Source organism: Kribbella sp. NPDC049227, assembly GCF_043197265.1.
Classification (GTDB): domain Bacteria; phylum Actinomycetota; class Actinomycetes; order Propionibacteriales; family Kribbellaceae; genus Kribbella.
The window spans coordinates 475836-587096 of record NZ_JBICST010000005.1 but is presented as its reverse complement, the minus strand read 5'-3'; the positions used below and the strand labels follow the sequence as shown (position 1 = coordinate 587096).

Genomic DNA, 111261 nt, shown 5'->3' with positions numbered 1-111261 from the left:
TGACGGAGGCAACGACTTCGCCTCCAGCTACGGCGTCGGCGCAGTGCTGTCGACGAAGTTCACGTACCCCAGTGACCCGCCGGGGACCAAGCCGGGGCGGGAGAAGGTGCTCACTCCGGAGAAGGAGGCGCTCTGGCGCAAGTGGGTCGACCTGTACGAGAAGAACATGCTGCCCACCGGGGAGTACCGCGGTGAGCTGTACGACGTCGGGTTCGACCTGCCGGAGACACACGTCATCGCCAAGAACTCCACGCTGCACTACGCCTTCTACGCCGACCAATGGGATGGAGACGTGGAGCTGCGCGGGCTGGGCAAGGGCGAGTACACGGTGACCGATCCCTTCAACGGAACGTCTCTGGGCACTGTCGACTCACGGCACAACACCGTCAGGCTGACGTTCGAGAAGTTCCAGCTCGTCGTTGCCGAGCGCCACTGATCCCGGTCAGACCGCAGTCACCTGTACGCCGGCTCGCTGCAGTGCTTCGAGTTGGCCGGGCTGAGCGCCGCGATCGGTGACGACATCGGTGACGCCGGAGAGCATGCTGATCCGGGCGAAGGTGACGCGGCCGAGCTTGGAGCTGTCCGCGATCACCACACTGCGGTAGGCCCGGCGCAGGAACGCGAGGTCGGTCTGCGCCTCCATCTCGTCGTACGTCGTACAGCCTTCCTCCGGCGTGAGTCCGTCAACGCCGATGAACGCGATATCGAGATGGTAGTTCGCGAGCATCGCCTCGGCGGCCGGGCCGACCAGCTCGTAGGAGGAGCGGGCGATCCCGCCGATCAGCACGAGCCGGACGCCCGCGTGACCGACGAGCTCGGAGGCGATGTTGATCGCGTTCGTCACCACGGTGATTCCGCGACGTTGCGCGAGCGCGCGCGACAACTCGAGGGCGGTGGTGCCGCCGGTCATGCCGACAACCGCGCCCTCCTCCACGAAGGAGGCAGCGGCTCTGCCGATGGCCCGCTTCTCCGCCTGTCGCAGCGCCGCCTTCACCCGGGTCGGCACTTCGTCGCCGGACTCGTTGGACATCGCTCCGCCGTGCGTCCGCACCAGCAACTGCTCGCGGCTCAGCGCCTGCAGGTCCCGGCGGATCGTCGCGCCAGACACGCCGAGCGTCCTGGCCAGCGCGGCGACGTCCACGCTGCCGTGCTCGCCGACCTGATCGAGGATCGCACTCAACCGCTCTGACTTCCGCACAACGGGCACTGTACAAGATGCACATCTCGTGAGCACTTGCGCATTATTCTGCGCATGTAATCGAATGCCTTGACCGGTTGTTTTCTATTCAGCTACGTTCGCATCAAATTCGCGCGATCGAATGCGCGATTGCGCAGCGTCTCTCACTCGTACGCCGGCCGCTTCGGCCAGGGCCGAGATCACAACGGAGAATCCATGCTGAGGACCAGACGTCGGACGGGTACAGCGCGGTGGAACGCAGCACTGGCGGCGGGCGTCACGAGCCTCGCCCTCGTGCTTGCGGGCTGCGGCGGCTCGGGGTCGGGAGACAAACAGAGCAGCGGCGGTTCGACCCAGACCAGCGGAGTGACGATCACCGTCGCGCTCGCCTCGGACCCACCACCGAAGGCCGCGCTGGCCGCGTTCACCAAGGACACCGGCATCACGGTCAACTGGGTGAACATCGACTGGGACAGCCTGCAGAGCAAGATCTCCGCCGCCGCCACTGCGAAGACCTACTTCGCCGACGCCACCAATGTGGACTGGTCCCGGGTCGGTCAGCTCGGCAAGCTCAAGTGGTTCTACCCGATGGACACCTACGTCGACACCAAGGCGATGGAGGCCGACGTACCGCAGCTCGCGTCGTTCACCGTCGACGGTCACGTGGTCGGCGTCCCGTACGACGCCTCGTTCATGGTGACGACCGTGAACACGGAGCTGTTCCAGAAGGCCGGCGCGAATCCTGCACCGAAGACGATCGACGAGTACACCGACGCGCTCAAGACGATCAAGGCCAAGGGCGTCGCCGAGCATCCGCTGAACATCCCGTTCGCGGCCGCCGAGGGCTTGTCGACGTACTGGTACGAGACCACCGGTGCGTTCGGTGGGACGGTGCTCGACAAGGACGGCAAGCCGCAGTTCACCAGCCCGGACTCGGCCGGCTACAAGGCGGCCCAGTGGATGGTGGACGCGCTGAAGACCGGCCTCGTCCCGCCCGGCAACATCAACGTCACCGACTCGCAGGGACAGCAGAACCTGATGGCCAAGGGGCAGGTGGCCAGCACCTTCTCCGACTACTCCGGCAACGTCGGCACGCTGTACAACATCAAGGCGTCCTCGTCGGTCGTCGGCAAGGTGAAGTACCTGCCCACCCCGGGCGCCTCGGGTCCCGCGGCGAACCTCAGCAACCCGGACGGTGTCGGCATCCCCAAGGAGGCCAAGTACCCGAACGCCGCCGCGAAGTTCATCGAGTGGTTCACGGCCACCGAGCAGCAGGCCGACTTCGCCGGCGTGAACGGTCCGGAGAAGACCTTCGCGACGTACCCGATCCCGTCGCATCTGTCCGCGGTCCAGCAGATGGTTGCCAAGGGCAATCTGGTCGGCGGAACGGATCTCGAGCCGATGCTGAAGGGCTCCAAGCCGGTCTTCGAGGGTGGCGCACCGTCGTGGTACCCGAAGTTCTCCAACGCGGTCTACACCAACCTGCACGCCGCCGCGACCGGCTCGATGTCGGTCGAGCAGGCGATGAAGACGATCGGCGACACGGCGAACCAGCTCGCCTCCGGGTCGTGACGGTGAGCTCTTCGACCACCGAACCGCTGGCGGCCGAGGGGGCGGCACCGCGTCCCCCGGCCGGGCCGGCCGGCGTCGCACCGGTACGCCGCTCCCGCGTCGACCTGCTGCCGTACCTGCTGGTCGCGCCGGTGATGATCTTCATCGCCTGCCTGGCCCTGGTGCCGGCCGTGTTCACCGTGGTGCAGTCGTTCTTCAAGGTCGACGCCCTCGATCCACCCACGCGGTTCGACGGATTCGGCAACTTCACCCGGCTCTGGCACGCCCCTGCCGTCATCGGCAGCATCGGCAACACCGCGCTGTACGTCATGATCGGCGTGACCCTGTCCACCCTGATCGGCATCGGCGCCGCCGTCGTCCTGCAGAAGCCGTTCCGTGGCCGCAGCCTGGTGATCGCCATCCTGATCCTGCCGTGGGCCATGCCGGGAGTGGTCGAGGGCATCCTCTGGACCGGGATCTTCGATCCCAACGCGGGTCTGATCAACAGTGTGCTGTCCTCACTCCATCTCAGCGACGGCAACGCCGTACTGCTCGGTCAGAACCGGTTGCTCACGATCGCTCTGATCGAACTCGTCCAGGTCTGGCAGATCGCGCCACTCTCGGTCCTGCTGATCCTGGCCGTCCTGCAACTCATCCCGGGCGAGCTGTACGAGGCAGCCCAGATCGACGGCTGTACGTCGTGGTCGGCGTTCCGGCGGATCACACTGCCGCTGGCCCGGCCGGGCATCGCGGTCACCATGGTGCAGGCGGTGATCGCCACGCTCAACGTCTTCGACCAGCCGTACGTCCTGAACGGTGCGGCGAACACGGGGGCCTCGGTCACCATGCAGACGTACTTCATCAGCTTCCAGGATCTCGACTTCGGCCAGGGGTACGCGTTGTCCCTGCTGATCACCATCGTCACGCTGCTGATCTCGCTGGTCGTGGTCCGCCTGGTCTACCGGAGGGTCGAGCTGTGAAACGACGGACCGGCGCCCGCGGTCTCGGGGTCGCGGCGATTCTGATCTGGTCACTGGTGCCGATCTACTGGGCGATCAAGACCAGCCTGCAGACCGAGGCCGACGCACGGGCCAAGCCCGCGCACTACCTGCCGACGAACGCCACTCTGGACAACTATGCAACGCTGCTGACCGGCGACAGCGACGTGCCGGCGCAGATCCGGCGGTCCGCGGTGAACATCGTCGTCGAGTGCGGTGCGGCAACCATCGTGACCGTGCTGCTCGCGACGCTTGCCGGGTACGCGTTCGCGCGGATGCGGTTCCGCGGCCGGAACGTCTTGTTCTACGCGGTTCTGGCGACGATGGCGTTCCCGGCGTACACGACGTTGATCCCGCTGTACCGGATCATGAGCACGTTCGGGCTCGTGAACACCTACACCGGCATCGTGCTGGTCTACGTCTCCGGCTTCCTGCCGCTGGCGACCTGGATCCTGCACAACTACTTCGCCAGTCTGCCGGTCGGAATCGAAGAGGCCGGGCTGGTCGACGGTGCTCGCCGGCTCCAAGTGCTGTGGCACCTGCTGCTGCCGTTGGCACGACCGGGCATCATCTCCACCGCTCTGATCACCTTCCTGTTCGCCTGGGGGCAGTTCCTCTTCCCGCTGGTGCTGTCGAGTGATCTGTCCACACAGCCGCTGACCGTCGTGATCGCCTCTCTCCAGGGCCGGCACGTGGTGCCGTCGACGCTGCTGAACGCGGCCGGCGTACTGGCGATCATCGTCCCCGCACTGCTGGCGCTGGCCTTCAACCGCTACATCGTCAACGGCCTGCTGGCCGGGAGCACCAAGTGACATCCGGCGTGATCGATCCACGTTCCTGAAGGAGAAGTCCTTGACCGAGAAGTCCTTCGTCCTGATCGGCGCGGGCAGCACCGTGTTCACCCCCGGCCTGATGACCGATCTCGCCTCGTCCCGGACGTTCGACGGCTGGACGGTCCACCTGGTCGACCTGAACGGCGAAGCCGCCGAGACCATGGCCAGAGTGGGGCGCCGGATCGCCGCCGAACGAGGCGCCGAGCTCGAGTTCGTCCCCCACGTCGATCGCCGGGACGCCTTGCCAGGCGCGCGATTCGTCACCACGACGATCGCGGTCGGAGCCGCCGCGGGTTGGCGCGCCGACATCGAGGTGCCGGCCCGCTACGGCATCGCTCAGACCGTGGGCGACAGCGTCGGGCCAGGCGGCGTACTGCGCGCGCTCCGGCACGTGCCCGAATTGGTGGCCATAGCAACCGACGTTGCAGACCTGGCACCTGCGGCGCAGCTGATCAACTACTCGAATCCGTTGACCGCCAACGTCCGGGCCATCACCCTCCAGACCGGCGTCAAGGCTGTCGGTCTGTGCCACGGGACCATGCACACGCTGTCCAAGCTGGCCGCCGATCTCGGCATCCCGCGTGACGAGGTGAACGCCGTCTTCGCGGGCCTCAACCATCTGTGCTGGCTGCTCGACGTACGCAGGGGCACCGAGGATCTGTATCCGCTGCTGCGCCGGCGCGTGGCGGAGCGCGCCGGCGGTGTGGACGCGCCATCCACTCGGGAGGAAGGTGTCCATCTGCCCGTCTCGGCGGATCTGCTGCGGACGTTCGGGCTCTATCCGGCACCAGGTGATCGGCACGTCTCCGAGTTCTTCGGTTGGTACCTACGGGCCGAGGACGGCCACCCGGCAGACGAGACCCGGCTGCCTTGGGGACTGCAGGGTGGCCGGGACGCGACGATGGAGTACATCGGCGAGAAGGACGACCTCTGGGAGCTCTTGCATGCCCAAGCCGATGGGAAGGCGCCATTACCGCGGACCGACAATCAGGAGGCCGAGCGGCTGGTGGCGATCGCGGAAGCCATTGTCAGCGGCAACGAACACGTCGAGCTGGCGGTGAACCTGCCGAACGAGGGCAAGATCCCCAACCTGCCGCCGACCGCCGTCGTCGAGGTGCCGGCCGTGGTCGGCGCCGCGGGGATCACCGGGCTTGGCGTGGGCGCGTTGCCGGACGGGATCGCCGCCGTACTGACCGCACGAGCTCAGCAGCAGGAGATCACCGTTCGAGCCGCCCTGACCGGCGACCGAGCGCTCGCGCTGCAGGCGCTGGTACTCGATCCGCTCGTCGGCCGGCTCGACGTCGCGACCGGAATCCTGGACGACGCGATCAAGGCACACGGGCCGCTGCTGGATCGGTTCGCGGAGACGGAGCCGGCCAGATGACCGGCGCACCGATCACCACGGACGGGCTGGCCTCCCTCACCACCTACCGCGAAGTCGTTCAGCAGCCAGCGGTTTGGCGTGAGGCCGCCGAGACTCTGGCCGCCAGGTCGGACGAGGTCGCCGCGTTCCTCGAGCCACTGTTCGCGCTGCCCGACCTGCGCCTCGTGCTGACCGGTGCTGGGACGTCTGCCTTCGCCGGAGAGGTGCTGGCTCCCGCGCTGGCGAGGACCCGTCGGCGCCGTGTCGATGCGGTGGCGACGACCGACATCGTCCCGAATCCCCGGGAGATGTTCGCCGAGGACGTGCCCACGCTCCTGGTCTCGTTCGCTCGCTCCGGCGACAGCCCGGAGAGTGTCGCGGCCACCCAGTTGGCCACGACCTGCCTGACATCCGTGCATCAGCTGGTGATCACCTGCAACCCAGAGGGCCAGCTGGCCCGCGAGCACAGCGGCTCCAAATCCTCTCTGGTCCTGTTGATGCCGTCAGCAACCAACGACCGCGGCTTCGCGATGACGTCAAGCTTCACCTCGATGCTGTTGACCGCTTGGCTCACGTTGGCGCCGGACCAGGATCCGCGGCTCGCCGAGCGGCTGGCCGCCGCGGCCGAGCAGGTTCTGGGGCAGCCGGACGAGCTGGCTCGGTTGACCGGTCGCCCCTACGACCGGGTCGTCTACCTCGGCAGCGGTTCGTTGGGCGGACTGGCCAGGGAATCGGCGTTGAAGCTGCTCGAACTCACCGCGGGCAAGGTGATCAGCTACTACGACACACCACTCGGGTTCCGGCACGGACCGAAGGCAGTCCTCAAGGACGGGACCCTTGCCGTCGTCTACCTGTCCAACGACTCCTACACCCGCCGGTACGACCAGGACATCGTCGAGGAACTCCGTGCGGCCATCGGGGCCGAGAACGTGCTGGCCGTCAGCGCGCAGACCGATGATGCAGAAGCCTGGCAGATCGATGGGGTGGCCGACGTGGACGACGCCGTACTGACCCTGCCGTTCGTGGTGATCGCTCAACTGCTCGCGTTGCGATTCTCCGTGGCGCTCGGTCGAACGCCGGACAATCCCTTCCCCGACGGCGAGGTCAATCGCGTCGTTCAGGGCGTGACCATCCACCCACTGACGCCGTGACGATCTTCCTGGGCGTCGACGGCGGTGGTTCGGGTACGGCGCTGTGCCTGGTGACCGGTGACGGCGAAGTCTTGGCCACCGCCGACGCGCCGAGTTGCTACTACCTCGACTCGGCCGAGGGCGAGGGCGTCTCGCTGGTGGAGCGCGTACTGACCGAGGCGGTCGCCGGAATCTGCGCGAGTGCCGGGATCCAGCCGGCCGCAATCACGTCGGCGTTCTTCGGCCTGCCGGCGTACGGCGAGGTGAGCGGCGACGTACCGCTGCTCGACGCGGCACCGCGGACCGCACTAGGACACGATCGCTACAGCTGCGGCAACGACATGGTCTGCGCCTGGGCCGGTTCGCTCGGGCTTGCTGACGGCATCAACGTGATCAGTGGGACCGGGTCGATGACGTACGGCCGGTACGGCGACATCGGGGCCCGCGTCGGTGGTTGGGGCGAACTGTTCGGCGACGAGGGCTCCGGCTACTGGATCGGTGTCCAAGGTCTGCGCGCGTTCTCGCAGATGAGTGACGGCAGGCTGCCGCCCGGACCGCTGCTCGCCGTACTGCGGGAGGAGCTCGGGCTGGCGTCCGATCTCGATCTCCTCGACATCGTGCTCAATCGCTGGCGCGGAAGCCGGCGGGCCGTGGCCGCGCTGTCCCGGCCGGTCGTCCGGGCCGCCGGGCTGGGTGACGCGGCCGCCGGGCGAATCGTTGGTGACGCGGTGGCCGAACTCGTGCGGCTCGTGGACACAACGCGCTCGCGCCTGGGCTTCGCCCCGGCGGAGACGGTCCCGGTGTCCTACTCGGGCGGCGTACTCACGGCGCCTGAGGTGCTGCAGCCTTTCACGACCGCGTTGGCCGCGCAGGGCCAGACCTACGACCTTCGAACGCCGCTGTACTCCCCCGTGGTCGGCGCGGCACTCCACGCGGCAGCCCAGGCCGGAGAGTCGTTGGACGAGCACAAGCTGCGCCCGCTCAGTTGACTGCCGGTACGACGAATCGCCCAGGGCGGATCGGGTACTGGAAGGCCAGAGGTGCTGGGCTTCTCGGGGGTCTGGTTGCTTCGAGGTCTGGGACCGTTCAGCCACGCAGCGGGCCCGGACCGTTCCAATTTGGCGCCACGGACAACCTTCAAACGTTCGAATACGTAGGTTTTCGACACTTTGTAGTCCACAATCGGAGCTAAGGGACGGTCGACTTCGTCTGCACGGTTGAGCCCCCCACACAGCTCCCGTTTTCCGGGGCCGGCCGTCTCGTGAATCTCTCTCGTCAGCCGAGAACGACGACGGCGAGGTCGCGCGCGGCGCGGCCAGGATGGTGACCGTCCTGGGTGGCCCCCACCACCAGGGTGCCCTCGATCAGCAGATGTAGTTGCTCCGCGGCGCGTTCCGGGTGGGCATGGCCCAAGGCCTCGAGTTCCCGCACGAGGAGCGCCCGAAGGCTCCGCCGGAAAGCGTCGGTCTCCGCATGGGCCGGATGAGCGGGGTCCGCGAACGAAAGGTCGGTCGCGAAGTACCGGCAGCCTCGGAAGTCCGGGGTCGCGACGAGTTCGTCGAGCCGATCGAAGAGCCCGAGCAGCCGGGCTCGCGGTTCCGTGGCGCCGGCCAGTGCCTCCTCGTACCAGGCAAGGTCCTCCGCGGAGGCGCGACGGAGAACCGCCGCGATCAAGCCGTCCTTGTCGCCGAAGTGTTCGTAGAGCGACCTGCGGGCGACGTTCGCCTCCTTGAGCAGCGCATCCACTCCGACCGAGGCGCCTTGTGAGTAGAAGAGTTGCTGCCCTGCCGCGAGAAGTCGTTCCCGGGGTCCTGGCGAGGTCCTGGGAGTCATCAGCCGATCCTGATCCTCTCCTTGACGATAGACCAGTCAGTCTACTACGGTCATGAGTAGACCAACTGTTCTACTTTCCAGGAGGACGAGATGACCGACACCGCTGAGACCATTGACCGCTTCAACGCCGCCTTTCGGCAGCGCGACAAGGACGCACTCGCCACCCTCGTCCATGACGACTGCGTGATGGTCGCGGCCCAGCCCGCTCCCGACGGCGCCTCGTTCGTCGGGAAGGACGCGTGCGTGGCGTTCTGGGGCGAGCTGATGGACGACGAGTCGACCACTTTCGAAGTCCAGCACGTGTTCTCGGCCGGAGACTGGGCGGCGGTGCGGTGGCGCTACCGCTTCGGGCCCACCGACGCCGAGTCCGTTCTCGGCGTGAACGTGACGCGGGTGAGCGACGGCCGCGTCATCGAGCAACTCGGGTACACCAAGACGCCCGGTGGGCTCCCACTTCCGGACTGAGAGCCCACCGGGAACGCCTAGAGGTTGCTGACCTTGTAGACGGTGCCGTTGATGGATACGACGTACGCGGTGTTGCCGACGAACTCCATGGCTGTCGGGCGGTCCAGGACCAGCTCCCGTCCGCGGCCGTCGACGACCGGCGCCAAACTTCCGTTGCGTTTGACAACGACCAGTCGGCCGGTGTTGGGCAAGGCCGGCGAGCCTTCGCCCACACCGTCCCATTGACCCTGCGACAGTGCGTACAGCTTGCCGCCCGGCCCGCGCTCCACGTCGATCAACATGCTCGCCCCGCTGGCGATCACGCGTGGGTCCGATCCGCGACGCAACTCGAGGACCCTCCCGGTCGCCGGGACGTGCGGGTTCGGGCCAAGCTGGGTAATGAAGACGCGGCCCTTGGCCACCTCGAGCCCGGTCGGGACCTGGTTTCCGAACGTGGCGATCTCGTTGATGGAGCCGTGCCGGGTGACCGACAGCACCCGGTTGTGGTGCCCGTCGGTGACGAGGAACCGGCCGCGGTAGACCTCCATCGCGTACTGCACACCGGTGTCGATGAAGAACGCAGGGACCGGCGGGTTGTCGACCGACCACTTGCCGATGTCAGCCACGAGCGTGAAGCTGCCGTTGCGCTCGAGGCGGTAGATGCCGTTCTTGTCAGCGCTGTTGCCGAACGGCTGGCCGAAGGCCTTGCCGCTGACCAGAGTGACCAGTACGTATGCGGTACGGCCGACGAATGCGATGTCAACCGGTCCACCGATGGCGTTGGGCAACGCCTTCCGCGGCAGTCCGGTGGCGTACGTGGTCACGTGACCGCTTCGCCGATTGATCCGCAGTACACTTCCGGCGTCCCCATCGGTGACGTACAGGGCTCCGTCCGGGCCGATCGTGCTTCCGGTGACGGGGCCTCCGCTGCCGAAGCTCGCGAGTCGAGTCACGCTCGGCCCTCGCCGGTCGTGTGCGCTCGCTGTGGGTGCGATCACCCCCGCTGCGAGAACGAAGGCTGCAATGGACAGGACAATACGACGCGTGGCAGACATGGGTCCCCCCTCGTCACATTCCACGAACACAAACGGTCGCCGCTCAGCGGTGGCCTGGTCTGACAGCCCCACCGCCCCTACTCGGGAACCATCGTGAACCCCCTGTCGTCAGCCTCCACCCGCACCCTCGACCCGTCAAGGGAACTGGTCTTCGCAGGATCTTGGATACTGTCCTCGACGGGCCCCGACCGAGGAGAGCTGATGAACACCCGACCACCACTGCCGCCATTCACCGAGGAGACCGCGATCCAGAAGGTGCGGGCCGCGGAGAACGCCTGGAACCTGCGCAATCCCGAGGCCGTTTCGCTCGCCTACACGACCGATACGAGGTGGCGTAACCGGGACGTCTTCGTCAACGGACGTGACGAGGTGGTCGGGTTCCTGACGCAGAAGTGGGAGCGCGAGCTCGACTACCGCCTGATCAAGGAACTGTGGGCGTACACCGGCAACCGGATCGCGGTTCGCTTCGTGTACGAGTGCCACGACGCCGGCGGGCAGTGGTTCCGCAGCCACGGCAACGAGAACTGGGAGTTCGACGAGTTCGGACTGATGCGAGTACGCCGGGCCAGCATCAACGACCAGTCCATCAACGAGTCCGACCGGCTCTTCCACTGGGACGCTCCCGGACCTCGCCCCGACGACCACCCCGGCCTGACCGAGCTGGGACTCTAGCCCCGATCGTCGTGGCCTACAGGGCTCGCATGCGGTTGTTGCGGGCGTTGTGCTCGAGCTCGACCAGGCCGAGAGCCTCGAGAACGGGCGGGACGTAGTTGGCGAAGCGGCCGCGGTAGCCCTTGCGGAGGCCGTACCAGCCGCCGACCGGGTTGTCGTCGGCGCGCGCCCACGCCTCGACCGTGCCGGGTGCCGCGGGCTTCTGCTCATCGGCGTTGCCGAGCGGCATCCAGTCGCCGTACGCCTTCAGCATCGCGTGCAGATCGTCGATGCAACGCAGTTGGTAGCTGAGCTTCGTCGTACCCACCTGGCACACGAGCGCGGGCGGCTCGGCCGTCTCGTCGCGGTGCACCTGGTACTGCGAACCGCCGGGCGGCGTGTTGAGCACCCACGGGTCCTCGGCCGTCCCCGACCCCTGGAAGTCAGGCATGGTTCCCCCTCTTGGTCCATTTTCGGTTACCGTAACACTGAAGTTACCGAGATGGGAGGCTGGAGTGGAACCGCGTGAGGCCGGATCCGCACTCGACGCGCTGGGCGACGCGAACCGGCGCGCCATCGTCGAGATCCTCGGGAACGGCGCGCTGTCGGTACGGCAGATCGCCGAGCAACTGCCGATCAGTCGACCGGCCGTCTCCCGGCACCTGCGGCTGCTCAAGGAGGCCGGGCTGGTCAGCGACGACCCCGACGGAACGCGCCGGGTCTATCAACTGCGGGACGCCGGCGTGGAAGCAGTCCGGGCGTACTTCGCGGAGGTCTGGGGATAGGCGTCCACCCGCTTCCGGATCGTTGCCGAGAACACCGAACCCTTGGACGAACCGTGATCGAACCACTAGTCGTCGAGTTCGAGGTGGACGCACCGGTCGCGCACGCGTTCGACGTGTGGACGCGCAGGTGTGCGACCTGGTGGCCGGCCGGTCACACGATCAGCGGTGATCCGTCGGCGATCACGTTCGAGCCGTCGCCCGGCGGACGCATCGTCGAGATCGGGCCGGACGGGACGGAGCACCCTTGGGGCGAGATCCTCGACTGGGAACCGCCCGGACGACTGCGGTTCCTGTGGCACCTGTTCTTCGACCGCAGCGAAGCCACCGAGGTCGAGATCACCTTCAATGCCCGCGGCAACAGCACCGTCGTACGCCTCCGACAAACCGGCTGGGACAACCTGGGCACAGCCGGCCCACCCCGCCGCGAACGCACCAGTGCCGCCTGGACCACGATCACAACCCGCTACGCCACAGCCGCCGCGGGATGAGGCAGGTGCGGTCTCCCATCGTTCGGGGCCGCCTCAAGAGCACTCGCCTCAATCGCGCCGGCGATGCGCGGTGATGATCCAAGCGCGGGAGTCGAACCAGACGCCGTCTGGAGTCTGGTGGGTGGCGAGGTCGTCGAGCAGGCGTTGACGGGCTTGTTCGGCCTCGGTCGGATCCAGGTCTGCAACGAGGTCCTGGGTCATCCGCAGACCGCGCGCGGCTTCGTAGGCGGTCTCGGCGTCTTTGCCGTAGTAGACCTGCTCGCGTACGTCGGTGACCTGAATGTCGATGAATCCCGCGGCCGTCAGGATGCGTTGCGACGTCGCCGGGTCGGCGAGGGAGAACGCGCCACCGGTGGCGGGCTCGGTGCGTTGCTCACCGCGGAACACGGCGTACCACTCCTGGTATTTGCTGTCCTGCCAGACCAGCTGCACGAGCCGCGAGCCCGGGCGCAGTGCGCGGGCGATGTTGGTGAACGCGGCCTCAGCGTCGGTGAAGAACATCGTGCCGAACCGGCTGATCCCCAGGGAGAAACGATCCGCTGGAAACGCGTGGTCCTGGACGTCGGCCAGCTCGAAGGAGACGTTGCCGAGACCCTCCTGTTCGGCCAGCCGGCGAGCGGTCGCCACCATGTCCGCGGAGATGTCCACGCCGACCGCGGAGACCGCCCGCTTGGCGGCGTCCCGGGTGGTCAGCCCAGTACCGCAGCCGATGTCGAGCACGTGATCGTCGGAGCCGACCTTCGCGGCCGCCCGCAATCGCTCGTGATAGCGACGGAGCTCGGCGTCGTAGTCGAACGGTTGATCCATGCGTACGACGCTAAGCCGCCTCCCTGCATGGTGAAAAGCGATAGTTCTCGATCGATTTCATCGCGAAGCCCGATCCACGCGGGTATCTTCAGGTCATGGCCGAGGTTGAGTTGCGGCATCTGGCCACCATGGCCGCCGTCGCGGATGAGGGCTCGTTCGGTCGTGCGGCGGTGCGACTCGGGTACACGCAATCGACGGTGAGCCAGCACATCGCGATGCTGGAGAAGGCCGTCGGCGGTTCGGTGTTCGACCGGCCCGGCGGGCCGAAGCCGGTGCGGATCACACCGCTCGGCACGGTCGTGTTGTCCCACGGTCGCGAGCTGTTGGAACGCACCGAGGGCCTGACCGCTGCGGTCGACCGGTTCAAGGCCGGCGAAGGACGCATCGACATCGGCACCTTCCAGAGCGTCTCGAACGTGCTCCTGCCGCACGTCATCCGCCGGTTGCGCGAGGAACTCCCCCGCTGCGACATCCGGTTGATCGAGGACGAGTCCGATCCACCACCGGTCGGCACGGTGGACCTGATGTTCCACGACCGCCGAGTCCCCGGCGAGATCGAACATCTCAAACTGCTCGACGATCCCTATGTCCTGGTGGCCCCGCGCGGCGCGTTCCCCGAAGGTCCGGTCCGCGTCTCGAGTCTCGACCGCGCACCGATGGTGGCGTGGCCACCCACCTGCGACCAGCGCGAGGTCGAGGCGATGTTCGCCCGTAACGACGTCCGTCCCCAGATCGTGTTCCGTGCCGTCGGCAACGAGGCCGTACTGGCGATGGTTCGGTCCGGACTGGGCTCCGCTGTACTCCCCTGGCTGGTCCTGACCGGCGCCGAGGTCGCCGATTCTGAGCTCTCCATCCACGACCTGCACCCCGCGCCCTCACCCCGCGAGATCTACCTCCTCTGGCAAACCGGCCGCACCCAATCCCCCCTCACCAAACGAGCCATCGAACTCACAGTCGAAGTCGCAACCCAATGGAAAACCCACGACCGCGCATCAGCCACCGCCGACCGGTAACCGAAACGCCGCGACCAGAGCCCAGGTACGGCGGGCGGATTGCCGTCTGATCCAGTGCGACGGCGGCGCCGGGGTTGCGGCGCCGCCGTTGCCTGGGGCTACTTTCCGGTGGTGTAGCGGATGACGTCGTTGCGCAGTACGTCGCCTGAGACCTTGACGATGCGCAGGGTGTGGTCGGCGTTCTTCAGGCCGGTTTGGGTGAAGGCCGGGCGGGCGGTGACGCGTGCATCGTTGGCGAGGTTCACTCGGCGTACGAGCTTGCCGTCGAGGTAGACGTCGGCATCGCCCTGGTCCGGGCCGAGTGCGGTGAGCCATTCGACCCCGGTGCCACGGAAGGCGAAGTCGATCGCCGCACCATTCGCGGTGGCGTAGTGCACGTCGTCGTGATGGTCGCCGCGGAACCGGAAGTCGAGCACCGTACTGCCAACAGGCTGGGCCGCCAGGTACTTCTTGCTGATCGTCACAGCCGTTCCGTCGACGGTGTAATCGGTCCCCTTGACGAGGTCCTTGCCGCCCTTCGCGATCCCGTCCAGTTCGGCGGAGTCGCGCCCGATCTGGACACTGACATCGGCCTGCGCGGACGGGTTCTTGTCGAACGCCGCCGTGTCCGGGTTCAGCAGGCTCTCCTGCCGCACGTTCAGCTTGTCGAGCAGCATGAACTGTCCGGACTTCTTCACACCACGGATCGTGTGAGTTCCGTTCGGCAGGTCCGAGATGCTGTACACGACCTGCTGCGCACCGCGCCCGTCGGCCGGATCGCGATAAGTGTCGACCGTCGCCTCGAGCGCACCGTCGATGTAGATCTCGACATCGCCTTGCGACTCGTGCGTCTCCGTCACATAGTCCACCCCGGTGCCGACGAAGCTGTACGTGAACGCGTCCCCGTTGGCCTCGGTGTACTGCACGTCGTCCTGATAGTCACCCAGCCCGCGACCCGTGCTCCGGCTCCACGAACCCGTGTAGACGATCTCCGGGTCGTCGTTGTTCACCGAAATCGTCCGCACGCCGGCATTGGTCGACTTCGCGGTCGCGCCGGCCTTCGCTGCCGACGAGTCGGTCACCGCGACCGTGAGCGGTTCGGAGACCGCCGGTACCTCGAAGTTGCCGTTGCGCTGCCAGGTTCCGTCGTACGACACCCGCAGATCGTCGTCGTTGACGCTGACCTTCGAGTCCTTCTGCGGCGTGACGGTGAACAACCGGGTCCCATGCGGCGGCACGGTCGCGGCGGTGTAGCCGGACGCGAACTGGCCCAGGTTCTTCTTCGCCCACAGGTCACGCACCTGCGCGGACCCGTCCAGTCCGAGGTCCGCCCAGTTCACCGTCATGTCGGCCTCGGTGGTCCCAAGGTTGAACAGGGCAACGGTGTACGAGCCGTCCGCGTTGAGCGAGTACCACGTCTGCCGGTTGGTCTTGGTGGACACCGGTTGGGCCGGCCGCCCGGCCTGGTTGACCGCGATCACCTCGCGGTTGGTCAGCAGTTCGAGGCCGTACGCATCGAGCTTGGTCATGTCGTTGCCGATGTAGAACGGGGCCGCGGACACTGCCCACAGCGTCGCCGCCGTACGCCGCTCGTCCTTGGTCAGCCCGTCCATCGTGCCGTTGCCGACGTCCAGGGAGTCGAGGTCGTTCCACCCACCCGGTCCGCCATGGCGCCACCAGTCGGCGAGCTTGGGGAACAGTCGCGCGATGTTCTGCCACGTCGTGAGTGCCTCACCAGGGCAGTAGCACTCGACGTCCCAGTCGATCCGCCACCCGTTCGCGTACTGCTTCCAGTAGTCCGCGTAGTTGATGTCGAGTGCCCAGGACAGCTCGAGCCAGATGCCGTGGCGGGCGAGAGCCTGCGACCAGGCCTTGACCTCGTCGCGGGCGTCCATGGACAGGTCGCTGACCCCTGAGCCCGGCGTCACGCTGTCGAACTTCAGGAAGTTGACGCCCCAACTGGCGTAGAGATCGGCGATCGAGTTGATGTACGCCTGCGCGCACGGCTTCGCGACGTCGATCCGGTAGCCGAAGCCCCAGTAGTCGCCCTTCTGCAGCGGTTGGACCGCCAGGTCTCCCGTCGTACATCCGGGTGCGCCGTACACCGGAAGATTGGCGTCCAGCATCGCCTTCGAGATGCCGGGGATGCCGTAGAGCCCGATCTTCTGGCCGTTCGCGTGGACGTGGTCGATCACTGCCTGCAGGCCGTCGGGGTAGAGCGTCTTGCTCGGCACCGGCCGGCCGTAGTCGTCGATGCCGCCGTTCCAGCCCGCGTCGATGTTGATGTACTCGTACCCGTACGGCTGCAGCTTCTGGTGCATCGCATCCGACTGCGCCTCGATCTGGTCGGCGGTGATCCAGCTACCGCCGTTCGGCGAGTACACCTGCATGCTGTAGCTGCTCCAGCCCATGTAGGGCTTCCGCGCCTGCTCACCCGCCGGCGGGTACGTCGTACTGGCCGCGGTGACCGTCTGCAGCGGAGCCGCGCCGGCGGACGACGCCGCGGTCAGGCCGACCGGGAGGAGAGCGGCGACGGCGAGCGCCACGAGTGGTCCTCGGATCGCCTTGTTTCGAAGGAATCTGGTCATGAGCGGCTGACCTCTCTACGGGTCCCCGAAGAAGCGATCGGATAGGATATCTGAACCCTGAGGCCTTTTACTTACTCTTGTCAAGTATGTGAGCGCGGGGAAATGCACCCGCCGTCGGTCAGGTCGCTGCGATGGTGATCAGGACCTTGCCGACTGCTCCACCCTCGACGGCTGCGTGGGCCGCGGCCGTGTCTTCGAGTTGGTAGCGGTGCAGTGGGAGGCCGGCCTGCTCTCCGACGCGGTAGGCGCCGTCCTCGATGGCGTGGTTGATGCCTTCCGCGGCGGCCGTGATCCGGTCCCAGCCGAGCGTGTAGAGCAGGACGAACTGGTAGCGGGTGTTGAGGCCCATGTTCCGCCGTACGTCGAGCTCGAACGGCGCACCGCCGTCGTTGGCGTAGATCGAGATCGTCCCGCGCGGACGGAGTACTGCGAGGTCGAGCTCGGCGTTCGCGCCTGCTGCGACTTCGACGACGAGGTCGACACCGTCGGGAGCGATCCGCCTGACCACCTCGGCCGCGTCCGGCTTCGTGTAGTCGACGACGTGGTGGGCGCCGGCGGCCGTCGCGAGTGTGGCCTTCGACTCCCGGCTGACTGTCGAGATCACGGTCGCGCCGGCCCAGCGGGCGAGCTGGATCGCGGCGTTGCCCACCGCACCGGCTCCCCCGGCGACCAGGATGGTCCGGCCGGACAGCGCGCCTGGCCGGAGCCGGTCCGCGCCGCCATCGCCGACCGTCAACGCGCGGTGTGCGGTGATGGCCGGGATGCCGGTACTCGCGCCGAGCTCGAAGTCCGCGTTCGCCGGCAGGGGGAAGACGCGGCCGGCGGGGACGACAGTGAACTCCTGGGCAGTGCCGCTGGCCGGGCGGCCGTCGCCGGCCAGAGTGACCCAGACACGGTCGCCCACGCTGAGACCGTCCACACCACCGCCGATCGCGTCGATCACACCGGCACCGTCGTGGTTGGGCACCGTGGCCTCGTCCGGTCCACCGCCGTAGGAGCCGCTTCGCGACTTCCAGTCCGTCGGGTTCACCCCCGACACCATCACCCGGATCCGCACCTCACCATCACCCGGCTCGGCGACCGGCCTCTCCCCGAGCTCGAGGACCGACGGATCTCCGGAACGCGCGTACGTGATAGCTCTCATACCTTGCATCCTCCTCCCGCACGGCGAGAGCAGCTAACCCGCACCCAGATGCCCTACAGCGATTGGCGACGGGTCCCGCAAGCACCCCCCTCTGATTGCGCAGCCTGCGGGACGCCGTCGCAACCACCCTGCTGTGGTCGCGGGAACACCGCGCCGATCTGGCGCCAACTCGCCACCTGCCCAGGAGCGGCCGGGGTCAGAGCCAGCCGCGGCGAATCGCCTCGGCGCCGGCCTGGAAGCGGCTGTGCACGCCGAGGACCTTGAGCAACTCCGCCACCCGGCGACTGTAGGTGCGCGGTGAGAGACCGAGCCGGGGCGCCGCGACCTCGTCGGGCGCACCCGAAGCCAGCGCGGGCAGGATGACGGCGAGGTGCGGTGGAGGCAGGTCTCGATCGATGCCCTCCGGATCGGCTCCGGCGTTCCACAGATGCTGGTGGACTGCCACGAGTGCGCCGACGACACTCGGGTCCTGCACGATCTGGAACCCGTCCGCCAGCACCGTCGAGTTCAACGGCAGCAGGGCCGTGTGCCGATCGATGATCGAGACCTTGAGCGGCACCGCGTCCACCACCCGCGCCTCGCCGCCGGATCGGTAGACGATCGCGCCCAGTTGCTGGTCGGCGAGCAAGCCCGCTCGCGAGGTGACCTGACGCACTCTGGCGCCGCGGCCGAGCGCCGCGCGGAGAGTCGCCGGACCGCGCCGTTGGATCGGATCCGGTACGTCGTTGGCCAGTAGGTAGCTGGTGTCGTCGAAGCTGAGGATCTCCCGGCGCGCCTGCGCCCGCAGCTTGGTGATGGTGTCCCAGAGCGACGACTGCGACCCACGCACGGTGTGGGCCGGTGCGGTCGCCCCCAGCCGGACCCGGCGCCTGCCCTGCTCCAGGGCATGCCTCACCTGCTCGACCGGCTCGGGCCTCCGTGTCATCCGTCCATTCTGGCCTCGATGGCGGGTCCACCTCCCCGCTGGCGAGTTCCTGCCACCCTGCGGGTGATCGCCGAGGCCGAGCAGATGCTGGCGCCATGCCACAGTCGACCTCAGCGCCGAATCCGGACCAGGTGACTGATCTGGTGACCCCAGTCGTCGTTCGGGTCGCGGTCACGATCGGCCTGCTCTCCGCGATCTGCGCGGAGCCCACGCCGGTGAGCCAACTGGCGATCGGCTTGGGGATCGACGAGTCGGTCCTACGGCGCCTGGTGCGATTCCTCGCCGTACGCGGAATCCTCGGTGTGGACGCGAACGGCGTGGTGTCGTCGACCGCGCTCGGCCGGCGCATCGGGGACCGGACTGGACCGTATGCAGCCCGGTTGGACTGGAGTGGTGCGGCCGGACGGATGGACAGGTCCTTCGTGGAGGACTGTCTGGCGGCACTGCTTGGCCGGCAGCGCAGACCTGATCCCTGGGCGGTCTTCGACGACGATCCTGTGCTCTCAGGCTCGTTCGACACGCTGATGAGCGCGCGCGCAGCCGAGTGGGCCGACGAACTCGTCGACGATCCGCTGTGGGGGCGGCTGGGCAGCATTGCGGATCTGGGCGGAGGCCGAGGCCACCTCCTCTACCGCCTCCTGCGGGTTTGGCCGCACCTCAACGGCGTACTCGTCGAACGCCCCGGTCCGGCCCGAGCCGCGCAGGAGGAAGCCGAACGCCTCGGCCTGACCACCCGCGCGAAAGTAGTGACCGCCGACCTTCGCGGACCGTTGCCCACGGGGTACGACGCCTACGTCCTGGCGCATGTCCTGCACGACTGGAACGACGAAGGCGCCGCCGTCATCCTGCGGCGAGCAGCGGAGGCATGCCGACCCGGCGGTCGGGTTGTCGTCGTCGAACGCGAGCTGACCGATGACCAAGCAAGTTCCGCGGCGGGGCTGGACGCCACCGCGCAGGATCTCCGGCTGTTCGTGCTCTTCGGCGGAGGCGAGCGCACGCACGACGACCTGCGTGCGTTAGCCGAGTCGGTCGGCCTCTCGCTGGAACGACGGCGGCGGCTGACCTCGGGTCGGTCCCTGCTCGTCTTCGCCCGAGCTCCGCTGGATGGCCCTAGTCGGTCGGAAAGGTGATCGGCGTGTCTTGAGTGCCGATCAGCGTGAGGAGCCGCGAGCCTTCGAGCTCGATCGCCTCCTGCTCATCAGTGGTCAACGGGCGGTGGGGTGTGATCCGCAGGCTCGGTTCCTTGCCACGGTGGTGACGCCAGTCGGCCTGGTAGTCGCCGTCGATGAGGAGCGTGCCCATCGCGGCGCCGTTGCCCGGCGGCAGTGGGATCGCCCGTCCGGACGGATTGACCCGCCGGCGATCCGCGTGCGAGAGCAGCAGATTGTCGTACTCCGGCAGGAACCGCACCGGCGCGGGTGTTTCCGGATCAGGCAGCGTCCCGTCCGGTACGTCGTACAACTCCCGCCCGTCGTCGTCGGCGTACACACGCAGCTCGAGCCGATCCACGACCTCCCGCAGCTTGGTCAGCCCGGACCAGGTCTGTACGTCGGCCACGCTCGCGGGACCGAACGCCGCCAGATACCGCAGTACGAGCGAGTCGATCGAACAGTCGGTCTCCGGCGACCGGCCGAGCCAGCTCTCGATCGTCTGCAGAGCAGCAGGGCCGTTCTCGCCCCAGATCCCGCGGGGAGTGACGTGGACCGTGCCGGTCAGGTAGCTGACGGCGTACGCCATCGCCGTGGCGTCCCAGTCCGGCCAGCGCTCACCGAGCACCTCGCGTAGCCGGCTGCGGGTGTACGGCTCCTGGCTCAGCAGCTCAGTGCCGTAGGCAACGACCGCGTCGATGTCGGCCCCGGCCAGTTGCTTGCCGAAGGCACCCCGCAGCCCTCGATCCGCGACCGGATGCAGGAGCCGCCACAACGACAGGCAGTCCTCGGCGGTGACGAGATGAATCGTCGCTCGCAGCAACGAGGAACGCACGAGCCGGCGCGATCTCAGCAGCGCGGACAGCTCGTCGGGGTCGAAGCTGTCGAGCCTCGACCACAGCGCGACGTACGGCGCCAACGGCGCCTGGGCCTGGAGCCCCACCAACCGCTCGATCAGCTCGGTCGGCGGCCCGCTCCCCCGGTCCAGCAACTGCTGACGCTGGAGCAACGCCCGATTCAGGGCACGACGGCTGAGCATCGAACGCGGCACCGTTGCACTCATCGCCCCAGCGTACGGAAGAACGACTCAGTAGCCAGCGTTGCCGCCCGACGAGGACGCCTGGGTGGTGATCTTCTGGCCGTTCGTCGAGTCCACCCACCAGGTGCCGTCGACGCCCTGGCCGTTCACGTCGCCGGCCTTGGAGTCGTTGGCGAAGTGGTAGAGCGGCCATCCGGCCAGCGTCACCTGCTTGGTGCCGTCGGTACGGGTCACCGTGCCCACCAGCGACGGGTCGACCCCGCTGACCTGCGGCGTACCGGAGCCTGCGAGGAACGGCGGCCACAGCGCGGCGCAGCCGGTGTAGCAGTTGGACTTGGACGGCTTGGCGGTGTCCAGGTCGTACACGTAGAGCGTACGGCCCGTGCCGTCGACAACAATCTTCCCGAAGTTCCCGGCGGTGGCCGTGGACACCTTCGCCGGAGCGTTGGAGGCCGGCGCCGACGCGGCCGGCGTGCTCTGCGGCGCGGGGGCCGCGCTCGAGCCATCGCCGCAGGCTGTCAGGGTGGCCAGCCCGAGCACGGCCGTGCCGGCGAAGAGGGCAATGCGCTTCATGTCAGGTTTCTCCTTGCGCTGTTGATCATTCGACACTCCTCACACGGCCGGATCGAACCGCCGGGTTCAGAGCGCGGAGCAGGTCTGCGGCTGGCACCCAGCACGCCTTCCTGCTAGCCGGTAGATGGGATGCCCGCAGGCCCTGACGACTCGGACGCCGGGTTCCCAGCAGGCTGGAACGGTCGGAACACCGCCAGATCCGAAGGGTCAGCCCATGAACGCCGTCGCGGACCTCGCCGAAGTCGTCACGGAGTCCGTGACCGCACCGTCGGGACGGCTCGTCGCCGGGCGGTACCGGCTCCGGTCGCTGCTGGGACGCGGGGCCATGGGACGGGTCTGGCTGGCCGAGGACGAACTGTTGTGCCGGCCGGTCGCACTCAAGCAGCACCTGGCGAACGACACCGGTTCGGTGGAAGAGGCCAGGGCGGCGCGGGCCAGGTCGCTCAACGAGGCGCGGACCGCTGCCCGGGTCAGTCATGACGGCGTGGTCAGGATCCTCGACCTCGTCCGCGAAGGCAGTCTCCCCTGGATCGTGATGGAGCCGCTGTCCGGGCAGACTCTGGCCCAGGTGATCGCCGCCGAAGGACCCCTGCCGATCGACCGGGTGATCCGCCTCGGCCTGCGTCTGCTCGACGTACTGCGGAGTGTCCACGCGGCCGGCATCGTCCACCGCGACGTCAAGCCGGGCAACGTGCAACTGTGTGCCGACGGCCGGGTGGTGCTGACCGACTTCGGCGTCGCCTGCATGCACGACGAGGACTTCGACTGCGAGCACGGTGTGGTCGCCGGCAGTCCGGCGTTCATGTCCCCCGAGCAGCTCCACGGCGACGAGCCCGCACCGCCGTCCGACCTGTTCTCACTCGGCGCGACGCTGTACGCGGCCGTCGAGGGCAGAACGCCGTTCGACCAGGGCGCCGTGATGGCGACGCTGACCGCGGTTGCCGAGAATCCGCCCGGCCCCTGGCTGCGGGCAGGCCGGCTGCGCCCGGTCATCGCCGGCTTGCTGGCCAAGGACCCGGCCGAGCGTCTCACTGCCCGCGCTGCCCGGGCTGCCCTCCTCGACCTCGCGCTAACCTGAGTCCAGGCGGCGTAGGGAGTGGAGATGAGCCGGACCCGAGTGGCGATCGCGGATGACGACGTCTTGCTCCGGGAAGGGCTCGCGAGCCTGCTGGAGCGCTCGGGATTCGAAGTCGTCGGCCAGGCCGGCAACGGCCCGGCACTGCTGGCGCTCGTCCGGCAACACCTCCCGGACCTGGTGATCATCGACATCCGGATGCCACCCGGCCACTCGACCGAGGGTCTGGAGGTGGCGCAGGCCATCCGGCAGGAGCGCCCTCAGACCGCCATCCTGCTGCTCTCGGCCCACGTCGAGGTCGAGCACGCGATGCAGATCCTCGGCAGTGGACAAGGCGTCGGCTACCTCCTCAAGAGCCGCGTCACGGACGTGGACGAGTTCGTCGAGACGCTGGAACGGGTCGCCCGGGGTGGCTCCGTGGTGGACCCGGCGCTGGTGAAGGAGCTCGTGGACTCCCGCCACCGGCAGGACCCGCTCGCGGTGCTCACCGAGCGCGAACGCGAAGTCCTGGCGCTCGTGGCCGAGGGCCGGTCGAACGCCGGTGTCGCCCGGCAACTGTGGGTCACTGAAGGCACCGTGGAGAAGCACGTCCGCAGCATCCTCACCAAGCTCCAGCTGCCCGAGGCCGACGACGACCACCGCCGTGTCCTGGCGGTCCTCACCTATCTCGAGGGCCGCTGACCCCTGACAGCGCCCGGCGCAAGATTGCAGGCAGCCGGTAGGCGGGTTGGCCGCTGGCGCTGAGGTCCGATCCTCGCTCGCCCGGAAGGGTTGAAGTACGGCCAGAACGCGCGTGACCAGCGCGGATGCCGTTCACCCCCGAGGAGCGTCATGTCGAACGTCCGCCTGTCAACGACGACGACCGCGGCCGCCGAAGCCGGACAGCGGTTCCGCGTTCTCGTCCTGCTGGCCCTGGTCGTCCTGCTCGACCAGACGACCAAGCGCTGGGCCTGGCAGCACGTCGACGGCTCGATCATCAATCGTGGCAGCGACATGCTCGCCGGCCCGCGGATCGGCCACTGGTACGCCGACCCGTCCACGGGCGCGCTCCTCGACCTCGCCGGTCTCGGTGTGCTGATCACGGCGTACGTCGTACTGGTACGGCGCCGGCGCCCGACGCTCATCCTCGTCTCCACAGCCCTGGCGATCGGCGGATGGGGCAGCAACCAGCTCGACCGGGTCGGCCTGCACTCCTGGACCGCTCCGGGCAGCGTCCGCGGCGCGGTCGACTTCATTGCTCTCAGCCACTACCGCTACAACCTCGCGGACATCGTCATCGCCGTCGCGACCCTCGTCCTCGGAGCCTCGCTAAGCTACCGCTCCGGTACCGCAATCTACCGTCGCCTCCGGACGCACCGGGAGATGTCGGTCCAGCCACGGACCGTGACCGGATCGATGTCCAGAGGTGCAGCTAGCCGGAATGCCACCGGTCTACTTCGCTGAAATGGTGGAACCATGGTTCGCTGCATCATCGTCGACGACAGCGCGCGCTTCCTCGAGGCCGCGCGGGCGGTGCTGGAGTACGACGGCATCCAGGTGGTGGGGACCGCCTCGACCAGCGCGGACGCACTCGAACTGGTGGCGCGGCTGCGGCCCGACGTGACGCTGGTCGACATCGACCTCGGTGCCGAGAGCGGACTGCGACTGGCCGCCCGGCTGGCCGAGCAGGCCAACGGCTCGCCGGCTCCGTTGATCATGATCTCCGCTCATTCCGAGGAGGACTACGCTGACCTGATCGCGGCGAGCCCGGCGATCGGGTTCCTGTCGAAGACGGCATTGTCCGGTGCCGCCGTCCGCGAGACGCTCGGTGAAGCCGGAGGGCCCTCGGGACGGTGAGCACCGCGAGAACCCGGGAGCACGGCGACCAGCCGGCGAGGCGGATGAGGGGTCTCGGCCTGAGTGTCCGGATCATCACCGCCAGCGTTCTGCTCGCCGTGATCATCGCCGCCGCCTTCGCCGTACTGCTCTCGTCGGTGACCGAACTGCGCAGCCTGGAGCGACGGGCGCAACAATCCGAGGACGTGCTGGTCGCCGCGAACCGGCTGGAGCGGCTCATCGTAGAGATGGAGGACGGGCAGCGCGGCTTCCTGCTGACCGGATCCGAGCAGTTCCTGCAGCCGTGGGTGGAAGGCCGCGCGCAGTTCCCGCAGCAGGCCGCCGGCCTGGAGGACCTTGTCGCCGACAACCCCGAACAACACGCTCGGGCCGAGGCCCTCACCCACGCCGGGACGTCGTACCTGAACGACTACTCCGTACCGCTCGTCGCCGCCGCCAGGCGGGATCGGGCGTCGATCGACGTCCTGCCGGCGACCACAGAGGGCAGGCAACGGGTCGACGCGATGCGGGCGCAGTTCGATCAACTGCTGGACGCCGAGAAGCAACTGGCGATGACGCGCCAGGACAGTGCGCGCGACGCGGCCGGGCGCGCGATGTTCGCCGCAGCCGCGGGCCTGACCGGTTCGGTCCTGCTGGTGGCGCTGTTCACCTGGTATCTGAACCGGAGCATCCTTCACCCGGTACGCCGTACCGCCGCCATGGCCGAACGGCTCGCGGCCGGTGATCTCGGAGCCAGAGTGTCCGACGACGGTGTCGGCGAGATGGGCGTGCTGCAGCGGACCTTCAACGCCATGGCCGCGGCCGTGGAGCAGGCGCAGCGAGACCTCGCCGGTTCGCGGGCACGCATCGTCGCAGCCGCCGATCGGGCTCGTCAGCGGATCGAACGCGATCTGCACGACGGCACGCAGCAGCGCCTGGTGGCGCTGGCGCTCCAGCTCCGGGCGGGCGAGGCAGCGGTGCCACCCGACCATCCGGAAGTCCGCGCCCAGCTTGCCAACGCCGCCCGCGAGCTCACCAACGCGACTGACGAGCTGCGGGAGCTGTCCCGGGGAATCCATCCGGCGATCCTGACCGAGGGCGGCCTCGGTCCGGCCCTCAAGGCGCTCGCTCGCCGCAGCCCCGTGCCGTCTGAGCTCACAGTGGACATCCCAGCCAGGCTCCCCGAGGCGGTGGAGGTCTGCGCGTACTACGTGGCGTCGGAAGCGCTGGCCAACACCGTCAAACACGCCAACGCGTCGGCGGTGTGGATCGACGCCCGCGTCAGCGAGGGTCGCCTGCACCTGTCGGTCCGCGACGACGGCACCGGTGGTGCGGTGCCTGCTCAGGGAACGGGGCTGATCGGGCTGGCCGACCGGGTCGAGGCACTAGGTGGCACGATCTCGGTGGACAGCCCGGCCGGTGTGGGTACCACGCTGCTGGTGGACCTCCCACTCGAATCCGGCACCGAGACCCAGCCGAGCTGGTCACGTCCCGGCAGCCGGATCCGCCCATGATTCCGCCCCTGCTCAGCTAGCGCGCGCCCGGCGTACGACCGCGTCGAATCCGGCGGCCAGCAGCAGTACGGCGCCCGTGACGACCCACTCGTAGCCGGCCGAGTTCGCGCCCTGGATCAGGTCGCTCATCCCGTTGATGATGACCGCGACGACCAGTCCGCCGAGGACCGCGTCGATGACACGGCCGTGCCCACCGAACAGCGACGTACCGCCGATGACCGCGGCACCGACGGCCAGCAACAGGGTGTTGCCGGCGCCGGCGTTCGACTGGACCGACTGCAGCAGCGAGGCCGCGACGACCCCGGAGACGGCCGCCATGCCGGAACAGATGGCGAACACCGAGATCCGGATCCGGGACACCACGATGCCCGCGCGCCGCGACGCCTCTTCGTTACCGCCGACGGCGTACAGATGCCGGCCATACGGCGTACGACTGAGGATGAAGTGCCAGCCGGCGAACAGGAGCACCAGCAGTACGACGACCCACGGCATGCCCTGCGCCTTGTTGCTGAAGAACGCGTTGGCGGACAGGTTGCGGTTGATCCCCATCTCGTACGTGAACGCCGCGCCGAGCGCCGCCAGCACGACCACCTTCGCCGCGATCACGGTGAACGGCGGCCGGGACAGCCCCGAGCGTTGGCGTCCGAGTGCGTCGTTGACCTTGACCGCGCCGTACCCGATCACGAACAAGGCCCAGAGGACCCAGCCGAGCCACAACGGCACGAAGCTGTTCTCCAAACTGATGATCGGCGAGTCGGCGGGCAGCGTCACCGCCCCCTGGCCGCCGATCAGAATCAGCGTGACGCCTTGGAACGCCAGGAACGTCGCCAGCGTGATGACGAACGACGGTACGCCGACCCGGGCGCGCAGCCAGCCGATCCCGAGACCGATGAGGACGCCCACGCCCAGGCCGATCAGGAGTCCGAGCCACCAGGGCGCACCGTGCCGGATCATCAGCACGGCCATGATCGCCGAACACAGTCCGCCGGTCGTGCCGGCGGACAGGTCGATCTCGCCGAGCAGCAGGACGAAGACCAGGCCCATCGCCATCACGATGATCGGCGCCGCCTGGATCACCAGCGCCTCGATGTTGTAGGCACTCAGGAAGCCCTGGTGCACCACGGCGAACACGACGGTGATCACGATCAGGCCGACCATCGCGGGGATGGAGCCCAGCTCGCCACCGCGGACGCGGCCGAGATAGTCGCGGATGTAGGCACTCAACGCGCCGAGTCCCTCGACCGGCTCCGCGCTGTCCGGCTTGACGAGGTGATCTGTCTGGGCGCTCATATCGCCGCTCCGGTCGACTCTTCGCGGGACAGGCCCAGGTCGCCGGAACGTCCGGCGGTGATCAGCTCGACCACCTGCGTCTGGGTCACGTCCTCGCGCCTGACCTGCGCCGCCATCCGGCCCAGGAAGAGGACGCCGATCGAGTCGGCGACCTTCATCACGTCGTTCATGTTGTGCGACACCAGAATCACTGCCACGCCCTGCTCGGCGAGCCGGCGGACCAGGTCGAGCACCTGCTCGGTCTGCGCGACGCCGAGCGCCGCCGTCGGCTCGTCCAGGATGACGATCTTCGACTTCCAGAGCACCGACTTGGCGATCGCCACTGTCTGCCGTTGACCGCCGGACAGGCTCGCCACCTGCTGCCGTACCGACCGGACGGTCCGTACCGACAACGAGGTCAACGCCTGTCGCGCCAGCTTCTCCATCGAGTTCTCGTCGAGCGTGTGCAGGCCGGTGACCTTCTCGCGGCCGAGGAACATGTTCTGGACGACGTCGAGGTTGTCGGCCAGCGCCAGGTCCTGGTACACGATCTCGACGCCGAGTTGCGCGGCGTCCCGCGGGCCGGTGACGACGTGCGGCGTACCGTCGAAGACCAGTTCGCCCGCGTCGATGCGGTGGATGCCGCCGATGCACTTGATCAGGGTCGACTTGCCCGCGCCGTTGTCGCCGACAAGGGCGGTCACCTCACCGCTGAGGGCGGTGAGGTTGACCGAGGACAACACGTGGACCGGTCCGAAGGATTTGTCGACCCCACGCAGTTCCAAAGTGGGTACGCCGGCCATCACGGAGTCTTGATGCCGTTGGCCGCGCACAGCTGGACCAGCGCGGGGGTGGGGCAGACGGCCGCGGCCGTCACGTAGCCGTCGGTCACCGGCTTGGCCACGTTCGCCTTGGTGATGACGGTCGGGTCGGCCAGGTACGCCGGGACCTCGCGACCGTTCGTCGGGTCCTTGACCGTGGTCGGCGCGGTCGGCTTCTGGCCGGCCAGGATCTGTCCCGCCAGCTTGATCGCCACGTCCGCCTCACCGGCGACGGGCTTGTAGATGGTGAAGGCCTGCGTTCCCGCCATCACGTTGTCGAGACCACCGGCGGTCGAGTCCTGCCCGGACACCGCGACCTTGCCCGCGAGACCCTGGGACTTCAGCACGTTGATGACCGACTGCGCCATGGTGTCGTTGGCAACCATGACCGCGTTGATGTCGGGGTGCTGGCCGAGCATCGTGGTGAACACGGTCTGCGCGGTGGCGGCATCCCAGTTGCCAGTCTGGTCGGCGAGCTTCTTCCAGCCCGGCTGCTTCGACAGGACCGAGTTGTAGCCCTGGGCGAACTGCGTGGCGTTGTTGTCGGTCGGCGCACCGTCGATCTCGACGTAGTTGACCGCGCTCTTGTTCTTGACCTGCGGGGCCTGGGTCAGGGCCGTGCCCTGGTCCTCGCCGACCTTCACGTTGTCGTAGGAAACGTAGTACGACGCTGTGCCGCCGGAAGTGAGCCGGTCGTAGTCGATCGTGACGACGTTGTGCTGCTGGGCGAGGGCCTCGATCGCCTTGCCCGAGCCCGGGTCCAGGTTCACGACCAGGAGGACGCCGACGCCGGCGTTGATCAGAGCCTGCGCCTGCGACTGCTGCGTGGTCGCGCTGCCGTTGGCGTTGTCGATGAAACAGGTGAGCTTGTTGACCGCGCACTGCGCCTTCAGGTCGTTCGGGTCCGCCGCGACCCAGCGCGGCGAGGACGCCGTGTCGGGCAGCAGGATGCCGACCTTCGTGTTCGCGGGCGGGGCACCGCCGGCCGAGGAGGTCTTGTTGTTTCCACAGGCGACCAGCCCGGCCGTCATCGCGGTTGCGACTCCGGTCACGGCCACGACGGTGCGGAGTGTTCTACGCATGTCCCAGGGAGCCTTCATACTGGCAACACTCCGCCCGGGCGGACGACACATCATCCCGGCAAGCGCCCGACCTACCTACCAGCTAGCCGCACTCCGCGGGCTCCCGCTAACTGCAAAGGAAGAGCACCACGCCGCTCTCCCGCATCCCAGCGACCCCGGCCGACGTCGGCGTCCCTGGGGTCATCACCAGGGATTGTCCCAGGGGCGACGGGGACGCGGACGCGCGATGTTCTTGTCATGACTACTTCACAGCTCACCGCAGCACCCTTGGCGAACACGCACCGTGTGCAACTCCATGACCTGGCGGACGCCGCTCGGCTGACTGCCGCCGTACCGACCGACCTCATCAGCCGGCTCGCGGCCGCGCCCGGCCTGGTCCGCCCGGGCATCTCGCACTGGGACATGAAGACCCGGCTCCCCCTGCACCCGCTGTCCATCGAGAACGCGTACGGCGACCCGCGGTTGCTGCGCGATCTCGCCGTACCCGGTGCGACCTACGCCCACCAGCTGAACGTGGACGTCGTCGTCGGCGCCGAGACCGGCGGCATCCCGCTGGCGGCCGCCGTCGCGCTCGCCGCTGATCTGCCGTTCGCGTTCGTCCGCAAGACCGGCTACGTCGGGCACGAAGACAACGAGCCACGCGTTCGCGGCGCCTCCGTCGCCGGTCAGCGCGTCCTGCTCGTCGACGACGCCATCTCCCAGGGCACCGCACTCGAGGCCTTCGCCAACCAGCTACGACTCGAGGGCGCGATCCTCGTCGGCGCCTTCACCCTGGTCGACATGCGCGACGTCGCCGACTCCGTGACACCGACCGCGCTGACCCTCCCGATCGCGTCCGTCGCGACGTACCTCCAGGTCCTCGACAGCGCCACCGACCTCGGCATCCTCGAGCCGGCCATCCACGACCTCGCCGTCGACGCCCTCATCAACCACTGGCCCGACCAAGACCCCCGCTGGTCCCTCCTCGCCGCGTGACCCGGCTGCATTTGCCGGCAGCAACTGTCAGAGTCGGTACGGTATGGGGATGTTCGAGCTCGGCACCGATGGTCCACGGTCGATCCTGGTCGGGGTCGACGGGACGGAGACGTCTCTGCGGGCCGGGTCGTACGCCGCTGGACTGGCCAGGCGCCAAGGCGCGCAGGTGATCGTCCTGTTCGTCCACGTCCCGGCCGGAGGCGGCCTGCTGAACCCGCAGCTGATGGAACTGCAGCGCCAATCCCAGCTCAGCGTCGTCGAGGAACTGCGCGAAGAGGTGCACCGCAACGCCGAAGCCCTCGGCCTGCACGTCACCTTCCACGAACGCCACGGCAACCCCTACCTCGAACTCGTCCGCCTCGCCGACGAACTCCGCGTCGACGCAGTGGTCGTAGGCGCGTCCATGCAATCCGGCCACCGCCTCATCGGCTCCCTGGCCACCCGCCTCGTCCGAGACGCCCGCTGGCCGGTAACCGTCGTACCGTGAAGCACGCGAGTCCTAGGGTGAAGCATGGTGGAAGAGGCTGACGGGTATCGGCTCCGGCCCGCGACCAGCGAAGACGACGCCTTTGTCTATGAGTTGCATGGGGCGGCCATGGGTGCGGTCGTCGAGGCGACCTGGGGACCTTGGGACGAGGCGGTGCAGCGCGGGTTTCACGAGCGGTCGTTCTTGCCGGAGCGGCTGCGGATCGTCATGGTCGATGAGGTGGAGGCCGGTGTCGTCGACGCCGGGTTCGCAGCGCCGGCCGTCTTCTACATCGGGCGGATCGAGATTCTGCCGCGGTTCCAGGGAGTTGGGCTCGGGTCGCGGATTCTGCGGGATCTGCTCGCGGCGGCTCGGGGACGCGGAGCCGCCGCGGCAGAACTCCATGTTCTGAAGGCGAATCGGGCCAGAGCTCTCTACGAGCGGCTCGGATTCGTCGTCATCGCGGATGAGGATCCGAAGTTCCGGATGCGACTGGAGTTGCCGGACGCTGGTGACGCGGCAGCAGGGCACTGACCACCGCGATGGCCACGCCGAGCGCGGCGGCGACGAGGAAGACCAGGTCATAACCGTCAACGAAGGACGCCGGCCGACCGGCGGCCGTCGTGAGCGCCGCAAGACCGATCGATCCACCCACCTGACTGGCGGTGTTGGCGAGGCCGCCGACGATCCCGGCGTCGCTCTCAGGGACGTCGGCGGTCACCGCGGCCATCAGCGTCGGGAAGGTCAGCCCGATGCCGGCCGCGACGAGCAGCGTCGGCCAGAGGATGCCCGTGAGATAACCGGTATCGGCACCCGCCTGCGCAAGCCATCCGAACCCGGCCAGGAAGAACGCGCTGCCGGCCAGGATCAAACGGCGTACGCCGGTCCGCGGCAACAGCGCCGAAGCCAGTCGCGCGACCACGACGAACGTCACGGCCGCCGGCGTCTGGCCGAGGCCGGACCGCAGTGCGCTGTAGCCGAGGACGTTCTGCAGGAACAGCGACGTGAAGTACCACATCGCGATCGCGATCCCACCGAACAGCACCAGCATGCCGTTGCCGACAGCAACCTTCCGGAGACGGAACAGCCGGAGCGGCATCATCGGCCGGGCGGCGACGCGTGCCTCCACCAGCGTGAAGACCGCGAGCAACAACAGGCCTGCCACGATCGGTACGACGACCGGCACCGATGTCCAGCCACGATCGGTGGTCTGCATGACGCCGTAGATGAGAGCGGCCAGACCCGCCGTGCCGGTGACGGCGCCGGTGAGGTCGAGCGATTCCCGTCGGCCGGTGCGGACGCCGGCGAGCGAGGTCATTGCCACGACGATCAGCACCGCACCGATCGGGACGTTGATCAGGAAGACCCATCGCCACGACAGGCCCGTCGTCAGCGCGCCGCCCGCGACCGCGCCGGCCATCCCGCCCACACCACCGGACGCGGACCATGCGCCGAATGCTCGCGCACGTGCGTGTTCCTCGGTGAAGTGAGTGTTGATCACGGCCAGCGTTGCCGGCGCGAGCATGGCGGCTCCCATGCCCTGCACAATGCGGGCCGCGACGAGGACCGCGGGGTCGGCGGCCAGACCGCCGACCAGGCTTGCCGCGGAGAACAGCAACAACCCTGCGGCCAGCATCCGCCGGTGGCCGAACAGGTCGGCGGCGCGGCCGCCGAGCAGCATGAAGCCGGCGAACGTCAGCAGGTAGCCGTTCACGACCCAGGCCAGGCCGGTGGAGCTGAAGCCGAGGTCCCGCTGGATCGAGGGCAGGGCGACGTTCACGATGGACGCGTCCAGGATCACCATGAACTGGCTGGCACACGCCAGCGCCAGGATGATCCACGCGGATCTCCTGACCGCGGGCTGCGTTTCTACTGCGGGGTGCATATCGAGACCTTCCCGGGAGAGTTGGTATCAGTCAGGCGAGCGTTGGGTAGTCGGTGTAGCCGCGGTGGTCGCCGCCGTAGAACGTGGTGTGGTCCGGCGTGTTGTAGGGGCCGCCGGCAGCGAGGCGATCGGGTAGATCGGGGTTGGCCAGGAACAGCGCCCCGAAGGCGATGAGGTCGGCGGTGCCGTCCTCGAGCAGGTCGAGGGCATCCGGACCGGTGAGCTCGGGATGGGTCTGCGGGTTGAGGATGAACGTGCCGGTCCACTCCTTGCGCAGCCGGTAGGTCAGGTCGCGGTCCGGGCCTTCCATCAGATGCAGGTAGCTCAGCTCGAGCGGGGTCAGCCGTGCGAGCAGAGCGCCGTACGTCTCGTAGGGATCGACCTCGACGATGTCGTTGTTCGGCACGCCGGGTGAGATGCGAAGCCCGACATTCTCGGCGCCGATCGCGTCCGCGACCGCGGAGGCCAGTTCGACCGGGAAGCGGATCCGTCGCTCGGCCGCGCCGCCCCAGCCATCGGTACGGCGGTTCGCGTTGGGCGCGAGGAACTGGTGGATCAGGTATCCGTTGCCACCGTGCAGTTCCACACCGTCGAACCCGGCGGCCATCGCGTTGCGGGCCGCAGCAACGAAATCGTCGACGGTCCGGGAGATGCCGGTCTCGGTCAGCTCCTTCGGCGTGACGAAGTCCTGAGGCCCTTCGTGGGTGAAGACCTGTCCGCGCGGGGCCGTTGCGGACGGGGCGACCGGGTGCAGGCCGTCCGGAAGCAGACTGGGGTGGCCGATGCGGCCGGTGTGCAGGAGCTGCGCATAGATCACGCCGCCCGCGCGGTGCACGGCGTCCGTCACCGTTCGCCACGCTGCGACCTGCTCGGCACTGTGCAGTCCCGGCGTATTGGGGTACCCCTGGCCGACCAGCGAAGGCTGGGTGCCCTCGGTGACGATCAGGCCGGCTCCCGCCCGCTGCGCGTAGTACTCCGCGGTCAGCGCTGTTGGACTCGCTCCGGGTCCGTACGCGCGACTGCGGGTCATCGGGGACATCACGATGCGGTTGGCCAGGCGCTTGCCACCCAGGTCGTACGGGTCGAAGGCCATCGACATGGTCGGACTCCCGTTCTCGAGGGAGGTCGCCGCCCTCCGCGGCAACCAATACCTGTTCGAACAGGTAATGCCCTCGAGGCATTTCCGTCAGCTCTGTGACCTGCATCACTCCTCACCTTGATTTCGCAGGCCAGGCCGGTCGGCAGTAGGTGGATCCGTATCCGGTATGGTGACAACTGGTTGAACAGCTAAATGACCCCGGTGAGAGGCTGATGAGTCCTTCAGAACACACGCCAGTGCCGTCCATGCCGGCCCAGCCGCTGACGAACGCGATCGTCCGAGTGGCACGGCTGCACCGGATGATCGCCGGGCACCTGCTGCGCCCGCTCGGCCTGCGCCTCGGTCAGGAGCTGGTCATGATGCAACTGTGGGACCGCGGTCCGCAGAGCCAGACTGAACTGGTCCGCGTTCTCGGCTCCGACTCCGCGACCATGACCCGCACGGTGCGACGGCTGGAGAACGCCGGCTTCGTGCGCGTCCGGCCCAGCACCACCGACAAGCGGGCCACGATCGTCGAGGCCACTCCGGCCAGTCAGTCCGTACGGCGCGAAGTCGAGCGCATCTGGGCGCACCTGGAGGAGAGCGCCACCGGCGACCTCACCTCCGCCGAGCAAGCCGATGCGCTGGCAATCCTCCAACGCATCGAAGACAGCCTCACCCGCGCCGCCGCCCCACCTGCCTAGGTCGTGTCTGGTAATCCCGCGCAGTAGGCGGGGGATTACCAGACACGGCCTAGCCTCGCCAGACCAGGGACTCGGCCCGTGTCTTCCACTGGTGTGACCGGACGGCGGCGGCGCGACCTTGGAGGAGTACAGAGGGACGGTCTAGGGAGGCAACCTCATGAAGCTCTTCCGCGGATGGCAAGGCGCCGAGGCGGCGGCTGACCGCACCTCTGCGCCGGCCGGTCCGGACAACGGCCCGGTCATCGTCCTGGTCGACGAGCACACCACCGACGTGGAGGCGCTGGAATGGGCCACGGCCGAGGCGGCGGCACGAGGGTCCGAGTTGCGGATCGTGTACGCGTTCCGCTTTCCCCGTCTGCTCGACCCGGTCGGCAATCCGACCGTGGACCTGCAAACCCGTGAGTCGGCCGAGGACGTCGTCACAGTGGCCGTCCGCCGCGCCCGCCGGATCGCACCGGACCTGCGCATCAGGACCCACGTCTTCCCGGGCAGGCAAGTCACGGCCCTGGTCACCGAGGCACGCGAGGGCGACAGAGGACTCGTCGTTCTCGGGCATGGTCGCCGGTCCAGGCTCGAACGGTCACTGACGCGCCGGTTGGCCCGCGGTACGACGGCCTCCCTCGCGGTGATCGGACTCTCGAAGCAAGGCGCAGTCGGGCCGTCCGCGGGCCGGGTGGTCGTCGGTGTCGACGACAACGGTGGTCCACCAGCCGTGCTCGGGTTCGCGTTCCGCGCCGCGCGGCGCCGGGGCACCGGCCTGACGGTCGTGCACGCCGCCGCGTCGAGCCGGCGCAGGTCAGTCGAAGACGCGGTGCAGATCTGGCGAATGGCCTATCCGGAGGTCGACGTCCAATGGGACTTCACCCGTGGGCCGATCGACAGTGCCGTCCTGGCCGAGTCGCCGGCGGCCGCGCTGACAGTGCTCGGTGCGGACCGTCACGCTTGGCTTCACCGGGTGGTGCGCGGCTCCGCGTCGTACAACGTCCTGCGGCTCGCCCGCGGTCCGGTCGTGATGGTCGGAACCGTCTGAGCGCCACCGTTGCGCCGGATCGGTCCCGGGTGCAAGCCTGACCTCGTTGCGGCGTGCCGACCGATCCGTCAGGGCCGGAGGCAGTCGCCTGGGAACGGCGGGGTGGGCATGGGAGATCGTGAACTGCGCGGCCGGCGACACGAGAACGCCGTACTCGACGGGCTCCTCACCGCCGCACGAACCGGTCAGAGCGGAGTCCTGGTCCTGTGCGGCGAGGCCGGCGTCGGCAAGTCGGCGTTGCTGGATTCGCTGGCGGCACGCAGCCAGTCCTACCGGGTCACGCGGGTGGTCGGGATCGAGTCCGAGATGGAGCTCGCCTTCGCCGGGCTGCACCAGCTCTGTCAGCCGTTCCTCGACCATCTCGATCGCCTGCCGCGTCCGCAACAAGACGCTCTGGGTACGGCGTTCGGCCTGACGGGCGGCGCGGCCCCGGACCGGTTCCTGGTCGGCCTCGCCGTCCTCAACCTGCTGTCCGACGCGGCCGGGAAGCTGCCGGTCGTGTGCATCGTCGACGACGCGCAGTGGCTCGACCGGGTGTCCGCGCAGGTCCTCGCCTTCGTCGCCCGACGGCTGGCGGCCGAGTCGGTCGTGATGATCTTCGGCGTTCGCCACGGCGAGGAGCACGAGCTGGCCGGATTGCCCGAGCTCGAGATCCGTGGCCTGGACGACACGGACGCGCGGGCGTTGCTGGACTCGGTGCTGCCGGGCCCGCTCGACCCCCGCATCCGGGACCGGATCGTGGCCGAGACGCGCGGCAACCCGCTGGCACTGCTCGAGTTGCCGCGAGCCTGGAGCGTGACCGAGCTCGCCGAGGGCGACTCCGTGGGGACGCTGTCCGGCCGGCTCGAGGAGGGCTTCGTACGACGGCTCGAAGTACTGCCGGCCGACACTCGCCTGCTCCTGCTGACCGCCGCGGCGGAACCGCTCGGCGACGCCACCCTGCTCTGGCAGGCGGCGGAACGACTGGGGCTGGGCGCGGACCCGGCAGCGAGCGCGATCGAGTCCGGACTGATCACGTTCGGCCAGCACATAAGGTTCCGGCATCCGCTCGTGCGATCGGCGGCGTACCGGATGGCCTCACCTCCGGACCGGCAAGCCGTGCACCAGGCGCTGGCAGAGGTCACCGATCCCGAGACTTCACCGGACCGGCGCGCATGGCACCGCGCGCAGGCGACAGCCCTGCCGGACGAGGAAGTCGCGGCAGAGCTCGAGAGCTCGGCGCGGAGAGCGCAGAGCTGCGGTGGACTGATCGCGGCCGCCGACTTCCTGGAACGCTCCACGGAGCTCACACCTGAGCCGGCCCGCCGAGCCGAGCGGGCACTGGCCGCGGCGACAGCGAAGCGCGGGTCCGGGGCACTGGATGCGGCGCTGGAACTGCTCAATGGAGTGACCGCCGGCCCGCGGGACGAGCGCCGGTCGGCCGAGGTCGAGCGACTCCGCGGCCAGATCGCCTTCGACCAGGGCCACGCCCGCGACGCCGCCCGCCAGCTGCTGAGCGCGGCCCAACATCTCGATCCGCACGACCCTGACCGGGCCCGAATGACCTACCTGGAAGCGATGTCGGCCGCGATCTGGGCGAGTGGCCCGGGCGCTCCGGACATCCTGGCCAAGGCCGCGGCCGCGGCTCCTCCCCCGGTCGACTCGGACCCACCGGCGGACCTGCTGCTCCAGGCCCTGGCCCTGCGCTTGCGCCGCGGGTACACGGCCGCCGCACCCCACCTGACCAAGGCACTCGACCAGGCCCGCCAAGCCGTGATCGGTGCGGAGGACGTCAGCAGCTGGCTCTGGCTCGCTGGGAACCGCGCGGCCGGCATGGTCGCGATCGAGGTGTGGGACTTCGACACCGCGCACGAACTCGCCCTCCGCCAGGACCGGATGGCCCGGGAGACGGGGGCGCTGGTGCAACTGCAGTTCGCCCTCAACTTCCGCGCCAACCTGCTGTGCCTGACCGGTGACCTGTCCGCGGTGGCCGGCCTGGTCGAGGAGGACCACCAGCTCGCCGCGGCCACCGGCAACCGGCAGATCCGGTACGGCGGCATGCTGCTCGAGGCCTTCCGGGGCAACGAGGTGACGGCGACCGGGATGATCGAGACGACCATCCGCGCGGAGACCGAGCAGGTCCAGGGCCGGATGGCGGCCTTCGCGACGCTCGCGAACGCCGTCCTGCACAACGGCCTCGGCCGCTACGAGACCGCCCGGGACGCGGCGCTGCAGGTCTTCGAGCAGGACATCGTCGGGTACGGCGTACTCGTCGTGGGCGAACTGGCCGAGGCGGCTTCGCGGACCGGCGACACGAGACTCGTCGAGTCGGCACTCGCCTGGCTGACCGAGCGCACCGCGGCGACCCCGACCGAGTGGGGTCTCGGCATGCAGGCCCGGGTCGAGGCCTTGCTCGGCGCGGGCGAGGACGCCTACCGCAGCTCGATCGAGCACCTGAGCCGGACCACGATCGCCGTCGAGGTGGCCCGTTCCCATCTCCTGTACGGCGAATGGTTGCGGCGGGAGGGCCGTCGCATGGATGCCCGTGATCACTTGCGGACGGCCCACGACCAGCTGGCCGCGATGGGCCTCGAGGCCTTCGCCGAGCGAGCTCGCCACGAACTCCTCGCCACCGGGGAGACGGTCCGCAAGCGCTCACCGGAGACGCTCAACGACCTCACCGCGCAGGAGGCGCAGATCGCCGGGCTGGCGCGGGACGGTATGACCAACCCCGAGATCGCGGCGCAGCTGTTCATCAGTCCCCGGACCGTGGAGTGGCACCTGCGCAAGACGTTCTCCAAGCTCGGCATCACCTCTCGCCGGCAACTGCGCACCGCGTTGGCCCGCCCCGCCTGACCGAGACCAGTGTGTTCCACGGGGGCGAAGGCGCCCTCCGGAACCGACAGTCGAAGTGTGGACAACAAGCTCGAACCCGTCGTCGTACCCGTGTCCGATGTTGATCGGTGCCGGCACTTCTACCGTGCGCTCGGATTCCGGCTGGATCTCGACCGGACGGACGGCAACGGCCGCCGGGTCGTCCAGCTCACGCATCCGGGCTCGCAGTCCTCGATCGTCCTCGGCACCGGCACCGACTCGGCCCCACCAGGTTCGGCGCGAACCGTACTGAAGGTGCCCGATCTCGAGGCGGCCCGGGCCGAGCTGCTGGCTCGCGGCGCGGCACCGGGTCCGATGTCCCGGTGCCAGGACGGATCCGGCTACCTGACCTTCCGCGATCCCGACGGCAACCAGTGGATGCTGGTGGGCGACGTACCGGCGCGCTGAGGCTTACGGTGGCATCACCCTGAAGGGGGTGGGGGATGCCTGCGCTCGAAGCGTTTTCGCATGTTTCGCTGACCGTGACCGATCCGGAGCGGAGCGCCGAGTTCTACAACCGCGTGCTCGGCACCGAGACCGTGTTCTCGGCCGGCGCCGACACCGGACGGCTCGTCGTCGTCGCCCGCCCCGGTGTGACGATCGCGCTGCGGGACCATCCCGAAGGCACGGGCGAGAGCTTCGACCCGGTCCACGTCGGGCTGGATCACCTCGCGTTCCAGGTTTCGTCGCAGGCGGAGCTGGAGTCCTGGCACCGCAGCCTCGAGGCCCAGGGGGTGACCTGCTCGACCATCGAGGCGAGTCCGTTCGGCCTGCACCTGAACCTCAAGGATCCCGACAAGATCGCCATCGAGCTGTTCGTCTCGCAGCCGTCCTGAGCACCGACGAAACCCGGCCGGAGCTCGCTGCTCCGGCCGGTTCGGGTGGGGCCGGGACCAACGGGCGACACTGGTTTGTCGCCGGGTGTGCGGGTAACCGCTCCGCTGTCGGCCCAGGCGTCATGCCCGGGCGTCGTGGGGGATGCCTGCGGCGGCGTAGGCGTCGGCCTCGTCGAGGGTCTCGTGCCGGAGCAGTTGCTCGGCGATGCCCTCGAGCCGATCGCGGTTGTCGCGCAGCAGCCGCCTGGCCTCCTGGTAGCACTCGTCGATCAGGCGTCGGACCTCTTCGTCGACGGTGTTCAGCAGTGACTCGGACGCGACGGCCCGCGGGTCGCCGTCGACCGGGAGCACCGACACCGGTCCGACGGCCGCCGACATACCCCACCGGCCGACCATCGAACGGGCGATCTGGGTGGCGGTCTGCAGATCGCTCTCGGCTCCGGTGGTGACCACGCCGAGGACCTCCTGCTCGGCCGCCATCCCGCCGAGGGCTCCGATGATGCGGCCGCGCAGGTACTCCGCGTCGTAGCCGTACCGATCCATCTCGGGGGTCGACAGCGTGACCCCGAGCGCGCGGCCGCGGGGAATGATCGACACCTTGCGGACCGGGTCCGCGCCGACGTGGATCATGCCGAGGAGCGCGTGCCCACCCTCGTGGTACGCCGTACGGCGTCGCTCCTCCTCGGGCATCACGACGTTGCGGGCGGTACCCAACTGGATCTTCTCCAGCGCGTCGGTCAGGTCGCGGCGGCGAATCTCCGACCGGCCGTCGCGGGCAGCCGCCAGGGCTGCCTCGTTCAACAGGTTGGCCAGGTCGGCCCCGGTCATTCCCGGCGTCGACTTGGACACCGCGGTGAGGTCGACGTCCGCGGCGAGCGGCTTGCCCCGCGCGTGCACCCGAAGAATGGCCTCGCGGCCCTTCTGGTCCGGGGCATGGACGGTGATCGTCCGGTCGAACCGCCCCGGCCGCAGCAGCGCCGCATCCAGTACGTCGGCCCGGTTCGTGGCCGCCAGCACCACCACACCCTCGGTCCCGGAGAAGCCGTCCATCTCGGTGAGGATCTGGTTCAGCGTCTGCTCGCCCTCGTCGTGACCACCGAACGAGCGCGCGCCGCCGCGGGCCCGGCCGATCGTGTCGATCTCGTCGATGAAGATGATCGCCGGCGCGACCTTCCGTGCCTCGCTGAACAACTGGCGGACCCGGCTCGCCCCGACCCCGACGATCGCCTCGATGAACTCCGACGCGGCCGCCGAGAAGAACGGCACCCCGGCCTCGCCCGCGGTGGCCCGTGCGAGCAGTGTCTTCCCCGTCCCCGGTGCGCCCGAGAGCAGCACACCCTTGGGCGCCCGGGCACCGAGCCGGCGGTACTTGTCCGGGTCCTTCAGGTAGTCGACGATCTCGTAGATCTCGTCCTCGACCTCGTCGATGCCGGCGACGTCGGCGAAGGTGGTCCGCACGGTCTGCGGGTCGACCGGCTTCTTCTGCCCACCACCGAGCAGACCGCTCAACCCTCCCCCGGCCGCGCGTTGCTGACGCCGGAACAGCCAGATGTAGAACCCGACCAGCAGCAGGATCGGAGCGAACGAGATCAGCAGATTCCACAGCGCCCCGCGCTGCTGGACCACCGGAGTGGCCTTCACCGTGGTGCCGGCCTTCTGCAAGGCGCCGTACAGATCGTCGTTGGCGAACGTCGGCCGCTCGGTGGTGAACTTCGTGTACTTCGAGTCGCTCTTGCCCGGCACCGGGGCCTCGTTCTTGAGCTGGCCCTGGATGGTGTCACCCCGGGCGAAGATCTCCGAGACGTTGCCCTTCTGCACCTGCGCCGAGAACTCCGTGTAGGAGACCGTCTCCGCGCTGCCCGACATCTGGTCCTGCATCGTGGTCAGCAGGAACAGCACCAGGTAGCCGCCGACGATCCACGCCACCCAGAGCAGCCAGCGCGGCCGCCGCGGCTTGTCCCCTCGCTTGCCCGGCGGGAGCCCCTCGGTCCGCCAGGGCTGGTCCGCGGGTCGCTGCGAACCGTCGGATCGCTCGTCCTGATCCGACGGGGGCTGCTCACGCGGTCGCTTGTCCTGGTCGCTCATGGTCGGCTCCGTTGTCTCGGCTTGCCTCCATCATCGGGCCGGGCGACCGGAATCGCGCTAGTGCTCATCCCCGGTCCTGTCCGGCCGAGAGGCCAGGGACTCTCCCTGGTGCGACCCGGTCGTCCGGCGAGCGAGCGTGGAGGACAGCACCTGTCGAGGGAGGAACCGAACTATGACAACCGAGTACGACGTGATCGTCGTGGGCGGCGGATCACCCGGCGAACATACCGCCGGCGCCCTGGCCGAGGGCGGCCTGCGGGTCGCCGTCGTCGAACGTGAACTGGTCGGCGGTGAGTGCTCCTACTACGCCTGCATCCCGTCCAAGTCGCTGCTCCGTCCGGGCGAGGCCGTCCAGGGCGCGCGGGACGCCGGCGCCACCGCGGAGGTGGATGTCGAGGCGGTGTTCGCCTGGCGCGACTTCATGGTGTCGGACTACTCCGACGCCGGTCAGGAGCAGTGGCTGGCCAAGAGCGGTATCGACCTGCTCCGCGGCTCCGGCCGCCTTGCGGGACCGGGTGTCGTCGAGGTTGACGGCGTACGCCACACGGCCGACAACGTCGTACTCGCCAACGGTGCGGACGCCGTGATCCCACCGATCCCAGGTCTGCGTGAACTCGAGGGTGTCTGGACGAGCCGTGAGGCGACCAACATGAAGGCGGTTCCCCGTCACCTGCTCATCATCGGTGGCGGCCCGGTCGGCACCGAGCTGGGTCAGGTCGTACGACGCCTCGGCGGTGAGGTGACGCTGGTCGACCAGAGCCGGCACCTGCTGTACCGCGAGCCGCCGGCGCTGGGCGAAGCGCTCGGCGAGTCCCTCCGCCGGGAGGGGATCGACCTCGCCCTCGGGATCGAGATCACCGGTGCCCGGCGCGATGGCCACGACTACGTGCTGAGCCTCAGTGACGGCCGCGAGTTGCGCGGCGACAAGCTCCTCGTCGCCACGGGCCGTCGCCCGCGCGTGGAAGGGATCGGGCTGGAGTCCTTCGGCATCACACCCGACCGTCGCGGTGTTCCCGTCGATTCCCGGCTTCGCGCCGGTGAGCGGCTGTGGGCTGTCGGCGACATCACCGGCCTGTGGCCGCTGACCCACGTCGGCAAGTACCAGGGCGAGGTCGTTGCCACCAACATCCTCGGCGAGCCACGTGAGGCGAACTACGACGCGGTTCCCCGGGTCGTCTACACCGACCCACAGGCCGCATCGGTCGGAGCGATCGAAGCGCCGTACAGCGCGACGGCCGCGCTCTCCGGCGTCGCCAAGACCGCCACCTACACCCACGCGTACGCCGATTCCAACGGCTTCCTCACCTTGCTCAGCGATGGGGAGAAGCTGACCGGCGCGTACGCCCTCGGACCTGACGCCGGCGAATGGCTGCAGCAGGCTGCTCTCGCGATCCGGGCCGCCGTACCCCTCGACGTACTGCGCGACGTGATCCAGCCCTTCCCGACCTTCTCCGAGATCTACGTCGAGGCCCTCAAGGCCTTGCGCGTCTAGCTCACCGTTGGTTTGACTGCGCCTACCGTCGCCTCGGTGGTGACGGCGAGGGCGCAGCCCTGGTGCGGGGCCGGCGGAGCGAGGCGGGGAGCCGTGGCCCGTTCGTTCGACACGAAGACGGCGACCAGTACGGCGGCGAGCGCGCAGACTCCGGCGAGGACGAGCATCGCCGGGCGGTAGCCATCGGCGAGCGAGTCGGCGAGGCTGCTGCCCGCGGTCGCACCGATCAGCAGTGGCACGAGGGCGATCATGGCCAGTGCGCCGACCCGGGCGGCCGCGTCGTTGATCGCGGAGGCTTCGCCGAGATCGGCATCGCTGACGGCCGCGAGAACCGCCGCCGTCAAGGGCGCGACCATCACGCCCTGGCCGACGCCCAGCACCAGCGCAGCAGGCAGGATCGTGCCGACATAGCTGGAACCGGGAGCCGCTTGGGCCAGCCAGACGTTCGCGCCCGCGATGATGAGGATCCCCGCGAACATCAGCCACCGCGGCCCGAGACGAGACACGAGCGCACCGCTGAACGGCGACAGCAGCAGGAACACGATCGACGCCGGGATCAGCGCCGCCCCCGCCTGCGCGGCGGTGTATCCGAGGCTGAGTTGGCAGTTCACCACGAACAGGTAGCCGCCCGCGGCCAGAGCGCCGTACACGAGGACGGTGACGACGTTGATCGCGTCGAACTGACGCGACTCGAACAGCGAGAGCCGCAGCAGCGGCGCGCGCCGGCGGTTCTCGACCGGCAGCAACGCGATCAGCGCCAGGGCACCGATCACACCCGGGACCAGCACGCGCGCACTCGACCAACCCGCACTGGCCCCCTCCGTCAACGCGTAGATCAGGCCGCCCAGCCCGACGACTCCGAGCACCGCACCGAACACATCGACCGACAACGCCGGCCGCTCACGGGTCGTCTCGGGCACATGCCGCAGTACGGCGAACACGGCCACGAACAACGGCAGTGGGAGCAGGAACACCCAGCGCCATGAGGCGTTGTCGATCAGCCAACCACCGCCGTACGGACCGATGGTGCTCAGAGCTGTGGACAGACCCGCCCAGATCCCGATGCCCTTCGCACGATCGGCGACGCGCAGCGTGCCGTTCAGCAAGGCCAGGCTGATCGGTACGACGAGCGCGGCGCCGATGCCCTGGACAGCCCGGGCGCCGATCAGCCACCCGATCGATTGAGCGGCGGCGCAGAGGAACGACGCCCCGAGCATGACGAGCAGGCCGACCACGAGCACGCGCCGCCGGCCGAACCGATCGGCCAGTGCACCGGCGAGGAGCAGCAGCGACGCGACAGCCAGGAGATAGGCCGTCAGTGTCCACTGCACCGACGCGACGCCGGCGCCGAAGTGCTTGCCGATCGCCGGCACCGCGACGTTCACGACATACGCGTCGTACCACGCGATCCCCGACGCGAGGACGGTCGCCGCGACGATCGCGACCCCGGCCCGGCTGCGAAGGGGGACGAGGAGATCGGATGTGGGCATGGTCGGCTCCCGGGGGTGGCGGCGATGTTCACGTCCGACCTTCCTCCACGCCGCACGTAGGTCGCACCAGTGAGTCACCCTGGTGCGACGGGATCGTCGCGGCGCGAGGATCGTCTGTACACAGACACCCATCCAGGAGGCACAGATGAGCACCACCCAGGACTCGACCGGAGTTGCGAGCGCCGACGGGCGCACCGGGAAGGTTCCTTTCAAGTTCGAGGCCACCGTCATCCCGGTGACCGACGTCGACGCCGCGAAGGCGTTCTATGCGAACCTCGGCTGGCGCGAAGACGCGGACTTCGCGTTCGACAACGGCTTCCGGGTCGTCCAGTTCACCCCGCCGGGGTCGCCGGCCTCGGTCCAGTTCGGCGCCGGCATCACCTCGGCCACGCCGGGCTCGGCCCAGGGCCTGTATCTGATCGTGCCCGACATCCAGGCGGCTCGTGACGAGCTCGCCGGCCACGGTGTCGAGGTCAGCGAGGTGTTCCATCCCGGTGCACCGGGCGCCCAGTTCCACACCGACGGCAGCGATCGCGTCGGCGGGCGGGCGGAGGAGGGGGCCAGCTACAGCTCGTTCGCGACGTTCAGCGACCCGGACGGCAACGGCTGGCTGCTGCAGGAGGTCACCAGCCGGCTCCCCGGCCGGATCGAGTCCGACGAGACGTCGTTCGCGTCCGTCGACGACCTGCGCGAGGCGCTGGTCCGGGCGGCGACGGCGCACGGCGAACACGAGAAGCGCAACGGCGGCGAGTTCGACGTGAACTGGCCGGCCTGGTACGCCGAGTACATGGTCGCCGAACAGTCCGGCGCCAAGCTCCCGGAATGAAGCACAGGGGACGACAGAGCACGCTCTGTCGTCTCCTGTCTGTTCGCCCCGCGGTTATGCTCCCGGCATGACTGGCGAGGTCCAGCAGTTGTGCGCGGTGCTCGACGGGTTGCGGGCCGGCGTGCTGAAGAAGCTGGCTGGGCTCAGTGAGGCGGATGCGCGGCGCAGTACGGTCGATTCCGGTACCAACATCGCCGGCCTGATCCAGCACCTGACCTTCGTCGAGTCGCTGTGGTTCGAGGAGGTCGTGGCCGGGCGAAAGGCGACCCGGGGGAAGCGGTCGATGCAGGTCGACCCCACGGTCTCGCTGAAGGACCTTCGCGCCGACTATCGCGCTGCCTGCGCGACCAGCAACGAGATCGTCGCCGCGATCGGCGACGCGGACGCACCGGTGACCCGCAACGGCAAGACCCACGACCTGCGCTGGGCGATCCTGGCCGTCATCGGCGAGACCTCCCGGCACGCGGGCCACGCCGACATCATCCGCGAGCAGATCGACGGCACCACCGGCCGCTGACTTCCGGTCCCTGGTCTGAATCCGAGGCCGGGCGTTCGGTAATCGGGGTGCCGTTGCTTTCGGTGGCCGGCGACGACACAGTTGAAAGATGGACAGGTCCGAAGAGGATCGCGCGATCGCCGAGGCGGTCGTGCGCCTGCGCAAGCAGTTCCCTGATGTCCCGGCGGACGATGTCGCGGCCGCGGTCGAGGCCAGCCGGCCCGAGTTCGAACCCAACCCGATCCGGGATTTCGTGCCGCTGTTCGTGGAGCGTGGCGCGAAGGACAGACTCCGGGGCCGGGTGCCCAGCTGACGCCGTCCACTCCATCACGATTCAGCCCGACCGCTTGCACGGCCGGGCCACCTCTGGTGCCCTGATCACTCGACCACTCCGCCGATGAGGAGGCAGCGGTGAGTGACGACAGGCCAGACGGAGTGATCGTGGCTCTGGACCAGGCGAACACGGCCTTGCGGCACGCCGTGGACGCGGGACGCACCCGCGGTGCCGACCGGCGATCACCACAGGTGTGGAACGACGAACTCCACGAACTCCGGACGCTTCTGGCCACGGCGGCGCTGATGATCCGCGGCGTCGACCTGACCGAACTGATCGGCCACGTGACGTCGACGGACGACGAGCTGAAGCCCGGCCAGGTCCTGCTCGAGGCGGACTCGCAACTCCAGGCAGCGCAGGACGACCTGAACCGTGCCGCCACTGCCCTGACCACGGCTCGCCAGAAGATCGCCGTCCTCCGCTGACATCCGTCGATGGTTGACTGTGGCGATGGATGACGCTCAGTACGGCCCGCATCGGTTCTCGGGTGGTGGCGAGGAGACGGATGCCTTCCGCGGTGCGACGTTCCGGGTCGCGGATCTTCGCGGGGCCCGCTTCACCGACTGCGATCTGTCCGGGGTGAAGATCGTCGACGGCTGTCTGGTCGACGTCGACATCTCCGGGTACGTCGAGCGGCTGCTCGTCAACGGAGTCGACGTGACCAAGTACGTCGACGCCGAGCTCGACCGCCGGCATCCCGAACGCGTCCAGCTCCGCGAGATCCAGGACGCCGACGGCTTCCGCGCGATGTGGGACACGATCGAGAAGCTCTGGTCCGACGCCATCGCGCGCGCCGGACGCCTGCCCGAAGCCGCCCGGAACGAACGCGTCGACGGCGAATGGTCCTTCGCCGAGACCCTGCGCCACCTCGTCTTCATCGTCGACGCCTGGCTGAGCCGCCCGGTCCTCGACCAGGAACGCCCGTACCACCCGCTCGGCGTCACCCAGTCCTGGTACGCCGACCAGGATGCGGTTGCCCTAGGCATCGACCTCGAGGCGGCTCCGGCGTACGACGAGGTGCTCCGGATCCTCGCCGACCGGATGGCCCTGGTACGCCGTACCGTCGACGACCTCACCAACGCCGACCTCGGCCGGACCTCCAATCGCAACCCGGCCCCCGGCTACCCCGACGAACCCCTCGCGGTCGCCGAATGCCTCGCCGTCGTGATGGAAGAAGCCTGCGAACACCACCGCTTCGCAACCCGCGACCTTACGACACTCGAAGCCCGGTCGAGTCGTAGCGGTGGCGGAGGGTGAAGGCTTTGGGGCACGGGCCCCAGCGGCGCAGGTAGTCGAGGCGGGCCAGGGCGGCCTCGACGGTCGGGTGCTCGCCGGCCGGTAGCCACCCAACCGGTTGACCGGATCCAGCGCTGCGATGAACTCACCGACGACAGGCGAGCCGGCCTCCGCGCGCATTCTCGCGACATTGACCTGAGCAAGGTTGAACTCCACCGAATCCCTTCCGCCGACCGGTTCACCGATCATGCCAGCGGAAGTCGCAGATCACTGCCCTGTGGTCGGACGGGAAGACGCCGTCCACAGCCTCCCCGGCGATGACGGCCGACTCGACGTTGACGAGCTGGTCCTCGTGCCCGGGCCGGTAGAAGATGTGGTCGATCCGCTGGTCGACCAACTCGGGGCCGGCTTCGAGCGGAGCAGAAGGATGCGTCGAGGGCAGCGTGATCGCATCGGGCGCGCCGTTTCCATCCGCCCAGGCGTCGATCAGTACGTCGCGCAGCGGCCGGAGTACGGCGCTGCCGGGCGCGGCGTTCAGATCTCCCATCACCAAGGACGGACACGGTCCGTCGGTGGCGGGATCGGTGGCGAGGTCGGCCAGCAAGGCCGCTTGAGCCAGCCGGTCATCGCTGTACGTCGTCGCGTGCTCGAGGCAGGCCACGAGGATCGGGAGTCGACCGGCGGGATGAGCGACCGAGGCTCTCAGGATGACCGGATCCCACGCGCGATGGCGCGACGGCATCGCGATCACGTCCTGGTTCAGGATCGGCCATCGGCTGAGCAGTCCCACCCCGAGCTCGACACCCTCGTGGTCGGGGAGCGCCGGCGGATCCGGCGCCGCCGGATACGAGGGAGCCGCGAAGGTCGAATGGAAGCCGAGCCGCTGCGCGAGCTGCTCGGCCTGCGTCGTACCGTCCGCGCTCCAGACCTCCTGCAGGGCCACGACATCGGGCGTGTACCGCTCGATCGTGGCGAGGATCCCGGGCTGCCGCTCACGCCACCGGGGCCCGAACCGCCACCAGATGTTCCAGGTCATCGCCCGGACCTGATGATCAACCACCAAGGACCGCTGACTTGTGTGGCCGGTTGCGGGCCTCGAGCGGCTTCTGGCCGCCGCTCGGCTCGTGGTGTTCCGGAGCCTTCGGGGCCGGGCACACCGGTCCGCGACGAATCGGTCCCCCGCCGAGTCTCCGGCTCTTCCACTGCTTCTCGTCGTAGTCGTAGTACGTGTCGACGCCACCGACAGTCATCGTTCCTCCAGCCACAACCCGAATCCCACAACCGGATTACGGACTCCGCTCGGTCTCGGAGTCTTACTTCGGCAACGTGCGGGTGTCGATCAGGCGCTGGGCCACGTCCCGGAGCTTGGTGTTGGTGTCCTGGGAGTAGCGCTTGAGGATCGCGAACGCGCGATCACCGTCCACGCCGTACCGCTCCATCAGGATGCCCATCGCCTGCCCGACCAGCTTGCGCGCGTCGACCGCCTGAGCCAGGCTCGCCTCCTTGCGCGCGGTCGCCACCGCCACCGACGCGTGCCGGGCCAGGATGTGCGCGACCGCCTCGTCGTCAGCGTCGAACGCATCCGGGGTCGCGCTGTACAACCCCAGTACGCCGACTGTGCCGGCCGCTGTGGTCAGGGGAACGTCCAGAACGCTCCGGACACCCAGCGACAACACCTTCGCCGCCCAGTCCGGCCACCGCCCGTCCGTCGCGGTGTCTCGCACCAGCAGCGTGCTGTGCTCACGCATCGACACCACCAGCGGACCTTCGCGACTCGCCATCTGCCACTGGTAGATCTCCCCGACCACCGGGTCGGTCACCGCAGGAACCTCAGGCTGACCGCGGGCCGCCAGCGCAACGCCGGCGTGCGAACAGCCCAGCGCCTGCAGCGCAAACTCCACGACGGCCTGCACCGTCTCCTCGACTCCCGCCGAGTCATGCAGTTCCAGCGCCAGGCGGGCGAACACATCAGCCACCGCGTCCGTGTCCGGAGCGAGCCCCGATCGGGCAGGTCCCCGGTCGAGGACGCCGGCCTCCGCCGCGTCTTCCGACTCACCGCGTTCCATGGCCCCATTTTGCCTCGCAGTCGCCCACTCAGGCCACGACCACAACACGCGAACGCCGTTCGATTGCGCCCACCAAGGGACTCCCACCGGGGCCGGGTGGGAATCCTTGGCGTGGCCGTCAGGCCGACGTTCTATCACGCGCTGTCAGTCCTTGAACGCGTCCTTCACCTTCTCGCCGGCCTGCTTCAGGTCGGCCTTCGACTTCTCCGCCTGTCCCTCGGCCTGCAGGTCGCGATTGTCGGTCGCGTCGCCGGTCTTCTCCTTCATCTTGCCCTTGGCCGCCTCGGCGGCGTTCTTCATCTTGTCGCCAGTACCCATCGAACTCTCCTTCTGCAGGCTCCGGACTTTGTCGCGCTCCGGGTGCCCTGGATCCGGCGATCCATGCGCATCGGGCGGGGGATCACAGGATGTAGCGGTCACCCGGCCGGATGATGCGCAGCCAGCGGGAGCCGTGCGGATCCACGTCGAGGCAGATGACACCGTCTTCCTGGACGTCCGTGGTGCCGTCGCGCAGGAGATCGACCGCTCGGACGCCGACCCCCGCGCCGTCCACTGCCAACGTCACCCGAGCCGGTTCCGCCCCGAAGTTGTGGAGGGCAACGATCGTCCCGCCCTCATGGTCGGACCGATGCGCGAAGACCGACGGCGACTCGTGCTCGAGGACGGTGCACCGGCCCCACGACAGCTCAGGACACTCCCGATACCGCCGGATCAGAAGCCGGATCCAGTTCAGCAACGAGTCCGGATCACGCCGCTGCGCCGCCACGTTGACGTGCTCAGGACCGAACTCCCCCTCAGTCACCGGAGCGGCCAGCGCGGACGGGTCGGCGATCGAGAAGCCGCCGTTCACGCCGGCCGTCCACTGCATCGGTGTGCGTACGGCGTTGCGCCCTTCCGCAGCGAGGTTCTCCCCCATCCCGATCTCCTCGCCGTAGAACAACACCGGCGTACCGGGCAAGGAGAACAGCAAGCTGTACACCATCTTCAGCCGAGCAAGGTCGTTGCCCAGCATCGGCGGCAGTCGCCGGCGCAGACCGCGGCCGTACAACTGCATGTCCTCGGCCGGGCCGAAGGCGTCGAAGACCTCCTGGCGTTCCTCGTCGGACAGCTTGTCCAGCGTGAGTTCGTCGTGGTTGCGGACGAACGTGCCCCACTGGGCCTCCTCCGGCGGATCCGGTCGCGATCGCAACGCCTGCACCAGCTCGGCCGGATCGTTGCGCGCCAGGGACAGGTAAAGCCGCTGCATCCCGATGAAGTCGAAACACATCGTCAACTCGTCGCCGTCCTCGTCGCCGAAGAAGCGCCGTACGTCGTCATAGGGCAGGTTGACCTCGCCGAGCAGCATCGACTGACCGCGCCGCCGATCCAGGAACGCCCGCAGATCTCGCAGATAGTCGTGCGGATCCGGCAGACCGGACGCATCGAGCGCGCCGGCGGTGTCGAGCAGGAACGGCACGGCGTCGACCCGGAACCCGGACATCCCCAGCTGCGACCAGAACCCGATCACCCGCTCGATCTCCTCGCGCACCTCCGCGTTGGCGATGTCGAGGTCCGGCTGGTGCTTGTAGAACCTGTGCAGGTAGTACTGACCGGCCTGTTCGTCGTACTGCCAGAGGCTGTCCTCCTGGTCCGGGAAGACGATGCCCTGGTCCGCATCCGGCGGCGGTTCGTCCCGCCAGACGTACCAGCCCCGGTACGGCGACTGCCGCGAAGCTCGCGCGCTCTGGAACCACGGATGCTGGTCGGAGGTGTGGTTGACGACCAGATCGGCGATCACCCGGATCCCGCGGTCCTGCGCGAGCGTGATCAGCTCGACCAGATCGCCGTGCGACCCCAGCCGGGAATCGACCCCGTAGAAGTCGGTGATGTCGTACCCGTCGTCGCGGTCCGGCGTCGGATAGAACGGCATCAGCCACAGGCAGGTGACGCCGAGCTCGGCCAGATGATCGATCCGCTGACTCACGCCCTGCAGATCACCGCGCCCGTCGCCGTCGGTGTCGAAGAACGTCTCGACATCGAGGCAGTACACCACCGCGTTCTTCCACCAGACGTCAGCAGTCTCGGTCAGCCGCATGCCTTCCCGTGCCCCGGCCCAAACCTGTGCATCCGCTCCGGCGATCGGGGTACCGGTCGGGCCGAGTCCGGATCGAGTCGAGGAGGCGGAGGGTGTGACCGAGCAGGTCGTGGTGGTGACGGGCGCGAGTGGTGGAATCGGTCGCGCGAGTGCGATCGCGTTCGCCCGGCGGGGCGCCAAGGTCGCGTTGCTGGCCCGGGGCGAGGAAGGTCTCGACGGCGCGGCTCGCGAGGTGGAGGCGGCCGGCGGGACGGCGCTCGCCATCCCGGTCGACGTCGCGGAGTACGAGCAGGTCGAGGCGGCCGCCCAGCGCGTCGAGGACGAACTCGGGCCGATCGATGTCTGGGCCAACGTCGCGTTCACCTCGGTGTTCGCGCCGTTCACGCAGATCGACCCGAAGGAGTTCAAGCGGGCGACCGAGGTGACGTACCTCGGCTATGTCTACGGCACCCGCGCCGCACTGGACCGGATGAAGCCGCGTGACCGTGGGGCGATCGTGCAGGTCGGGTCCGCGTTGGCGTACCGCGGGATCCCACTGCAGTCGGCGTACTGCGGCGCGAAGCACGCGATCCAGGGCTTCCACGACTCGTTGCGGTGCGAACTGCTGCACGACAAGTCCAACGTGCACGCCACGATGGTGCAGATGCCCGCGGTGAACACCCCGCAGTTCTCCTGGGTCCTGTCGAAGCTGCCCAAACATCCGCAGCCGGTGCCGCCGATCTTCCAGCCCGAGGTCGCCGCCGACGCGGTGGTGTTCGCCGCGGACCACCCGCAGCGCCGCGAGTACTGGGTCGGTACGCCGACCGTCGCCACGCTGATCGCGAACAAGTTCGCCGCCGGCCTGCTGGACCGCTACCTGGCCCGCACCGGCTACCAGTCCCAGCAGACCGACTCGGTCTCCGACCCTGATCAGTCCGCGAACCTCTGGCACCCGGCCGACCAGGAGGAAGGCCACGACTACGGCACGCACGGCGTCTTCGACGACCGCTCGACGTCACACAGCTATCAACTCTGGGCGTCCCAGCACCGCGGTCTGGTCACGACCGCGCTCGCCACCTGCACAGCAGCCGCGACCGCTGTCCTCACCGCTCGCCACTTCCGGAACGGCTGACGAGCTCACTCGGTACCGTCGAGGTCGATCGCGTTGCCGGTCACCGTGATCTCACGCGTGATGTTGCCCGGCTGCACGTACAGCATCAGACTGGCTTCGCGAAGGCCACCGCCGGACGGCCGGAACTCCACCCGCACCGAGCACCCGGTCCCCGGCTTCAACCTGCCGTCGCACCGATGGGTGATCACGAAGTCGTCAGCGTGAGCACCGCTCATCTCCCCAGTGGCGATCTCGACCGTCTTGGTCCCGGCGTTCCCGACGCCGATCTGCTTGCAGACCTTCACCTCGCCCACCGCGATCTCCGGGCACTCGCGCCGGTCCGGCATCTCGATCTCGCCGCCGGCCTGCGAAGGCTCCGGCGGCTCAGGTGAGGAGGGCGGCTCCGACGGTTCAGGCACGGGCGTGGGTCTCGTCGCCGGGCCGGCTTGCGGAGGCGTCGGCGTCGGACCCCGTTTGGTGTAGACGAAGGTGCCGGCGCGGTCCGAGGTCAGTGATCCGTCGCCCGCGATCGCCTCGGGCAGAGTGAACCCACCGAGGCTGATCACGAAGGCGATGGCGGTCACTGACGCGATGCCGACGGTACGGATCAACCCTGGTCCTCGCGTGGTGAACATCGCCACCAGCAACGGGCTCAGCGCGGCACCGATCACGGTCGCGATCCGTCCCGCGCCCAGCGCCGGAATGATCGCCGAGCACACGACGGACGCCAGCACGCCGAAGAAGAGCGACGTACCGCTGAACGCGTTCGTCTCTCTGAGCTGCCGTCTGATGCGATGGTTCTGCTGCGTTCCCATGTCCGTCTCCCCTCGGACGTGGCCATGCCAACCGGAGGCAGAACCGCCGGATCTGATACCACCGCCCGCCCAGGAATTCGCATGTATCCGGGCGCGACCTCGCGACTCTGGTTCGGGAGGGGAAGAGAACGAACCGGAGGGATCAAGTGACCACCACAGCACGTCCTGGCGTTGCGCGGCCGCGGAACAAGGCCGCGATGAAGCCGATGACCCGGCGGATGATCGGCGCGATCAACTTCGCCGAGGCGATCATCACGCTGATCGGTCTGATCGCGGCGTACGGCATCGCCGAGCGGCTCGTGTCCGACCAGGAGATCACGGGGCCGGCCGGCATCGCGACCCGGACCGTGCACTGGTGGGGCCCGGACTTCACGACCACGTTGAACATGTCGCTGCTGATCGTCGGCGCGGCGGCGGGCGCCGTCGGCAGCGTCATCCATCAGAGCATGGTCTTCGCCCAGCGTGCCGGTCTGGAGACGCTGGAGCGAGGATTCGTCTGGTGGTACCTGCTGCGTCCGGTCTGGTCCGCTCTGCTGGGCTCGGTGGTCGTCGTCGCCGTCAACACCGGCCTGATCAGCATCGGCGACGACACGACCTCATCAGCCGGCGTGACCGTGCTGATGATGACGGGCTGCCTGGCCGGTCTGTTCACCGATCAGGCGATGGTACGGCTGCGTCCGCTGCTGGGCGTCACTCCGCCCGAGGACTCCCAGGTCCCGGACGAAGAGACGACCCCGAACGACGACCAGCGCTGACCAGGCAACCGACGACCCCGGGGCCAACCGGCTACTCCGGCAGCAGCACCGCTCCGACACCGGGTTGTGCTGCCTGCCGGGCCTCGGCGATGAGTGCGGCCGCCGCGTCCCGGCCGTTCTCGCCGGTTCGCGACATCCGTGCCGCGATCAGCCCGGCGACGAGCGGCGTACTGAACGACGTACCGCTCCACCTCGCCATGCCGTGGAAGACTTCCTGCCGCGGCGGGCGTCCGGGACCCACGTGCGGCGGCTCGCGATACGTGTAGTTGCCGACCGGGAACGCGTTGACGAGGTCCTGCCCGGGCGCATAGACGTCGACCCAGCCGCCGAAGTCGCTGAAGCCGGCCCGTCCGTGCCAGTACGTGTTCAGCGCTCCGACGGACACGGTGTACGGCGCCGCGGCCGGCCAGAACGCCTTCCGGTCGGCATAGTTGCCCGCAGCAACCACAAAGGCGACCCCCTTGTGATGGCTGAGTCGTCGTTCGTTGAAGACCCCGAAGGTGGGCAGGCCGGTCGCGTCGTGGCAGTACGTGCCCGCCGACATGCTGATGATGTCGGGGTCGTCCTTCTCGATGATCTCGTCCAGCTTCGCGACCAGGTCGGACTCCACCACCGTGCCCTCGGGGCCGAATCCCTTCCGGACGCAGACCTCCGCGAGCGGGGCCACGGACCTGATGACTCCCGCGATGAACGTGCCGTGGCCGGCGTAGAACTCCAGGGTCGTACCAACGATCCCGTCGTCGCTGTCCCCCGTCACCCCTGTCAGCCAGTCGCTGCGGTCCGGCGCCGTGGCGTCGAAGCCCGTGTCGACGACGACGATCTTCACGCCCTCGCCGGCGGACCGATCCGCTGTGTACCCGGGATAGGGAGCACTTCCGCCCGGCATGGGCTCGGGCTCGGTCGCCGGACAACCGGCGCCGTTGCCCCGGCCACCGGTGATGGACACGAGATGATTCGGTGTCCCCACCCCCGGACCGAGCCCGGTGACGAGCACCGTCTGCGGCACCGTGCCCGGCGGCCGCTCACCTTCCTCTGATCCTGCGCTCTCGGCCGGCGTGTCCGCGTCGCCGGTCTGGTCCGCCGGGCGGTTGATGGTGACTTCGCCGCCTTCCCGGAGCAACTTCAGCGTCTCGAGCGTGCCGAGCTGCGGGTTGAGCTCCGGGTTCAGGCGAATCAGCCGGATGCCCGCGATCACCGGCTGCGACACGGGTTCCCGGTCACCACTGGGCAGCAGGTGCAACTGCTCCAGAATCCTGCGCACATGCTCGAAATGCTCTTCCCGCACCAGAATCGTGCCGGCCTCGTAGAAGAAGTCGATGCCGGATTCCGTGCCGGCGCCCCGCCCCGGCTCCAATTTCCGTGGATGCTCGGATTCGCGGTCGAAACGGCTGAGAATCACGGCACGCTGGGCATCCTGCGGTGTTTCAGGAACGCCCTCGGCACCCGCCGATGCTTCCTCAGTGCGACCTTCCGGATTCGTTGCGTCGTCTTGTGACATGACCCCTCCCGATTACGCAGTGAGTTTCTTAGACTCCTTGAATGTCAGCCGGTGACCGCCACGACGATCCCGACCGACTCCTGCCGCTGGCGGTGTCGCGCCCGTCCGAAGCCCTCGCGGCAGCCGCCACGGTGCTGGCGGAAACTCCCGACCCGCGGACCGCATCGATCGCTCGTCAGGCGCGGGCGATCGTCCTGCGCGACTCCGGCCACCAGACCGAAGCGGTCACCGAACTCCGCCGCGCGTTGCGCCTGGCCAAGACCTCCACCGAGCCCGCACGCATCGCGGACGTGCAAGCAACCCTGGGCCTCACGCTCGGCCTCGGAGGCAAGTACGTCGAAGCGCTCGCCCTGTTGGAACAGGCGATCGCGAACAGCAAGGGCGCCGCCGCGGGCAGGGCCTTGACCCGACGTGGATACCTGCTCCGAGTCCTCGGACGGTACGACGAAGCGCTCTCCGACCTCCGCCAGGCCGTCATGCTCCTGCATCGCGGCGGCGACCAGGTCTGGGAGGCTCGCGCACGCACCCATCGATTCCTGGTGTACGCCGCCCTGGGACAGGCAGCCCATGCGGACCGGGACCTGGTGGTGGCCGAGCGACTGTCGGCTGCCAACGGCCAGGAACTCGAATCGGCCATGCTCGTGCACAACCGGGCCGACGTGGCGTTCCAGGCAGGCGACCTGCCCGCGGCGCTGGGCTTCCTCGACGAGGCCGCGGCGCGGTACACGGCCTTGCAGACGGAGTGGCCGAGTCTGGCGATCGACCGCTGCGCCGTCCTGCTCGCCGCCGGCCTCGCAACCGAAGCTGTCGCCACGACCGAACAGGTCCTGCGCGACCACCTTCGTCGCGATCCGGGCGGGACCGGGACGGCCGAACTGCTGTTCGCCGTCGCACAAGCCGCGCAGGCCGCCGGACGACCAGCTCTCGCCGAGGAACGTGCTGTGCAAGCCGGTCGGCTGTTCCGCCAGCAAGGCCGCAAGGGCTGGCTTGCGCGGACGACGTACCTCACGCTCCAGGCGCGGTACGACGCCGGTCAGCGTGGCGATCGGCTCTGCGCCGAGGCCCAGCGGCTCGCCGATCAGCTCGATGAGTTCAGCTCCCCGGACGCACTCTCGGCCCACCTGCTGGCCGGCCGCCTCGCGGCTGACAAGGGACGCGGGGCCGACGCCGACCGGCATCTCGCCCTCGCGGCGCGCTTCCGTCATCGCGGTCCGACGTTCGGGCATGCGGCCGGCTGGCTGGCCCACGCGCTGCGGGCCGAGGGACGTGGTGACACTGCTGCGACCCTGATCGCCTGCCGGCACGGTCTCGATGCCGCGGCCGATCATCAACGCTCCTTGGCCGCACCAGAGTTGCGTGCCCACGCCGCGACGTACGGCGTCGAACTCGCCGCCATGGCGCAGCGTCACGCCGTACGACGGAACGACGCGCGGATGCTGTTGCGCTGGAGCGAGCAATGGCGAGCCGGTGCGCTCGCGTTGCCGCCGGTCCGCCCTCCCGACGATCCCGAACTGGCGGCTGAGCTCACCGCTCTGCGCAACGTGGCTCGACGCGTCGAGGTCGCTGAGCGGGCGGACGAGGACACCGATCGGCTCCAGCTCGAACGGAGCCGCCTCGAGTCCTCCATCCGGGCCCGAACCAGGCGGCTCAGCAACAGCTCCGGTACCTCGGCCGATCCGCGTCGCCGTGACGACGCGGCTGACCTCGGCACGTTGATCGGCGGTCTGGGAGAACATCGCCTCGTCGAGATCACTGCGCTCGACGGCGTGCTCCATGCGATCACGGTCGTCGGCCGCAAAGTACGCATGCATCCGATCGGCCCGGTCGAGGTCGCCGTACGGGAGCTCGATCTCGCACTGTTCATGCTGCGCCGGCTCGCGCACGGCCGCGCGCACTCCGGAGCTGTCGAGCGAATCGATGCGGTCGGTCTCCGGCTGCAACAGGTCCTGCTGGGACCGGCTGCGGCGGATCTCGGCGACGGACCTGTCCTGATCGTGCCGCCGGCGGCTCTGCATGCGGTGCCCTGGGCGATGTTGCCGGCGTTGAGGTCGGCCCCGGTCGTCGTCGCGCCGTCGGCGTCGATGTGGTTGCGGGCCGGGCGCCTGCACACGCCGCGAGAACGCCGCGTCACCCTCGTCGCCGGACCTGGTCTCCGCAGCGGTGACGACGAACTGCGGCAGATCAGAGGCAACTATCCGAAGGCGGACGTCCTCGCCGACGGGCAGGCCACCGCCGACAAGACCTTGGCCGCGTTGGACGGCGCCTGGACCGCACACATCGCGGCCCACGGACGCTTGCGCCGAGACAACCCGTTGTTCTCCGCGTTCGCGCTCGACGACGGGCCACTGACTCTCTACGACCTCGGCAGACTCCGCCGCGCGCCGCTGCGACTGGTCTTGTCCAGTTGCGAGTCCGGCGTTGCGGCTCCGATCGGTGCGGACGAGCTCCTCGGCGCTGTGTCCGCGCTCGTCCCGCTCGGTACGGCGAGCCTCCTGGCCAGCGTCGTACCGGTCAACGACACCGCCACCGCTGGGTTGATGGTCGATTTCCACGAGCACCTGCGCGCTGGGGACTCCTTCGGCGTCGCCCTCCAGAAGGCCCGGGCCGGCGTCGGCGACGACCCGATCGCGGTCGCGACTGCCCTGTCCTTCGTGGCTCTCGGCCGCTGACGGGGTCACAGGTTGACCCAGGAGGTGATCACCGGGCTGCCGTCGACCGACCGGCACCGGATCCGCACCGGTCCGCTGCGCCTCCGGTCGACCAGGAAACGTCCGAGGTCATCCAGTGGCAAGGGCTCGCGGCGGCCATCGCCGTACTCGAGCTCGCAGCCCTCCGGCGATGCACCGAGGACCTGCCCGATGACAGTCAGCTCACCGTCGTCCGGCACGATCTCCAGCTCGACCCGGACACCTCCGCCTTCGAACGACAGCAGCCGGTCTGCGGTCTCCGTACGCCGTACCGCGTCGTACTCCGGGGTCGACCCGGCGGAGTCTGCGATCAGCTCGGCCAATTGCCCGTCGAGGTCGTGCAGGCCGATCGCTTCGTGCGCGGCGGCGGTGATGTCGCCCGGCATCGGATCGGCCTCTGCTGCGACTCGCTTCAGCCACGCCAGCAGTGCGTCGTCATCATGGTCGGCGTTCATCTCACAGATCACCGCCAGGCTCCGCGGCCGTGGACTCGAACGGATACGGGTCGGCCGCCATGATCTCGCGCAGTGCCGCGAGACAACGCTTACGGGTCGGGCCGATGCTCCCGACGGGCATGTCCAGAGCCGACGCCACCTCGGTGTAGCTGGGCGGCGGATCGGTCATCAACACCCGCAGCAATGTCTGGCAGCGTGGCTTCATCGAGCGGAACGCCCGCCACAACGCGGCATCCTGCTCTCTGCGCAGCAGCGCGTCGTCGAACGGATCGGCGTGGTCCGGCAGATCGTCGAAGATCTCCAGCACCACCACCTTGGACCGGCGCCGTATCGCCGCCAGGCATTCGTGCCGCATCGTGGTGGCCAGCCAGCTTCCGATGCTGTCGGGCTGCCGAACCGTGTCGACACGCTCCACCAGCCGGAGCCAGGTGGTCTGGATGGCGTCCGCCGCGTCGTCCTGGCTCAGCCGCATTCCGCGGGCGATATGCCACAGAAGATTGGTGTAGCGATCCGTCAGCGTCCGCCAGGCGACCGGGTCGGCGGAACGCACCAAAGCGACGAGCGCCTGATTGTCGGCATGCCGTTGCTGGTCCATCGCCCGCCCCCCACGGCATTCTCGCCGAGGTGGGCGACGCAGTCCACAGCCCGCACGCCTTTCGCGGTTCCTGCCTCGCGCCGGGAGTAAATGGGTGGTGAAAGCACCTGTCGCCATCTCTGCCTCCTTCCGATCGACCTGATGCCGACAAGAGCCCGGGACCCGGATTCTGATACCGAAAGGTATTTACCGCGCCGGCCGATTCTCTGACCTCAGAACGCACTGCGTAGGGAGGAGAAATGACTACACCGCACGGGAATCCCGGCCCACCGCACCACGAGAGCTGGTGGACCCGCCTCGGCACCTTCGGCCAGACCCTGACGGCCCTGATCGGGCTGCTCGCCGCCCTGATCCCGATCCTCGCGAAGACCGGGCTTCCCGGTCAGGACGGTGACGTCACCAAGACCGACGCGATCGTGACGACCGCGCCGTACGTACCGCCGGCCACATCGCCCATCGCACCGCCCACCACACCGCCCGCCCGGACGACGACGCCGCCTGAACAGCCCGATCCGATCAATCTCACGGTCTCCGACCAGCTCACCGAAGGCGCGCTGGAAGAGGTCATCGTCATCAGCCTCGAAGGAACCCGGGTCGCCACCCTGCACGCCACCAGCGCACAGCCCGTGGTGAGCCAGCGAGTCACCGCAACGAAGCCGGGAAACTACAGCTACGTGGTCGACGCCGCGATGACGGTGTACGACGACATCGGCGACGTACAGGTCATCGAGGCCACCGGCCGCGGCAGCGTGATGATCGACGAAGGAACCCGCCTCGACGTCTACGTCCACCAGGAAACCAACGGCCTCAGCCTCTCCCTGCAGTCCGCCGCCCCCTGACGGGCGTGCTGGACTTTCCGGGGTGGGCGCAGTTCCCTTGGAGGGTGGAGCGGGTCGATCGGGGGTTGCATCGGCGGCACGAGGAGTTCCTCGAGGGCGGGGAGCGGCACGTGCGGGGGCTGGTCGCGGCCTCCTGGGGGCGATCCATCGCGGCAGGGCTGGATTCCGGTACGGCGGCACCGTTCGCGTTCCGGGCCGACGAGTTGGCCGCGTACCGGGCCGAGCATCCACTCGCCGCGGTCTTCCCGATGCTGTACGACGTCCTGGGCCGGGCCGCTGAGGACAGTGACAGCGTGATGGCGATCGGTGACAGTGACGGACGGCTGCTGTGGGTGTGCGGGCGTCCCGATGTACTCCGCGCCGCGGACGGCATCCACTTCAGCGAAGGCGCATGGTGGGCCGAACGACAGGTCGGCACCAACGCTCTCGGTACGTCGCTGGAGGTCGCCGGGCCGGTCCAGATCCGGTCGGCGGAACACTTCACGCTCCTGGTGCAACCGTGGTCGTGCGCCGCCGCGCCCATCTACGACCCGGAGACGCAGCGAGTGCTCGGCGTCGTGGACGTCACGGGCGGCGCCGACGCCAGCTCACCCCAGTCGCTGGCCCTGGTACGCGCCGCCGCCCGCATGGCCGAGGCCGAGCTCGGCCGGCTGACGATCCTTCGCAGGATCACCGGCGACTCGGGCCATCGAGTGCACATCTCCGCCCTCGGCCGACCCGACGCCGAGGTACGCGTGGACGACCGCGACCTCCGGCTCAGCCGGCGCCACAGCGACATCCTCGTTCTGCTGGCCGAGCACCCGGAGGGCCTCAGCGCGGAGGAGTTGTCGGACGCGCTCTACGGCGCAGCGGATCACCGGTCCTCGTTGCGAGGCGAGGTCACCCGGCTCCGTGCCCTCCTCGGCGCCGACATCGTCGAGTCCCGTCCCTACCGGCTGCGCCGGGACATCGCCGCCGACTGGCTCGAGACCGCCAACGACCTCGATTCCCACCTGCTGTCGTCTGCGCTGCGGCGGTACGTCGGCCCGTTGCTGCCGCAGTCCGACGCCCCCGGAGTCGTTGCCTCCCGCAACCGTCTCGAGAACCGGATCCGGGCCGCCGTACTGCAGACACAGGACGTCGACCTGGTCGTGGCCTGGACTCGTTCGTACGCCGGGGTCAACGACCTGGCCGCGTGGGAACGCCAACTGACCTTGCTGTCGCCGACCTCTCCGCTGTGGCCGGCGGCCCAGTCCGAGGTACGGCGCCTCCGTACCGACTACGGCCTGAACCCGGCGGGGACCGAGGGCTGACCACCGCCGATCCCCGGCGAAGGTCAGAAGACGCGGATCGCGATCTCGGCCGGCGCGGACAGCAGACCGTCGATCTCGTCGTCCAGCTTGACCAGGGTGACCGAGGCACCGGCCATGTCGAGCGACGTGCAGTACTCCCCGACGTAGTTGCGCCGTACGTTGATGCCCCGGTCGGTGAGCACCTGGTGGGCGCGGCCGTAGAGCAGGTACAGCTCGCTGATCGGGGTTCCGCCGAGGCCGTTGATCATCAGCGCGACGTTGTCGCCGGACTCGTACGGCAGGTCGGACCGGACCGCCTCGAGCATCTGATCGATGATCTCGTTGGCCGACGCGAGCTTCTCGCGACTGCGCCCCGGCTCGCCGTGGATACCGACGCCCATCTCCATCTCGTCGTCGCCGAGCTCGAAGAGCGGGGAGCCCTTGGCCGGCGGCGTACAGGCCGTGAGCGCCATCCCCATCGTCCGGGTGACCGAGTTGACCTTCTCGCCGATCCGGACCAGCTCGTCCAGGTCAGCGCCCTGTTCGGACGCCGCGCCGACCGCTTTCATCACGAAGAAGTTGCCGGCCACCCCGCGCCGGCCGACCGTGTACGTCGAGTCCTTGACCGAGACGTCGTCGTCGATGATCAGCGTGCGGACATTCAGGCCATCCGCCGCACTCATCTCCTGCGACATGTCGAACGCCATCCGGTCGCCGGTGTAGTTGTTCACCAGCAGCAGCACGCCCTTCTGCGACGCGAGCAGCTTGGTGGTCTCGTACACGTACTCCATCGGCGGCGCCGCGAACACGTCCCCCGGGCAGGCGGCGTCGAGCATGCCCTTGCCGACCGTCATCACGTGGGCCGGCTCGTGCCCGGACCCCGATCCCTGGACGATCGACACCTTGTCGTCGCGCGGCGCGTCGGTCCGCATGATCAGGTTGTACTCCGGGACGTACTTCAGGGTCTCGGGGTTGGCCAGCGCGATGCCCTGCAGCATCTCCGGCACGTAGTTCTTGGGATCGTTGACGAACTTCTTCATCGGGACTCCCTCCCCTTCCAGTTCTTCGCGATCTGCTCCATAAGTACGGCGACGGCGGTGGCCCCGGCGTCGACCGATCCACGGCTGCGCTCACCGGTGTAGGCGGCGCGGCCGCGCTTCGCGACCATGTCCACCGTCGCGTCGGCGGCTGACCGGGCGGCCGCCGCGGCCCGGTCGACGATCTCGTCACTGCTCGCCCCCGCGGCGAGCGACTCCTCGATGGCGTCGGTCATCGGGACCAGCGCGTCGAGCAGCGTCTTCTCCCCCAGCTCGGCCCCGCCGCGCGTCATGATGCCCGCGACCGCCGACCGCAGCATCGCCACGACGGTCGCGCCGTCCAGGGAGGTCGCCGTACCGGCGGTCATCCCGGCGCGCAGGAACCCGGTCCCCCAGATCGGGCCGGACGTCCCGCCGATCCGCGACGTCACCAGCATCCCGACCTTCTTCAGGAAGGTGCCGATGTCGGTCCGGTCCATCTCGGCGTACTGCGCCTGCAGCTTCTCGAAGCCGCGGGCCAGCGAGTACCCGAAGTCCCCGTCGCCGACCACCGAGTCCAGGTCGCCGAAGTACTTCTCGTTGGCGAGGCAGGTGTCGATGATCGTCGTCATGACGAGGTCGACCTCGTTCCAGCTGTCGGTCATGTCTGCCCTCCGTGGGTTTCGTCGTGCGGTGGCCGGCCGGCCAGGCGGGAGAGCTCGGTGAGGCTGAGCGCGTCGACCGGTTCGATGTCCCAGGGATCCGCGAGAACCTCGAGCCGCTCGCCGCCCGGGTCGCCCAGACTGGTGACCACGAGGGAGGCGCCGGTGAAGTCCTCGTCGCGGGTGTAGCCGCTGACGGTCACGACCGTGGCCAGTCCGGCTCCGGAGGCGGCGAGCAGTCCGTTGTGCGAGTCCTCCACGACGAGGGTTTCGGCCGGATCCAGCCCGAGTTCCTTGACGGTCAGCTCGTAGACGGCCGGATCGGGCTTCTTCCGCGGTACGACGTCGCCCGCGAACACCGGGATCGTCCCCGCCACCTCGGCACCGACAGCTCCGGCAAGAACGGCGCGAACCGACGGCTCGGCCGACGTCGACGCCACCGCAACTGTCCACCCGGCCGCCAATGCGTCCATGATGATCCGCCGTACGCCGGGACGCGGTGGGATGACCCCGGCTGCGACCAAGTCGGTGAACGCCTTCGTCTTGGCCCGGTGCCATCTCGCCACAACCTCGGCGCGCTCCTCGGGCGTCGCTGGCGACCCGGCCGCGCGCCACACCTCGGGGTCGTCCAGCACTGTGGCCAGACGCTCCTTGCCGCCGCCGATCCGCAGCAGCCGGCCGTACTGCTCGACCGACCACCGCACCGGCAGCCCGAACTGTTCGAACGTCGCGTTGAACGCCGGCAAGTGCCCGTCGCGTTCGGTGTCACCCAGGACGCCGTCGCAGTCGAAGATGATCGCGGTCATGCCCGGCCGCCGCTGCCGAAGATCTCGATGTGCTCGGCGGCCATGGACTTCACGGCCGCGTGGATGTGGACGAACAGGGATGGCGGGTCCCATTTGTTCGTGGCCCGCGCCTGCTCGAGGTGCTCCAGCGACGACGTCATGTAGGCGACCTTGAGAGCCGTCGAGATGTTGACCTTCGAGCAGCCGCGGCCGATCAGGTCCTGGAACTGCTCACGGCTCAGCCCCGAACCACCGTGCAGCGCCATCGGGATCCCGGTCGCCGCCACGAGGTCGGTGATCCGCTGGTAGTCCAGGTCCGGCAGAGAGTGGTAGATGCCGTGGGCGTTGCCGATCGCCGGTGCGAAGACGTCGACCCCGGTCGTCTCCACGAACCGCGTGGCGATCTCGAGGGACTGACGCGCCGACTCGGTGTCCGATCCCACTCCGTCCTCGACACCGGTGATCCCCTCGATCTCGCCTTCGACATGAGCGCCGTACGTCCTGGCCTCGGCAACGACCTCGACGGTCTGGCGCTGGTTCTCCTCGACCGGGAGTGCCGACGCGTCGAACAGCACGGAGTTCCAGCCGGCCTCGAGGCACGAGCTGATCACCGCGCGGTCCGGGCAGTGGTCGAGATGCAGCGACACCGGCACGGGCACCGGGGCGACCGTCGCGTCGAACATCGCCTTGAGGACGTCGCGGCCGACCGATTTCACGGTCTTCACCGACGTCTGGACGATGAGCGGCGAGCGCAGTTCCACGGCAGCGTCGACGACGGCACGCAGGCTCAGCTCGTCCACCACGTTGATCGCGGGAACGGCGTACCCCTTGGCCAGAGCCTCGTCGACGAGTTCCTTCAGGGGCGCGACGGGCATGATCCCTCCTCTCGGCGGCAACGCCACCGCTCGATGCCAGCCTGCCTCGCCGAACGCTGCAGAAATGCTGCACGCCTAGACTCGGGTACGGCGCTTGAGGCGGAGTTGGGCGATCAGACTGGCGAAAGCGAGGACAACGGTCACGGCCGTGTACGACGTGACCGCGGGGACTTCACCGATGGGGCCTGACAGTTGGCCGGCGACGACCACGGGAATGCCGAGCGCGAGGTAGGACACCAGGTAGATCGCGGCGACGACGCCGGCGCGCTGATGTGGGGCCGCGAGCGGGAAGATCAGCTGGAGGGCGGCCGTGAACGCCGCGCCGAAGCCGACACCGGCGATCGCTTGCCCGATGATCATCACGGCCAGGCTTCCGGCCAGGACACCGGTGATGATGCCGATGGCCCCGGCGATCGATGCGTAGATCCCCCACGTCATCGCCCGCCGCGAGTCGACGCGGGCGAACGCCAGCCCGACCACAGCGGAGGTGGCCGGCGCGACGAACCCGGCCAGGCCGTTGAGAAGCCCACTGTTCAGGTGGAAGACGCTGCGCACCATGCTCGGCGCGAGCCCGCCCGACAGACCCGCGAGCATCCAGACCGCGGCGACCACGGGCGCGGCCGCGGCGAACTCCCGGCGGGTCGCCGGCGGGAAGGCGATGCGTGGGACCAGCGAACGCAACGCCCCAGGGACCCGGGTGACGGTCTCGGGCGACAGGACCACCAGGATCGTTCCGAGGATCGTCACGACGGTCAGTACGACGAAGATGATCGAGTTCGCCGCCGGCGTGAGCTGGATCGCGAGACCGGCCAGCAAGGAGCCGAAGCCAAGACCTCCGGTCAGTCCGACACTGCCCAGGATCGTGCCCAGCCGTTTCCGGTTCGGCGCCGCGAGTTCCACCAGCGCCGCGGTGAAGGCGGCCGTTGCCGCACCACTGGCGACGCCTTGGATGATCCGGCCGGCGATCACCCAGCCCACACTCGAAGCGGCGAGAAAGGTGAGGTTCGAGGCGATCTGGATGACCAGGGCACCGATCAGCACCGGACGCCGGCCGATGTGGTCGGAGAGCGAACCAACGGTGAGTACGGCCGCGAGGAAGCCGACCGCGTAGACCGCGAACGCCAACGCCAGCAGGGACGGCGCGAAATCCCACCGCTCCTTGTACAACACCAGCAACGGGGTCAGCGCCCCGGCCGCCAGATACAGCGCGGTGAAGGTGATCGCCGCACCTGCCATGGCGAGGCCGGCAGGGATGGTCGGCCGCCGGCGGACCACAGGCCGCTCGGCCACCACGTGAGAGGATGACATCGGAAACTCCTTGTAAAGGACGAGGTATGGCGATCACGTTCGAAGGGGTGCTGGCCGATCGGAGCACCTGGACACTGGAGAACTGCTCGATCGCGATGACGATGGATCTGATCGGCACCCGGTCGTCGATGGTGATCCTGCGCGAGGCCTTCTACGGCACCACGAGGTTCGACGACTTCACCCGGCGTACGCGGCTGACCGACGCGATCGTGGCGGCCCGGCTCAAGGACCTGACCGAGATCGGCCTGTTCAGCCGGCGGCCGTATCGCGAGCCGGGCCAGCGGACCCGCTCCGAGTACCTGCTGACGGACAAAGGCCGCGACCTGTTGCCTGCGGTCTTCGCGCTCATGCAGTGGGGCAACAAGTACGTGCAGGACGAGGAAGGCGGGCCGCTGAGCCTGGTCGAGCGAGGCACCGGCGAGCCGGTGATCATCGGCCCGCGGACGGCGTCCGGCAGGAACCTCGAGCTCGAGGACCTCGCGATCGTCGCGAACGGCGACTGGGCCGGGCCACAGGACAGCTGACGATCAGTCGGTGATGACGACGACGCCGCTCGGCTCGCGCAGTGCCTGCACCGTGCGCTCCGCGGCCCGGTCGATGTGGACCCGCGGCTCCGCGGGCACCTGCTTCTCGTGGTACGTGCCCGGCCCGTAGAACTGTCCATAGCTCAGGACGACGCCACCCTCGGCGAGGACCGATCGCTCCAGCTCCGCGACCGCCAGGGCATCGGGGCCGTCGGGCAGCTGCCAGGCGACGGTCTGGGCCAGGATCTTCGGCGACCCGGCCCGCCGCGCGGCCTCGATCAGGTTCTGGTTGCCCTCGGTCCGGATCCTGGCGTTCAGCTCCGCATGCGCGCCGATCCGCGTCACATCGTCCGGCAGGTCGGTCAGCTCGTTCAGGATCACGTCCGGCTTGAAGTCGGCCACCGCCTGGATCAGCGCGTCGCGATCGAACACGTCGCACAGGATCGGCTCGGCCCCGAGTCCCTTCACCAGTTCCGTCTTCGCGACCGATCGCGTCATCCCACCGACCACATGTCCGTCAGCCACCAGCCGCGGAATCAGCGCCCGCCCGATCACACCCGACGCGCCGGCAAGAAAGGTCCTCATCGCTCAGCTCCCATCCGTGATTGTTCTGGATGCTTTATATCCAGAATCTGTTCTTGACCTTAGAAGCTGACTATCGAATCGTCAAGTCAGAGGGGATGTGACAGAGCTGACGCTGTCGTTCAGTGGGTGCCGGCCTGCTCGCCGATCTCGATGGTGCGGTCGCGGCCGGCCTCGGTGGCGGTCATGACGGCGCCGCGGACTCCTGCCTTCTCGAGTTCGCGGATGGCGGTGATGGTGGTGCCGCCCGGACTACTCACAGCGGCGCGGAGGCGAACCGGGTCCATGCCTGAGTCGCGCAGCATCACGGCCGCACCGACAGCGGTCTGGATCACCATCTCCTCCGACAGCTCCCGGCTCAGTCCGAGCAGCACTCCGGAGTCGATCAGGGCCTCCGCGAAGTAGAAGAAGAACGCCGGACCGCTGCCGGAGAACGCCGTGATCGCGTTCATCTGCGACTCCGGAACCTCCACCACCTTGCCCACCGATCGCAGTAGCGCACCCGCGCGTTCCAGATGCACTTCACTGGCGCACGATCCTGCGCAGATCGCCGTCATCCCTTCCCCCACCGATGCCGCCGTGTTCGGCATCGCCCGTACCACCGGCGTCTTCGGCACCAGCCCGCGTTCGACCTGCGCCGTACTGATCCCGCCGACCACGGAGATCACCAGCTGCTCGGCCGTGACGTGTTCGATCAACTGCGGCAACAGCGCCTCGACGTGGTACGGCTTGACCATCAGCAGCACAGCGCCGGCTCCCCGCACCGCCTCCGCCAGGGCAGGCGTGGAGATACCGAACCGATCCCTCAGGTACGCCGCCCGGTCCGGCAACTGCTCGACCACCGCGATCCGCGCAGGATCGTGCAGTACGACGTCCCCCTCGAGCAACCCGGACAGCAGCGCCGCACAAATGTTGCCGCCACCAACGATCGCGAGACTGTCCTGACGTCCTGCCGTCATCTGGCTCGTCATCCCTTCTCCTGCTCGCGGTCCGGACGACCGGCCCACGCTCCGCGGACATGCTTGATGTGCCTGCTCATCACCGTCGTCACTCCGGCCTCGTCCCCGGCAAGCAGGCGATCAAGGATCTCGACGTGTTCCTCCGCCGAGGCGATCAAGAGGTCGTGATCGATGTCCGCCATCCCGGTGAGCCGGCTGCGGGCCCGCAGGTTGCCGACGATCTCCACCAGTGTCTGATTCGCCGTGAGATCGAGCAGCGACAGATGGAACTGCCGGTCGAGGCCGACGAAGCCGACCAGGTCCCGCCGCCTGGTCAGTTCGACGAGTTGCCGCGCTGCGGGATAGAGCGCCTCGAGCTTGCGCCGCGTCTCGTCGGTGAGGTTCGTCGCCAGGCCGGCGACGGTCGGAACCTCCAGCAGCACCCGGACCGCGGTGATGTCGTCGAGTTGCTTGTCGGAGAGCTCGACGACCCGGAATCCCTTGTTTCGAACGGCTTCGACGAGTCCTTCGGCGGCGAGGTCGAGCATCGCCTCGCGGACCGGTGTCGGTGAGACCCCGAACTGCTGGGCGAGCGCCGGGGCGGAGTACACGACGCCTTTCCGCATCCGCCCGGCGATCACCGAGGCACGCAGTACGTCGCCGATCTGCTGGCGGAGGTTCGGGCCGCCGCCCAGGTGTGGGATGCCGATCTGGTCCGCCATGACCTGGCCTTGGAGAGTCATCGCAGCACGAACCCCGTGCCGAGCGGATCGCGCGGATCCAGCGTGAACGTGGCCTGGCCGGTCTCGTACGCGGCGCCGGTCACTTCGGTGATGACGGCCTGATGGCCGTCGGCCTCGACGTGCTCGACAACCCGGCCGACGAACGTCGTACCCACGATCGAGTCGTGCTTGAGGGTGCGGCCGATCGGCAGCCGGCCGTCATCGGCGAGGAGCGCGATGCGTGCGGAAGTGCCGGAACCACAGGGTGAGCGATCCAGTTCACCGTCCGCGAAGATCGTGACGTTGCGCTGGTGCGGACCGTCGTCGGTCCCGCCGAGGTCGTCGTACAGGATCGTGCCGTAGATGCCGTCGAGGCGGCTGTCGGTCGGGTGCCGCGCCCACTGCGTGTCGTTCAGCGCCCACTTGATCTCGCGCCCGACTGAGATCAGGTCGGTGCTGTGCTTCGGCGTCACCTCGAGGCCGACCGCGGACGCGTCGACGGATGCGTAGAGGGCGCCGCCGTAGCTGATGTCCGCCCGAACCTTGCCGCGGCCGATCGTGACTTCGATGCCCCGGGCAACGACGTACGCCGGGATGTTGCGGAACGAGACCTGCTCGACCTCACCGCCCACACAGCTCACGCGGGCCAGGACGCGGCCCGAGGGTACGTCGATCACCACCTCGGTGTCGCCGTCCGGCGCGGCGGGGATCCGCCCGGTCCGGACGGCCCAGGCGCCGAGCGCGATGGTGCCGTGACCGCACGCCGTCGAGTAGCCGTCCTTGTGCCAGAACAGGACGCCGAGGTCGGCACCGGCGTCATCGGGCGGCACCAGGAATCCGCCGTACATGTCGGCATGGCCCCGCGGCTCGTTCACCAGAAGTTGCCGCACCGCGTCGACCTCAGGCGACGTCTGCGCGTACGCGCGCCGTTCCAGAATCGTCGGTCCCGGCACGTCGGGAAGGCCGCCAGTCACGATCCGGAACGGCTCGCCGGCCGTGTGGTAATCGGTCACGCTGACTCGCATCCCAGCTCCCAACCACCCGGTGGCATGTGCCACAGCACAGTAGCATGTAATATTTTACTGATCGGGTGGCTCGGTCAGCGGGACTTCCAGTTGTCGGCGAGGGCGCGACGTTCGTCGGCGGGGATGGTCGTCCAGCGGACTCCGCGGATCGCTCCCTCGACCGCAAGGACCGCGTGGGTGCAGTCATGGAAGCCGCGGGCCTCCAGCCGGCGGCCGACCTCGAGCGAGCCGAGTTCGCTCAGTTGATCGACGGTCTCGAGTCCGAGTGCTTGCAGTTCTCCGGCCAGGACGGGGCCGATGTTCGGCGCCGAGGTCAGGTCGCTCATGCCCATTTCTCCAATCCGAACAACTCGACGGCGTCGTCGAACGCATCCGCCAACCGGGCCAGGCGATCCGGGTCAGCGTCAACCGCCCGCAGCCGCACCGGTCCTGCCAACGGGATGCCGGCCAGCAACTCGCGCCCTGCGTCAGTCGCCGCGACGTTCCGGCGACGCCCATCCGACGGATCCGGCTCCACCAGCACCAACCCGCGCCCCGCCAGCCGATCCACCGCCTGCCCCAGAGTCGCCGGATGCATCACCAGCCGCCCCCGCAACTCCTCCATCCGCCAACTCTCCTGCTCACCAACGATCCGCAGCATCGCCAACTGCTCGCCCGTCAGCCCGTACTCCCGCCGCACATCCCGCCCGAACGCCCCCAAAGCCAACTGCAACCGATACCAAGCCCGAATAACCCGCACAGCGTCCGCTGAGACCACGTTCAGATATTATGCACTACATAATATCTGCGCAAGACCTCCGGCGACAGGCCGGACGGTCGACCCTTCGGCGGGCAGGATGTGGTGGGTTCGCGACGGAAGGGATGCGTGGGATGAAGGGCAAGTGGGCTGGGCTGCTCGCCTTGCTCGGTGCTGTGTGGATGCTGTTCTTGTTCTTCAACTCCGCCGATGTGAAGTACGACGGGTTCGATGGCGACCCGGTGTCCGTCAAGTGCCCGGCGCTGGGCCGGCTCAGCTCCGAGACGCAGGACCTGGACGAGCCGCTCAGTGAGGCCGAGTCGGACGTGCTCTCGGCGTACATGAACAAGGTCCGTGCGTCGGACGATCCCCCGCAGCTTCAGCAGAAGAGGGAAGTCGACGCGCGGCAGACGATCCTCGCCGACTGTCAGCAAGCCCGCACCGACCGGCTGGCCCTCCTCATCCTGGTCACCTTCGCGACCGGCATCCTCACCTTCGCCCAAGTCCTGCGCTCCCGCCGCAAACCAGAGGACCAGTGACGCCGCGGCGACCGACGGCGGCTGGCGCCATGGTGACGAGGTGGCGGCTGGCGTGGTTGCGAATCACGGCGTGGCTGATCGACTGGCTGTGCGTCCTGGTGCTGGCCGTAGTGCTGGTTCCGATCGGGCTGGTGGTGCGCGGGCTCGACCTGCCGGTCTGGGCGCTCAACCTAGGGTCGTTCCTGCTGCTGGTTCTGCCCGCCACGCTGTGGCTGGCCTGGCGGGAGTCGGCGCGTGGGGCTACACCCGGCAAGCGACTGCGCGGGCTGATGGTGGTGTCGACTGAGACTGGCCGGCGGGTGTCGTTCGGGCGGGCACTGGCCCGGAACGGCCTGAAGGTGACATTGCCGTGGGAGCTCGGGCACACAGTCGCCTATGGGTTCGCCACCGAAGCCGACCCCGGCGGTTGGCTGATCGTCGTGAGCATCGTGCTGTACGCCGTCGTCCTGGTCTGGATCGCAGGCTTGTTCGCCCGCGTATCGCCGTACGACGCGATCGCCGGCACTCGGGTGGTCCTAATGTCTACTGATCTCTCTACTCGTTAGGTTGACCGCTTGTGATTCGCAGACCTAATGCTTAGACTGCCAGCATGTCCGTTATGCCGACGATCGATGCGATGCAGGATGCCGGGTTCCCGATGGGTGGGGAGCCGCTCGCGGCGCTCGATCTCGTGGATACGGCGATCCTGGTCGTCGACCCACCACGCGACCTGCTGTCGGAGCGGCCCGACGCCTGGTGGGAGCTGCAATCGGAGCGGCTCCCGGCCGGCCCCCGCCCACCCGAGGCGGCGGTACTGCGCCTTCGGTCCGCGATCCGCGACCTCTTCGACGCGCATCTGGAAGGCAGAGACCCGCAAGCGACCTCAGTAGCCGACGTCAACGCGTACGCCGCCGCCGTCCCGACGAGCCGACAACTCAAGCAGGGGCCCGACGGACCGGTGGCGGAGACGCGGTGGCACACCGAGCTCGGCGGGAACGCGATCCTCGCCGCGCTCGCCCGCGAGGCGATCGATCTGCTGTCGGACGCCGATCGCCTGGCAACGCTGCGGCGATGCGCGTCTTCGTCGTGCTCGATGCTGTTCCTGGCGGAGAACAAGCGACGGATCTGGTGCTCGAGCGCCGGCTGCGGGAACCGCGCCCGCGCCGCACGGCACTACCACAAGACCCACCGGGGATCCGGAGACGCACGATGACCGCCGCACCGAAGCAGATCACCGGATTCCATGAGGGCGAGTTGGCTGTGCAGGCGCGAGCCGGACTGCGAGAGGCGGCATCGCGTCTGGAAGGCATGCTCGCACCGGTGTCGCTGACAGGCGGCCGGGCCGCGATCCTGGCGTTGCAGTCCTTCGCGGTTCTCGTCGCGCGCGACGAGCAGCACCGGCTGTGGGCTTCCCCGTTGGTCGCCCAGCCAGGGTTCCTCGCGGGTCATGGCCAACTCCTGCTGGTGAAGACCAAGCCCGCACCGGCGGACGCATTGCACAATCTCGCGCCAGACCAGTCAGGCGGCGTACTGGCGATCGACCTCGAGCGTCGGCGGCGAGTCAGAGTCAACGGCTGGATCACCGACGTGGCCGAGAACGGTCTGACCCTGGATGTCCACGAGGCGTTCGGCAACTGCCCGTCGTACATCCAGCCACGACAGATCACGCGCGGGCCGGCGCGGCCGGTCAGCCTGGAGCGCTCAGCGCTGACAGCGCGCGGCGAACTGACGGACGAAGCGCGCCGGATCATCACGACCGTGGACACGTTCTTCCTGGGGACGGAACACCCGACCCGTGGAGCGGATGCCTCTCACAAGGGCGGCTCCCCCGGATTCGTGCAGGTTGAGGGCGCCGACGTGATCTGGCCCGACTACGCGGGTAACAACATGTTCAACAGCATGGGGAACCTCGCCGTCGATCCCACGGCTGCGCTGCTGTTCATCGACTTCGGGAGCGGCGACGTACTCCAGCTCACCGGGAGAGCAACTCTAGAGTGGGCATCTAACGATGCCACGGGCAACGACTTCGCCACTGGTCGCTCGGTCCGTTTCCACGCGGCCGCCGGTGCGCTGTGGCCGTCCGCCATCACCCAGCAGACTGCTTGACCGATTCGATCAGCGCGTACGACGTCTTGGCCGCGGCCTCCGGATCGCCGTCGCGGATCGCCGCCAGCAACTCGAAGTGGGCATCGCGGACCTTGGTGTCCTCGGGGATCGTGGCGGTCTGGTGGATCGAGTCGGTCAGCACTTCGGCAAGAGCGTCGTACAGACGGAGCAACAGCGGGTTGCCGCTGGCCTCCACCACACCTCGATGAAAGCCCGCGTCCGCGGCAACGTAGCCGGCCAGGTCGCCGGCTTCATGCGCAGCGCTGCGCGCCTCGAGTGCCGCGTCCAGCCCGGCGTCTCCATCGGGCAACTGGGCAGCCAGCCGCGCGGCCGCGGCCTCGATGCCGGCCCGTGCATCGAGGACGTGCGTCAGCGACGCCGACAACTCGTCGCGGACGAGAACACCGCTGATCTCATTGGTCGCGCGCACGTACGTGCCGTCGCCGACCCGCGGCTCCAACAGACCGGTCAGGCTCAGCGACCGCAACGCCTCGCGCACGGTCCCCCGGCTGACTCCGAGCTCGACGGCGAGCCGGTTCTCGCCGGGAATCCTGCCCCCCACCGGCCACGTGCCGGACTCGATCAGCCCCCGGAACTGCTCCGAGACCTGCAGCACCAGCGGCACCTGACGCACCGGTCCACTCAGTGACACCGCGACAACCTCCGTTCTCCGCCCAGGTTACAGTGTAAATGTAGGACATCTAGTCAGGAGTGAGGATGTGCTGAAACCGCCGGCCGAGCCGCCGTCCGGACGACGGGCCGCCCTGCTGACCGCGACTGTCTTCCTGGTGGCCCTGTGTCTGCGTCCGGCGCTGACCGCGGTCGGCCCGGTGCTGCCTCAGATCGGTGCCGACGAGCACCTCGGGGAGGGAGCGCTCGGCCTGCTCGGCACGCTGCCGCTCATCGCCTTCGGACTGGCCTCGCCTCTCATTCACCGTCTGTCCCGGCGCCACGGGATGGAGCGGGCCGTGTTCGTCTCGCTGCTCGTCCTCGCTGTCGCGAGCGTCGCCCGGTCCTACACCGGGCTGCCCGGACTGTGGCTCGGCACGATCGTGGTCGGTGCCGCGATCGCGGTCGGCAACGTCCTGGTCCCCGTCATCCTCAAGCGCGACTACGCGGGCAACGTGTCCCGCGCGACCGGGGTGTACACGGCCTTCATCACCGGCGGAGCCGCGATAGCTTCGGTGTCGGCCGTGCCGATCGCGGACGCGGCCGACTGGCGGCTCGCGCTGGCGATCTGGGGAGGTCTGGCCGCGGTCGTCGCCGTGATCTGGCTGCCGAGGCAGTCCGCGTCCGTGCCGATGCCGCCGCCGGACCCCGACGACGGCGCTCCCCCGGTGAGTGTCTGGCGGCAGCCGATGGCCTGGCTGATCACCGCGTTCATGGGCCTGCAGTCGACGAGCTTCTACCTGCTCGTCAACTGGCTGCCCACCATCGAGATCTCGACCGGTGTCTCGGAGCGGACCGCCGGCGTACATCTGTTTCTGTTCCAGTGCTTCGGCCTCGTCGGCGGCCTGGCGATTCCCCGGCTGCTGAAGCATCCGACCGATCAACGCGCCGGCACGATCACGGCCAGCGTTCCGATCCTTGTTGCCCTGCTCGGAATCCTGCTGGCACCTGGTCTGATCGTCGCCTGGGTCGTCCTCGCCGGGCTTGGCCAGGGCGCCGCACTGGTCGCCGCGCTCTCCCTCATCAGCATCCGTGGCCGCAGCCACCACGAGTCGACCCAGCTGTCCGGTATGGCGCAGGCCGTCGGCTATCTCCTCGCGGCCACCGGCCCGGTCATCGCCGGCTCCCTCGCCGAACGCACCGGCAACTGGGACGCAACGCTCGTCCTGTTCGCGACCCTGGCCGCCGTACAGGTCGTCATCGGCATCATCGTCGGCCGCGACACCCGTACGGCGTGACGACTCGAAGGCCCGGGTTACCCACCCGGGCCTTCGAGTACGTCGGTCAGCGCACGGGGACCAGGTCGAGGACGGTCTGGTCGACCGAGTTGCCCGCCTTGTCCGTGATCGCGGCACGGACCGACAGGGTGTGCCCGGGCAGCAACGACCACGGGGCGACGATCGTCCGGTAGCCGTCCTTGGTGCGGACCAGCGGCGCCGGCGTCCAGTGCTTGCCGCGGTCGGTCGAGATCCACAGCCGAGCCGACTTGACCGGTGCGGTCGCCGCACGGTCCTGGGCTCCGACCCGCAGGTCGAACACCATCGGCCGCCCGGCGGGCGCACTGCCGTCCAGAGCAACGTACGGGTCGTAGTCGAGCCTCAGCATCGACGGCCGGATCGGGTTCGCCCACTCCGCCGGTGGCGTGGCCGTGAACTCCCAGGTGGTCTTCGCCTCCGTGGAGCTCGAGAACTGATCCGTCTTCCAGCTGTGCTCCAGCCGGTAGCGCGCCGTACCGCTGGGGACCTGGAAGAAGCCCGACGTGTTCTTCTGCTCTCCGAGCTTGACGCCGTTGCGATAGAGCGCGAGGCGGACGTCGTTGATCAGCGCGGTGTCGACGATCCCCAGGTGGCCGGGATCAGCCACTCCGACCTGGATGTTGAAGTCCCCGTTGAAGATCTCGCCGATGGTCAGCTGCGGATGCATCGCCGTACCGAAGACCGAGCGCGCCTTCTCGCCGGGCTTGTAGGTCCGCTCCGGGTTGTCGCAGACACCGGCGATACCGGTGGCCGGTGAATCCAGACACTGCCACCACTCGATCCCAGGGCCCGCGGACAGCATCTCCACGCGCTGGGAGGGAGTCTTGACGGTCTGCCAGAGCTCTCCACCGAAGGAGGTCACCGAGCTTCGGACTCCGCGCCCGAGGTCCGACGTACCGCCGCCCCAGACGCTGCCGAAGGTCGTGTCGACCCGGGCCATCGCGCGGACGGCCTTGCGGTCGAGGTTCTTGGCCAACGGCACGGTGAATCGGTTCGCGCTCTGGTAGACCTGGTACAGGTCTGGTGCGTCGTGGCCGGCCTTCTTCGTCGAGTCCAGCCGCCAGCGGGTGACGGCTTCGACGATCCCGTGCTTCGGCGCCCCGGTGGGTTGCACGTAGATCTTGCCGGCGGCAATGTCCGCGACCGACGGATACATCTCCTCCGCCTGCCACTTCGCCGGATCCGACCCGCGCAGAGCGGTGACCCCGGCCTCGGTCGCCTTGGTCGGCTGCCCCTCGACCACGGGCATGTTCAGGCGCACCGTCTTCCGGGCGTCCAACGTGAAGTCGGTGTCCTTCGCGACTGTGAAGTCGGTACCGCCGGTCATCGCGACGGTGTCGCCGGTGGTCACGAAGGTCCACATGCTCCACTCGCCTGGCGAGATCCGGCGGGTACTGCGGCCCTGGTCGTCGAGCACGAACTGCGCGAAGTCGCCGTTGCTGCCGTTGAACGCGTTGACCCACCCGCCGGACACGGCCTTGCCGTCGCGGTCGAGTACCCGGACCGACACGTCGTACGCCGGCGGCTCGTCGTAGGCGTTCAGGGCGAGGCGCAGGAGTTCCTTGCCGTCGGCACCGAGCAGGTCGATCGAGCCTTGCCACATGGCGTCGGCGACGGTCGCCGGGTCCAGGGTGACGGTCATGCTCGCCGTACCGCCGGCCGGAACCGTCAGCTTGGCCGGGGACACGACGACGGCCGCGTCGGGTGCCGTCGTGGTCTGGCCCGACAACACCTCGTGGTCGGCGGCCGTGACTGCCACCGGCTCGCTGCCCGGATTGGTCAGCGTGACGGTGCGGGTCTGCGGGGCGTCATCGGGGTGGCGGATCGCGCCGAAGTCGACGACGCCGACGTCGGCGGACAGGCTGTTCGAGGTCGCGGTGGCGAGGTTCAGCCGCCCGCTGCCGGACCACGAGGTGTACGTACCGGTGTCGTCCACGGCGCTGCTCAAGCGTGCCTTGAGCTGCTGCCAGGTCAGGTCGGGGTGCTGCTGGAGCAGCAGGGCCGCCGATCCGGTCACCTGTGGCGTCGCTTGGGACGTCCCGGAGTACGCGACGTACAGGTCGCCGTCGCGGGCACCGGCCCGGGCGCCCAGGATGTTCACGCCCGGCGCGGACACCTCTGGCTTCTGCACGTACGACCAGGTCGGTCCCTCGCTCGAGAACTGCGCCTTGTGGTCGGTGGCATCGACCGCACCGACGGTGAGGGCGGACGCGGCGGTCCCCGGCGACTCGATCGAGAACGGGGTGGGGAGGAACGACCCGCTGTTGCCGGCAGCAACTACGAACAGAGCGCCGGTCTTGTCGGTCAGCCGGTTGACCGCGTCGGCCATCAGGTCGTCGCCGAAGCGCGGCGCCCAACCGCCCAGGCTGACGTTCACCAGGTCCGGGTGCTGGTCGGCCGCCCACTCCAGTCCGGCGATGACCCCGGACTCGGTGCCCTCGTTCGCGGCGTTGATGACCTTGCTGGAAACGAGTTCGACACCGGGCGCAACGCCCTGCCGGGCGCCGTCCGATCCCGCGCCGTTCCCGGCGACCAGCGACGCCACGTGGGTCCCGTGGCCGAGGTCGTCCTGGGTGCCTTCGCCGGTGAAGTCGGCGGTGGCCGTCACCTTCCCGGACAGGGCCGGGTGATCCGCGTCGATGCCCGAGTCCACGATCGCGACCTTGACGCCACGCCCGTCGAGTCCGCGGTCCCAGGCGGCCGGTGCCTTGATCTGGTCCAGGTAGCCGTCCCGCGCCGCGGCCTCGACCGCTGTCGTCGACTCGCCGTGCACGGCCGCGTCGAGCCAGATCTTGGCCGGCCCGGCCGCCCTCGCCGTGGCCAGCGATGCACCGAACGTCGTCGTCCGGGACTTCTCGATCCGGCCGGCCGTCGCATCCACACTGGGCAGTTCGCGGGTCGCGGTGAACCCGTTGCTCGCCATCGTGCGCTCACCAGCACCCTGGCGCACGATCACCGGGAGGTCAGCGCGGTGCGCGTCGTCGTACTTCATCTCGACCAGACCGCTCACGTCGAACAGCGCGGGATCGAGTACGTCGGGCACCAGCGTCGCGACGTCATGCGGTACGACGTTGATCCGGCCGTGGTCGTTGCGAACGGAGAACCCGTTGGTCCCGCTCTTTCCGTCGCGGGACCGGACGTCGACGCGGGGCGTCCCGCTCTTGTCCGGGGTCAGGGTGACGCGGTCACCGGTCAGCAGGGTGACAGTGGCCGGGCCGGTCAGCACCGGCGCGGCGCCCGAGGGTGCTCCAGGCGGTGGTTTGGCGGCGGACGCGAGGCCCGGGACGGTCACCGCGGACAGCAGCAACGCGCCGGTGAGCAGCAGCGCCGTCCGGGTCGGAAGTGGTTTCGACAAGGCCACGAGGGCTCCATCCTTGCTCCGGGCACCGATCTGGTGCGTCCTGATGCACCTGTCGTATCCGATCGCTCACCACTCCGGCCACGGACCACCGTGACAAGTCCCGGACATGACGGAAACCGGTCAAGCCGTCGGACGGCCGGGCTGGGCGTCGATCCAGGCGCGGAGGCGGCGGGCGTGGCGGGCCATCAGGTCGGGCTGGGCGAGGGTGGAGGCCAGGACAGCGGCGCCTTCGTAGGCGGCGACCAGGTCGATGGCCAGGTCGCGGGCATCGCGGCGTACCAACTGCTGGAACTGTCGTTCGGCCCAGCTGGTGAGGAGCTCCATCAGGTGGGTGGCGAGAGGGTTCGTGCCGTCGGGGCGCTTGGAGAGTTCGGTGGCCAGGGTGCCGTAGGGGCAGCCGTAGAGAGCGGTCTCATCGGCCCGGTCGGCGAGCATGTCGACGAGGGCCTTGAGTCGCGTCTTCGGGGTGCGGTGGCGGGCCTCCAGCTCGGCGAGGGTCGCTTCCAGTTGCTCCGCGCGGGCCTGGACGACGGCGCCGACGATCTCCTCCTTCGTCTTGAAGTAGTAGTACACGTTCCCCAGCGGTACGTCGGCCGCCTCCGCGATGTGCGCCAGCGTCGTCGGCGCCACTCCCTGGCGGTACACCATCTCCGCCGCGGCGGCCACCAACCGCTCTCTTTTCCCCGCTCGCGTCTGGCTCATGTCCCCGAGTATAAGAAACTGTCGGAGGCGAGTTCTAGGTTAGTTACCTAACTAACTCGCCGGTCGGCAGGGACCGGTCCGATGGAAGGAGACAACCATGCAACGCACCGCCGTCAACCCGTGGAACTGGTCCGTCGGCCTGGGCTTCGACCAGGCCCAGCTCGTGGAGAACCGCGGCCGTGAGCTCATCTGCAGCGCCCAGGACTCCGTCGACGCCAACGGCAACGCGCAGCATCCGGGTGACATGGCAGCCCAGCTCCGGCTGGCGCTCGACAACCTCGAAGCGGTCCTGTCCGGTGCCGACATGACCGTGGCCAACGTGGTCCGGCTCAACATCTACACCACCGACGTCGGCGAGCTGCTCCAGCAGTTCGGCGTCCTGGCCGAGCGGTTCGGTGACACCCCCGACCGCTTCGCCAGCACGGTCCTTGGCGTCGCGACCCTGGCCGGCCCGGACCTCCTGGTCGCTCTGGAGGCCACCGCAATGGACTAGCGCGAGAGGTCCAGGAGTTCCAGTACGCCGTTGACGTGAGCCTCGGCCTGGGCCCGTGAGGGCGGAGCGTCCAGGCCGAGGAGGCGGCGCCGGTGGGGCTCGCCGAGGAGGAGGGTGAAGAGCTCCTCGGGGCACGGGACGAGGTCACTCAAGGCGTCGATGTAGCGCTGCGGGCCGGCCGTGTAGAACCCTGTGGCCAGATCCGGGAACTGGTGCGCCTCGGCGATCACCATCCGGTGCAGGCCGACGGCGACGTCCGAGTGCAGGGTGATGACGAGCCGGACGGCCAGCGCCTCGAGAGCGTTCGCACCGGGCGTCCGGACCTGCCGGTCGAGCGGCTCGGCCTCGGGCAGGACTTCGCGGTTCAACCGGGCGACCGCGGCGGTGAAGACCTCGGTCTTGTCGCCGACGTAGCCGTAGATCGTCCGCTTGGTGACCTGCGCCTCCGTCGCCAGCCGGTCCAGCGAGACACCGCCGTACCCGTGCCGGAGGAACAGCCGGACGGCCGTGTCCAGGATGTCCTCCCGCCGCTGCTCGCGTTCGGACTCGGTCGGCCGTCCACGTTTGCGTGGACCACCGTCGGCAGCTCTGGTCATGGCGTTATCCTCCTTCATGAGAGAATGACACGATCTAGTATCATTATCCTCGTGAGGAGAGCCGACACGATGTCCGCACCGCCCGGCCTGCTGGGCCACTACCGGCAGATGCTGCTGATCCGGCGTTTCGAGGAGCGGGCCGCCCGGGCCTACACCGAAGCCAAGATCGGCGGCTACTGCCACCTGAACCTCGGCGAGGAGGCGACGGTCGTCGGGTTGATGAGTGCACTCGACCCGAGCGACTACGTCTTCACGAACTACCGCGAGCACGGCTACGCCATCGCGCGCGGCATCGACCCCGGCCGCGTCATGGCCGAGCTCTACGGCCGGAGCGACGGCGTGTCCAAGGGCTGGGGCGGCTCCATGCACCTGTTCGACGCCCAGGCCCGGCTGCTCGGCGGGTACGGGATCGTCGGCGGCCAGTTGCCGCTGGCAACCGGGGCGGCGCTGGCGATCGCCTACCGCGGCGGGCAGGAGGTGGTGATGTGCCACCTGGGCGACGGTACGACGAACATCGGCGCCTTCCACGAATCGCTGAACCTGGCCGCGCTGTGGAAACTCCCCATCGTGTTCGCGGTGGTGAACAACCAGCTCGGCATGGGCACCACCGTCGAGATGTCCTCTGCCGAACCCGAGCTGCACAAGCGCGCCGCGGCCTACCGGATGTACGGCGAACGCGTCGACGGCAACGATGTCGTCGCCGTACGGGATGCCGCCGTCCGCGCGGTCGCGATGGCGCGTGAAGGGCGGCCGGTGCTGCTGGAGGCTGTCAGCGGGCGGCTGCGTGGGCATTCGGTGGTCGATCCGGCGGCGTACCGCTCGAAGGAAGAGGTGGCTGCGCTCAGGGCCGCGGACCCTGTGCTCGCGTTGGGCGATCAGCTGCGCGATGCCGGGACGTTGAGCGCCGAGGAGCAGGAGCAGTTGGAGCAGTCTGTCGCGGAGGAGGTCGGTGCGGCGGTCGCGTTCGCGGACGCCAGTGCGCCACCGGACGTGAAGACGCTCTTCGACTACAACTACGCGACGCCGGTGCCGAACGATCCCAAGCGACTGCCGGGGCAGCCTCTCTTCGCGGTGGCCGGCGCATGACCGTGATGTCCTACCGGCAGGCGATCAACGAGACCCTGCGCGCCGAGATGCAGCGCGACGACCGCGTGTTCCTGATCGGCGAGGAGATCGGCGTCTTCGAGGGGTCCTACAAGATCACCGCGGGGTTGCTCGAGGAGTTCGGCGAGCAACGCGTGCGGGACACGCCGATCTCGGAGGAAGGGTTCACCGGCGCCGCGATCGGTGCGGCGATGCTCGGGCTCCGGCCTGTGGTCGAGTTGATGACGATCAACTTCTCGTTGCTCGCGCTCGACCAGATCGTCAACCATGCGGCGAAGATCCACGGCATGTTCGGGGGTCAGCGCAGTGTTCCGATGGTGATCCGGACTCCTGGTGGTGGCGGCCAGCAACTCGGCGCCACGCACTCGCAGAACGTCGAGCTGTACTACGCCTTCGTACCGGGATTGAAAGTCGTTGCCCCGAGCAACCCAGCTGATGCCAAGGCGCTGCTGCTCGCGGCGATCCGCGACGACGATCCGGTGCTGTTTCTGGAGAATCTCTCGCTGTACAACACGAGGGGCGACGTACCGGACGACGATGTACCGGCCGAGATCGGGCGTGCGGCGGTGACCAGACCCGGCAGTGACCTCACGGTGATCGGCTACTCGCGGATGGCGTCGCTTGGCCTGGCCGTGGCGGAGGAACTGGCTGCTCGCGAGGGGATTGATGCCGAGGTCATCGATCTGCGCAGTCTGCGTCCGCTGGATCGGGAGACGATCGTCCGGTCGGTCCGCAAGACGCACGCGGCGGTGGTGCTGGAGGACGACTGGCTGACGTACGGGATCGGCGCGGAGATCGCGGCGACGATCTCGGACGGTGCGTTCGACCAGCTTGACGCACCGGTACGCCGGGTTGCGATGGCCGAAGTCCCGCTTCCGTACGCCAAGAGCCTGGAGAGCGCTGCCCTGCCCTCGGCGGGCGATGTCGAGACGGCGATCAGACAGACCCTGGCCGCGGTCGGCCGGCTGCGCTGAGAGGAGACACCATGAGCACGATTCTGATGCCGCGTCTGTCGGACACGATGGAGACCGGCGTCGTCGTCACCTGGCACAAGCAGACTGGCGAAATGGTCGAGGCCGGCGAGATCCTGGCCGACATCGAAACCGACAAGGCCGTGATGGAGTACGAGGCCTACGAGTCCGGCGTCCTCGGCCGAATCCTTGTCGCCGAAGGCGAGGAAGCCGCCATCGGCCAGCCAATCGCCATCCTCGGCGACGAAGACCCTGAAGACGACGCGGCCGCACCGGACGACGCAGCGGCGTCCCGATCGTCCGCGCCGACGCCTGCACCGGCCGCGCAGTCAAGCCCCGTCGAGGATGGGGCACAGTCCTCAGTCGCGGGCCCGGCGATCGAGCGGATGCCCGCTTCTCCCCTGGCGCGGCGGGATGCTGTGGAACTCGGGGTGGACCTGACCCAGGTTGCCGGGACCGGACCTGGTGGTCGGATCATCCGCGCGGATGTCCGCGCCGCCGCCGAGACACTCCAACCGACAGAGACAGCTGAGTCGGCACCAGCCGTCTCCCAGGAACAGAGCCCCGGCGAGGAGGTCCCGCTCAGCTTGCTGCGCAGGACGAGCGGGAAGCGCCTGGCCGACAGCGTCCGGACCGCGCCGCACTTCTACCTGACCGCGAGCGCCGACCTCGAGAACCTCGTCGACCTGCGGTTCGAGCTCAACGCACAACTGACGCAGGCCGGACGGCAGAAGGTCAGCATCAACGACCTCGTCATCCGCGCCTGTGCACTGACCCTCCGCCACCACCCGGACGTCAACTCGTCGCTGTCCGGCGACAACCTCCTACACCATCACGACATCAACATCGGCGTAGCAGTCGCGATCGACGACGGACTGCTGGTCCCCGTCATTCGCAACGCCGACCACAAGTCGGTCGGCGTGATCGCCGAGGAGTCCGCGTCCCTCGCCGTACGCGCAAGGGAGCGCCGACTGACGAGCGACGAGATGGCCGGCGGGACGTTCACCATCAGCAACCTCGGGATGTACGGCGTCGAGCAGTTCACCGCCATCATCAATCCCCCGCAGGCCGCGATCCTCGCGGTCGGCGCCTCCCGCCGCGAGGCCGTCGTGCTCGACGACGGATCCCTGGCCGCGCGCACCCGAATGCGCTACACCCTCTCCGCCGACCACCGAATCCTCAACGGCGCGGACGGAGCCCGCTTCCTCGCCGACCTCACCAAACTCCTGGAGAACCCCTGGCTCATCGTCGCCTGAGACAACCCAGACCAGTGGTGTACGGATCGACAGGTAGTGCACCTGCGAGACACCGTATGCAGAACGCACGCACGCTCAGCCGCACTACCTGCCGACCCGACACCTCCTGTTGATCTGCACGCCACCACCCCACCCAGGACAGCCGGATCCCACCTGCCTAACGCACGTTCAGGATGTATTCGGTCAGGGTTGGGTGGGGAGGGAACGCGGTCCGGGTCTGCCGGCCGGTGGGCTGCCAGCCGAGCTTCTCGTAGAAGCGCCGGGCCCGAGTGTTCTCGGTGAAGACCCGCAGCCGCAGTGTCCCGAGCGTGGACGGAAAGGTGGCGAGCAGAGCGTCGTGCAGGTACGTCGCCAGCCCCGAACCCCAGGTATCGACGGCGGTGCCGAAGTGGAAGACCTCGTCATTCCGGCGGGCTGCGAATCCGGTGATCCGTTCGTCCTGATCACACGAGACGTAGACCGCGATCGACGGATCGGCGAGCTCGACCGCCCAGCGGTCCAGGATGTCGGCGCGTGGGAACGGATGCGTCTCCTGCGGGAAGATGTGACCCAGTCCTTCCACCGCGCCGCGTTCCTGGAGCGTCACCAGCTCGGGCAGGTCGGACTCGTGTGCCTCGCGGAAGACCCAATCCATGCCGTCAGTGTCCCGGGCCGATGCCGGCGGTGCTTTCGCGGACCACCAAGGTGAAGGGTGCTTGGAGGCGGACCGGGTCCTGGCCCGGCTGCTGGTCGCGGAGGGCCTGCAGGGACAGCCGAGCGATGGCGACGCGGTCCGGTGCGACGGTGGTCAATGTCGGGAGGGTGGCGAGGTCGTACGGAATGTCGTCGAAGCCGACGACGGCGACCTGCTGTGGCACCTTCAGCCCGCGCAGCACCAGGGCCCGGATCGCGCCCATCGCCAACCAGTCGGTGCCCGCGAAGATCGCGTCCGGGGCGGGATGGCCGGCGTCCAGCCAGCGACCGAGAGTCAGCTCGGCGTCCTCACCGCGGACGCCTCCGGCCGGGAGCACTATGTCCTCGTCGACGCCGATACCCGCCGCCACCAGGGCATCGCGATAGCCGTTGATCCGATCGTCGGCGACCCCCGGGCCGGGCGCCAGCGCCATCACACGGCGCCGCCCGAGTCCCAGCAGATGGTCGGTCGCCGCTCGCCCGGCTTCCCGGTTGTCGATCCCGACATGGTCGGCCAGGTGGTCCTCACCGGCCTTCTCTCCCAGCAGCACCAGCGGAAGCGCGGGATCACGCCGCTGCACGTCCTCCGGACTCAGACTCAACGGGCTCATGATGATCCCGTCGAGGCGCGCCGGATGGCGGTCCGTGAGCAGACCCAACTCGGCCTCGCGGCGGCCGCCGGTCTGGTGGAACTGCACGATCCAGCCGAAGGTCTCCGCCTCGTCGAGCATCCGCGCCGCGAGCGAGGCGAAGTACGGGCGATCGAGCTGGGGCACCGCGAACGCGATCACCCCGCTGCGGCCCTGGGCCAGATTCCGGGCGGCGATGTTCGGCCGGTAACCGAGCTTGTCGATCGCGGCGAGGACTCGCAGCCTGGTCGCCTCCCGGACGTGTTCCGACCCGTTGACGACGTTCGACACCGTCTTCATCGACACGCCGGCCGCCTCGGCGACGTCGATCAAACGAGGCCTCATGGGTGGTAAGGATCTCACTTCAACCCGGTGTGTGCCATTCCGGCCAGGATCCGCCGCTGGAACACCACGAACACCACCACGACCGGGACCAGCGTGACCACACTCATCGCGAACAGCGCCCCCCACTCCGAGCTGCCGGTCGCGTCGAGGAACCCGCGCAAGGCCACCGGAACCGTCAGTTTCGTCCGTGTCGACAAGTAGATCAGCTGGCTGAAGAAGTTGTTCCAGGTCCAGATGAAGGAGAAGATCGCGGTCGTCACCAGCGCCGGGGTCAGCAGCGGCAGGATGATCCGCCGGTAGATACCCCACGCCCCGCACCCGTCGATCCGGGCGGCGTCGTCCAGCTCGACCGGGATCGACCGGATGAACTGCACCATCAGGAACACGAAGAACGCGTCGGTGGCCAGGAAACTCGGCACGATCATCGGCCAGAACGTGTCGATCCAGTTGAGGTTGCGGAAGATCGAGTACTGCGCGATCAGCGTGACATGACCGGGCAGCATGATCGTGGCCAGCATCAGCGCGAACAGCGTCTTGCGCCCGATGAACTTGAGCCGCGCGAAGGCGTACGCCGTGAGCGAGCAGGTCAGCACGTTCCCGATCACGACCGCGGTGCAGATGATCAGCGAGTTGGCGATGTACACCCCGAAGTCGACGCCGGTCGAGTGCCAGCCCAGCGCATAGTTGCCCAGCGTCGGATGCTCGGGCACCAGGCCGGCATCCTTGAAGATCTCGGTGTTCGGCCGCAGCGACGCGGTGATCATCCACAGCAGCGGATACAGCATGATCAGCGCGCCGGCGGTCAGACCGACGTGTGCGAAGACGCGGCGAGTTCTCATCGGCGGACCCCTTCGTCTCCGTAGAACACCCAGGTGCGGCCGAGGACGAAGTTCAGGCCGGTGAACACCGCGATGATCAGCAGCAGGACCCAGGCCATCGCGGCGGCGTACCCCATCCGGAAGTTGCCGAACGCCTGCTGGTACAGGTAGAGCGTGTAGAACAGCGTCGAGTCCGACGGGCCGCCCTTGCCGCCGCTGATGATGTACGCCGGGGTGAACGCCTGGAACGCACCGATGATCTGCAACACCAGGTTGAAGAACACGACCGGCGACAGCAGCGGCAGCGTGACCCGCCAGAACCGCTGCCACTTGTTCGCGCCGTCCATCTCGGCCGCTTCCATCACGTCCTCCGGGATCTGCCGCAGCCCGGCCAGGAAGATGACCATCGGAGCGCCGAACTGCCACACCCGCAGAACGATCAGCGTCCACAGCGCCGTACCCGGCTCGGAGATCCAGCCGTGTCCTTCGATGCCGAACAGGCCGAGCACGTGGTTGAGCAGACCGTCGCTGCCGAAGATCTGCTGCCAGAGCAGGGCGATCGCGACACTGCCTCCGAGCAGGCTCGGCACGTAGTACAGAGCGCGGTAGACCGCGAGACCACGCAAACCACGGTTGAGCAGTACGGCGATCGCGAGGGCGAAGGTCATCTCCAGCGGCACCGACACCGCGACGTACAGGAACGTCACCCGGAGCGAATGCAGGTAGCGGGCGTCGTGGAACAGCGCCGTGTAGTTGTGCAGTCCGGTCCAGGCCGGGGTGTTGAACAGCGCATAGTCGGTGAACGAGTAGTACAGCGACAACACCATCGGGCCGACGGTCAGACCGAGTACGCCGATCAGCCAGGGCAACAGGAACAGATAGCCCGGGACGCTTTGGCGCAGACGCGTTCCGAACGAGTCGGCAGCGGATCGGCTCACTGGCCCAGCGTCTTCCCCGCCAGCTCGACGAATTCACTCGCGCCGGAGGCGGGGGTGGCCTTGCCGAAGCCGATGTTCTCGGCGATGCGCCCGAAGCCGGTGAGCATTTCGCCGTACCCCTTCGGCCAGGGCCGCGGCGACGGACCGACCTTGCCGGCGATGTCCTCGACGTACGCGATGGCCCGGGCACCGGCGGAGTCGGCGTCGGCCGAGACCACGTCGCGCGCCTTCTTCGACGGCGGTACGCCGAGCAGGATGCCGATGGTCTTGATCGCGGTCTCGTCGTTGAGCAGGAACCCGATCAGCTTCGCGGCGTCCTCGGGGTGCTTGCTCGCGGCCGAGACGCACCACAGGTCGAGGGCCTTGATGAACTGGCCCTTGAGGTCGCCGGCCTTGTCCTGGGGTACCGGGAGCACGGTCAACGGGCTCTTGACCAGTGGCTGGTAGAAGGTGACCTGCTGCACCCAGCCGAACTGCAGCGGCGCCTTCCCGGTCGCCACCAGGGACTTCTCGATCGCGGTCGTCTCGCCGCTGACGTTCTGCGGCGGCGCCGCCTTGGCCGCCCGCAGGTCCGCCCAGTACTGGAACCACTCCTGGATCGTGTCCTTGCTGGTCGTCAGCTTCGAACCATCCTCGGCGAACAGCTCGGTCCCGTGCTGACGGGCGAACACCTCGAACAACTGGAAGTTGCTTGCCTGGTCGCTGGACCCGAACGTGCCCTGCACCGATCCCGAATAGTCCTTCGCGAACTCGGCGAACGCGTCCCACGTCCACCCCTGCTTGGGGACGCTGCCGCCGGCCTTCTTGACAGCAGCCTCGTCGAGGTACATGGCATAGCTGATCGAGCTCTGCCCGATCCCGAAGTTCTTGCCGTCCGCGGTGCCGCTGCCGGCCACGTCCGGGTCCAGTCCAGAGGTGTCGATGCCGAGTGATCCGAGGTCCTTGAGGGCGCCGCGACCGGCGTAGTCACTGAAGTAGCTCATCGACATCCGCAGTACGTCGGGCGCGTTGTTGCCGGAGGTCTGCGTGGCCAGCTTGTCCCAGTAGTCGTCGAAGGGCGCGCTCTCCGGGGCGAAGTCGGCGCCACCGTTGGACTTCCACGCGTCCAGTGCCTTGTTGATGGCCTTGGTCACGGGGTCGGGCCCGTACCACGCGACCCGCATCGGTCCCGACTTCGCGGAGCAGCCGGGCAGCATGGTGGCGGCGGCCGTGGCGGCACCGAGACCCAGCAGGGTACGGCGGCTGAAGGTGGACGGATTCATGTCAGTTCTCCCTGCTCGTCGGCGTGGTGGAGTGGGCCCAGCGCCAGTTGTGGTCAAGGCGAAGCGGGACGTAGACGCCGGTCGGCAGGTCGTCGGTGAGTCGTGCCTGCCAACGGGCCAGTTGGTGCAGCAGCCGGGCGCGGACGGCCAGGTGCTGTTCGTCCTCGAAGAGGTTGTCCAGCTCGGCCGGATCGGTGTCGAGGTCGTACAGCTCGCCGGCGAGATCGGCGTGGACGATGAGCTTCCATCGGCCGCTGCGCAGCATGCGCGCCGACCCGGACTGGGTGACCGTGTTGAGTTCGTCGAACGTCGGGCCGTCGTACGAGAAGTGCAGCGGTGGGCGGTCGGTGACGTCGCGGGCGCGTCCGCCGAATCCCTGCTCGGCGATGATGCTGCCGAACTCGGCCTCGGGCGCCTCCTCGCCGTGGGCCAGCGGCAGCAGGCTCCGGCCCTGGACGCCCTCGGGCAGAGGCTGACCGACCGCCGCACAGATGGTCGGCAGAATGTCGACAATCGACACCGGCTCGTCGCGCCGCTGAGTCGCGACACCGTCCCCCGCGATGATCAACGGAATCCGCATCAGGAATTCCGAGAGCCCAGCGCCCTTGCGCTGCAGGCCGTACTCGCCGACGTAGTCGCCGTGGTCGGCCAGCACGATCGTCAACCGCGGGCGCGTCCGCTGGGCGAGACCCTCGTGCAGCCGCTCGATCTGGTCGTCCAGCAGTCGCAGCATCCCGAGGTAGTTGGCGGCGTACCGGCGCCAGCCCGCGTCATACCCGGGCCGCTTCTCCTCCTGCAGCCGGCGCAGCCACGCGTAGCTGCCGCCCTTGGCTTCGGCGCCTTCCGGACCGGTGATCCGGTCCGGAACATCGTCGGGCGCGACCATCGAGAAGTACGGCTCCGGCACCTGGTACGGGTTGTGCGGCTCGGGATACGACACCCAGAAGAGCCCCGGCTTGTCCGGATCGGCAGCGTCCACTGCGGCCAGAGCGTCAGTGGTGATCCGGTACGGCAGTTGGCACCGCAGCTCGTACGGCGTGGGCTCCTCGGAGACACCGTGGTCGAGTCGCTCGAGCCACCTGTCGAAGGCCTTCTCCTGCTCGTCGCGCTCCGGACCGTGGGTGTGGAAGTAGGGACCGTTGTAGGTGTCGAAGTCGTCAGCGCCTCGCGGCATGTGGGGCTTGCCGGCGAAGTGCAACTGGTACTCCGCCGCCCGCAGTACGTCGAGGAGGTCGCCGGCGAACCGGGCGTGCGCCGGTGTGCTGTTCTGCCGGACCTGGTGGGCGCTGGGAAAGCGTCCGGTCAGCAGGCTGGTGCGGGCCGGGACGCAGGCGGGCGCAGAGGTGTAGGCCTGGGTGAAGTCGGTTCCGGCGGCCGCCAGCCGGTCGACGAAGGGCATGGTGTCGACCGGGTAGCCGCTCCGGCGGGTGAAGCCGGCGCGTTGCTGGTCGGTCATCACGATGACGATGTCGGGGCGCATTCCCTGGTCTCTCCTGGTGGGCCGGCGGCAGGTTGTACAGCGCTGTAATACAGCGCTGCAAAGATTGGCGTACGCCGCCTGCCCGCGTCAAGGGCCGACAGTGATGGCCACGATTCGGTAAGGAGGTTGCTTAACCGGTCGGCGCGATGGTCGACTAGGCGCGTGACGGCAACGGAAGGCCCGGTCTCGGGAGTGCAGCAGGATGCCGGGTTGTCGTACCGGACCCTGATCTGGCTTGCGGTGGCGACGTTCTCGATGGGGATCGACGGCTACGTGCTGGCCGGGTTGCTGCCCGCCGTCGCCGGCGATCTGGAGGTGAGCGCGGCAGCCGCAGGGCAGTTGGTCTCGGTGTTCGCACTGACCTCGGCGCTCGCGGCTCCGGTACTCGGGACCGTCACCAGCCGATGGGAGCGGCGGAGGACGATCACGGTGTCGCTGGCGGTGTTCGTGCTCGGCAACCTGGTGGTCGGTCTCGCGCCCAACTACGCGACCGCGCTCGGCGGCCGCGTGATGGCCGCGCTCGGTGGAGCGCTGCTCAACGCCGCCGTCACCGGGTACGTGATCGCACTCGCGCCACCGCAGCACCGCGGCAAGGCGCTCTCGTTCGTGCTCGGTGGCTGGATGACCGCGACCGCGCTCGGCGTACCGGTCGGCCTGGCGCTCGGCCAGACCAGCTGGCGATTCCCGATGATCCTGGTCGCCGTGGTCGGCACGATCGCGCTGGCCGGAATCATGCTCAAGCTCCCGCGCTTGCACCTGCCGGCCGGGACGCTGGCCGAGCGTCTGCGTCCGCTCGGCCAGCCGCGGCTCTTGGCGGGGCTGCTCGTCACGACCGGCATCCTGTGCAGCAGCTACACCTGCTTCACCTACGCCACGCTGATCTTCGCTCCGACCTTCCGGCTCGACTGGATGATCATCGTGATCATGTTCGGGTACGGCGTGGCGAGCATGCTCGGCAACGCGGTCACCGGCCGACTGACCGACCGCTTCACGCCGCTGCGCGTCCTGACCGTCGTACTGATCGGGCTGCTGCTGAACTCGGTGCTGGGGATGCTGACCTTCCTGACCGTGCCGCTCGCGGTAACCGCGGTCACCGGCCTGGTGTGGTTCTTCGCCGCGGGCGTCGGCAACGGCGGAGCCGCCGTACCTCAGCAGGCACGGCTCGCGGCCCTCGCCCCGAACTCGGCTGCCATCGTGATGGCCCTGAACGGCAGCGCCATCTCGCTCGGTTCCGCCCTCGGCAGCGGCCTCGGCGGCGTCTCACTGGCCGCCGGCACCTCGCCGTACGGCCTGCTCGGCATCGCAGCCATCATCCTGGCGATCACGCTCACCCTCCACCTGCTCGTCGCGAGGGCCAAGGCCTAGCCACTCAGGACTCGTCGATGCCGGCCGTGTCCAGGCGACGCATGGTCGCCTCGTCGAGGTGGAGGTCCACGGCCGCGAGCTGCTCGTCCAGCTGGGCGACGGTTCCGGCCGCGCTGACCGGGATCACCGCGGGGTCGCTCTGCATCATCCAGGCGAGGACGACCTGGTTCGCGGTGGCGCCGATCTCGGCTGCGATCTGATTCAGGACCTCGAGGCGGGCGGCGCTCGTGGGGTGGTCGTAGCCGCGTTCGAACGGCCGGTCAGCGCGGGTGTAGGCGCCGCGCAGCAAGGGCTTGTAGCCCAGCAGGGTGAACTCCGGCTCGGATTTCGCGTAGTCGATCAGCTCGGGCGTGACCACGTCGAACCCGGTCCGCTCGGGCCGCGGCCACAGGTACGTGTGAAGTTGCTGAACGCAACTGTATGCCGGAACGCCGGCGGCACGCGCCAGCTCGCGGGCACGCTCGATCCGCCAGACCGGGGTGTTGCTGCACCCGATGGCGCCGACCACGCCCTCCTTGACCAAGGCCCCGAACTCACCGACCGTCTCGGCCGGCTCCGGCTCGCGGTCGTCCCAGTGGGCGTAGTACAGGTCGATGCGGTCGACGCCGAGCCGTTCGAGGCTGCCGTGCACCGCACGACGTACCGCCTTGCCGGACAGACCTTCCCAGTTCTCCATCGCCGGATCGCCGGGCACCCTCGTCGCGTGCGCGCCGGCCTTGGTGGCGACGACGACCTGGTCCCGTACTCCGCGGCTGCGGATCCACCGGCCGATCACGACCTCGCTCTCGCCGCCGAAACCGTTGTCGGCCCACTGGTCGTAGCAGTTGGCCGTGTCGATGAACGTCCCACCGGCTTCGAGGAACCGATCCAGCAACGCGAACGCCGTGCTCTCGTCCGTCCTGGTCCCGAACGGGATCGTCCCGAGACAGAACTCGCTGACCTCCACTCGGCCGTCGCGGTCACCCAGCCACCGTGTGCGCATCACAACTCCCGAACGAGGCGGGCCCTTCCCACCACCGGCGCCCAACGTACGGCCGGATCGGCCGGAATCCGCGGCCAATCAGCCGGCGGATTCGCAGACCAATCCGCAGGTCCGGGCCAACGATCCGATCGCCGCATCGACATCGCCGTCGGCCAGATTGCCGTAGCCGAGCACGATTCCGTCCGAATCGTCGCCGGGCCGGACCTGGTACCGGCTCAGCGCGACGAGCCGGATCCCGGTACGCCGTGCAGCCGCCACCACCTGACCTGCCACGAGCTCGTCCGGCAGCCGGGCGATCAGGTGCAGCCCGGCCGCCGCTCCGTCGACCGACCAGCTCGGCAGGTCCCGGCGTACCGCTGCGACGACTTGCTCACGCCGGCTCTGATAGCGCCGGCGCAGTGCCCGCAGCTGACGGTCGTAGGCACCCGCGCGCAGCAGTTCCGCGAAGGTGGCCTGGTCGAACGTCGACGGACCCGGACCGATCGATCGGGTCAGCGCCTTCCGCCACGGCCCGCGAATGACGTACCAGCCGAGGCCGATGGCCGGGGACAACGTCTTGCTGACGGAGCCGAGCAGGACGACCTGCTCGGGCGCCATGCCCTGCAGAGTGGCCACCGGACTGCGGTCGTACCGGAACTCGGCGTCGTAGTCGTCCTCCAGAATCAAGGCGTTCGTGCGCTGGGCCCAGTCGATCAGTTCCAGCCGCCGGCCCGGCGAGAGTACGACGCCTGTCGGGAACTGATGCGCGGAAGTCACCACCACGGCACGCAGGTCCTGCTGCCGTGTGAGTACCTCGACGCGGAGACCTTCGGAGTCGACGGGCACCGGCACGGCCTGTACGCCGGACGCTTCGATCACGTCGCGAAGCCGGGTCCAGCCCGGATCCTCGACCCCGATGCGGTCGACACCGGCGGCCCGCAGATCCCCACAGAGCTGGGCGACGGCGGCACGCACCCCACTGCGGATCACCACATCGCCCGCTGCGGCGACGGCTCCCCGGCTGCGCTGCAGATAGTCGGCCAGCAACTCGCGCAGGGGCAAGTACCCGGCCGCATCCGGATGGCCGAGGTCGGCGGTCGGCAACGCGCGCGCGGCTTCGCGCGCTGCCTCTCCCCAGCGGGTGCGCGGGAACGCACGCAGATCGGGAATGCCCGGCGTCAGGTCGAAGCGGTACGTGCTGCTCCTGTCGACCTCAGCAGTCCTCGGGACGGCTCCCGTCGTACGACCTGACCAGCTGACCCAGGTCCCCGAGCCGACCCGCGTGGACAGATAGCCCTCGGTGACAAGCTGGCCGTACGCCTGAGTGACGGCCCACCGGGAACAGCCGAGCTGTTCGGCCAGTTCACGACTCGGCGGCAACACCGAGTCGTGAATCAGACGGCCCGACCTGATCGCACCGCGAAGGCCGCGCTCCAACTGCCGGTGCAGCGGGCCTTCGCCGTCCAGCACCAGCGCGGTCGTCCAGGCTGTCTGGGTTGTCACCGACGTCAGCGGTTGAAGCCCGAGAGCAGGTTGTACGGATACACCGACGGCTTCTCGCTGACCTCGGTCAGGCGAGCGAGTTGCTCTGCGTCGAGCGACCAGCCGGCCGCACCGATGTTGTCGGTGTAGTGCTCGAGGGTGCGCGGACCGATGATCGGTGCGGTGACAGGCTCGGTCTGGATGAGCCAGCGCAGCGCGACCTGCGCGACGCTGCGACCGGTGTCCGCCGCGATTGCTTGCAGCGCGTCCAGGACGTTCCACGTCCGGTCGTTGTCGTAGTAGTCCCAGGCCTCGTACAGCCCTTGCTTGGCGGCCTCCGCGACCCGGCTCCCCTCCGGCGGCGCCTCCATGCCCCGGTGGAACCGGCCGGCCAGCCAGCCCGCGCGCAGCGGACTCCACGGCATCACACCCAGTCCCTCGTTGCGGCAGATGGCGAGCAGTTCCCACTCGGCTTCGCGGTCGAGCAGGTTGTAGAGCGGCTGCAGTGCGGTGTACCCGTTGATCCCGGCCTGCTTCGCCACGTCCACAGCCTTCTGGAGCTGCCAGCCGGTGACGTTGCTGGCGCCCAGGTACCGAACCTTGCCCGACGACACCAGTACGTCGAGCGTCGACAGCGTCTCCTCGATCGGTGTCGCCGTGTCCCACACGTGGGTGTAGTACAGGTCGATGTAGTCGGTGCCCAGCCGGCGCAGGCTGGCGTCCACCCCGGCGAGGATGTGCTTGCGGCTGAGGCCGTCGTCGTTCGGGCCGTCGCCCATGCTGCCGTAGACCTTGGTGGCGATCACCAGGGAGTCGCGGTCGCGGCCCTTGAGCCAGCGGCCGAGCACGGCCTCCGACTCACCGGCGTTGTACACGTCGGCGGTGTCGATGAACGTGCCGCCGGCCTCGACGAACTCGTCCAGGATGCGCACGCTGGTCTGCTCGTCCGCCGGGCCACCGAAGTGCATCGCGCCCAGGCACACCTCGCTGACCTTCAGGCCGGTCCGGCCCAGATTGCGGTACTCCATCGTCGTGTCCCTTCGTTGCGGCAGCCGGATCCGCTATCCGTGATCGACGCTGACCACGATCTTGCCGACCTGACTGTTGGATTCCATGTGCTCGTGAGCCCGAACGATCTGCTCCAGCGGGAACACTCGATCGACCACCGGGCGGAACGTGCCCGCCAGCAGGCCCGACGAAACAAAAGCCGTTGCCCGGAGCAACCGCTGCGGATCGCGGGTGATCTCGTGCACCGTGTAGGTGCGCAGATTCAGCGCCGGCATGCCCAGATCGAACCCCGGGTACGGCGTCGGTTGCCCGCTCTGCGCGCCCCAGAGGAACAACGTACCGCCGGAGGCGACCACGCGCGCGAGATTTACGACCTCCGGCCCGGCCACCGCGTCGAACACGTACTCCGCGCCGCGGCCCGCGGTCAGGTCGAGCACGCGCCCGGCCACGTCTTCCTCGTCCGAGACGATCACCTCGGCCGCGCCCTCGTCGAGCAGTCTCTGCCGCTTGGCCCGGGTCCGCGTGACGACCAACGGCGTGGCGCCGACGCGGTTCGCGGTCTGGATCGCCGCGAGACCGACGCTGCTGGACGCCGCGTTGAGTACGACGGTCTCCCCCGCGCGCAGTCCGGCGATCTCGACCATCGCGCCGTACGCCGTGAGGTACGGCATCCACACGGCCGCGCCGGCGACGGCATCGATGCCGTCAGGCCGACTCACCAACGCACTCGCGGGGACGATCGCCTGCTCGGCGTACACGCCGTAGTCGTTCTGCGAGAACGCCGGGATCACGCTGACGGCCTGGCCGAGCGCGAATCCGGTGACGTCCGGGCCGATCGCCTCGATCACGCCCGCCGCCTCGGCGCCGAGCCGGGACGGGAACTGCTTCACCGGCTCGATGTACTGGTCACGGCGGAACAGCACCTCGGCCCGGTTGATCCCGATCGCGTCCACCCGGACCCGCACCTCACCGGGACCCGGCTCGCCCGGATCGACGTCGTCCAGCCGCAGCACCTCCGGCCCACCGGCTTGGTGGAACCGCACGGTCCTCGCCATGCCATCACCTCCCGCTCGGATAAGTTTGATCACCGTCAAACTTTGCGATGATCATACTATTGGCCTCATGGGACGTACGCCGCAGCACCCGGAGGTCTCCGACTTCGACGTCCAGCGGGTGCTGGAAGCCTTGGTCGACCCGGTCCGCCGCAGCATCGTCACGCAACTCGACGCGCTCGGCGCTGACATCAAGTGCGGGGGCTTCGACCTGCCGGTCGGCAAGGCGACCGCCACCCACCACTTCGGCGTCCTGCGCGAGGCCGGCCTGATCCGCCAGTACTACGTCGGCACCTTGCGGATGAACTCCCTCCGCCGCGCCGACCTGGACCAGGCCTTCCCCGGCCTCCTCGACGCGATCCTCGCCGCCCAGAAACAGCCGGCCTGACCGGCTGATCACAACCACCCCGCGCGGGCCGCGTACAGCCCGGCCTGGAATCTCGTGTCGGCGCCCAGGGCCGACATCAGCGTGGCAATCCGCCGCCTGGTGGTGCGATGGCTCCAGCCGAGGTGGTGCGCGATGGCCTCGTCCTTCAGCCCGCTCGCCAACAGGGCCAGGACCCGCCGGTCGTTCTCGCTCGGTTCAGCCTCGCCTTCCTGCTCGGTCGAGCGCAACGACCCCGCCGCGGTCAGCGGGGTGGCCTCCGCCCACAGCTGGTCGAAGACGAAGAGCAGGACGTCGAGCAGGCTGCACGGGTGCACCACGATCGCGCCGGCGATATCCCGCTGCGCGATCGACTGCGGGATGAAGGCCACCTTGCGATCGAAGGTGGCCAGCTTCAGCGGCAGTTCCGAGGTGACCCGGGCCTGCTCGCCGGCGGCGACGTACCGCAGGATCGCGGTCACCGCGTTCGGCGACTGTTCCAGCGCGGCCCGGGCGTAGATCGCCCGGCAGGTCACCCCTCTGGCCAGCACCTCGAACTCCGCGTCGTTCGTGATCGGCCCCGCGTCTCCGGCGTACGGCGGGGTGTCGAGCACCTGCACCTCCTCCATCGCCCCGCGCTGCAGCTGGTCGAAGCGGCTCAGGACCGTGTCGGCCCCGGTGACCACCTCGATCAGCTCGGTCGGCCCGGCGTTGCCGCCGGACCGGAACTCCGGGACCCAGGACGCGGCCAGCGCCCGGATCCGCTCCAGCTCGGACTCCTGCCGGCGGACCAGCGCCTCGATCGCGGCATCCGGTGCCACCGGCAACAATCGGGGCGTCGGCAGCGGTGACCGGCTGACCAGACCCGATTGCTCCAGCACGGTGACCGCGCGACGGACCCGGCCGGCCGGCGAACCGATCCGGTCCGCCAGCCCGGTCACCGTGAGTCCCGGCGAGCGCAGCAGGATCCGGTAGGCCCGCTCCTCGAACTCCCCGACGCCGAGGATGGCCAGGTTCGCCGCCGCATCCGTCCATGGTGGGTGCACGTCCGGCGCCTACCCGCCCGGCAGGACCGAGCACGGCCCTGCCTTGGCCAGCCGGAGGTCTCCGGTCGTCGTCTGCTTCGGCCGCACCCTGACGACGTCCGCGGCCGGCAGCCAGCCGGGCGCGGCCGCACTCACCCGGACGTGCTCGTCCGCCTTCAGCCAGTACGAGTACCGTCCGTCCTCGTCCGCGACCAGGTGCGCAGCGCTGTGCCTCGTGCCGATCGTCACGGCCGCTCCTGGCACGGCGGACGTCTGACCGGTGCACCGATCCTTGCCGGTGACGGTGCCGGTGATCCGGCCCCAGTTGGGCGGCGCGACCGCATCCATCGTCACGGTCAGCGGTGCGTTCCGGAACGGGGTGTCCTCCATCAGCAGCAGCCGTGCGCTCAGCTCGCGCGGCTGGCTCGTCGCGGGCGTCCCGGCGTCGAGCGTGATCCGGATCCTGGTCGACTGCCCCGGTGCGAGGGTGCCGGCCGATTTGTCTGCCTTCAGCCACGGCACGTCCCGGCCGCCGGGCGCGCACTGGTCGTTGCCGGCGAGCTGCTCGACGTACGGCTTGGCGCCGAGAATGCCTTCCGCTCCGCCCACCTTGAAGAATCCGCAAGCGCCCGCGACCCGGGTCACCGCGAACTGGGAGTTCGGCAACGACGTCCAGGTGTCCGAGGCAGGGCTGTAGGCGAAGCCCAGGTTGCTGCGGTACCCGGCCACCGTCCCACCCGAGAGCAGGAGCTCACCGTTGGCCGCGGAGTACGCGGCGCCCCAGACCGATGCGGGCAGGTCGCTCAGGCGCAGCCATCGGTTGGTCACCGGGTTGTAGCTGTACGCCGTCCGGAGCGCATGATCGATGCCGCCGTTCTCCCCTCCGGCGCAGTAGATGCGTTCACCGATGGCGCCACAGTGCTGCCAGGACACGGGCTCCGGATAGTCCGCCGCCCGCGTCCAGCGCTTCGAGGCCGGGTCGTAGACCAGCACACCGCGGCTTCCGTGCGTGTCGTCGGCATTCGTACGCCCGCCGATGACGTAGAGCTTGCCGCCCAGGACGGCGGATGCGGCCGCGGCCGTGCCGATCGGGGCGTCCGGTCCGGACGACCACTTGTCGGTGGCGGGGTCATAGATCGTCAGCCCAGTGGCCGGGGCACCTCCGCGCGGCCAGCCACCGACGACGTACAGCTTGTCGCCGACGAACCCGCCGGCAGGCCGCTCGAGCGGATCGGTGGTCCGTGCGATCTCCTGCCAAGTTCTGGTCTTCAGGTCGTAGACGTAGTTGCGTTGTTCGGTGTGGCTCTGGTCAGCGACGCCGCCGACCTTGTACAGCTTCCCGTCGTGGTACGCCGCCAGGGCGTCGAAATCGCCTTCCGGCAGGTGGGTCTCCTGCTGCCAGGGCTCGATCTTCGCACCCGTCGTCCGGGACACCGCCGCTTGACTGGCTGCCTGCAGCGGACCGCCGTCGTCCAGGCTCAGGTACCGCCGCTCCGCCACGGTGGAGACGGCTGCCGCCTTCGTCTCCGGCTTGTCCTCGAACGGCGTCAGTTCGTACGTCGCTCGGCCGGTCCCGACGTTCTTCACCGTCAGCTCGATCGTCCGCCGGTCTCCGATCCGCACCCACTGGCTCAGGTCGTTCGCGGTCACCTTCAGTTCGGCCATGCCAAGCGCGAAGTCGGCCCGGACCACCTTGTTCGGTCGTACGTCGACGGTCCGCGTCCTGGCCTCGTACTGCCCGGCGTCGTACTGCGCACTGAAGCGCTGCCGACCGGCCGGCGCGAACATCCAGTAGAAGCCGTCGCCGAGGTTCGGGTCGGCCGGCGTCGGTCCTGCGGTCGCGACATCGGCGGGACGGGAGAGACTCTGCACGGTCGCATCGTCGACGGCCCGGCCGAATCTGTCATCCGTCACGTTGCCGAGGACGAGACCGCCGGCGACCGGAGCGCAGGTGGTCGTCCCGATCACGACGTCGTCGATCTGCAGCCAGCCGTTGCCGGACACCTCGGTGCTGTACCGGAACCGGGCCCGGACCTGGTCGTGCCCGGCGGCCGCGGGGACAGGCACCTGGACAGGCCGTGGCCCCCGCAGGCTGCCGTTCTGGTGCCAGACGTTGGTCCAGGTCGCACCGTCGTCGACGGACAGGTCGACCTCGACCGCGGCCCTGGTGCCGAGCACGTCCGCCCGGAACGCGATCACCGGCCGGTCCTGCGAGCTCAGGTCGACACTCGGCGAGATCAGCCGCGAGTCCTCCAGTCTCTTCCCCGAGCCGCTGTCGATGCTCGCGAAACCACCGGACCCGCCGGTCAGGTTCGTGTTCTGTCCTGGGTCGTCGAACTCCCAGCCGTCGCCGATCACCGTCTCCTGCGTCCAGCCGGCCGGGATCGACGTACCGTCGAAGGACTCACCGAGGCCCAGGTGCTCGCTGCGGTAGCCGGGCGCCGTACAGGGGGCCGCGATCACAGGTACGGCGAAGTCGACCGACTGATCCCCCTGGACGACGACCTTGCGGGTCATCGCCTGGTAGCCGGCCGGATCCGGATCCAGCTCGATGCGGTACGTCGACCCCACCGGCAACCGGACGCGGTACGAACCGTCGACCGGTGACGTGTGGATCGGGGCCAGTGGTGTCCCGGCGACGGTGAGGGCGGCGTACAGCGGCCAGCCGTGGCCGGAGCCGTCGGTCACCTTCCCGCTGACCGTTGCCATCGGCACCTGGGTGAGCGAGACATCGCGCACCACCCGCTGGTCCTTCGTCACGACGACGTCGTCCGCGGTCGCGCTCTCGAACCCGAAGGCCGAGACCGCCAGGTGATAGGTCCCGGTGCCCACCAGGACCTCGAAGGTGCCGTCGGCCGCGGTCGTCGTCCGCCGCTCGTACCCCGCGGCGGTGGCGGCCACCGTCGCGTCGGCCACGGGCTTCCCGGCACTGTCTGTGATCCGTCCGGCCAGCGTGCCGGTGTCACCTCGCGGCGACGCCTTGACCGCCGCGAGGGCGTTCAGGCGGCCCTCTCCGAAGGTGTTGTTCCGCTGGACGGTGCCGCCGCAGGACAGGTCGCCGGTGTCGATCGCGGTCTGGTTCAGCAGTTCACGCGTGCCATCGATGTCCCCGATCAGCGACGGCGCCGCGGACCACATCAGAGCGACGGTGCCGGAGACGTGCGGCGAGGCCATCGACGTACCGGTACCGGTACCGAAGGCGCCACCCGGAACCGACGAACCGACGGCGACACCAGGGGCGGCGATGTCCGGCTTGACCCGGCCGGACACCCCCGGACCACGGCCCGAGAAGTCGCCGATCGCGCCGGACTCGTCGTACCCGCCGACCGCGTACGTCGATCCGCCGTCGGCCGGCGAGGCGGTGGTGTCACAGCCGGCCCGGCCGTCGTTGCCGTTCGAGAAGACCGTGAAGATCCCGGAGGCGTTCCACGCCGCGATCACGTCGTCGTAGAAGGGGTCTTCAACGCCGCGGTTGTCGTCGCCCCACGAGTTGTTGAGGACGTTCGGCCGCAGGTCGGCGCGCGGGTTGGCGCCGGACAGGTCGGTCGGCGCGAGCATCCATTGGCCGGAGGCAAGCAGCGCGCTCAGGGAGCACCCCCGTTCCTCGTCCTCACAACCCTTCGCGGCGATCCACCGCGCGTCCGGCGCGACGCCGATCTTCCCGCGGGGGCCGTCACCGCCGACCATCGTGCCCATCGTGTGGGTGCCGTGCCAGATGTTGTCGCAGGGCGCGGCCGACGGGCAGACCTGCGACGGGTCGAACCAGTTGTAGTCGTGGTCGAAGACCCCGGGGCTCACCGTGCCGCGGTAGGAGTTCACCAACGCCGGGTGATCGAACTGGACGCCCGTGTCGATGCTGCCGACGACGATGCCCTGGCCACGATCGTCCAGCTCCGACCAGACCTTGTCCGCCTGGATGTCCGCCAGACCCCACTCGACCGCTGCCGCCGTCGCCGCCTTCGCTTCGGCGCCCGGCGCCGGCTCGGTCAGGTCGTACGCCGGAGCCTCCTGCAGTCCCACGACCTCGGGCCGGGCCGCCAGCGACTGCGCCAGCGCCGCGGATCCGCCCTTCACCAAGATGGCGTCGGTGATCCAGAACGGCGTGTAGTCGTTGCCAGCAGCATCGAGCGTCGCACGGGCCTCCCGTTGTCCCTTCGCCGCTGCCTGTTGCAACTGCCGGACGACGTACTCGCCGCGTTGCTTCCAGTCCTTGATGGTGGCCGCCTTGCTCAGGTCGGCACGGTCGGCGAACCGGACCATGAAGTCGCTCGTCTTCCCGGCGGCCAGCCCTGACCGCAGGCTGGACGACACCTTGTCCTGCCAGGGCACCGGAGGCGGTGGCGCGGCCGACGCCGCCGTCCCGGCCGGCAGCATCAGCAGCCCGGCCAGGGCGGCCAGGACGACGCCGAGCACGGTCCGGCGTCGTCCGGATCCAGAGACCACAGGGTGCATGCGGAACCCTCCCCAGGATGGTGCGTCCCGGAATCCTCACCGTCCCGGCACGACGTCCAGCAGTGTTGTCAGCGCCGCGTGAGGGTGTCCAGCATGCTTCGTGGCCTGATCTGGCCACGACCAGAACTGGCCGCGGCCGGCTACGAACTCCAGCGGCGTACGGCGATCGAGGTCAGCACACTGGTTGGGACGGCGATCAGCACGGCCCACGCCAACCGGTTCACCTGGCCGGACTTGCAGGTCTCCACCGCGGTCGGATCGAGGACGCCGCGAACGGGAATGGCGCCGCCCGTCCGCAGCACCGACTTGCATTCGGTGCGCGGTCCGCCGCCGAGGCTGGCCCAGGTGTTCTCGCTGCCCGAGTCGGGTGCGCCCAGCAGCAGCCACAGAACCGTGGCCAGCCCGGCCAACGACAGGACCGACACAATCGCTCGTTTCATGGCCACGACCCTAGGTGAGTCCGGCGGTCAACCCGCAGTACGTCCCCTTGCCTGCGGCAACCATTGCTCACGTCCGGGCGGCGATCGCGCGCAGACCGTCGACCAGCGGGATGGTGGGTCGGCCGATCAGCTTGTGCAGCTCACCGGTCGCGTCCGCTGACACGCCGTTGGAGACATCCTTGTCCAGCTGGACAAGGAAGCCGACGGTCTGCTCGTCGACACCGTTGGCTCGCAGCGCCTCGGCGTGCTCCTCGGACGAAAGGTCCTGGTAGACAACGGGCTTGCCACTCACTTCCGCGATCGCGGCCGCCAGCTCGGGATAGGTCCACGCCGTGTCGCCGGCCAGCTCGTAGGCCAGGTTGTCGTGGCCGTCGGTGCTCAGCACGACCGCGGTCGCCTCGGCGTAGTCAACGTGATCGGCGCTGGCCACCCGGCCCTCGTGCACGCTGCCGATCATCACCCCGGTCTCGGGCGCCGAGGTCAGGAACGGGACGTAGTTCTCGTGGTACGAGTTCATCCGCAGCATGGTGTAAGTCAGACCGGACTCGCGGATCAACTGCTCGGTGGCCTTGTGCTCGGTCACGATGAACGTCGGGCTGGTGTCAGCATGGGCGGCGCTCGTGTAGACGATCCGGGACACATCGGCCTGCTGGGCCGCACGGATCACGTTCTCGTGCTGGACCATCCGCTTGCCGAACTCGTTCCCCGAGATCAGCAGCGCGACGTCGACACCGTCGAGGGCGGCGTCGACCGCCGCGCGGTCGTCGTGGTCGGCGATCCGGACCTGGACCTTCTTCGCCTCGAGTGCGGCCGCCTTGGCCGGGTTCCTGGCGATGGCGACGATGCGCTCGGCCGGGACGCGGGCGAGCAGTTGATCAATGACCAGAGTGCCGAGGGCACCGGTCGCGCCGGTGACAGCGATGAGATCGGACATGATGGGATTCCTCAGGTGACGGCCGATGCCTGGTCGCATCGAACTTGTTCGTAGTACGAACTGTATTAGTTCGTACTACGAACTGCAACCCGTAAATCCAGGAATTCAGGCTTGCTCCATGAAGACCACCGGCACCTCGTTGTCCAGCACGACGCGGCCGAGCAGACCGGCGAGCGTCTCGCGCTCCGCGGCGCTGAGACCGTCCGGCAACCGGTCGATCCGGCGGCACGTCTCGGCGTAGAACTCTTCCGCGACCTCCTGTCCGCGCGGGGTGAGCGCGACGCGGACGGCCCTGGTGTCACGCGGATCCGGCTCGCGGCGTACCAGCCCGTTGCGTACGGTGCGGTCGACCAGGCCGGTCATGCTGGACTTCGCCAGCCCGAGCATCGCGCCCAGCTCCCCCATCCCGTACGGCTGGGCCATCAGGACGCAGAGCAGTTGCCCCTGCTGCGGGGTGAGGCCGCGTTCACGACTCGCCTCGGCGTACACCGCATTCACCAGGAACGCCGACCGGACGAGTCCGGCCACCACTCCGATCTTGCCGTCCTCATTCTTCGCCACGCTGCCAAAATAGCATTCGCGCCCACAGAAGTTCGTGACGCGAACCATCACCGGCGAAGCAGGTCCTGGAGGATCCTCGGCAGGCACGACCGAACCTCGACCGCCGTCGTTGCACCGATTCTGTCCTTAGGGTGGGGCCATGGAGCTGAGTGAGGTCGCGCGGGCGTTGATCGATGGGGACAATCCGGCCGTGCTGGCCACGACGAACGCGGACGGGAGTCCGCAGACGTCGGTGGTGTGGGTCGGGCGCGACGGTGACGACGTACTGATCTCGACCGGACAAGGCCGCAAGAAGGACCGGAACGTACGGCGGGATCCGCGGGTGAGTGTGATCGTCATCGACAAGGACGAGCCGCTGCGGTACGTCGAGATCCGCGGCACCGCGGCCGTCTCCCCCGACGTCGACCGCGAACTCGCCCAGCAACTCGCCGAGAAGTACGAAGGCGAAGGCGCCGGCCAGGAGTACGTCGACCTGCCACCCGAGGTCATCCGCATCGTCATCCGCGTCACCGCAGACAAGATCCACGTCCGAAGCTGAGTGCTAGTGCCAGCCGTTGCGGCCGGCCTGCAAACCGGCCTGGAACCGGCTGGTGGCGCCGAGCTGATCCTGCACCTGGGAGATCCGCCGCCGTAGGGTCCGCCCACTGACGCCCAACTGCCGCGCGATCGCCTCGTCCTTCATCCCGCTCGCGAGCAGGTTGATCAGGGTCGTGACCGGATCGGCGCCGGCGGACTCCGTCAGCCGCAGCGGCGTGGCCTGTCCCCACAACTGGTCGAACAGGACCTGGAGTGCGCTCGTCAGCGCCGAGTCGGTGACCACCACGGCCCGCGCCTGACCCGGCCGCGACGGTCCGTCGCCGGCGAGCGGCAGGATCGCGGTCGTCCCGTCCACGATGAGCAGCTTCACCGGCACCTGCGGAAGCACCCTGGACTGCTCACCCCGCTCGGCCATCGACCTCAACCGCGCGACCCAGCCGGGATGCTCCAGAACCTCGGCCGCATAGATCGCGCGGAACTTCACCCCGCGTTCCAGCAACGCCAGCTCCGCACTGGACACCTGATGGCTACCATCCGCGACGTACGGCGGGGTGTCGGTGCCGACCGCCTGCACGGTTGCCCCACGCAACATGTCGTCGATGCGCGCCTCGATCGCATCCCGCCCGACGGCGATCTCGATCAGGCGGCTGGGTTCGGCTTGCAACTGTCCGGCGCTGAACTCGCGCGCCAACTGGTCGGTCATCGAGGCCACGCCGTCCAGCGCGGCCCGGCGTTCCCGCACCAGCATGCCGAGCCCGGACCGCGGATCGACCGGCGCCGGCGCTGCCTCCGAGCCGCTGCGCACCAGCCCCGCCTCCGCCAGCCGGGCGACGGCCTCCTCGACAGTTGCCAGCGGTATCTCCAGAGACTCGCCGAGCTGCCGCACCGGGACGCCCGGATCCCGCAGCAACTGCCGATACACCTGTGCGTCGAACGCGGACAGCCCCACCGCTTCCCAATCGGCCACGAGGCGAGCGTAGTTCGGCCTCGTTTGGCCGGGATGGGCAGATGGCCGGATCCGGCGCCCTGGCGGCCGAGTCAAGGCTTAGCGTGTGCCAGGAAACTGTCGTCGTCCGAGGAGTGAACAGTGCGTCTGCATGCCGGTCGTTCCGCGCTCGCCCTGATCGGGGCACTCGTCACCGCACTCCTCGTCGGCTCCGGAGCCACCGCCCAAGCAGCCGGGACCGAGCAACAGTCTGGGACCGCGCAGCAGTCTGGGACCGCGCCGGCGTTCGCGCCCCAGTCGATCGTCTGGCCGACCCAGACCGACGGCTATCTGCTCGGCGGCGCCGACTGCGGTACGGCGACCTGCCCGGCCGAGGTGAAGGCCACCCACGACGGCGGCAAGACCTGGACCACCGTCGGACATACCCACAACGAGCTGGCCCGCAGCGGCGAGCCCGGCGTCACCAGCCTGCAGTTCCTGGACCGCAAGAACGGGTGGGCCTACGACCCGTACCTCGAGAACACCAAGGACGGCGGCCGGACCTGGACCAAGGTCGCGGTACCCGGCAACGACGCGAGAGTGGTTCAGTTCCTCGCCTCGGCCGACGGGACGTACGTCGTCACCAGTGGCTGCCCGATCGGTAGCGGTGTGTGCGACGACCGGCCGCTCAAGGTCTGGCGTGCGCCGGCCGGGAAGTCGACCGGCTGGCAGCGGATCGACGTACCAGTAGCGGCGGGCGACCACACCTGGCTCGCGGCGAACGGCTCGACCGTCTACCTCTTGGCTTCTCCCGGCGCCGGTGTGGCCGGACGGCTGACCACCCTGCGGCAGGGCAAAGTCCGGGCGACCGGCCCGGCCACCTGCGAGGACCAGGACGAGGCGACGATCACCGGCTTCACCTCCAACGGAGCCGACCGCGTCTTCGTGCTGTGCATGTCGTTCTACGGCCAGGGCCACTCGGTGAAGACGCTGATGTCCTCCGGCGACGGCGGCAGGACCTTCCGGTACGACGAGCTTCCCGGTGACCGCGGCCTGGCCGACGAGCTCACCGTCGCGCCCGACGGCGCCGTGATGGTGCCGACCCTCACCGCCAGTCAGGTGTACAACCGCCCGCCCCTGTCGAAGTCGTGGCGGCTCGACACCACCTGGCTCGAGAACGGCGGTGAGGTCCTGCACAGCCTGGTCTTCCAGAACCCGACCACCGCCTGGATGATCGAGGCCCAGGCGATCTACGGCCAGCAGTCCCGGCTCTGGGTGACCCGCGATGCCGGGCAGACCTGGCAGCAGGCCGAGGCACCGGGTGCGACGACGACCAAGACGGCGACGAGCAAGGATGTCCCGGAGGCGCCGAAGGTCGAGGCGAGCTGCGACCAGAAGGTGACGCCGGGGACCTTCCGGTGCTTCGCGCAACGACGTACGGACCTCGGCTTCCGCTTGCGCTCGGCGACCGAGACGCCGGCCGGCTACAGTCCCGGCGACCTCCAGTCGGCGTACCGCCTGCCGACGAACGCCGGACAGGGGCAGCGGGTGTACATCGTCGACGCGTACGACAGCCCGACGGCGGAGTCCGACCTCGCTGTCTACCGGCAGCAGTACGGGCTGCCGCCCTGCACGACCGCGAACGGCTGCTTCCAGAAGCTCAACCAGGACGGCCGACCTGATCCGCTGCCTGCGCCGTCGCACTCCTGGGCCGGCGAGATCTCGCTCGACCTCGACATGGTGTCCGCGGTGTGCCCGCAGTGCGCGATCACCCTGATCGAGGCGAACTCGCCGACCGAGGACATGCTCACCGCGGTGAAGACTGCGGGCGACCTGGGCGCGAAGTTCGTGTCGCTGAGCTGGGGCGGATCCGAGACCGGGAACCTCGCCGAGCTCGACCGGGAGTACTTCCGCCCGCACGGCGTCGTCTACGCGGCGTCGACCGGGGACAGCGACTACGAGGCCGGTACGTCGTACCCCGCGAGCTCGGCGTCGACCACAGCCGTCGGCGGTACGACGCTGATCAAGGACGACTCGCCCCGTGGCTGGAGCGAGACGGTCTGGAACAGCTTCCCAGGTAACGGCACCGGGTCGGGCTGCTCCGGCGAGGTGACCAAGCCGACCTGGCAGTCCGTCATTCCGGCGGCGGTCTGCCCGAAGCGTGCGGTCGCGGATGTCTCCGCGATCGCCGACCCGTCGAACGGCGTCGCGGTCTACCAGACCACCGGCGGCGACGGCTGGGCGGTGTACGGCGGGACCAGCGCGGCCGCCCCGATCATCGCCGCGACGTACGCACTCGCCGGCGACCCGGCGCCGGCCTCGTCCCCGGCCAGCTACCCGTATGCCCGTACCGGCAATCTCAATGACGTCGTCAAAGGCAACAACGGCGAGTGCACCTCCGCACCGCTCTGCACGGCGCAGGCCGGCTGGGACGGCCCGACCGGCCTCGGTACGCCGATCGGCACCCAGGCGCTCACGTCACCGGCGAAGTCGAACCAGATCACGGTGAACACACCAGCGCAGCAGTTCAGCGCCGTCGGTGACCTCGTCCTGCTCCCGGTCCGGGCGACCGACTCCGGCCACCGGCTGGTCCGCTTCGCCGCGACGGATCTGCCGCCGGGCCTGCGCATCAACGCCACGACCGGCATCATCTCCGGCCGTCCGACCCAGCCACAGACCCACTCGGTGACCGTGACCGCGACCGACTCGACCGGTGCCCGCGGCAACACCGTGATCAACTGGGTGGTCAGCACCCGCGAGGGTTCGCGCGGCGTCGTCAACGGCGACCTCGAGTCCGGCACCGGCGGCTGGTCGCAGACCGCGGACGTGCTGCGCGCGGACGGTCAGTACGCCGACGACGGTCTGGGCTACGCGTGGTTGGGCGGCTTCGGCACGACCCACACCGACTCGCTGAGCCAGCGGATCAGCGTGCCGTTCACCGGTCGGCCCAGTCTGCGGTTCGCACTGCGGGTCAACAGCGACGACACCTCGGCCGCCAACCACGACGTACTCCGGTTGACCGTCGACGGTCATGCCGTCCGCACGTTCACGGCTGCTCAGAGCGGTCCGACGTACGTCGGTCAGTCCGTGGATCTCACGCCGTACCGCGGCCGGACCGTCACGGTGGAATGGACCAGCACCGAGGACGACGCGACTGCGACGACGTTCCTGCTCGACAACATCAGCGTCGGGCGCTGACCAACTGACCCCGGGCGTCGCGGCCGAAGGACCAGAAGAGTGACAGCAGGGCGATGGCTGGGAGGAGTGCGAGCCAACTGCTGGAGGTGACGCCGGCGAGCAGCACGCAGAGCACGAGGATGATCGCCTGGCCGAGCCCGATCGCTCGACGTACCTGGCTGAACGGCAGCGGCGCTCGGAGCGCCGGCACGACCACGGCCGCCAGCAGGTACAGGTAGCGGAGCAGGCCGATCAGGACGACCCACCAGCCGGCGACGTGGAGGACGCCGAGCGCGGCCGAGAGCAGCAACGTCGTCCCGGCATCGGTCTCGTTGTCGAAGCAGCCGCCGAAGCTGCTCGTCTCACCGAGGCGCCGGGCGATGCGGCCGTCGACCCCGTCGAGGATCAGGCAGATCGTGCCGACGACCGCGATACAGATCGCGATCAACCGGGTCGGCTCGGCCCAGACGGCCTGGAGCAACAGCGCCAGGATCCACACCGAGCCGACCAACCGAGCCAGCGTCAGCGCGTTCGCGACGCCGAAGGCGTGGTGACCTGGGCGGTTGCGCATCCAGCCGACCATCACAACCAGCGCGGCCGCCACGTAGCCGGCGAAAGCGGCGCCGGCAGGCACCGGCGCCGCGGCGATCATGCAACCGAAGGCAGTCGCGGCAGCCCCGACCGCAACGGGGCGGAGTACGACGAGTTCAGCAGTAGCCATCGATGATTCACGGTACTTCGTCCTCCAACGCCCCAGCCCGTACCCAGCGTTGAGAGTCTCCGGTGTGACCGACTACCGTCGCGTGAGCATCGTCGTCCTCGCTCGGAAGGGTCGCCCGTGACCGATTACCAGGAAGACAATCGCGGTCGGTTTCACTTCAGTCCTCGGCGTGGGTGGATGAACGATCCGAACGGGATGCTGCACTACCGCGGCACGTACCACTTCTACTTCCAGCACGCGCCGAACAGCCTCGTGTGGGACACGATGCACTGGGGCCACGGGACCAGTCCCGACATGGTCCACTGGGAGCAGCAGCCGATCGCGCTCGATCCTGCCGTGCACCCGGGCGAACTGTGGTCGGGCGGCGGCGTGGTCGACGTACGGAACACATCCGGGCTCAAAGACGGGGACCACGATCCGATCGCGGTCTTCACCGGGACCCAGGGCGTGCGGATGTTCTACAGCCTCGACGGCGGCATGACGTTCACGGCGTTCGACGAGGGCCGGGTGATCGCGCAGCCGAGCGGTCACGAGAGCCGGGACCCGAAGGTCGTCTGGCACGAGCCGAGCCAGACCTGGGCGATGGTGGTCTGGTCCGACGACAACGGCAACGGCGCGGACTTCTTCGTGTCACCCGACCTGCGCACCTGGGAGCGAACCGATCGGTACGTCGCCGACTGGTTGTTCGAGTGCCCGGACTTCACGCCGATGATGCTGGACGGCGAGGTCACCTGGGTACTGCGTGACGGCCGTGGATCGTACGTCGTCGGCGACTTCGACGGGCGCGAGTTCCGGACGGACTGGACGGAGCCGTCCACGATCACCGTGAACCCCGGCGGTGCGGGTGGTCACTACTACGCGGCCCAGTCGTTCGACAACATGCCGGACGACCGGGTGGTGACGATGGCTTGGCAGGGAAAGAATCGCGGCTCGGTCTGGACCGGCAACGCGAGCTTCCCCGTGCAGCAGCGGTTGGTCGCGACTCCGGACGGTCCCCGCGTCTCCAGCCTGCCGGTCGACGAGATCGCGTCGCTGCGCAAGTCGACGACGTCGTACGACGCGCAGCTCGTCACGCCGGGAGTCCCGCTCCTGACCGATGTGGACGCCACGAGTTACGAGCTCGAGGCAACCTTCGACGTGTCCGGTGCCGCGGATGGTTCGTTCGCCTTCCGGCTGCGGACCGGTGCCGACGGGTCATCCGCCCGTGAGGTCACGTACGACGTCGGCGCCGGAACGCTGGACGGAGTGCCGCTGTCGCCGGCCGCCGACGGCATCCTCACCGTCCGTCTCCTCGTCGACCGCGGCCAACTCGCGATCTTCGCCGCCGACGGCGCCTACTACGGCTGCTACAACGTCGACTTCGACACGGCCTCGACGGGTAACGGGCTGGAGTTGACCACCACTGCTCCTCTGAAGCTGGCGTCGCTGACCCTCCATCACCTGTCCTCCATCTGGCCAACCTCCGGGTGATACCTGGCGTATTACGTACAGTTGCGCGGTGAGGATTTCGCATGTCGTGTGGGACTGGAACGGCACTCTGCTCGACGACAACAACGCCGTACTGGCCGCGGTCAACGCGGTCTGCGTCGAGTTCGGCCGGACGGATCTGAGCTGGCCCGAGTGGCAGGCGGTCTACGCACGGCCGATGCGGGTCTCGTACGAGCAGATCCTCCAGCGCGCCCTCGACGACGAGGAGTGGGCGCGCGTCGACAAGCTCTACCACGAGCGGTACGACGCTCTGCTGCACACGTGTGGCCTGGCCGCGGGAGTCCCCGACGAGCTACGGCTGTGGGGCGAGAGCGGGCGGACCCAGTCCCTGCTGTCGATGTGGTTCCACGCGCGGCTGACACCGACGATCGACCAGTTCGGGCTGACGCAGTACTTCAGTCGGGTCGACGGTCTGGTCGGCGACGTCGGTGGCGGCTCGAAGGCCGAGAGCCTGATCCGCCATCTGGAGGCTCAGAGTCTGGACCCGGCCGACGTCGTACTGATCGGCGATGTCGTCGACGACGCCAACGCCGCCGCAGCTGCCGGCTCCCACTGCATCCTCGTCACCACCGGCGCCATGACCCGTACCGCGTTGGAGACCACCGGCCTCCCGGTCACCAACTCCGTCACCGAAGCCCTGCGCCTGATCAAGTCCTGAGCGTCAGAGCCCGACTGCGCCGTCGAGTTGCTCGCGGAGGAGGTCCGCGTGACCGTTGTGCCGCGCGTACTCCTCGAGCACGTGCATCAACACCCAGCGCAGTGAGACAGGGCCCTCGCCGGGCTCGTCCCCGATGACGTCGAGATCCGGTGCCGCCTCGACGAACTTGTTCGCGAACGCCACCTCGGCCCGCCACGCAGCCCAGGCCTGATCAACCATCGCCGCGTCCGCGCCCGTGACGTCGAAGGCGTCCGGTACGTCGAACAGCGGCGGGGCTTCCTCATCCGCCATCACTAGGCGGAACCAGAACCGTTCAGTCTCGGCCGCGTGCCGCACCAGCCCGAGCAGCGACAACCCCGAACGCCGTACCGCGCGCTCCCCCAACTGCTCCGGCTTCAGATCGGCGCACTTGAGTTCCAGGGTCTCCCGATGCCACTGCAGGAACGCGAGCACCGTCTCACGTTCATCCGCACGCGGCGGACGTATGCTCCGCGAAGTCACCACCCCCGGATCCTACGTCGTGGCTACTATCTGGCCATGCGTGAACGGGTTCGGATGTTGCTGGTGGCTACGCCGTCGTTCCGGTCGATGGTGTTCTCGGACGAGAGCGTCGCGCGGCTGGAGCAGCTCGGTGAGCTTGTGCTCCTTGATGATCCCGGTGACGCCGAGGCGCTGGTGGGCGCGTTGCCCGGGACCGACGTACTGATTCCGTCGTGGGGTGCGACGCCGTT

At 68.8% G+C, this 111261-nt stretch carries 113 protein-coding genes (2 of these 113 running past the window's edge); 54 read left to right on the top strand and 59 right to left on the bottom strand.

Annotated elements, in window-relative coordinates; all coding sequences use genetic code 11:
* Positions 1 to 436 carry the end of a glycoside hydrolase family 36 protein gene (locus ACGFH6_RS25105; protein WP_393388240.1) on the top strand. Its footprint begins 1634 nt before the window's first position, so 436 of the gene's 2070 nt are visible here — the last part of the coding sequence; the start codon falls outside the window, past its left edge; its stop codon occupies positions 434 to 436.
* Between the two features lie 6 nt (positions 437 to 442).
* Here the strand turns inward: ACGFH6_RS25105 and ACGFH6_RS25100 are convergent, their stop codons facing one another.
* Entirely contained in the window at positions 443 to 1198 is a 756-nt protein-coding gene (locus tag ACGFH6_RS25100) for a DeoR/GlpR family DNA-binding transcription regulator (RefSeq protein ID WP_393388239.1), read from the bottom strand.
* A gap of 195 nt (positions 1199 to 1393) precedes the next feature.
* Between ACGFH6_RS25100 and ACGFH6_RS25095 the strand changes: the two genes are divergently transcribed.
* Genes ACGFH6_RS25095 through ACGFH6_RS25070 form a run of 6 tightly spaced genes read left to right on the top strand, consistent with a single transcriptional unit; the run spans position 1394 to position 8041 of the window.
* Positions 1394 to 2749 carry an ABC transporter substrate-binding protein gene (locus ACGFH6_RS25095; RefSeq protein WP_393388236.1) on the top strand — a complete coding sequence of 452 codons (1356 nt, stop codon included), beginning with the start codon at positions 1394 to 1396 and terminating at the stop codon, positions 2747 to 2749.
* A gap of 2 nt (positions 2750 to 2751) precedes the next feature.
* A complete protein-coding gene (locus ACGFH6_RS25090; protein ID WP_393388233.1) occupies positions 2752 to 3708 on the top strand; it encodes a carbohydrate ABC transporter permease in 957 nt (318 codons plus the stop codon).
* Positions 3705 to 4538, top strand: a complete 834-nt coding sequence (locus ACGFH6_RS25085) for a carbohydrate ABC transporter permease (RefSeq protein WP_360440937.1) — start codon at positions 3705 to 3707, stop codon at positions 4536 to 4538. The genes ACGFH6_RS25090 and ACGFH6_RS25085 overlap by 4 nt, the downstream gene beginning before the upstream one ends.
* A 40-nt stretch (positions 4539 to 4578) precedes the next feature.
* The gene (locus ACGFH6_RS25080; protein WP_393388229.1) at positions 4579 to 5943 is read left to right on the top strand and encodes a hypothetical protein; all 1365 of its coding nucleotides are present in this window, start codon (positions 4579 to 4581) and stop codon (positions 5941 to 5943) included.
* The gene (locus ACGFH6_RS25075) at positions 5940 to 7073 is read left to right on the top strand and encodes an SIS domain-containing protein (RefSeq protein ID WP_393388226.1); all 1134 of its coding nucleotides are present in this window, start codon (positions 5940 to 5942) and stop codon (positions 7071 to 7073) included. The genes ACGFH6_RS25080 and ACGFH6_RS25075 overlap by 4 nt, the downstream gene beginning before the upstream one ends.
* Positions 7070 to 8041 carry an N-acetylglucosamine kinase gene (locus tag ACGFH6_RS25070; protein ID WP_393388223.1) on the top strand — a complete coding sequence of 324 codons (972 nt, stop codon included), beginning with the start codon at positions 7070 to 7072 and terminating at the stop codon, positions 8039 to 8041. The genes ACGFH6_RS25075 and ACGFH6_RS25070 overlap by 4 nt, the downstream gene beginning before the upstream one ends.
* A gap of 286 nt (positions 8042 to 8327) precedes the next feature.
* On the opposite strand, the gene ACGFH6_RS25065 is transcribed toward ACGFH6_RS25070, so the two are convergent.
* On the bottom strand, positions 8328 to 8885 hold the full coding sequence (locus tag ACGFH6_RS25065) for a TetR/AcrR family transcriptional regulator (RefSeq protein WP_393388221.1): 558 nt from the start codon (positions 8883 to 8885) through the stop codon (positions 8328 to 8330).
* 90 nt (positions 8886 to 8975) lie between these two features.
* Between ACGFH6_RS25065 and ACGFH6_RS25060 the strand changes: the two genes are divergently transcribed.
* Positions 8976 to 9350 (top strand): nuclear transport factor 2 family protein, encoded by a 375-nt coding sequence (locus ACGFH6_RS25060; protein ID WP_393388218.1) that lies wholly within the window; start codon positions 8976 to 8978, stop codon positions 9348 to 9350.
* Positions 9351 to 9367: 17 nt separating this feature from the next.
* On the opposite strand, the gene ACGFH6_RS25055 is transcribed toward ACGFH6_RS25060, so the two are convergent.
* Entirely contained in the window at positions 9368 to 10282 is a 915-nt protein-coding gene (locus ACGFH6_RS25055; protein ID WP_393388215.1) for a ScyD/ScyE family protein, read from the bottom strand.
* 303 nt (positions 10283 to 10585) lie between these two features.
* On the opposite strand from ACGFH6_RS25055, the gene ACGFH6_RS25050 reads away from it, so the two are divergent.
* Positions 10586 to 11056: a DUF1348 family protein gene (locus ACGFH6_RS25050; RefSeq protein WP_393388212.1), complete on the top strand. Its 471-nt coding sequence runs from the start codon at positions 10586 to 10588 to the stop codon at positions 11054 to 11056.
* Positions 11057 to 11072: 16 nt separating this feature from the next.
* Here ACGFH6_RS25050 and ACGFH6_RS25045 read toward each other — a convergent pair whose 3' ends face one another.
* Positions 11073 to 11486 carry a DUF6855 family protein gene (locus tag ACGFH6_RS25045; protein ID WP_393388210.1) on the bottom strand — a complete coding sequence of 138 codons (414 nt, stop codon included), beginning with the start codon at positions 11484 to 11486 and terminating at the stop codon, positions 11073 to 11075.
* Between the two features lie 64 nt (positions 11487 to 11550).
* Here ACGFH6_RS25045 and ACGFH6_RS25040 point away from each other — a divergent pair, with 64 nt between their 5' ends.
* Both ACGFH6_RS25040 and ACGFH6_RS25035 read left to right on the top strand, forming a co-directional pair.
* Positions 11551 to 11820 carry an ArsR/SmtB family transcription factor gene (locus tag ACGFH6_RS25040; RefSeq protein WP_393388207.1) on the top strand — a complete coding sequence of 90 codons (270 nt, stop codon included), beginning with the start codon at positions 11551 to 11553 and terminating at the stop codon, positions 11818 to 11820.
* 53 nt (positions 11821 to 11873) lie between these two features.
* Entirely contained in the window at positions 11874 to 12308 is a 435-nt protein-coding gene (locus ACGFH6_RS25035) for an SRPBCC domain-containing protein (protein ID WP_393388204.1), read from the top strand.
* Positions 12309 to 12356: 48 nt separating this feature from the next.
* On the opposite strand, the gene ACGFH6_RS25030 is transcribed toward ACGFH6_RS25035, so the two are convergent.
* Positions 12357 to 13115, bottom strand: a complete 759-nt coding sequence (locus ACGFH6_RS25030; RefSeq protein ID WP_393388202.1) for a class I SAM-dependent methyltransferase — start codon at positions 13113 to 13115, stop codon at positions 12357 to 12359.
* A gap of 95 nt (positions 13116 to 13210) precedes the next feature.
* On the opposite strand from ACGFH6_RS25030, the gene ACGFH6_RS25025 reads away from it, so the two are divergent.
* Positions 13211 to 14128 (top strand): LysR family transcriptional regulator, encoded by a 918-nt coding sequence (locus ACGFH6_RS25025; RefSeq protein ID WP_393388199.1) that lies wholly within the window; start codon positions 13211 to 13213, stop codon positions 14126 to 14128.
* A gap of 98 nt (positions 14129 to 14226) precedes the next feature.
* On the opposite strand, the gene ACGFH6_RS25020 is transcribed toward ACGFH6_RS25025, so the two are convergent.
* The 3 genes from ACGFH6_RS25020 to ACGFH6_RS25010 form a co-directional block, all read right to left on the bottom strand.
* A complete protein-coding gene (locus tag ACGFH6_RS25020; protein ID WP_393388196.1) occupies positions 14227 to 16695 on the bottom strand; it encodes a X2-like carbohydrate binding domain-containing protein in 2469 nt (822 codons plus the stop codon).
* 118 nt (positions 16696 to 16813) lie between these two features.
* Positions 16814 to 17839: an NADPH:quinone reductase gene (locus ACGFH6_RS25015; RefSeq protein WP_393388194.1), complete on the bottom strand. Its 1026-nt coding sequence runs from the start codon at positions 17837 to 17839 to the stop codon at positions 16814 to 16816.
* A 196-nt stretch (positions 17840 to 18035) separates the two neighbouring features.
* Positions 18036 to 18764 carry a hypothetical protein gene (locus ACGFH6_RS25010; protein WP_393388191.1) on the bottom strand — a complete coding sequence of 243 codons (729 nt, stop codon included), beginning with the start codon at positions 18762 to 18764 and terminating at the stop codon, positions 18036 to 18038.
* 95 nt (positions 18765 to 18859) lie between these two features.
* Here ACGFH6_RS25010 and ACGFH6_RS25005 point away from each other — a divergent pair, with 95 nt between their 5' ends.
* A complete protein-coding gene (locus tag ACGFH6_RS25005; protein ID WP_393388188.1) occupies positions 18860 to 19894 on the top strand; it encodes a methyltransferase in 1035 nt (344 codons plus the stop codon).
* Here the strand turns inward: ACGFH6_RS25005 and ACGFH6_RS25000 are convergent.
* Together ACGFH6_RS25000 and ACGFH6_RS24995 are read right to left on the bottom strand one after the other, a co-directional pair.
* Entirely contained in the window at positions 19875 to 20975 is a 1101-nt protein-coding gene (locus ACGFH6_RS25000) for a winged helix DNA-binding domain-containing protein (protein ID WP_393388186.1), read from the bottom strand. The genes ACGFH6_RS25005 and ACGFH6_RS25000 overlap by 20 nt on opposite strands.
* A gap of 24 nt (positions 20976 to 20999) precedes the next feature.
* The gene (locus ACGFH6_RS24995) at positions 21000 to 21524 is read right to left on the bottom strand and encodes a hypothetical protein (protein ID WP_393388183.1); all 525 of its coding nucleotides are present in this window, start codon (positions 21522 to 21524) and stop codon (positions 21000 to 21002) included.
* Between the two features lie 214 nt (positions 21525 to 21738).
* Here ACGFH6_RS24995 and ACGFH6_RS24990 point away from each other — a divergent pair, with 214 nt between their 5' ends.
* From ACGFH6_RS24990 to ACGFH6_RS24970, 5 genes are all read left to right on the top strand, one after another.
* Complete coding sequence (locus ACGFH6_RS24990) at positions 21739 to 22602, top strand: serine/threonine-protein kinase (RefSeq protein WP_393388180.1); 864 nt, start codon at positions 21739 to 21741, stop codon at positions 22600 to 22602.
* Between the two features lie 24 nt (positions 22603 to 22626).
* A complete protein-coding gene (locus tag ACGFH6_RS24985; RefSeq protein WP_393388177.1) occupies positions 22627 to 23280 on the top strand; it encodes a response regulator in 654 nt (217 codons plus the stop codon).
* Positions 23281 to 23430: 150 nt separating this feature from the next.
* Complete coding sequence (locus tag ACGFH6_RS24980) at positions 23431 to 24042, top strand: signal peptidase II (RefSeq protein WP_393388174.1); 612 nt, start codon at positions 23431 to 23433, stop codon at positions 24040 to 24042.
* A gap of 12 nt (positions 24043 to 24054) precedes the next feature.
* Positions 24055 to 24435: a response regulator transcription factor gene (locus tag ACGFH6_RS24975; protein WP_393388171.1), complete on the top strand. Its 381-nt coding sequence runs from the start codon at positions 24055 to 24057 to the stop codon at positions 24433 to 24435.
* A complete protein-coding gene (locus ACGFH6_RS24970) occupies positions 24432 to 25928 on the top strand; it encodes a CHASE3 domain-containing protein (RefSeq protein ID WP_393388168.1) in 1497 nt (498 codons plus the stop codon). The genes ACGFH6_RS24975 and ACGFH6_RS24970 overlap by 4 nt, the downstream gene beginning before the upstream one ends.
* 12 nt (positions 25929 to 25940) lie before the next feature.
* Here ACGFH6_RS24970 and ACGFH6_RS24965 read toward each other — a convergent pair whose 3' ends face one another.
* The 3 genes from ACGFH6_RS24965 to ACGFH6_RS24955 are packed head-to-tail and all read right to left on the bottom strand — an operon-like array spanning position 25941 to position 29070.
* On the bottom strand, positions 25941 to 27218 hold the full coding sequence (locus ACGFH6_RS24965; protein ID WP_393388166.1) for a sugar ABC transporter permease: 1278 nt from the start codon (positions 27216 to 27218) through the stop codon (positions 25941 to 25943).
* Positions 27215 to 28000: an ATP-binding cassette domain-containing protein gene (locus ACGFH6_RS24960; protein ID WP_393388163.1), complete on the bottom strand. Its 786-nt coding sequence runs from the start codon at positions 27998 to 28000 to the stop codon at positions 27215 to 27217. Before ACGFH6_RS24960 ends, ACGFH6_RS24965 begins: the two co-directional genes overlap by 4 nt.
* On the bottom strand, positions 28000 to 29070 hold the full coding sequence (locus ACGFH6_RS24955; protein ID WP_393388160.1) for a sugar ABC transporter substrate-binding protein: 1071 nt from the start codon (positions 29068 to 29070) through the stop codon (positions 28000 to 28002). Before ACGFH6_RS24955 ends, ACGFH6_RS24960 begins: the two co-directional genes overlap by 1 nt.
* 267 nt (positions 29071 to 29337) lie before the next feature.
* On the opposite strand from ACGFH6_RS24955, the gene ACGFH6_RS24950 reads away from it, so the two are divergent.
* Genes ACGFH6_RS24950 through ACGFH6_RS24940 form a run of 3 tightly spaced genes read left to right on the top strand, consistent with a single transcriptional unit; the run spans position 29338 to position 31075 of the window.
* On the top strand, positions 29338 to 30075 hold the full coding sequence (locus ACGFH6_RS24950) for a phosphoribosyltransferase family protein (RefSeq protein WP_393388158.1): 738 nt from the start codon (positions 29338 to 29340) through the stop codon (positions 30073 to 30075).
* Positions 30076 to 30124: 49 nt separating this feature from the next.
* Positions 30125 to 30562: a universal stress protein gene (locus ACGFH6_RS24945; protein ID WP_393388155.1), complete on the top strand. Its 438-nt coding sequence runs from the start codon at positions 30125 to 30127 to the stop codon at positions 30560 to 30562.
* 24 nt (positions 30563 to 30586) lie between these two features.
* Positions 30587 to 31075, top strand: coding sequence for a GNAT family N-acetyltransferase (locus tag ACGFH6_RS24940; protein ID WP_393388152.1), 489 nt, complete (start codon positions 30587 to 30589; stop codon positions 31073 to 31075).
* Here the strand turns inward: ACGFH6_RS24940 and ACGFH6_RS24935 are convergent.
* Both ACGFH6_RS24935 and ACGFH6_RS24930 read right to left on the bottom strand, forming a co-directional pair.
* Positions 30999 to 32426 (bottom strand): MFS transporter, encoded by a 1428-nt coding sequence (locus ACGFH6_RS24935; RefSeq protein WP_393388149.1) that lies wholly within the window; start codon positions 32424 to 32426, stop codon positions 30999 to 31001. The genes ACGFH6_RS24940 and ACGFH6_RS24935 overlap by 77 nt on opposite strands.
* Before the next feature lie 31 nt (positions 32427 to 32457).
* Positions 32458 to 33525 (bottom strand): alkene reductase, encoded by a 1068-nt coding sequence (locus ACGFH6_RS24930; protein ID WP_393388146.1) that lies wholly within the window; start codon positions 33523 to 33525, stop codon positions 32458 to 32460.
* A gap of 212 nt (positions 33526 to 33737) precedes the next feature.
* On the opposite strand from ACGFH6_RS24930, the gene ACGFH6_RS24925 reads away from it, so the two are divergent.
* The 5 genes from ACGFH6_RS24925 (at position 33738) to ACGFH6_RS24905 (ending at position 38927) form a co-directional block, all read left to right on the top strand.
* A complete protein-coding gene (locus tag ACGFH6_RS24925; protein ID WP_393388143.1) occupies positions 33738 to 34208 on the top strand; it encodes a MarR family winged helix-turn-helix transcriptional regulator in 471 nt (156 codons plus the stop codon).
* Between the two features lie 157 nt (positions 34209 to 34365).
* A complete protein-coding gene (locus ACGFH6_RS24920) occupies positions 34366 to 35238 on the top strand; it encodes a universal stress protein (protein ID WP_393388140.1) in 873 nt (290 codons plus the stop codon).
* Between the two features lie 108 nt (positions 35239 to 35346).
* Positions 35347 to 38073, top strand: a complete 2727-nt coding sequence (locus ACGFH6_RS24915) for an AAA family ATPase (protein ID WP_393388137.1) — start codon at positions 35347 to 35349, stop codon at positions 38071 to 38073.
* 57 nt (positions 38074 to 38130) lie between these two features.
* Complete coding sequence (locus ACGFH6_RS24910) at positions 38131 to 38499, top strand: VOC family protein (protein ID WP_393388134.1); 369 nt, start codon at positions 38131 to 38133, stop codon at positions 38497 to 38499.
* Positions 38500 to 38534: 35 nt separating this feature from the next.
* Positions 38535 to 38927 (top strand): VOC family protein, encoded by a 393-nt coding sequence (locus ACGFH6_RS24905; protein ID WP_393388131.1) that lies wholly within the window; start codon positions 38535 to 38537, stop codon positions 38925 to 38927.
* A gap of 120 nt (positions 38928 to 39047) precedes the next feature.
* On the opposite strand, the gene ftsH is transcribed toward ACGFH6_RS24905, so the two are convergent.
* Entirely contained in the window at positions 39048 to 41012 is a 1965-nt protein-coding gene (gene ftsH, locus ACGFH6_RS24900; RefSeq protein ID WP_393388128.1) for an ATP-dependent zinc metalloprotease FtsH, read from the bottom strand.
* A 172-nt stretch (positions 41013 to 41184) separates the two neighbouring features.
* On the opposite strand from ftsH, the gene ACGFH6_RS24895 reads away from it, so the two are divergent.
* Positions 41185 to 42504 carry a dihydrolipoyl dehydrogenase family protein gene (locus ACGFH6_RS24895; RefSeq protein WP_393388125.1) on the top strand — a complete coding sequence of 440 codons (1320 nt, stop codon included), beginning with the start codon at positions 41185 to 41187 and terminating at the stop codon, positions 42502 to 42504.
* Here ACGFH6_RS24895 and ACGFH6_RS24890 read toward each other — a convergent pair.
* Positions 42501 to 43994, bottom strand: a complete 1494-nt coding sequence (locus ACGFH6_RS24890) for a DHA2 family efflux MFS transporter permease subunit (RefSeq protein WP_393388122.1) — start codon at positions 43992 to 43994, stop codon at positions 42501 to 42503. The genes ACGFH6_RS24895 and ACGFH6_RS24890 overlap by 4 nt on opposite strands.
* A 145-nt stretch (positions 43995 to 44139) precedes the next feature.
* Here ACGFH6_RS24890 and ACGFH6_RS24885 point away from each other — a divergent pair, with 145 nt between their 5' ends.
* The 5 genes from ACGFH6_RS24885 to ACGFH6_RS24865 all read left to right on the top strand — a co-directional run bounded on the left by ACGFH6_RS24885 (position 44140) and on the right by ACGFH6_RS24865 (position 46907).
* Positions 44140 to 44820 carry a VOC family protein gene (locus tag ACGFH6_RS24885; protein WP_393388119.1) on the top strand — a complete coding sequence of 227 codons (681 nt, stop codon included), beginning with the start codon at positions 44140 to 44142 and terminating at the stop codon, positions 44818 to 44820.
* Positions 44821 to 44887: 67 nt separating this feature from the next.
* On the top strand, positions 44888 to 45337 hold the full coding sequence (locus tag ACGFH6_RS24880) for a DinB family protein (RefSeq protein ID WP_393388116.1): 450 nt from the start codon (positions 44888 to 44890) through the stop codon (positions 45335 to 45337).
* A gap of 88 nt (positions 45338 to 45425) precedes the next feature.
* Complete coding sequence (locus ACGFH6_RS24875) at positions 45426 to 45629, top strand: three-helix bundle dimerization domain-containing protein (protein WP_393388113.1); 204 nt, start codon at positions 45426 to 45428, stop codon at positions 45627 to 45629.
* A gap of 98 nt (positions 45630 to 45727) precedes the next feature.
* A complete protein-coding gene (locus ACGFH6_RS24870) occupies positions 45728 to 46075 on the top strand; it encodes a hypothetical protein (protein ID WP_393388110.1) in 348 nt (115 codons plus the stop codon).
* A 25-nt stretch (positions 46076 to 46100) separates the two neighbouring features.
* On the top strand, positions 46101 to 46907 hold the full coding sequence (locus ACGFH6_RS24865) for a DinB family protein (RefSeq protein WP_393388107.1): 807 nt from the start codon (positions 46101 to 46103) through the stop codon (positions 46905 to 46907).
* A 217-nt stretch (positions 46908 to 47124) separates the two neighbouring features.
* On the opposite strand, the gene ACGFH6_RS24860 is transcribed toward ACGFH6_RS24865, so the two are convergent.
* From ACGFH6_RS24860 to ACGFH6_RS24840, 5 genes are all read right to left on the bottom strand, one after another.
* Positions 47125 to 47922 carry an endonuclease/exonuclease/phosphatase family protein gene (locus tag ACGFH6_RS24860; RefSeq protein WP_393388104.1) on the bottom strand — a complete coding sequence of 266 codons (798 nt, stop codon included), beginning with the start codon at positions 47920 to 47922 and terminating at the stop codon, positions 47125 to 47127.
* 16 nt (positions 47923 to 47938) lie between these two features.
* Positions 47939 to 48136, bottom strand: coding sequence for a hypothetical protein (locus ACGFH6_RS24855; protein ID WP_393388101.1), 198 nt, complete (start codon positions 48134 to 48136; stop codon positions 47939 to 47941).
* Between the two features lie 63 nt (positions 48137 to 48199).
* On the bottom strand, positions 48200 to 48952 hold the full coding sequence (locus ACGFH6_RS24850; RefSeq protein ID WP_393388098.1) for a GAF and ANTAR domain-containing protein: 753 nt from the start codon (positions 48950 to 48952) through the stop codon (positions 48200 to 48202).
* Between the two features lie 144 nt (positions 48953 to 49096).
* Positions 49097 to 49270, bottom strand: a complete 174-nt coding sequence (locus ACGFH6_RS24845) for a CsbD family protein (RefSeq protein WP_393388096.1) — start codon at positions 49268 to 49270, stop codon at positions 49097 to 49099.
* An 82-nt stretch (positions 49271 to 49352) separates the two neighbouring features.
* Positions 49353 to 51026 carry an alpha-amylase family protein gene (locus ACGFH6_RS24840; protein ID WP_393388094.1) on the bottom strand — a complete coding sequence of 558 codons (1674 nt, stop codon included), beginning with the start codon at positions 51024 to 51026 and terminating at the stop codon, positions 49353 to 49355.
* A 94-nt stretch (positions 51027 to 51120) separates the two neighbouring features.
* Between ACGFH6_RS24840 and ACGFH6_RS24835 the strand changes: the two genes are divergently transcribed.
* A complete protein-coding gene (locus ACGFH6_RS24835; protein ID WP_393388091.1) occupies positions 51121 to 52137 on the top strand; it encodes an SDR family oxidoreductase in 1017 nt (338 codons plus the stop codon).
* Positions 52138 to 52142: 5 nt separating this feature from the next.
* On the opposite strand, the gene ACGFH6_RS24830 is transcribed toward ACGFH6_RS24835, so the two are convergent.
* Positions 52143 to 52931 (bottom strand): hypothetical protein, encoded by a 789-nt coding sequence (locus ACGFH6_RS24830; protein WP_393388088.1) that lies wholly within the window; start codon positions 52929 to 52931, stop codon positions 52143 to 52145.
* 146 nt (positions 52932 to 53077) lie between these two features.
* Between ACGFH6_RS24830 and ACGFH6_RS24825 the strand changes: the two genes are divergently transcribed.
* Positions 53078 to 53686, top strand: coding sequence for a hypothetical protein (locus ACGFH6_RS24825; RefSeq protein ID WP_393388085.1), 609 nt, complete (start codon positions 53078 to 53080; stop codon positions 53684 to 53686).
* A gap of 31 nt (positions 53687 to 53717) precedes the next feature.
* On the opposite strand, the gene ACGFH6_RS24820 is transcribed toward ACGFH6_RS24825, so the two are convergent.
* Complete coding sequence (locus ACGFH6_RS24820; RefSeq protein ID WP_393388082.1) at positions 53718 to 55085, bottom strand: S8/S53 family peptidase; 1368 nt, start codon at positions 55083 to 55085, stop codon at positions 53718 to 53720.
* 140 nt (positions 55086 to 55225) lie between these two features.
* Here ACGFH6_RS24820 and ACGFH6_RS24815 point away from each other — a divergent pair, with 140 nt between their 5' ends.
* Positions 55226 to 57853 carry a CHAT domain-containing protein gene (locus ACGFH6_RS24815; RefSeq protein WP_393388079.1) on the top strand — a complete coding sequence of 876 codons (2628 nt, stop codon included), beginning with the start codon at positions 55226 to 55228 and terminating at the stop codon, positions 57851 to 57853.
* 5 nt (positions 57854 to 57858) lie between these two features.
* On the opposite strand, the gene ACGFH6_RS24810 is transcribed toward ACGFH6_RS24815, so the two are convergent.
* Both ACGFH6_RS24810 and ACGFH6_RS24805 read right to left on the bottom strand, forming a co-directional pair.
* A complete protein-coding gene (locus ACGFH6_RS24810; protein WP_393388077.1) occupies positions 57859 to 58326 on the bottom strand; it encodes a hypothetical protein in 468 nt (155 codons plus the stop codon).
* A gap of 1 nt (position 58327) precedes the next feature.
* Positions 58328 to 58921: an RNA polymerase sigma factor gene (locus ACGFH6_RS24805; protein ID WP_393388074.1), complete on the bottom strand. Its 594-nt coding sequence runs from the start codon at positions 58919 to 58921 to the stop codon at positions 58328 to 58330.
* Between the two features lie 239 nt (positions 58922 to 59160).
* Between ACGFH6_RS24805 and ACGFH6_RS24800 the strand changes: the two genes are divergently transcribed.
* Positions 59161 to 59760, top strand: a complete 600-nt coding sequence (locus tag ACGFH6_RS24800; protein WP_393388071.1) for a hypothetical protein — start codon at positions 59161 to 59163, stop codon at positions 59758 to 59760.
* Positions 59761 to 59804: 44 nt separating this feature from the next.
* Entirely contained in the window at positions 59805 to 61052 is a 1248-nt protein-coding gene (locus ACGFH6_RS24795) for a GAF domain-containing protein (protein WP_393388069.1), read from the top strand.
* A 23-nt stretch (positions 61053 to 61075) separates the two neighbouring features.
* On the opposite strand, the gene dhaK is transcribed toward ACGFH6_RS24795, so the two are convergent.
* The 5 genes from dhaK to ACGFH6_RS24770 form a co-directional block, all read right to left on the bottom strand.
* Positions 61076 to 62071 carry a dihydroxyacetone kinase subunit DhaK gene (dhaK, locus tag ACGFH6_RS24790; RefSeq protein WP_393388066.1) on the bottom strand — a complete coding sequence of 332 codons (996 nt, stop codon included), beginning with the start codon at positions 62069 to 62071 and terminating at the stop codon, positions 61076 to 61078.
* Entirely contained in the window at positions 62068 to 62712 is a 645-nt protein-coding gene (gene dhaL / locus ACGFH6_RS24785; RefSeq protein WP_393388064.1) for a dihydroxyacetone kinase subunit DhaL, read from the bottom strand. Before dhaL ends, dhaK begins: the two co-directional genes overlap by 4 nt.
* Positions 62709 to 63515, bottom strand: coding sequence for an HAD-IA family hydrolase (locus ACGFH6_RS24780; protein ID WP_393388061.1), 807 nt, complete (start codon positions 63513 to 63515; stop codon positions 62709 to 62711). Before ACGFH6_RS24780 ends, dhaL begins: the two co-directional genes overlap by 4 nt.
* Positions 63512 to 64369 (bottom strand): class II fructose-bisphosphate aldolase, encoded by an 858-nt coding sequence (locus ACGFH6_RS24775; protein WP_393388059.1) that lies wholly within the window; start codon positions 64367 to 64369, stop codon positions 63512 to 63514. Before ACGFH6_RS24775 ends, ACGFH6_RS24780 begins: the two co-directional genes overlap by 4 nt.
* Positions 64370 to 64444: 75 nt before the next feature.
* Positions 64445 to 65677, bottom strand: a complete 1233-nt coding sequence (locus ACGFH6_RS24770) for an MFS transporter (protein ID WP_393388056.1) — start codon at positions 65675 to 65677, stop codon at positions 64445 to 64447.
* Between the two features lie 26 nt (positions 65678 to 65703).
* Between ACGFH6_RS24770 and ACGFH6_RS24765 the strand changes: the two genes are divergently transcribed.
* Positions 65704 to 66201, top strand: a complete 498-nt coding sequence (locus tag ACGFH6_RS24765; RefSeq protein ID WP_393388053.1) for a winged helix-turn-helix transcriptional regulator — start codon at positions 65704 to 65706, stop codon at positions 66199 to 66201.
* A gap of 3 nt (positions 66202 to 66204) precedes the next feature.
* Here ACGFH6_RS24765 and ACGFH6_RS24760 read toward each other — a convergent pair whose 3' ends face one another.
* The 6 genes from ACGFH6_RS24760 to ACGFH6_RS24735 all read right to left on the bottom strand — a co-directional run bounded on the left by ACGFH6_RS24760 (position 66205) and on the right by ACGFH6_RS24735 (position 70174).
* Complete coding sequence (locus ACGFH6_RS24760; RefSeq protein ID WP_393388050.1) at positions 66205 to 66786, bottom strand: NAD-dependent epimerase/dehydratase family protein; 582 nt, start codon at positions 66784 to 66786, stop codon at positions 66205 to 66207.
* A 119-nt stretch (positions 66787 to 66905) separates the two neighbouring features.
* The gene (gene proC, locus ACGFH6_RS24755; RefSeq protein WP_393388047.1) at positions 66906 to 67754 is read right to left on the bottom strand and encodes a pyrroline-5-carboxylate reductase; all 849 of its coding nucleotides are present in this window, start codon (positions 67752 to 67754) and stop codon (positions 66906 to 66908) included.
* Positions 67751 to 68464 (bottom strand): GntR family transcriptional regulator, encoded by a 714-nt coding sequence (locus ACGFH6_RS24750; protein WP_393388044.1) that lies wholly within the window; start codon positions 68462 to 68464, stop codon positions 67751 to 67753. The genes proC and ACGFH6_RS24750 overlap by 4 nt, the downstream gene beginning before the upstream one ends.
* Positions 68461 to 69468 (bottom strand): proline racemase family protein, encoded by a 1008-nt coding sequence (locus ACGFH6_RS24745; RefSeq protein ID WP_393388042.1) that lies wholly within the window; start codon positions 69466 to 69468, stop codon positions 68461 to 68463. Before ACGFH6_RS24745 ends, ACGFH6_RS24750 begins: the two co-directional genes overlap by 4 nt.
* A 74-nt stretch (positions 69469 to 69542) precedes the next feature.
* Positions 69543 to 69794 carry a TfoX/Sxy family DNA transformation protein gene (locus tag ACGFH6_RS24740; RefSeq protein WP_360452311.1) on the bottom strand — a complete coding sequence of 84 codons (252 nt, stop codon included), beginning with the start codon at positions 69792 to 69794 and terminating at the stop codon, positions 69543 to 69545.
* Positions 69791 to 70174, bottom strand: coding sequence for a MarR family transcriptional regulator (locus ACGFH6_RS24735; protein ID WP_393388038.1), 384 nt, complete (start codon positions 70172 to 70174; stop codon positions 69791 to 69793). The genes ACGFH6_RS24740 and ACGFH6_RS24735 overlap by 4 nt, the downstream gene beginning before the upstream one ends.
* A 164-nt stretch (positions 70175 to 70338) precedes the next feature.
* Here ACGFH6_RS24735 and ACGFH6_RS24730 point away from each other — a divergent pair, with 164 nt between their 5' ends.
* From ACGFH6_RS24730 to ACGFH6_RS24715, 4 genes are read left to right on the top strand one after another with little or no spacing between them, the layout of a single operon-like run.
* On the top strand, positions 70339 to 70743 hold the full coding sequence (locus tag ACGFH6_RS24730; RefSeq protein ID WP_393388035.1) for a hypothetical protein: 405 nt from the start codon (positions 70339 to 70341) through the stop codon (positions 70741 to 70743).
* Positions 70744 to 70772: 29 nt separating this feature from the next.
* The gene (locus tag ACGFH6_RS24725; protein WP_393388032.1) at positions 70773 to 71288 is read left to right on the top strand and encodes an RDD family protein; all 516 of its coding nucleotides are present in this window, start codon (positions 70773 to 70775) and stop codon (positions 71286 to 71288) included.
* A 44-nt stretch (positions 71289 to 71332) separates the two neighbouring features.
* On the top strand, positions 71333 to 71935 hold the full coding sequence (locus ACGFH6_RS24720; RefSeq protein ID WP_393388029.1) for a CGNR zinc finger domain-containing protein: 603 nt from the start codon (positions 71333 to 71335) through the stop codon (positions 71933 to 71935).
* On the top strand, positions 71932 to 72828 hold the full coding sequence (locus tag ACGFH6_RS24715) for a pyridoxamine 5'-phosphate oxidase family protein (RefSeq protein ID WP_393388026.1): 897 nt from the start codon (positions 71932 to 71934) through the stop codon (positions 72826 to 72828). Before ACGFH6_RS24720 ends, ACGFH6_RS24715 begins: the two co-directional genes overlap by 4 nt.
* Here the strand turns inward: ACGFH6_RS24715 and ACGFH6_RS24710 are convergent.
* Entirely contained in the window at positions 72809 to 73480 is a 672-nt protein-coding gene (locus ACGFH6_RS24710; RefSeq protein ID WP_393388022.1) for a FadR/GntR family transcriptional regulator, read from the bottom strand. The two genes, ACGFH6_RS24715 and ACGFH6_RS24710, sit on opposite strands and share 20 nt — an antisense overlap.
* Positions 73481 to 73547: 67 nt before the next feature.
* Here ACGFH6_RS24710 and ACGFH6_RS24705 point away from each other — a divergent pair, with 67 nt between their 5' ends.
* Positions 73548 to 74735 carry an MFS transporter gene (locus ACGFH6_RS24705; protein ID WP_393388019.1) on the top strand — a complete coding sequence of 396 codons (1188 nt, stop codon included), beginning with the start codon at positions 73548 to 73550 and terminating at the stop codon, positions 74733 to 74735.
* 46 nt (positions 74736 to 74781) lie between these two features.
* On the opposite strand, the gene ACGFH6_RS24700 is transcribed toward ACGFH6_RS24705, so the two are convergent.
* Positions 74782 to 78114 (bottom strand): S8 family serine peptidase, encoded by a 3333-nt coding sequence (locus ACGFH6_RS24700; protein WP_393388016.1) that lies wholly within the window; start codon positions 78112 to 78114, stop codon positions 74782 to 74784.
* Between the two features lie 120 nt (positions 78115 to 78234).
* The gene (locus tag ACGFH6_RS24695; RefSeq protein WP_393388013.1) at positions 78235 to 78816 is read right to left on the bottom strand and encodes a TetR/AcrR family transcriptional regulator; all 582 of its coding nucleotides are present in this window, start codon (positions 78814 to 78816) and stop codon (positions 78235 to 78237) included.
* Between the two features lie 97 nt (positions 78817 to 78913).
* Between ACGFH6_RS24695 and ACGFH6_RS24690 the strand changes: the two genes are divergently transcribed.
* The gene (locus ACGFH6_RS24690) at positions 78914 to 79309 is read left to right on the top strand and encodes a RidA family protein (RefSeq protein WP_393388010.1); all 396 of its coding nucleotides are present in this window, start codon (positions 78914 to 78916) and stop codon (positions 79307 to 79309) included.
* Here ACGFH6_RS24690 and ACGFH6_RS24685 read toward each other — a convergent pair.
* Positions 79306 to 79905 carry a TetR/AcrR family transcriptional regulator gene (locus tag ACGFH6_RS24685; protein ID WP_393388007.1) on the bottom strand — a complete coding sequence of 200 codons (600 nt, stop codon included), beginning with the start codon at positions 79903 to 79905 and terminating at the stop codon, positions 79306 to 79308. The two genes, ACGFH6_RS24690 and ACGFH6_RS24685, sit on opposite strands and share 4 nt — an antisense overlap.
* A gap of 51 nt (positions 79906 to 79956) precedes the next feature.
* Between ACGFH6_RS24685 and pdhA the strand changes: the two genes are divergently transcribed.
* The 3 genes from pdhA to ACGFH6_RS24670 are packed head-to-tail and all read left to right on the top strand — an operon-like array spanning position 79957 to position 83236.
* Positions 79957 to 80991 (top strand): pyruvate dehydrogenase (acetyl-transferring) E1 component subunit alpha, encoded by a 1035-nt coding sequence (gene pdhA / locus ACGFH6_RS24680; RefSeq protein WP_393388005.1) that lies wholly within the window; start codon positions 79957 to 79959, stop codon positions 80989 to 80991.
* Positions 80988 to 81983: an alpha-ketoacid dehydrogenase subunit beta gene (locus ACGFH6_RS24675; protein ID WP_393388003.1), complete on the top strand. Its 996-nt coding sequence runs from the start codon at positions 80988 to 80990 to the stop codon at positions 81981 to 81983. The genes pdhA and ACGFH6_RS24675 overlap by 4 nt, the downstream gene beginning before the upstream one ends.
* Before the next feature lie 11 nt (positions 81984 to 81994).
* The gene (locus tag ACGFH6_RS24670) at positions 81995 to 83236 is read left to right on the top strand and encodes a dihydrolipoamide acetyltransferase family protein (protein WP_393388000.1); all 1242 of its coding nucleotides are present in this window, start codon (positions 81995 to 81997) and stop codon (positions 83234 to 83236) included.
* A gap of 157 nt (positions 83237 to 83393) precedes the next feature.
* On the opposite strand, the gene ACGFH6_RS24665 is transcribed toward ACGFH6_RS24670, so the two are convergent.
* The 6 genes from ACGFH6_RS24665 to ACGFH6_RS24640 are packed head-to-tail and all read right to left on the bottom strand — an operon-like array spanning position 83394 to position 89380.
* Positions 83394 to 83870 (bottom strand): GNAT family N-acetyltransferase, encoded by a 477-nt coding sequence (locus ACGFH6_RS24665; protein ID WP_393387997.1) that lies wholly within the window; start codon positions 83868 to 83870, stop codon positions 83394 to 83396.
* Positions 83871 to 83874: 4 nt separating this feature from the next.
* The gene (locus ACGFH6_RS24660) at positions 83875 to 84882 is read right to left on the bottom strand and encodes a LacI family DNA-binding transcriptional regulator (protein ID WP_393387996.1); all 1008 of its coding nucleotides are present in this window, start codon (positions 84880 to 84882) and stop codon (positions 83875 to 83877) included.
* Between the two features lie 14 nt (positions 84883 to 84896).
* Positions 84897 to 85721: a carbohydrate ABC transporter permease gene (locus ACGFH6_RS24655; RefSeq protein ID WP_393387993.1), complete on the bottom strand. Its 825-nt coding sequence runs from the start codon at positions 85719 to 85721 to the stop codon at positions 84897 to 84899.
* Positions 85718 to 86638 carry a carbohydrate ABC transporter permease gene (locus ACGFH6_RS24650; RefSeq protein ID WP_393387991.1) on the bottom strand — a complete coding sequence of 307 codons (921 nt, stop codon included), beginning with the start codon at positions 86636 to 86638 and terminating at the stop codon, positions 85718 to 85720. Before ACGFH6_RS24650 ends, ACGFH6_RS24655 begins: the two co-directional genes overlap by 4 nt.
* Complete coding sequence (locus ACGFH6_RS24645; protein WP_393387988.1) at positions 86635 to 87900, bottom strand: ABC transporter substrate-binding protein; 1266 nt, start codon at positions 87898 to 87900, stop codon at positions 86635 to 86637. The genes ACGFH6_RS24650 and ACGFH6_RS24645 overlap by 4 nt, the downstream gene beginning before the upstream one ends.
* Position 87901: 1 nt before the next feature.
* Entirely contained in the window at positions 87902 to 89380 is a 1479-nt protein-coding gene (locus ACGFH6_RS24640; RefSeq protein ID WP_393387985.1) for a sulfatase-like hydrolase/transferase, read from the bottom strand.
* Positions 89381 to 89542: 162 nt separating this feature from the next.
* On the opposite strand from ACGFH6_RS24640, the gene ACGFH6_RS24635 reads away from it, so the two are divergent.
* Positions 89543 to 90745, top strand: coding sequence for an MFS transporter (locus tag ACGFH6_RS24635; RefSeq protein ID WP_393387982.1), 1203 nt, complete (start codon positions 89543 to 89545; stop codon positions 90743 to 90745).
* 4 nt (positions 90746 to 90749) lie between these two features.
* Here ACGFH6_RS24635 and ACGFH6_RS24630 read toward each other — a convergent pair whose 3' ends face one another.
* The 4 genes from ACGFH6_RS24630 to ACGFH6_RS24615 form a co-directional block, all read right to left on the bottom strand.
* Positions 90750 to 91727, bottom strand: coding sequence for an aldo/keto reductase (locus ACGFH6_RS24630; protein WP_393387979.1), 978 nt, complete (start codon positions 91725 to 91727; stop codon positions 90750 to 90752).
* 78 nt (positions 91728 to 91805) lie between these two features.
* Entirely contained in the window at positions 91806 to 93209 is a 1404-nt protein-coding gene (locus ACGFH6_RS24625; protein WP_393387976.1) for a PLP-dependent aminotransferase family protein, read from the bottom strand.
* Positions 93210 to 93214: 5 nt separating this feature from the next.
* Positions 93215 to 94216: an aldo/keto reductase gene (locus ACGFH6_RS24620; RefSeq protein ID WP_393387973.1), complete on the bottom strand. Its 1002-nt coding sequence runs from the start codon at positions 94214 to 94216 to the stop codon at positions 93215 to 93217.
* A 33-nt stretch (positions 94217 to 94249) separates the two neighbouring features.
* A complete protein-coding gene (locus ACGFH6_RS24615; protein WP_393387970.1) occupies positions 94250 to 95251 on the bottom strand; it encodes a zinc-dependent alcohol dehydrogenase family protein in 1002 nt (333 codons plus the stop codon).
* A gap of 67 nt (positions 95252 to 95318) precedes the next feature.
* On the opposite strand from ACGFH6_RS24615, the gene ACGFH6_RS24610 reads away from it, so the two are divergent.
* Positions 95319 to 95636 carry a helix-turn-helix transcriptional regulator gene (locus ACGFH6_RS24610; RefSeq protein WP_131517352.1) on the top strand — a complete coding sequence of 106 codons (318 nt, stop codon included), beginning with the start codon at positions 95319 to 95321 and terminating at the stop codon, positions 95634 to 95636.
* A gap of 8 nt (positions 95637 to 95644) precedes the next feature.
* Here the strand turns inward: ACGFH6_RS24610 and ACGFH6_RS24605 are convergent, their stop codons facing one another.
* The 5 genes from ACGFH6_RS24605 to ACGFH6_RS24585 all read right to left on the bottom strand — a co-directional run bounded on the left by ACGFH6_RS24605 (position 95645) and on the right by ACGFH6_RS24585 (position 103024).
* Complete coding sequence (locus tag ACGFH6_RS24605) at positions 95645 to 96658, bottom strand: winged helix-turn-helix transcriptional regulator (protein WP_393387967.1); 1014 nt, start codon at positions 96656 to 96658, stop codon at positions 95645 to 95647.
* A 9-nt stretch (positions 96659 to 96667) separates the two neighbouring features.
* Entirely contained in the window at positions 96668 to 101089 is a 4422-nt protein-coding gene (locus tag ACGFH6_RS24600) for a S8 family serine peptidase (RefSeq protein WP_393387964.1), read from the bottom strand.
* Positions 101090 to 101229: 140 nt separating this feature from the next.
* Entirely contained in the window at positions 101230 to 101529 is a 300-nt protein-coding gene (locus ACGFH6_RS24595; protein ID WP_393387961.1) for a hypothetical protein, read from the bottom strand.
* Between the two features lie 67 nt (positions 101530 to 101596).
* Positions 101597 to 102463, bottom strand: coding sequence for an SDR family oxidoreductase (locus ACGFH6_RS24590; protein ID WP_393387958.1), 867 nt, complete (start codon positions 102461 to 102463; stop codon positions 101597 to 101599).
* Between the two features lie 105 nt (positions 102464 to 102568).
* Positions 102569 to 103024, bottom strand: coding sequence for a MarR family winged helix-turn-helix transcriptional regulator (locus ACGFH6_RS24585; RefSeq protein WP_393387955.1), 456 nt, complete (start codon positions 103022 to 103024; stop codon positions 102569 to 102571).
* A 139-nt stretch (positions 103025 to 103163) separates the two neighbouring features.
* Here ACGFH6_RS24585 and ACGFH6_RS24580 point away from each other — a divergent pair, with 139 nt between their 5' ends.
* A complete protein-coding gene (locus ACGFH6_RS24580) occupies positions 103164 to 103562 on the top strand; it encodes a PPOX class F420-dependent oxidoreductase (protein ID WP_393387952.1) in 399 nt (132 codons plus the stop codon).
* A 3-nt stretch (positions 103563 to 103565) separates the two neighbouring features.
* Here the strand turns inward: ACGFH6_RS24580 and ACGFH6_RS24575 are convergent, their stop codons facing one another.
* A complete protein-coding gene (locus ACGFH6_RS24575; protein ID WP_393387950.1) occupies positions 103566 to 104528 on the bottom strand; it encodes a winged helix-turn-helix transcriptional regulator in 963 nt (320 codons plus the stop codon).
* A gap of 120 nt (positions 104529 to 104648) precedes the next feature.
* Between ACGFH6_RS24575 and ACGFH6_RS24570 the strand changes: the two genes are divergently transcribed.
* Positions 104649 to 107684, top strand: a complete 3036-nt coding sequence (locus ACGFH6_RS24570) for a putative Ig domain-containing protein (RefSeq protein WP_393387948.1) — start codon at positions 104649 to 104651, stop codon at positions 107682 to 107684.
* Here the strand turns inward: ACGFH6_RS24570 and ACGFH6_RS24565 are convergent.
* On the bottom strand, positions 107668 to 108384 hold the full coding sequence (locus ACGFH6_RS24565) for a CDP-alcohol phosphatidyltransferase family protein (protein ID WP_393387946.1): 717 nt from the start codon (positions 108382 to 108384) through the stop codon (positions 107668 to 107670). The genes ACGFH6_RS24570 and ACGFH6_RS24565 overlap by 17 nt on opposite strands.
* A gap of 117 nt (positions 108385 to 108501) precedes the next feature.
* On the opposite strand from ACGFH6_RS24565, the gene ACGFH6_RS24560 reads away from it, so the two are divergent.
* Together ACGFH6_RS24560 and ACGFH6_RS24555 are read left to right on the top strand one after the other, a co-directional pair.
* Positions 108502 to 109854, top strand: a complete 1353-nt coding sequence (locus tag ACGFH6_RS24560; RefSeq protein ID WP_393387943.1) for a glycoside hydrolase family 32 protein — start codon at positions 108502 to 108504, stop codon at positions 109852 to 109854.
* A 28-nt stretch (positions 109855 to 109882) separates the two neighbouring features.
* Complete coding sequence (locus ACGFH6_RS24555) at positions 109883 to 110530, top strand: HAD family hydrolase (protein ID WP_393387941.1); 648 nt, start codon at positions 109883 to 109885, stop codon at positions 110528 to 110530.
* Between the two features lie 3 nt (positions 110531 to 110533).
* On the opposite strand, the gene ACGFH6_RS24550 is transcribed toward ACGFH6_RS24555, so the two are convergent.
* Positions 110534 to 110983 (bottom strand): DinB family protein, encoded by a 450-nt coding sequence (locus tag ACGFH6_RS24550; protein WP_393387938.1) that lies wholly within the window; start codon positions 110981 to 110983, stop codon positions 110534 to 110536.
* 84 nt (positions 110984 to 111067) lie between these two features.
* On the opposite strand from ACGFH6_RS24550, the gene ACGFH6_RS24545 reads away from it, so the two are divergent.
* On the top strand, positions 111068 to 111261 hold the beginning of the coding sequence (locus ACGFH6_RS24545) for a hydroxyacid dehydrogenase (RefSeq protein WP_393387935.1). 811 nt of this gene lie beyond the right edge of the window; 194 of the gene's 1005 nt are visible here — the first part of the coding sequence; its start codon is at positions 111068 to 111070; its stop codon lies beyond the right edge, outside the window.

Excerpts from the sequence above, each read along its gene's own strand:
- ACGFH6_RS25095 (WP_393388236.1), top strand. The coding sequence starts at position 1,394 with ATGCTGAGGACCAGACGTCGGACGGGTACAGCGCGGTGGAACGCAGCA.
- ACGFH6_RS25075 (WP_393388226.1), top strand. The coding sequence starts at position 5,940 with ATGACCGGCGCACCGATCACCACGGACGGGCTGGCCTCCCTCACCACC.
- ACGFH6_RS25065 (WP_393388221.1), bottom strand. The coding sequence starts at position 8,885 with ATGACTCCCAGGACCTCGCCAGGACCCCGGGAACGACTTCTCGCGGCA.
- ACGFH6_RS25060 (WP_393388218.1), top strand. The coding sequence starts at position 8,976 with ATGACCGACACCGCTGAGACCATTGACCGCTTCAACGCCGCCTTTCGG.
- ACGFH6_RS25050 (WP_393388212.1), top strand. The coding sequence starts at position 10,586 with ATGAACACCCGACCACCACTGCCGCCATTCACCGAGGAGACCGCGATC.
- ACGFH6_RS25045 (WP_393388210.1), bottom strand. The coding sequence starts at position 11,486 with ATGCCTGACTTCCAGGGGTCGGGGACGGCCGAGGACCCGTGGGTGCTC.
- ACGFH6_RS25030 (WP_393388202.1), bottom strand. The coding sequence starts at position 13,115 with ATGGATCAACCGTTCGACTACGACGCCGAGCTCCGTCGCTATCACGAG.
- ACGFH6_RS25025 (WP_393388199.1), top strand. The coding sequence starts at position 13,211 with ATGGCCGAGGTTGAGTTGCGGCATCTGGCCACCATGGCCGCCGTCGCG.
- ACGFH6_RS25020 (WP_393388196.1), bottom strand. The coding sequence starts at position 16,695 with ATGACCAGATTCCTTCGAAACAAGGCGATCCGAGGACCACTCGTGGCG.
- ACGFH6_RS25015 (WP_393388194.1), bottom strand. The coding sequence starts at position 17,839 with ATGAGAGCTATCACGTACGCGCGTTCCGGAGATCCGTCGGTCCTCGAG.
- ACGFH6_RS25010 (WP_393388191.1), bottom strand. The coding sequence starts at position 18,764 with ATGACACGGAGGCCCGAGCCGGTCGAGCAGGTGAGGCATGCCCTGGAG.
- ACGFH6_RS25005 (WP_393388188.1), top strand. The coding sequence starts at position 18,860 with ATGCCACAGTCGACCTCAGCGCCGAATCCGGACCAGGTGACTGATCTG.
- ACGFH6_RS25000 (WP_393388186.1), bottom strand. The coding sequence starts at position 20,975 with ATGAGTGCAACGGTGCCGCGTTCGATGCTCAGCCGTCGTGCCCTGAAT.
- ACGFH6_RS24995 (WP_393388183.1), bottom strand. The coding sequence starts at position 21,524 with ATGAAGCGCATTGCCCTCTTCGCCGGCACGGCCGTGCTCGGGCTGGCC.
- ACGFH6_RS24990 (WP_393388180.1), top strand. The coding sequence starts at position 21,739 with ATGAACGCCGTCGCGGACCTCGCCGAAGTCGTCACGGAGTCCGTGACC.
- ACGFH6_RS24985 (WP_393388177.1), top strand. The coding sequence starts at position 22,627 with ATGAGCCGGACCCGAGTGGCGATCGCGGATGACGACGTCTTGCTCCGG.
- ACGFH6_RS24980 (WP_393388174.1), top strand. The coding sequence starts at position 23,431 with ATGTCGAACGTCCGCCTGTCAACGACGACGACCGCGGCCGCCGAAGCC.
- ACGFH6_RS24975 (WP_393388171.1), top strand. The coding sequence starts at position 24,055 with ATGGTTCGCTGCATCATCGTCGACGACAGCGCGCGCTTCCTCGAGGCC.
- ACGFH6_RS24965 (WP_393388166.1), bottom strand. The coding sequence starts at position 27,218 with ATGAGCGCCCAGACAGATCACCTCGTCAAGCCGGACAGCGCGGAGCCG.
- ACGFH6_RS24960 (WP_393388163.1), bottom strand. The coding sequence starts at position 28,000 with ATGGCCGGCGTACCCACTTTGGAACTGCGTGGGGTCGACAAATCCTTC.
- ACGFH6_RS24950 (WP_393388158.1), top strand. The coding sequence starts at position 29,338 with ATGACTACTTCACAGCTCACCGCAGCACCCTTGGCGAACACGCACCGT.
- ACGFH6_RS24945 (WP_393388155.1), top strand. The coding sequence starts at position 30,125 with ATGTTCGAGCTCGGCACCGATGGTCCACGGTCGATCCTGGTCGGGGTC.
- ACGFH6_RS24940 (WP_393388152.1), top strand. The coding sequence starts at position 30,587 with ATGGTGGAAGAGGCTGACGGGTATCGGCTCCGGCCCGCGACCAGCGAA.
- ACGFH6_RS24935 (WP_393388149.1), bottom strand. The coding sequence starts at position 32,426 with ATGCACCCCGCAGTAGAAACGCAGCCCGCGGTCAGGAGATCCGCGTGG.
- ACGFH6_RS24930 (WP_393388146.1), bottom strand. The coding sequence starts at position 33,525 with ATGTCGATGGCCTTCGACCCGTACGACCTGGGTGGCAAGCGCCTGGCC.
- ACGFH6_RS24925 (WP_393388143.1), top strand. The coding sequence starts at position 33,738 with ATGAGTCCTTCAGAACACACGCCAGTGCCGTCCATGCCGGCCCAGCCG.
- ACGFH6_RS24920 (WP_393388140.1), top strand. The coding sequence starts at position 34,366 with ATGAAGCTCTTCCGCGGATGGCAAGGCGCCGAGGCGGCGGCTGACCGC.
- ACGFH6_RS24915 (WP_393388137.1), top strand. The coding sequence starts at position 35,347 with ATGGGAGATCGTGAACTGCGCGGCCGGCGACACGAGAACGCCGTACTC.
- ACGFH6_RS24905 (WP_393388131.1), top strand. The coding sequence starts at position 38,535 with ATGCCTGCGCTCGAAGCGTTTTCGCATGTTTCGCTGACCGTGACCGAT.
- ftsH (WP_393388128.1), bottom strand. The coding sequence starts at position 41,012 with ATGAGCGACCAGGACAAGCGACCGCGTGAGCAGCCCCCGTCGGATCAG.
- ACGFH6_RS24895 (WP_393388125.1), top strand. The coding sequence starts at position 41,185 with ATGACAACCGAGTACGACGTGATCGTCGTGGGCGGCGGATCACCCGGC.
- ACGFH6_RS24890 (WP_393388122.1), bottom strand. The coding sequence starts at position 43,994 with ATGCCCACATCCGATCTCCTCGTCCCCCTTCGCAGCCGGGCCGGGGTC.
- ACGFH6_RS24885 (WP_393388119.1), top strand. The coding sequence starts at position 44,140 with ATGAGCACCACCCAGGACTCGACCGGAGTTGCGAGCGCCGACGGGCGC.
- ACGFH6_RS24880 (WP_393388116.1), top strand. The coding sequence starts at position 44,888 with ATGACTGGCGAGGTCCAGCAGTTGTGCGCGGTGCTCGACGGGTTGCGG.
- ACGFH6_RS24875 (WP_393388113.1), top strand. The coding sequence starts at position 45,426 with ATGGACAGGTCCGAAGAGGATCGCGCGATCGCCGAGGCGGTCGTGCGC.
- ACGFH6_RS24865 (WP_393388107.1), top strand. The coding sequence starts at position 46,101 with ATGGATGACGCTCAGTACGGCCCGCATCGGTTCTCGGGTGGTGGCGAG.
- ACGFH6_RS24860 (WP_393388104.1), bottom strand. The coding sequence starts at position 47,922 with ATGACCTGGAACATCTGGTGGCGGTTCGGGCCCCGGTGGCGTGAGCGG.
- ACGFH6_RS24855 (WP_393388101.1), bottom strand. The coding sequence starts at position 48,136 with ATGACTGTCGGTGGCGTCGACACGTACTACGACTACGACGAGAAGCAG.
- ACGFH6_RS24850 (WP_393388098.1), bottom strand. The coding sequence starts at position 48,952 with ATGGAACGCGGTGAGTCGGAAGACGCGGCGGAGGCCGGCGTCCTCGAC.
- ACGFH6_RS24845 (WP_393388096.1), bottom strand. The coding sequence starts at position 49,270 with ATGGGTACTGGCGACAAGATGAAGAACGCCGCCGAGGCGGCCAAGGGC.
- ACGFH6_RS24840 (WP_393388094.1), bottom strand. The coding sequence starts at position 51,026 with ATGCGGCTGACCGAGACTGCTGACGTCTGGTGGAAGAACGCGGTGGTG.
- ACGFH6_RS24830 (WP_393388088.1), bottom strand. The coding sequence starts at position 52,931 with ATGGGAACGCAGCAGAACCATCGCATCAGACGGCAGCTCAGAGAGACG.
- ACGFH6_RS24815 (WP_393388079.1), top strand. The coding sequence starts at position 55,226 with ATGTCAGCCGGTGACCGCCACGACGATCCCGACCGACTCCTGCCGCTG.
- ACGFH6_RS24810 (WP_393388077.1), bottom strand. The coding sequence starts at position 58,326 with ATGAACGCCGACCATGATGACGACGCACTGCTGGCGTGGCTGAAGCGA.
- ACGFH6_RS24805 (WP_393388074.1), bottom strand. The coding sequence starts at position 58,921 with ATGGACCAGCAACGGCATGCCGACAATCAGGCGCTCGTCGCTTTGGTG.
- ACGFH6_RS24800 (WP_393388071.1), top strand. The coding sequence starts at position 59,161 with ATGACTACACCGCACGGGAATCCCGGCCCACCGCACCACGAGAGCTGG.
- dhaK (WP_393388066.1), bottom strand. The coding sequence starts at position 62,071 with ATGAAGAAGTTCGTCAACGATCCCAAGAACTACGTGCCGGAGATGCTG.
- dhaL (WP_393388064.1), bottom strand. The coding sequence starts at position 62,712 with ATGACCGACAGCTGGAACGAGGTCGACCTCGTCATGACGACGATCATC.
- ACGFH6_RS24780 (WP_393388061.1), bottom strand. The coding sequence starts at position 63,515 with ATGACCGCGATCATCTTCGACTGCGACGGCGTCCTGGGTGACACCGAA.
- ACGFH6_RS24775 (WP_393388059.1), bottom strand. The coding sequence starts at position 64,369 with ATGCCCGTCGCGCCCCTGAAGGAACTCGTCGACGAGGCTCTGGCCAAG.
- ACGFH6_RS24770 (WP_393388056.1), bottom strand. The coding sequence starts at position 65,677 with ATGTCATCCTCTCACGTGGTGGCCGAGCGGCCTGTGGTCCGCCGGCGG.
- ACGFH6_RS24765 (WP_393388053.1), top strand. The coding sequence starts at position 65,704 with ATGGCGATCACGTTCGAAGGGGTGCTGGCCGATCGGAGCACCTGGACA.
- ACGFH6_RS24760 (WP_393388050.1), bottom strand. The coding sequence starts at position 66,786 with ATGAGGACCTTTCTTGCCGGCGCGTCGGGTGTGATCGGGCGGGCGCTG.
- proC (WP_393388047.1), bottom strand. The coding sequence starts at position 67,754 with ATGACGAGCCAGATGACGGCAGGACGTCAGGACAGTCTCGCGATCGTT.
- ACGFH6_RS24750 (WP_393388044.1), bottom strand. The coding sequence starts at position 68,464 with ATGACTCTCCAAGGCCAGGTCATGGCGGACCAGATCGGCATCCCACAC.
- ACGFH6_RS24745 (WP_393388042.1), bottom strand. The coding sequence starts at position 69,468 with ATGCGAGTCAGCGTGACCGATTACCACACGGCCGGCGAGCCGTTCCGG.
- ACGFH6_RS24740 (WP_360452311.1), bottom strand. The coding sequence starts at position 69,794 with ATGAGCGACCTGACCTCGGCGCCGAACATCGGCCCCGTCCTGGCCGGA.
- ACGFH6_RS24730 (WP_393388035.1), top strand. The coding sequence starts at position 70,339 with ATGAAGGGCAAGTGGGCTGGGCTGCTCGCCTTGCTCGGTGCTGTGTGG.
- ACGFH6_RS24725 (WP_393388032.1), top strand. The coding sequence starts at position 70,773 with ATGGTGACGAGGTGGCGGCTGGCGTGGTTGCGAATCACGGCGTGGCTG.
- ACGFH6_RS24720 (WP_393388029.1), top strand. The coding sequence starts at position 71,333 with ATGTCCGTTATGCCGACGATCGATGCGATGCAGGATGCCGGGTTCCCG.
- ACGFH6_RS24715 (WP_393388026.1), top strand. The coding sequence starts at position 71,932 with ATGACCGCCGCACCGAAGCAGATCACCGGATTCCATGAGGGCGAGTTG.
- ACGFH6_RS24695 (WP_393388013.1), bottom strand. The coding sequence starts at position 78,816 with ATGAGCCAGACGCGAGCGGGGAAAAGAGAGCGGTTGGTGGCCGCCGCG.
- ACGFH6_RS24690 (WP_393388010.1), top strand. The coding sequence starts at position 78,914 with ATGCAACGCACCGCCGTCAACCCGTGGAACTGGTCCGTCGGCCTGGGC.
- ACGFH6_RS24685 (WP_393388007.1), bottom strand. The coding sequence starts at position 79,905 with ATGACCAGAGCTGCCGACGGTGGTCCACGCAAACGTGGACGGCCGACC.
- ACGFH6_RS24675 (WP_393388003.1), top strand. The coding sequence starts at position 80,988 with ATGACCGTGATGTCCTACCGGCAGGCGATCAACGAGACCCTGCGCGCC.
- ACGFH6_RS24670 (WP_393388000.1), top strand. The coding sequence starts at position 81,995 with ATGAGCACGATTCTGATGCCGCGTCTGTCGGACACGATGGAGACCGGC.
- ACGFH6_RS24665 (WP_393387997.1), bottom strand. The coding sequence starts at position 83,870 with ATGGATTGGGTCTTCCGCGAGGCACACGAGTCCGACCTGCCCGAGCTG.
- ACGFH6_RS24660 (WP_393387996.1), bottom strand. The coding sequence starts at position 84,882 with ATGAGGCCTCGTTTGATCGACGTCGCCGAGGCGGCCGGCGTGTCGATG.
- ACGFH6_RS24655 (WP_393387993.1), bottom strand. The coding sequence starts at position 85,721 with ATGAGAACTCGCCGCGTCTTCGCACACGTCGGTCTGACCGCCGGCGCG.
- ACGFH6_RS24645 (WP_393387988.1), bottom strand. The coding sequence starts at position 87,900 with ATGAATCCGTCCACCTTCAGCCGCCGTACCCTGCTGGGTCTCGGTGCC.
- ACGFH6_RS24640 (WP_393387985.1), bottom strand. The coding sequence starts at position 89,380 with ATGCGCCCCGACATCGTCATCGTGATGACCGACCAGCAACGCGCCGGC.
- ACGFH6_RS24630 (WP_393387979.1), bottom strand. The coding sequence starts at position 91,727 with ATGCGCACACGGTGGCTGGGTGACCGCGACGGCCGAGTGGAGGTCAGC.
- ACGFH6_RS24620 (WP_393387973.1), bottom strand. The coding sequence starts at position 94,216 with ATGGAGTACCGCAATCTGGGCCGGACCGGCCTGAAGGTCAGCGAGGTG.
- ACGFH6_RS24615 (WP_393387970.1), bottom strand. The coding sequence starts at position 95,251 with ATGGCGAGGACCGTGCGGTTCCACCAAGCCGGTGGGCCGGAGGTGCTG.
- ACGFH6_RS24610 (WP_131517352.1), top strand. The coding sequence starts at position 95,319 with ATGGGACGTACGCCGCAGCACCCGGAGGTCTCCGACTTCGACGTCCAG.
- ACGFH6_RS24600 (WP_393387964.1), bottom strand. The coding sequence starts at position 101,089 with ATGCACCCTGTGGTCTCTGGATCCGGACGACGCCGGACCGTGCTCGGC.
- ACGFH6_RS24595 (WP_393387961.1), bottom strand. The coding sequence starts at position 101,529 with ATGAAACGAGCGATTGTGTCGGTCCTGTCGTTGGCCGGGCTGGCCACG.
- ACGFH6_RS24590 (WP_393387958.1), bottom strand. The coding sequence starts at position 102,463 with ATGTCCGATCTCATCGCTGTCACCGGCGCGACCGGTGCCCTCGGCACT.
- ACGFH6_RS24580 (WP_393387952.1), top strand. The coding sequence starts at position 103,164 with ATGGAGCTGAGTGAGGTCGCGCGGGCGTTGATCGATGGGGACAATCCG.
- ACGFH6_RS24565 (WP_393387946.1), bottom strand. The coding sequence starts at position 108,384 with ATGGCTACTGCTGAACTCGTCGTACTCCGCCCCGTTGCGGTCGGGGCT.